The 113285-nt window shown below is 61.2% G+C and carries 108 protein-coding genes and 2 pseudogenes (1 of these 110 running past the window's edge); 54 read left to right on the top strand and 56 right to left on the bottom strand.

The window, feature by feature from the left end; all coding sequences use genetic code 11:
• Positions 1-107: 107 nt before the first annotated feature.
• The 3 genes from QNM96_RS11920 to QNM96_RS11910 all read left to right on the top strand — a co-directional run bounded on the left by QNM96_RS11920 (position 108) and on the right by QNM96_RS11910 (position 3983).
• Complete coding sequence (locus QNM96_RS11920; RefSeq protein WP_283836596.1) at positions 108-1268, top strand: extracellular solute-binding protein; 1161 nt, start codon at positions 108-110, stop codon at positions 1266-1268.
• A gap of 314 nt (positions 1269-1582) precedes the next feature.
• Entirely contained in the window at positions 1583-3202 is a 1620-nt protein-coding gene (locus tag QNM96_RS11915; RefSeq protein ID WP_283836595.1) for an iron ABC transporter permease, read from the top strand.
• Positions 3203-3404: 202 nt separating this feature from the next.
• Positions 3405-3983 (top strand): hypothetical protein, encoded by a 579-nt coding sequence (locus QNM96_RS11910; protein ID WP_283836594.1) that lies wholly within the window; start codon positions 3405-3407, stop codon positions 3981-3983.
• A 96-nt stretch (positions 3984-4079) separates the two neighbouring features.
• Here the strand turns inward: QNM96_RS11910 and QNM96_RS11905 are convergent, their stop codons facing one another.
• From QNM96_RS11905 to QNM96_RS11890, 4 genes are all read right to left on the bottom strand, one after another.
• On the bottom strand, positions 4080-4868 hold the full coding sequence (locus QNM96_RS11905; RefSeq protein ID WP_283836592.1) for a hypothetical protein: 789 nt from the start codon (positions 4866-4868) through the stop codon (positions 4080-4082).
• 327 nt (positions 4869-5195) lie between these two features.
• Positions 5196-6473, bottom strand: coding sequence for a Zn-ribbon containing protein (locus QNM96_RS11900; RefSeq protein WP_283836591.1), 1278 nt, complete (start codon positions 6471-6473; stop codon positions 5196-5198).
• Positions 6473-6883, bottom strand: a complete 411-nt coding sequence (locus tag QNM96_RS11895; protein ID WP_283836590.1) for a DUF2073 domain-containing protein — start codon at positions 6881-6883, stop codon at positions 6473-6475. Before QNM96_RS11895 ends, QNM96_RS11900 begins: the two co-directional genes overlap by 1 nt.
• A 6-nt stretch (positions 6884-6889) precedes the next feature.
• On the bottom strand, positions 6890-7528 hold the full coding sequence (locus QNM96_RS11890; protein WP_283836589.1) for a GTP-binding protein: 639 nt from the start codon (positions 7526-7528) through the stop codon (positions 6890-6892).
• Between the two features lie 1316 nt (positions 7529-8844).
• Between QNM96_RS11890 and QNM96_RS11885 the strand changes: the two genes are divergently transcribed.
• Entirely contained in the window at positions 8845-10836 is a 1992-nt protein-coding gene (locus QNM96_RS11885; protein WP_283836588.1) for an AAA family ATPase, read from the top strand.
• Between the two features lie 274 nt (positions 10837-11110).
• Here the strand turns inward: QNM96_RS11885 and QNM96_RS11880 are convergent, their stop codons facing one another.
• Complete coding sequence (locus QNM96_RS11880) at positions 11111-12151, bottom strand: S26 family signal peptidase (protein WP_283836587.1); 1041 nt, start codon at positions 12149-12151, stop codon at positions 11111-11113.
• Positions 12152-12256: 105 nt separating this feature from the next.
• On the opposite strand from QNM96_RS11880, the gene QNM96_RS11875 reads away from it, so the two are divergent.
• A complete protein-coding gene (locus QNM96_RS11875; RefSeq protein WP_283836586.1) occupies positions 12257-13897 on the top strand; it encodes a DNA-directed DNA polymerase II small subunit in 1641 nt (546 codons plus the stop codon).
• Between the two features lie 80 nt (positions 13898-13977).
• On the opposite strand, the gene QNM96_RS11870 is transcribed toward QNM96_RS11875, so the two are convergent.
• The gene (locus QNM96_RS11870) at positions 13978-14421 is read right to left on the bottom strand and encodes a hypothetical protein (RefSeq protein ID WP_283836584.1); all 444 of its coding nucleotides are present in this window, start codon (positions 14419-14421) and stop codon (positions 13978-13980) included.
• A gap of 371 nt (positions 14422-14792) precedes the next feature.
• On the opposite strand from QNM96_RS11870, the gene QNM96_RS11865 reads away from it, so the two are divergent.
• Positions 14793-15971 carry an aspartate kinase gene (locus QNM96_RS11865; RefSeq protein WP_283836583.1) on the top strand — a complete coding sequence of 393 codons (1179 nt, stop codon included), beginning with the start codon at positions 14793-14795 and terminating at the stop codon, positions 15969-15971.
• A gap of 112 nt (positions 15972-16083) precedes the next feature.
• Here QNM96_RS11865 and QNM96_RS11860 read toward each other — a convergent pair whose 3' ends face one another.
• Positions 16084-16239 carry a nodulation efficiency protein NfeD gene (locus tag QNM96_RS11860; protein ID WP_283836582.1) on the bottom strand — a complete coding sequence of 52 codons (156 nt, stop codon included), beginning with the start codon at positions 16237-16239 and terminating at the stop codon, positions 16084-16086.
• Positions 16240-16448: 209 nt separating this feature from the next.
• On the bottom strand, positions 16449-16604 hold the full coding sequence (locus tag QNM96_RS11855) for a nodulation efficiency protein NfeD (protein ID WP_283836581.1): 156 nt from the start codon (positions 16602-16604) through the stop codon (positions 16449-16451).
• Positions 16605-16814: 210 nt separating this feature from the next.
• Between QNM96_RS11855 and QNM96_RS11850 the strand changes: the two genes are divergently transcribed.
• On the top strand, positions 16815-16961 hold the full coding sequence (locus tag QNM96_RS11850) for a DUF1328 domain-containing protein (RefSeq protein ID WP_283836580.1): 147 nt from the start codon (positions 16815-16817) through the stop codon (positions 16959-16961).
• 37 nt (positions 16962-16998) lie between these two features.
• On the opposite strand, the gene QNM96_RS11845 is transcribed toward QNM96_RS11850, so the two are convergent.
• The 4 genes from QNM96_RS11845 to QNM96_RS11830 form a co-directional block, all read right to left on the bottom strand.
• On the bottom strand, positions 16999-17331 hold the full coding sequence (locus tag QNM96_RS11845; protein WP_283836578.1) for a hypothetical protein: 333 nt from the start codon (positions 17329-17331) through the stop codon (positions 16999-17001).
• Between the two features lie 29 nt (positions 17332-17360).
• Entirely contained in the window at positions 17361-17732 is a 372-nt protein-coding gene (locus QNM96_RS11840; protein ID WP_283836576.1) for a winged helix-turn-helix domain-containing protein, read from the bottom strand.
• Positions 17733-17969: 237 nt separating this feature from the next.
• Positions 17970-18353, bottom strand: coding sequence for a hypothetical protein (locus tag QNM96_RS11835; protein WP_283836575.1), 384 nt, complete (start codon positions 18351-18353; stop codon positions 17970-17972).
• A gap of 77 nt (positions 18354-18430) precedes the next feature.
• A complete protein-coding gene (locus QNM96_RS11830) occupies positions 18431-20065 on the bottom strand; it encodes a long-chain fatty acid--CoA ligase (protein ID WP_283836574.1) in 1635 nt (544 codons plus the stop codon).
• Positions 20066-20263: 198 nt separating this feature from the next.
• On the opposite strand from QNM96_RS11830, the gene QNM96_RS11825 reads away from it, so the two are divergent.
• Entirely contained in the window at positions 20264-21610 is a 1347-nt protein-coding gene (locus QNM96_RS11825) for a tryptophanase (RefSeq protein WP_283836573.1), read from the top strand.
• Positions 21611-21698: 88 nt separating this feature from the next.
• Here the strand turns inward: QNM96_RS11825 and QNM96_RS11820 are convergent, their stop codons facing one another.
• Genes QNM96_RS11820 through QNM96_RS11810 form a run of 3 tightly spaced genes read right to left on the bottom strand, consistent with a single transcriptional unit; the run spans position 21699 to position 22676 of the window.
• Positions 21699-22064 carry a hypothetical protein gene (locus tag QNM96_RS11820; RefSeq protein WP_283836572.1) on the bottom strand — a complete coding sequence of 122 codons (366 nt, stop codon included), beginning with the start codon at positions 22062-22064 and terminating at the stop codon, positions 21699-21701.
• Between the two features lie 46 nt (positions 22065-22110).
• Positions 22111-22548, bottom strand: a complete 438-nt coding sequence (locus QNM96_RS11815) for a GNAT family N-acetyltransferase (protein ID WP_283836571.1) — start codon at positions 22546-22548, stop codon at positions 22111-22113.
• Positions 22548-22676 (bottom strand): hypothetical protein, encoded by a 129-nt coding sequence (locus QNM96_RS11810; RefSeq protein ID WP_283836570.1) that lies wholly within the window; start codon positions 22674-22676, stop codon positions 22548-22550. Before QNM96_RS11810 ends, QNM96_RS11815 begins: the two co-directional genes overlap by 1 nt.
• Before the next feature lie 250 nt (positions 22677-22926).
• On the opposite strand from QNM96_RS11810, the gene QNM96_RS11805 reads away from it, so the two are divergent.
• A complete protein-coding gene (locus QNM96_RS11805; RefSeq protein ID WP_283836569.1) occupies positions 22927-23586 on the top strand; it encodes a helix-turn-helix domain-containing protein in 660 nt (219 codons plus the stop codon).
• A gap of 208 nt (positions 23587-23794) precedes the next feature.
• Positions 23795-24592: an alpha/beta hydrolase gene (locus tag QNM96_RS11800; RefSeq protein ID WP_283836567.1), complete on the top strand. Its 798-nt coding sequence runs from the start codon at positions 23795-23797 to the stop codon at positions 24590-24592.
• A gap of 20 nt (positions 24593-24612) precedes the next feature.
• Here QNM96_RS11800 and QNM96_RS11795 read toward each other — a convergent pair whose 3' ends face one another.
• A complete protein-coding gene (locus tag QNM96_RS11795; protein WP_345782532.1) occupies positions 24613-24765 on the bottom strand; it encodes a hypothetical protein in 153 nt (50 codons plus the stop codon).
• Here QNM96_RS11795 and QNM96_RS11790 point away from each other — a divergent pair.
• A pseudogene (locus tag QNM96_RS11790) lies at positions 24727-24882 on the top strand (N-methyl-L-tryptophan oxidase); the annotation flags it as partial. The gene QNM96_RS11795 and the pseudogene QNM96_RS11790 sit on opposite strands and share 39 nt — an antisense overlap.
• Positions 24883-24929: 47 nt before the next feature.
• On the opposite strand, the gene QNM96_RS11785 reads toward QNM96_RS11790, so the two are convergent.
• Positions 24930-25370: a DUF1467 domain-containing protein gene (locus tag QNM96_RS11785; RefSeq protein ID WP_283836566.1), complete on the bottom strand. Its 441-nt coding sequence runs from the start codon at positions 25368-25370 to the stop codon at positions 24930-24932.
• 212 nt (positions 25371-25582) lie between these two features.
• On the opposite strand from QNM96_RS11785, the gene QNM96_RS11780 reads away from it, so the two are divergent.
• Entirely contained in the window at positions 25583-26008 is a 426-nt protein-coding gene (locus QNM96_RS11780) for a hypothetical protein (protein ID WP_283836565.1), read from the top strand.
• Between the two features lie 7 nt (positions 26009-26015).
• Here the strand turns inward: QNM96_RS11780 and QNM96_RS11775 are convergent, their stop codons facing one another.
• Positions 26016-26807, bottom strand: a complete 792-nt coding sequence (locus QNM96_RS11775; protein ID WP_283836563.1) for a hypothetical protein — start codon at positions 26805-26807, stop codon at positions 26016-26018.
• Positions 26808-27393: 586 nt separating this feature from the next.
• On the opposite strand from QNM96_RS11775, the pseudogene QNM96_RS11770 reads away from it, so the two are divergent.
• Positions 27394-27615 (top strand): annotated as a pseudogene (locus tag QNM96_RS11770) (Rid family hydrolase); the annotation flags it as partial.
• A gap of 66 nt (positions 27616-27681) precedes the next feature.
• On the opposite strand, the gene QNM96_RS11765 reads toward QNM96_RS11770, so the two are convergent.
• The 3 genes from QNM96_RS11765 to QNM96_RS11755 all read right to left on the bottom strand — a co-directional run bounded on the left by QNM96_RS11765 (position 27682) and on the right by QNM96_RS11755 (position 29514).
• The gene (locus QNM96_RS11765; protein WP_283836561.1) at positions 27682-27915 is read right to left on the bottom strand and encodes a ubiquitin-like small modifier protein 2; all 234 of its coding nucleotides are present in this window, start codon (positions 27913-27915) and stop codon (positions 27682-27684) included.
• A 112-nt stretch (positions 27916-28027) separates the two neighbouring features.
• Positions 28028-28225 carry a hypothetical protein gene (locus QNM96_RS11760; RefSeq protein WP_283836559.1) on the bottom strand — a complete coding sequence of 66 codons (198 nt, stop codon included), beginning with the start codon at positions 28223-28225 and terminating at the stop codon, positions 28028-28030.
• Between the two features lie 110 nt (positions 28226-28335).
• Positions 28336-29514 (bottom strand): polymer-forming cytoskeletal protein, encoded by a 1179-nt coding sequence (locus QNM96_RS11755; protein ID WP_283836558.1) that lies wholly within the window; start codon positions 29512-29514, stop codon positions 28336-28338.
• A gap of 138 nt (positions 29515-29652) precedes the next feature.
• On the opposite strand from QNM96_RS11755, the gene QNM96_RS11750 reads away from it, so the two are divergent.
• Positions 29653-30645, top strand: coding sequence for a replication factor C small subunit (locus QNM96_RS11750; protein ID WP_283836557.1), 993 nt, complete (start codon positions 29653-29655; stop codon positions 30643-30645).
• Positions 30646-30686: 41 nt separating this feature from the next.
• On the opposite strand, the gene QNM96_RS11745 is transcribed toward QNM96_RS11750, so the two are convergent.
• Positions 30687-31583 (bottom strand): phosphatase PAP2 family protein, encoded by an 897-nt coding sequence (locus QNM96_RS11745; protein ID WP_283836554.1) that lies wholly within the window; start codon positions 31581-31583, stop codon positions 30687-30689.
• Positions 31584-31906: 323 nt separating this feature from the next.
• On the opposite strand from QNM96_RS11745, the gene alaS reads away from it, so the two are divergent.
• Complete coding sequence (gene alaS, locus QNM96_RS11740; protein WP_283836551.1) at positions 31907-34687, top strand: alanine--tRNA ligase; 2781 nt, start codon at positions 31907-31909, stop codon at positions 34685-34687.
• A 24-nt stretch (positions 34688-34711) separates the two neighbouring features.
• On the opposite strand, the gene QNM96_RS11735 is transcribed toward alaS, so the two are convergent.
• Positions 34712-35875: an HD domain-containing protein gene (locus QNM96_RS11735; RefSeq protein ID WP_283836549.1), complete on the bottom strand. Its 1164-nt coding sequence runs from the start codon at positions 35873-35875 to the stop codon at positions 34712-34714.
• A 207-nt stretch (positions 35876-36082) separates the two neighbouring features.
• On the opposite strand from QNM96_RS11735, the gene rio1 reads away from it, so the two are divergent.
• Positions 36083-36946, top strand: coding sequence for a serine/threonine-protein kinase Rio1 (gene rio1 / locus QNM96_RS11730; RefSeq protein WP_283836547.1), 864 nt, complete (start codon positions 36083-36085; stop codon positions 36944-36946).
• 61 nt (positions 36947-37007) lie between these two features.
• Here rio1 and QNM96_RS11725 read toward each other — a convergent pair whose 3' ends face one another.
• Together QNM96_RS11725 and QNM96_RS11720 are read right to left on the bottom strand one after the other, a co-directional pair.
• Entirely contained in the window at positions 37008-37304 is a 297-nt protein-coding gene (locus QNM96_RS11725; RefSeq protein WP_283836545.1) for a hypothetical protein, read from the bottom strand.
• The gene (locus QNM96_RS11720) at positions 37301-38110 is read right to left on the bottom strand and encodes a succinylglutamate desuccinylase/aspartoacylase family protein (protein WP_283836542.1); all 810 of its coding nucleotides are present in this window, start codon (positions 38108-38110) and stop codon (positions 37301-37303) included. Before QNM96_RS11720 ends, QNM96_RS11725 begins: the two co-directional genes overlap by 4 nt.
• A gap of 369 nt (positions 38111-38479) precedes the next feature.
• Here QNM96_RS11720 and QNM96_RS11715 point away from each other — a divergent pair, with 369 nt between their 5' ends.
• From QNM96_RS11715 to QNM96_RS11705, 3 genes are all read left to right on the top strand, one after another.
• Positions 38480-39781, top strand: a complete 1302-nt coding sequence (locus tag QNM96_RS11715) for a tryptophan--tRNA ligase (RefSeq protein ID WP_283836541.1) — start codon at positions 38480-38482, stop codon at positions 39779-39781.
• A gap of 73 nt (positions 39782-39854) precedes the next feature.
• A complete protein-coding gene (locus QNM96_RS11710) occupies positions 39855-40358 on the top strand; it encodes a YfcE family phosphodiesterase (RefSeq protein ID WP_283836539.1) in 504 nt (167 codons plus the stop codon).
• 86 nt (positions 40359-40444) lie between these two features.
• On the top strand, positions 40445-40705 hold the full coding sequence (locus tag QNM96_RS11705) for a bacteriophage holin (protein WP_283836538.1): 261 nt from the start codon (positions 40445-40447) through the stop codon (positions 40703-40705).
• Positions 40706-40742: 37 nt separating this feature from the next.
• On the opposite strand, the gene QNM96_RS11700 is transcribed toward QNM96_RS11705, so the two are convergent.
• Positions 40743-41393 (bottom strand): HAD-IA family hydrolase, encoded by a 651-nt coding sequence (locus QNM96_RS11700; protein ID WP_283836536.1) that lies wholly within the window; start codon positions 41391-41393, stop codon positions 40743-40745.
• A 550-nt stretch (positions 41394-41943) separates the two neighbouring features.
• Positions 41944-42546: a DJ-1/PfpI family protein gene (locus QNM96_RS11695; protein WP_283836534.1), complete on the bottom strand. Its 603-nt coding sequence runs from the start codon at positions 42544-42546 to the stop codon at positions 41944-41946.
• A 149-nt stretch (positions 42547-42695) separates the two neighbouring features.
• On the opposite strand from QNM96_RS11695, the gene QNM96_RS11690 reads away from it, so the two are divergent.
• The 10 genes from QNM96_RS11690 to pheT all read left to right on the top strand — a co-directional run bounded on the left by QNM96_RS11690 (position 42696) and on the right by pheT (position 55078).
• A complete protein-coding gene (locus QNM96_RS11690; protein ID WP_283836952.1) occupies positions 42696-43724 on the top strand; it encodes a thiamine pyrophosphate-dependent dehydrogenase E1 component subunit alpha in 1029 nt (342 codons plus the stop codon).
• The gene (locus QNM96_RS11685) at positions 43724-44752 is read left to right on the top strand and encodes an alpha-ketoacid dehydrogenase subunit beta (protein ID WP_283836532.1); all 1029 of its coding nucleotides are present in this window, start codon (positions 43724-43726) and stop codon (positions 44750-44752) included. Before QNM96_RS11690 ends, QNM96_RS11685 begins: the two co-directional genes overlap by 1 nt.
• A 2-nt stretch (positions 44753-44754) precedes the next feature.
• Positions 44755-45015: a lipoyl domain-containing protein gene (locus tag QNM96_RS11680; protein ID WP_283836530.1), complete on the top strand. Its 261-nt coding sequence runs from the start codon at positions 44755-44757 to the stop codon at positions 45013-45015.
• 35 nt (positions 45016-45050) lie between these two features.
• Entirely contained in the window at positions 45051-45830 is a 780-nt protein-coding gene (locus QNM96_RS11675) for a 2-oxo acid dehydrogenase subunit E2 (protein WP_283836529.1), read from the top strand.
• An 86-nt stretch (positions 45831-45916) separates the two neighbouring features.
• The gene (locus QNM96_RS11670) at positions 45917-46681 is read left to right on the top strand and encodes an endonuclease NucS domain-containing protein (RefSeq protein ID WP_283836528.1); all 765 of its coding nucleotides are present in this window, start codon (positions 45917-45919) and stop codon (positions 46679-46681) included.
• Positions 46682-46790: 109 nt separating this feature from the next.
• Complete coding sequence (endA, locus tag QNM96_RS11665; RefSeq protein WP_283836527.1) at positions 46791-47840, top strand: tRNA-intron lyase; 1050 nt, start codon at positions 46791-46793, stop codon at positions 47838-47840.
• A 316-nt stretch (positions 47841-48156) separates the two neighbouring features.
• On the top strand, positions 48157-49782 hold the full coding sequence (locus QNM96_RS11660) for a tryptophan--tRNA ligase (protein WP_283836526.1): 1626 nt from the start codon (positions 48157-48159) through the stop codon (positions 49780-49782).
• A gap of 148 nt (positions 49783-49930) precedes the next feature.
• Positions 49931-51427 carry a hypothetical protein gene (locus QNM96_RS11655; RefSeq protein ID WP_283836525.1) on the top strand — a complete coding sequence of 499 codons (1497 nt, stop codon included), beginning with the start codon at positions 49931-49933 and terminating at the stop codon, positions 51425-51427.
• A 292-nt stretch (positions 51428-51719) separates the two neighbouring features.
• A complete protein-coding gene (locus tag QNM96_RS11650) occupies positions 51720-53297 on the top strand; it encodes a phenylalanine--tRNA ligase subunit alpha (protein ID WP_283836523.1) in 1578 nt (525 codons plus the stop codon).
• Positions 53297-55078: a phenylalanine--tRNA ligase subunit beta gene (gene pheT / locus QNM96_RS11645; RefSeq protein WP_283836522.1), complete on the top strand. Its 1782-nt coding sequence runs from the start codon at positions 53297-53299 to the stop codon at positions 55076-55078. Before QNM96_RS11650 ends, pheT begins: the two co-directional genes overlap by 1 nt.
• Positions 55079-55467: 389 nt before the next feature.
• On the opposite strand, the gene QNM96_RS11640 is transcribed toward pheT, so the two are convergent.
• Positions 55468-55665, bottom strand: a complete 198-nt coding sequence (locus QNM96_RS11640; RefSeq protein ID WP_283836521.1) for a hypothetical protein — start codon at positions 55663-55665, stop codon at positions 55468-55470.
• 240 nt (positions 55666-55905) lie between these two features.
• Between QNM96_RS11640 and QNM96_RS11635 the strand changes: the two genes are divergently transcribed.
• From QNM96_RS11635 to QNM96_RS11620, 4 genes are all read left to right on the top strand, one after another.
• Positions 55906-56214, top strand: coding sequence for a non-histone chromosomal MC1 family protein (locus QNM96_RS11635; protein ID WP_283836518.1), 309 nt, complete (start codon positions 55906-55908; stop codon positions 56212-56214).
• Positions 56215-56564: 350 nt separating this feature from the next.
• On the top strand, positions 56565-57890 hold the full coding sequence (locus QNM96_RS11630) for an MFS transporter (RefSeq protein WP_283836517.1): 1326 nt from the start codon (positions 56565-56567) through the stop codon (positions 57888-57890).
• 51 nt (positions 57891-57941) lie between these two features.
• Positions 57942-58748 (top strand): prephenate dehydratase, encoded by an 807-nt coding sequence (gene pheA, locus QNM96_RS11625; protein WP_283836516.1) that lies wholly within the window; start codon positions 57942-57944, stop codon positions 58746-58748.
• A 73-nt stretch (positions 58749-58821) separates the two neighbouring features.
• A complete protein-coding gene (locus tag QNM96_RS11620) occupies positions 58822-59277 on the top strand; it encodes a peroxiredoxin (protein ID WP_283836515.1) in 456 nt (151 codons plus the stop codon).
• 16 nt (positions 59278-59293) lie between these two features.
• Here QNM96_RS11620 and QNM96_RS11615 read toward each other — a convergent pair whose 3' ends face one another.
• Complete coding sequence (locus QNM96_RS11615; RefSeq protein WP_283836514.1) at positions 59294-61006, bottom strand: hypothetical protein; 1713 nt, start codon at positions 61004-61006, stop codon at positions 59294-59296.
• 605 nt (positions 61007-61611) lie between these two features.
• Here QNM96_RS11615 and QNM96_RS11610 point away from each other — a divergent pair.
• From QNM96_RS11610 to QNM96_RS11595, 4 genes are all read left to right on the top strand, one after another.
• Entirely contained in the window at positions 61612-62037 is a 426-nt protein-coding gene (locus tag QNM96_RS11610; protein ID WP_283836513.1) for an Hsp20/alpha crystallin family protein, read from the top strand.
• A gap of 215 nt (positions 62038-62252) precedes the next feature.
• Positions 62253-64910 (top strand): leucine--tRNA ligase, encoded by a 2658-nt coding sequence (gene leuS, locus QNM96_RS11605; RefSeq protein WP_283836512.1) that lies wholly within the window; start codon positions 62253-62255, stop codon positions 64908-64910.
• 128 nt (positions 64911-65038) lie between these two features.
• Positions 65039-65857 carry a DUF2071 domain-containing protein gene (locus QNM96_RS11600; protein ID WP_283836511.1) on the top strand — a complete coding sequence of 273 codons (819 nt, stop codon included), beginning with the start codon at positions 65039-65041 and terminating at the stop codon, positions 65855-65857.
• Positions 65858-65961: 104 nt separating this feature from the next.
• Positions 65962-67404 carry a sugar porter family MFS transporter gene (locus QNM96_RS11595; protein WP_283836510.1) on the top strand — a complete coding sequence of 481 codons (1443 nt, stop codon included), beginning with the start codon at positions 65962-65964 and terminating at the stop codon, positions 67402-67404.
• Between the two features lie 17 nt (positions 67405-67421).
• Here QNM96_RS11595 and QNM96_RS11590 read toward each other — a convergent pair whose 3' ends face one another.
• The gene (locus QNM96_RS11590; protein WP_283836509.1) at positions 67422-68438 is read right to left on the bottom strand and encodes an ornithine cyclodeaminase family protein; all 1017 of its coding nucleotides are present in this window, start codon (positions 68436-68438) and stop codon (positions 67422-67424) included.
• A 149-nt stretch (positions 68439-68587) separates the two neighbouring features.
• Here QNM96_RS11590 and QNM96_RS11585 point away from each other — a divergent pair, with 149 nt between their 5' ends.
• Entirely contained in the window at positions 68588-69070 is a 483-nt protein-coding gene (locus QNM96_RS11585) for a DoxX family protein (RefSeq protein ID WP_283836508.1), read from the top strand.
• 313 nt (positions 69071-69383) lie between these two features.
• On the opposite strand, the gene thsA is transcribed toward QNM96_RS11585, so the two are convergent.
• The 4 genes from thsA to QNM96_RS11565 form a co-directional block, all read right to left on the bottom strand.
• Positions 69384-71063 carry a thermosome subunit alpha gene (thsA, locus tag QNM96_RS11580; RefSeq protein WP_283836951.1) on the bottom strand — a complete coding sequence of 560 codons (1680 nt, stop codon included), beginning with the start codon at positions 71061-71063 and terminating at the stop codon, positions 69384-69386.
• A gap of 367 nt (positions 71064-71430) precedes the next feature.
• Positions 71431-71988 carry a KH domain-containing protein gene (locus QNM96_RS11575; protein WP_283836507.1) on the bottom strand — a complete coding sequence of 186 codons (558 nt, stop codon included), beginning with the start codon at positions 71986-71988 and terminating at the stop codon, positions 71431-71433.
• A 115-nt stretch (positions 71989-72103) separates the two neighbouring features.
• Positions 72104-74446: a DEAD/DEAH box helicase gene (locus tag QNM96_RS11570; protein ID WP_283836506.1), complete on the bottom strand. Its 2343-nt coding sequence runs from the start codon at positions 74444-74446 to the stop codon at positions 72104-72106.
• Positions 74447-74660: 214 nt separating this feature from the next.
• Positions 74661-75191 (bottom strand): PH domain-containing protein, encoded by a 531-nt coding sequence (locus tag QNM96_RS11565; RefSeq protein WP_283836504.1) that lies wholly within the window; start codon positions 75189-75191, stop codon positions 74661-74663.
• Positions 75192-75311: 120 nt separating this feature from the next.
• Here QNM96_RS11565 and larE point away from each other — a divergent pair, with 120 nt between their 5' ends.
• Positions 75312-76163 (top strand): ATP-dependent sacrificial sulfur transferase LarE, encoded by an 852-nt coding sequence (larE, locus tag QNM96_RS11560; RefSeq protein WP_283836503.1) that lies wholly within the window; start codon positions 75312-75314, stop codon positions 76161-76163.
• A 193-nt stretch (positions 76164-76356) separates the two neighbouring features.
• Positions 76357-76713: a hypothetical protein gene (locus tag QNM96_RS11555; protein WP_283836502.1), complete on the top strand. Its 357-nt coding sequence runs from the start codon at positions 76357-76359 to the stop codon at positions 76711-76713.
• Positions 76714-76935: 222 nt separating this feature from the next.
• Here the strand turns inward: QNM96_RS11555 and QNM96_RS11550 are convergent, their stop codons facing one another.
• Together QNM96_RS11550 and QNM96_RS11545 are read right to left on the bottom strand one after the other, a co-directional pair.
• The gene (locus tag QNM96_RS11550; protein WP_283836501.1) at positions 76936-77079 is read right to left on the bottom strand and encodes a hypothetical protein; all 144 of its coding nucleotides are present in this window, start codon (positions 77077-77079) and stop codon (positions 76936-76938) included.
• Between the two features lies 1 nt (position 77080).
• Complete coding sequence (locus QNM96_RS11545) at positions 77081-78841, bottom strand: ferredoxin--nitrite reductase (RefSeq protein WP_283836499.1); 1761 nt, start codon at positions 78839-78841, stop codon at positions 77081-77083.
• A gap of 463 nt (positions 78842-79304) precedes the next feature.
• Here QNM96_RS11545 and QNM96_RS11540 point away from each other — a divergent pair, with 463 nt between their 5' ends.
• The 5 genes from QNM96_RS11540 (at position 79305) to hjc (ending at position 83389) form a co-directional block, all read left to right on the top strand.
• On the top strand, positions 79305-80588 hold the full coding sequence (locus QNM96_RS11540; RefSeq protein ID WP_283836498.1) for an adenosylhomocysteinase: 1284 nt from the start codon (positions 79305-79307) through the stop codon (positions 80586-80588).
• A gap of 209 nt (positions 80589-80797) precedes the next feature.
• On the top strand, positions 80798-81331 hold the full coding sequence (locus QNM96_RS11535; RefSeq protein WP_283836496.1) for a DoxX family protein: 534 nt from the start codon (positions 80798-80800) through the stop codon (positions 81329-81331).
• A gap of 249 nt (positions 81332-81580) precedes the next feature.
• Positions 81581-81793, top strand: coding sequence for a hypothetical protein (locus QNM96_RS11530; RefSeq protein ID WP_283836493.1), 213 nt, complete (start codon positions 81581-81583; stop codon positions 81791-81793).
• 158 nt (positions 81794-81951) lie between these two features.
• Positions 81952-82761 carry a CPBP family intramembrane metalloprotease gene (locus QNM96_RS11525; RefSeq protein WP_283836492.1) on the top strand — a complete coding sequence of 270 codons (810 nt, stop codon included), beginning with the start codon at positions 81952-81954 and terminating at the stop codon, positions 82759-82761.
• Between the two features lie 103 nt (positions 82762-82864).
• A complete protein-coding gene (gene hjc, locus QNM96_RS11520; RefSeq protein WP_283836491.1) occupies positions 82865-83389 on the top strand; it encodes a Holliday junction resolvase Hjc in 525 nt (174 codons plus the stop codon).
• Between the two features lie 22 nt (positions 83390-83411).
• Here the strand turns inward: hjc and QNM96_RS11515 are convergent, their stop codons facing one another.
• The 3 genes from QNM96_RS11515 to QNM96_RS11505 all read right to left on the bottom strand — a co-directional run bounded on the left by QNM96_RS11515 (position 83412) and on the right by QNM96_RS11505 (position 86375).
• Entirely contained in the window at positions 83412-85331 is a 1920-nt protein-coding gene (locus tag QNM96_RS11515) for an acyl-CoA dehydrogenase family protein (RefSeq protein ID WP_283836490.1), read from the bottom strand.
• Between the two features lie 116 nt (positions 85332-85447).
• The gene (locus QNM96_RS11510; RefSeq protein WP_283836489.1) at positions 85448-85591 is read right to left on the bottom strand and encodes a hypothetical protein; all 144 of its coding nucleotides are present in this window, start codon (positions 85589-85591) and stop codon (positions 85448-85450) included.
• 151 nt (positions 85592-85742) lie between these two features.
• The gene (locus QNM96_RS11505) at positions 85743-86375 is read right to left on the bottom strand and encodes an SWIM zinc finger family protein (protein ID WP_283836488.1); all 633 of its coding nucleotides are present in this window, start codon (positions 86373-86375) and stop codon (positions 85743-85745) included.
• Between the two features lie 255 nt (positions 86376-86630).
• On the opposite strand from QNM96_RS11505, the gene QNM96_RS11500 reads away from it, so the two are divergent.
• Together QNM96_RS11500 and QNM96_RS11495 are read left to right on the top strand one after the other, a co-directional pair.
• Positions 86631-86888: a hypothetical protein gene (locus QNM96_RS11500; protein WP_283836487.1), complete on the top strand. Its 258-nt coding sequence runs from the start codon at positions 86631-86633 to the stop codon at positions 86886-86888.
• Positions 86889-86970: 82 nt separating this feature from the next.
• Positions 86971-87357, top strand: coding sequence for a hypothetical protein (locus QNM96_RS11495; protein ID WP_283836485.1), 387 nt, complete (start codon positions 86971-86973; stop codon positions 87355-87357).
• A gap of 179 nt (positions 87358-87536) precedes the next feature.
• Here QNM96_RS11495 and priL read toward each other — a convergent pair whose 3' ends face one another.
• Positions 87537-88610, bottom strand: a complete 1074-nt coding sequence (gene priL / locus QNM96_RS11490) for a DNA primase regulatory subunit PriL (RefSeq protein WP_283836484.1) — start codon at positions 88608-88610, stop codon at positions 87537-87539.
• 208 nt (positions 88611-88818) lie between these two features.
• Between priL and QNM96_RS11485 the strand changes: the two genes are divergently transcribed.
• The gene (locus QNM96_RS11485; RefSeq protein WP_283836483.1) at positions 88819-89691 is read left to right on the top strand and encodes an alpha/beta hydrolase; all 873 of its coding nucleotides are present in this window, start codon (positions 88819-88821) and stop codon (positions 89689-89691) included.
• Between the two features lie 181 nt (positions 89692-89872).
• Here the strand turns inward: QNM96_RS11485 and QNM96_RS11480 are convergent, their stop codons facing one another.
• Together QNM96_RS11480 and QNM96_RS11475 are read right to left on the bottom strand one after the other, a co-directional pair.
• Positions 89873-90187, bottom strand: a complete 315-nt coding sequence (locus tag QNM96_RS11480; RefSeq protein WP_283836482.1) for a HalOD1 output domain-containing protein — start codon at positions 90185-90187, stop codon at positions 89873-89875.
• Between the two features lie 221 nt (positions 90188-90408).
• Positions 90409-91152: a DNA polymerase sliding clamp gene (locus tag QNM96_RS11475; protein ID WP_283836481.1), complete on the bottom strand. Its 744-nt coding sequence runs from the start codon at positions 91150-91152 to the stop codon at positions 90409-90411.
• A gap of 190 nt (positions 91153-91342) precedes the next feature.
• On the opposite strand from QNM96_RS11475, the gene QNM96_RS11470 reads away from it, so the two are divergent.
• Complete coding sequence (locus tag QNM96_RS11470; protein ID WP_283836479.1) at positions 91343-92119, top strand: 23S rRNA (uridine(2552)-2'-O)-methyltransferase; 777 nt, start codon at positions 91343-91345, stop codon at positions 92117-92119.
• A 52-nt stretch (positions 92120-92171) separates the two neighbouring features.
• On the opposite strand, the gene QNM96_RS11465 is transcribed toward QNM96_RS11470, so the two are convergent.
• The 3 genes from QNM96_RS11465 to QNM96_RS11455 form a co-directional block, all read right to left on the bottom strand.
• The gene (locus QNM96_RS11465; protein ID WP_283836477.1) at positions 92172-92396 is read right to left on the bottom strand and encodes a hypothetical protein; all 225 of its coding nucleotides are present in this window, start codon (positions 92394-92396) and stop codon (positions 92172-92174) included.
• Positions 92397-92606: 210 nt separating this feature from the next.
• Positions 92607-92783, bottom strand: coding sequence for a ribbon-helix-helix protein, CopG family (locus QNM96_RS11460; RefSeq protein ID WP_283836475.1), 177 nt, complete (start codon positions 92781-92783; stop codon positions 92607-92609).
• Positions 92784-92914: 131 nt separating this feature from the next.
• The gene (locus QNM96_RS11455) at positions 92915-95269 is read right to left on the bottom strand and encodes a twin-arginine translocase subunit TatC (protein WP_283836473.1); all 2355 of its coding nucleotides are present in this window, start codon (positions 95267-95269) and stop codon (positions 92915-92917) included.
• Positions 95270-95527: 258 nt separating this feature from the next.
• Here QNM96_RS11455 and QNM96_RS11450 point away from each other — a divergent pair, with 258 nt between their 5' ends.
• The gene (locus tag QNM96_RS11450; protein WP_283836472.1) at positions 95528-96445 is read left to right on the top strand and encodes a twin-arginine translocase subunit TatC; all 918 of its coding nucleotides are present in this window, start codon (positions 95528-95530) and stop codon (positions 96443-96445) included.
• 355 nt (positions 96446-96800) lie between these two features.
• A complete protein-coding gene (gene nasA / locus QNM96_RS11445) occupies positions 96801-98954 on the top strand; it encodes an assimilatory nitrate reductase NasA (RefSeq protein ID WP_283836470.1) in 2154 nt (717 codons plus the stop codon).
• Positions 98955-99438: 484 nt separating this feature from the next.
• Here nasA and QNM96_RS11440 read toward each other — a convergent pair whose 3' ends face one another.
• Positions 99439-100737, bottom strand: a complete 1299-nt coding sequence (locus QNM96_RS11440; protein ID WP_283836469.1) for an amidohydrolase — start codon at positions 100735-100737, stop codon at positions 99439-99441.
• Positions 100738-100851: 114 nt separating this feature from the next.
• Between QNM96_RS11440 and QNM96_RS11435 the strand changes: the two genes are divergently transcribed.
• The gene (locus tag QNM96_RS11435; RefSeq protein ID WP_283836468.1) at positions 100852-101871 is read left to right on the top strand and encodes a stage II sporulation protein M; all 1020 of its coding nucleotides are present in this window, start codon (positions 100852-100854) and stop codon (positions 101869-101871) included.
• A gap of 40 nt (positions 101872-101911) precedes the next feature.
• Here QNM96_RS11435 and QNM96_RS11430 read toward each other — a convergent pair whose 3' ends face one another.
• Both QNM96_RS11430 and QNM96_RS11425 read right to left on the bottom strand, forming a co-directional pair.
• Positions 101912-104575 carry a heavy metal translocating P-type ATPase gene (locus QNM96_RS11430; protein ID WP_283836467.1) on the bottom strand — a complete coding sequence of 888 codons (2664 nt, stop codon included), beginning with the start codon at positions 104573-104575 and terminating at the stop codon, positions 101912-101914.
• 137 nt (positions 104576-104712) lie between these two features.
• Positions 104713-106041 carry an NAD(P)/FAD-dependent oxidoreductase gene (locus QNM96_RS11425; RefSeq protein ID WP_283836466.1) on the bottom strand — a complete coding sequence of 443 codons (1329 nt, stop codon included), beginning with the start codon at positions 106039-106041 and terminating at the stop codon, positions 104713-104715.
• Between the two features lie 160 nt (positions 106042-106201).
• Between QNM96_RS11425 and hisG the strand changes: the two genes are divergently transcribed.
• Positions 106202-107056, top strand: coding sequence for an ATP phosphoribosyltransferase (hisG, locus tag QNM96_RS11420; RefSeq protein ID WP_283836464.1), 855 nt, complete (start codon positions 106202-106204; stop codon positions 107054-107056).
• Positions 107057-107078: 22 nt separating this feature from the next.
• Here the strand turns inward: hisG and QNM96_RS11415 are convergent, their stop codons facing one another.
• From QNM96_RS11415 to QNM96_RS11400, 4 genes are all read right to left on the bottom strand, one after another.
• On the bottom strand, positions 107079-107687 hold the full coding sequence (locus QNM96_RS11415; protein ID WP_283836463.1) for a hypothetical protein: 609 nt from the start codon (positions 107685-107687) through the stop codon (positions 107079-107081).
• Between the two features lie 3 nt (positions 107688-107690).
• Complete coding sequence (locus QNM96_RS11410; RefSeq protein WP_283836462.1) at positions 107691-108551, bottom strand: hypothetical protein; 861 nt, start codon at positions 108549-108551, stop codon at positions 107691-107693.
• 169 nt (positions 108552-108720) lie between these two features.
• A complete protein-coding gene (locus tag QNM96_RS11405; RefSeq protein ID WP_283836461.1) occupies positions 108721-109083 on the bottom strand; it encodes a hypothetical protein in 363 nt (120 codons plus the stop codon).
• A gap of 396 nt (positions 109084-109479) precedes the next feature.
• Positions 109480-110040, bottom strand: coding sequence for a TATA-box-binding protein (locus QNM96_RS11400; RefSeq protein WP_049953801.1), 561 nt, complete (start codon positions 110038-110040; stop codon positions 109480-109482).
• 204 nt (positions 110041-110244) lie between these two features.
• Here QNM96_RS11400 and QNM96_RS11395 point away from each other — a divergent pair, with 204 nt between their 5' ends.
• Entirely contained in the window at positions 110245-111357 is a 1113-nt protein-coding gene (locus QNM96_RS11395) for a methyltransferase domain-containing protein (RefSeq protein ID WP_283836460.1), read from the top strand.
• A 5-nt stretch (positions 111358-111362) separates the two neighbouring features.
• Here QNM96_RS11395 and QNM96_RS11390 read toward each other — a convergent pair whose 3' ends face one another.
• The 4 genes from QNM96_RS11390 to QNM96_RS11375 all read right to left on the bottom strand — a co-directional run.
• Positions 111363-111689, bottom strand: a complete 327-nt coding sequence (locus QNM96_RS11390) for an AbrB/MazE/SpoVT family DNA-binding domain-containing protein (RefSeq protein WP_283836459.1) — start codon at positions 111687-111689, stop codon at positions 111363-111365.
• A gap of 95 nt (positions 111690-111784) precedes the next feature.
• Positions 111785-112222, bottom strand: coding sequence for an acyl-CoA thioesterase (locus QNM96_RS11385; RefSeq protein ID WP_283836458.1), 438 nt, complete (start codon positions 112220-112222; stop codon positions 111785-111787).
• Positions 112223-112310: 88 nt separating this feature from the next.
• Positions 112311-112697: a hypothetical protein gene (locus QNM96_RS11380; protein WP_283836457.1), complete on the bottom strand. Its 387-nt coding sequence runs from the start codon at positions 112695-112697 to the stop codon at positions 112311-112313.
• Positions 112690-113285, bottom strand: partial view of an AAA family ATPase gene (locus tag QNM96_RS11375; protein ID WP_283836456.1) — the 3' portion only. Its footprint extends 412 nt past the window's final position; the window shows 596 of its 1008 coding nt (coding positions 413-1008); the start codon falls outside the window, past its right edge; the stop codon is at positions 112690-112692. The genes QNM96_RS11380 and QNM96_RS11375 overlap by 8 nt, the downstream gene beginning before the upstream one ends.

The raw sequence follows: 113285 nt of genomic DNA, 5'->3' as shown, positions 1-113285 counted from the left end.
GGCATCGGGTTGAGACCGGCTTATAGCGATAGCTGTCCCACCTCTCCCTCATTTCTCCGAAACACAATCGGAAGGTATTAGTGTTTTAGGTCAGCCTAAATCTAAATATGCAAGAACGCAACAGCAACCGATCGACTCGAACGCCGACTGGACGACGACGATTCCTCGCCATTACAGGCATCTCAGCAGCCGGCGTTGCAGGCCTCGCAGGATGTCTCGGAGACGATGACGACGCAACCCCGATCGCGGAATCCGAACCGCTATCGGAGTCCGTCGACTCAACTGCCATCGAATGGGACGACCTCGGCGACCTCGAGGGGGAAATCGACATCTACTCCGGCCGAACACGCGACCAGATCCATCCGGTGTTCGAGGCCCTCGAAGACGAATACGACGATCTCACTGTCAACGTCGATTACGACGATAACGACGTGCACGTGAATCAGCTCATTCAAGAAGGCGACGCTGCGGGAGCGGACCTGATGTATTCGCAGGATCCCGGCGCGCTCGGCGAACTCGAGCGAGAAGGCGCTGTACAAGAGCTTCCGGAGGACATCGTCGAGGCCGTTCCCGAAAGCTACCGCGACCCGAACGGGTACTGGACCGGCGTGACCGGTCGCGTGCGCTCGATTCAGTACAACAGCGAACGCTGGGACGGCGACGAAGACGACTTCCCGACCGACATTATGGAGTTCGCGACCGACGATCGGTTCGAAGGGATCATCTCGACACGGCCTAACTCGGGGACCTTCCGAGGCTTTATTCAGGCGATGGTCGAACGCAAAGGCGAAGATGAAACCCGTGAGTGGGTTCGGGCAATGGTCGAAGATCAGGACATCCAGCTCTTCTCGGGCGGATCCGATCAAGCCGAGGCTGTCAACACTGGCGGTGACGACGATCCGATCGTCGGCCTCGGAAACAGCTACTACGCCGCACGTATTCTCAACGAAGATCCCGACGCACCGATCAGAGCGACGTTTACCGAAGAAGACGCCGGCTGTCTGTTCAGCGTCGCAGGCGTCGCCGCGACGAACAACGTCGGCGACCCCGAACTCGTGGCAGAGTTCATCCGCCACCTCATCGCCGCCGAAGGACAGGAATTCATGATGGAAGCGAACGGAGAGTACCCCGTCGTCGAAGGGGTCGAGTACGTCGGCGACCTCCCAAACCTCGAGGAGATCAACCCGCCGGAGTTCGACCTCAGCGAGTTCGACATGGACCTCCAAGAAGCAGGCGACCTCCTCGAAGAAGAGGGAATGACGGTCTAAGACCACTCTCTACTGGAACCTCACCTACTGGAACCTTACTTTCCACCGGAACCCCATTCTTCCCCTTCCATCGGAACCCCATTCTTCCCCTTCGCCGAGACCTCATTATTTCTCTTCTACCGAAACCTCATTCCTCCTCTCCCACCGAAACCTCATTCTTTCTATGTTCTCACAGTTTGTTGATCCTCACGATTTATTGAATTTTGAATCCGTTTAGCTGTCCACCTCGGGACGCTTCGGGGCATTTAGGTAGACCTAGCTCAAACGAACGAGTGAGAGTCGCGGCCCCTCAGCGAACAGATCAGACGTCCATAATGAAATCACTCACGAACTATTTCGATTTTTCACGTCGACTCGAGCCGATTCTCGAGCGTCTCGGTGAGACCGACCGTTCGATGGTCGCGCTAGGAACGGCGAGTGCCATCGTTGCATTCCTCGTCGTCTCACCGATGTTCTGGCTGGTCTGGCAGGCGACGACGGTCGAGCCGTCACGAGCCTATGGGCTCATCGTCTCCTCGCAAACGGCGTGGGTGACGGCAAACAGCGTCGGACTGATGGCCCTGGTCACCCTGTTTTCGATTCTACTCGGCGTTCCGCTCGCCGTTCTGACGACTCGGACTGACCTTCCGTACCCCCACTTCTGGACCATCGTCGCCGCACTGCCACTCGTTATCCCGAGCTATATCGGCGCGATCGCGTTTACCGGCATGTTCGGCTCCGGCGGGGAAGTCGACTCAGTGTTCGGAATGACGCTTCCGCCCGTTGACGGACTTTCCGGAGCGGTATTTATTATCACGCTGTATACGTACCCCTACGTTTTCCTGACGACTCGAGCCGCGTTATTGTCGATGGATAGCTCGATCGTCGACGCCGCTCGGACGCTCAACGCTGGGCCGTTCGAAGCGTTCCGCCGCGTTACATTACCCCAGATACGACCGGGAATCGCCGCCGGCGCATTGCTCGCCGGTCTCTACGCGATATCCGACTTCGGGACGCCGGCGTTCATGCAAGCGAACGTCTTCACGAGTTCGATCTACTGGGAGTTCAGTAATTTTGCCGTCGAATACGCCGCGTTACTCGCGTTGCAACTGGTCGCGATCGTTGCCATCGTTCTGGTCATCGAGGCTGGCATCGGGCAAGACGAAGACGCCGCCGGGGGTCCGGGGCAGGGTAGCAAGATGCGACTCGGCCACTGGAAGTGGCCGGCGATGGGCTTCGTTTCGACGATCGGAATCGTCACCCTCGTCGTCCCCGTCGCCATTTTCACGAACTGGCTCATCCGCAGTCAGGGCGATCCGATCCCGTCACTCGAGTTCGAGTGGGGGTACGCGTTCAATTCGATCTATCTCGCCCTGTTGGCCGCACTGGTCGCCTGCTTGTTCGCACTCCCCGTAGCCTACTACTCCGGTCGGGCCAACTCGCTCGTCTCGCGGATTCTCGAGCGAGCAACCTACATCGGATTCGCCGTTCCTGGCGTCGTTATCGGACTCGCACTGGTGTTCTTGGGAACCAGAACATTACCCTCATTTTACAGGCAAGGAGTCTGGTTGCTCGTGTTCGCGTACGTCGTCCGCTTCCTGCCACAGGCGGTCGGGACCGTTCGATCGTCCGTCCTCCAGGTCGACGAAAAGACCATCGAGGCCGCTCGGACGCTCAACGCCGGCCCACTCGAGACCTTCCGGCGCGTCACATTGCCGTTCATTATGCCCGGCGTGATCGCCGGTGGAATCCTCGTCTTCCTGACGACAATGAAGGAGTTACCGGTAACGTTGATGCTCCAACCCGTCGGAATGGATACGCTGGTCTCTATCGTCTGGGATGCACAGGACGCGATCGCCTACCGATACGCGGCCGTTCCGGCCCTCCTTTTGATCCTCATCTCAGGACTCTCAATGGTGATCTTGCTCCGGCAGGAAGGCGGAGACATCAGTTGAAACGGTCAGGATAACGGTTGAATCAGATAGATCGAGAGTCGCCCCACAAACGATCTGAGCCAGAGTATGAAGCGAATCTGAGGAGAGATCATATCAAAGGTACATCATAACGGCAGAGATGGCAGATGACCCACCGTCGTAGGGGGCTCTATCTCGAGACATCCGCACGCTTAAGTCGATCCCGAAAGTTGATATCCTCAATATGGAGTACTCGCTCGAGATCGATGACACCCCGGAAACGGTACCAGGTGGAACTGGAATACTTCTTCTCCATCCAAGCACAGGCGAAACCGACCGCATCGATACGGAATTCTTCAAAACGGATACCGACCACTTCCTCGTCGTTTCAACTCGAACCACCGCTCGAGAGGTGAGACAAAAACTCGAGTACTACGACGTCGACGAGGAATCCGCCGAGATACTCGACACGCTGAGCATCGAACGCGGCTACTCACGCCGCTCGAGCGATACCGTCCATTACGTGAGCGCACCGGACAACATCGACGGAATCCTCGAGCACATTGACGGCTTTCTCGATGCACACGACGGCAAACTCCGGATCAGCTTCGATTCGGTCACGGAACTCGCTTACTACGCCGACGACGAATCCGCCCTCGAGGCCGTCAAAAAGATTCTCGGGATACTCGAAGAATACGATGCGATCGGGCTCTTTCACCTCTCCGAGGAAGTCCACGACGACGACATCGTCGACGAGTTCCGCGAACTCTTCGACGGCGTGATCGATCTTGACGAGGATGGAACCGTCGCGACGGAGTTCTAACTCGAGCGTAACGTATCGGTTCGTATACTCAGATTGATCGCGTCAGCTGCGGTTCGTTCTTGAGTGCTTTGTTACGGTTCGTCCTCAAGCGCTTTATTACGGTTCGTCCTCGAGTGCGTCGAACGTCTTTTTAACCCACTGAATCCCGTACTCGGGACCGTGATCTCGGTAGGCCTCCGTTTCGAGTGCACCGAACGGCGCTGGGAGTTCGATTGCGTGTTTGATGGCGGCACATGCGAGTTCCGTCGCATCGGCGAAGTCCGTTTCCCCGCGCGCAACCGCCCGTGGGAGTTCGCCCACTCGTTCCTCGAGACTCGAGCCAGCGTCTTGCCACGCCTCGGCGAGTTCAGGGTGGTCGCCGTGCCAGTCGGCGAACTCTTGGCGGGTTTGCAGTCCCGTCCAGCCGTCGAACAGCGCCGCTGCGATCTGGTATGTCGAGTTCGGGTCGAGCGGCGTCGCAGCTGCCAGTTCGGGATACCGCTCCTCAAAGAATCCCAGGAAGTGCTCCGGAATCCCCAGAGAGAGTTCGACGAGCGCCTCTGCGAGCAAGAAATCAATGAATTCGTCCGGAGAGCCCCCGACTCGAGGCTTGACGAGGACGACCGGCGGATCGGTCTGTCGAGTCCAGGCGATGCTTCCGTCTCCCGGCATTCCGATGGTGAACTCGCCGCCTGCATACCGACTCAATAGCGTCGGGGCATCATCGGGAAGCCACGACGCGGGATAAGTCGCCGGCTCGAGCGAATCGACGACGAGCCCGAGATCCTCAGCTTGCGCTGGTGGAAGCGTTTCGAAATCCTGGTTGCAATCGAAAACGAGGGTGTCTGGTGCATATTCATCTCGAACGTCTTCGACCGGTCTTGAGAGGGAACGATCCTCGAACATCAGACGAAGACGGTCTGAAAGACCAGCAGGATCGACAGCAGGGCCGACACGGTGACCGTGGTGAGAACGATCTTGGTTGCAGTACTCATACAGGAGTTGTCTCGGTCACGTTGCTTAAATCCATCTTTCTCCAGTGAATTCGCCAGAAACGTTCGACCACCGGAAAAACGTTCGACCACCGGAACTCAGACGAACACGCGAACTCTCGAGTTGAAATGTTCCCCAGTGGAGGAGACTGTGGATATAGATCCTATCGAACGGAAATGAGAGGAAAATCAGTCGAACGAACCCCCACCGTTTCGACTGGAACCGCGACCAAAGGCATTCCTACTCTTCGTTACCGTCTCGCCACGAATCCGGGACATCGATGACGTATCGGCCATCTTCCTGAAGTGAGATGATGTACTCTTCGCGGTTGTACAGTTCCATCAAATTCAGCTCGTACTGGCCCGGTTTGAGAATTTTGATACTCTCGAACTGCTCGTTGAGTTCCGCCCGGAGATCCTCGAGCGAGGGTTGTTCCCCCGTCGGTTCGCTCACAACGCGACCGTGATCCGGTGCGGTCGCATCCTCGATTGGCGATGTCGAATCAGGGAGTTCGTCCGATTGAACGACATCGCTTCTGGCGCTTGCCTGTGCGGTATCCTCGCTCTCGGTAAGTTCGGTTTCGGCTCGTTCGGTACCAGTTCGGTCGGGTTCGGCACGAACTGAATCGGTCCCTTCGGATTCGGGACGTTTGGGATCGGTTGGTTCGGAATCGATCGGTTCGGAATCGGTTGGTTCGGGATTTGCCGGTTCGGATTCGGCTTGTCTGGAACCGGTCCTATCGGTGGCCGAACCCGCAGTTTTGCGATTAGATTTTGAGGACGTGGACGAGGAGAGAGATTCTCCGGATGGGGTGTCGTTCGGTGCGGAGGATCGGCGCTCGTTCCGGCCTGTAGTAACAGTTGAATCGGTCGAATCGTTACCCTCGAGATCAGAATCCGCGGTGGATCGGTCCTCGGGCGGTCGAGCGGAGTCCGGCCACTCCGGAAACTCACCGCTCGAGGACGGAACGTTGTCGCTATCGCTCGCAGTCGTCCAGTCGGAAACTCTGTTCTGAACCGGCTCTTCGAAGCCATCACCGTGATCTGTTTCGTCGCGCGTAGCGGACGAACTTCCAGCGCCCTGAGTTGGCGAATTTTCAGCGTTCTGAGTTGGCGAACCTCCAGTGTCCTGGGTGGACGAGTTCTCGGCGGTGGTTGGCTGTGATTCGGTACTGGGCGTAGACTGTGGTTCAGTACCGTTTTGAGGGGTCTCCGGACCGGTCTCTGACTGTTCTGAGACGTCGCCGGCACTTTCAGATCTGTCAGCAGGATTCGTATCAGTGGACACGAAATCACGAACCGTTTCGGCCGCTCGAGCGGCGACGCTATCGGCCGACTCTTTCGACGGCGGATCAGGAGGTGTACTCGAGTCGTCCGGCTTGACACCAGATGCGTCTCCTCGAGCCGTCGACGAGGGGGCAAACTGGAACTTGTTGCCGCCACAGTTTGGACAGCCAGAGAGCATTTCTTTCGAGCCGTCGGGAAACGTGCGGCCGCAGTTCGTACACTGATGTGGCATTAGTTACGGCTGACGAGCGCGCTGATGAGCGTTTCGTCCTTGTGAAGTGTCTCGATCTGGTTTGCCGGACCGATAACGGTGAGTTTCTTCGTCGACTCGTTGTTACCCATAATACGACCGAGGATCGACGAGTTACCCGTACTCGACTTTGGATAGGTTTCAATCTCGATACCGTTGAACTCGTCGGGGCTGATTTCGGCCATCGTCACCTCGATGAGGCGACTCTCCTCGTCGGGCGAGAGACCTTCCTCGAGAATCACGATGTTGCCGTCGTGAACGCCGTCGAGAATCATTCGGATCTTCTCCATGCTCGCCATCCCCTCCATTCGTTCGCCGCTGATGAGATCGATCTGCACACCGTCGGGGCTCTCCGGTCCATCTCCATCGTCTGCGTTCGTTGCTTTCGGCATCTCAGGTCACCCGAAGTACTCCGCGATGTTTTCGTATACTTCGTCCATGTTGTCGCCTTCTTTCGCCGACAACGGGACGGTCTTGTGCTGTGGGAACGCATCCTCGATACGCTTGACACTCGCATCGTCCAGATCGATCTTGTTGGCGAAGATGAGGACGGGAAGGTCGCGCGATTCGATGATCCCGATTAACATCGTGTTGACCTGCGTGATCGGGTCTTCGGCACTGTCGAGCACGTAAATGACCCCGTCGACATCTTCGCGAAGCCAGTGCATGGCTTCGGCGACACCTTCCGTCGCTTCTCGCGAGCGACGGATCGCGTCGTCTTCTTCCATCTCGCCGGTGAACTCTTCGTAGTCCACTTTGGTCGTGACACCGGGAGTGTCAACGATATCGATGGTGACTGACTTTCCGTTGCGCTCGATTTCCACGCCTTCTTTTCTTCGCGCGCGCCGCGTTTCGTGTGGAATGTGACTTTCCGTCCCGATTGCGTCACCTGTCCAGTCTCGAGCGATGCGATTCGCTAACGTCGTTTTCCCGGCGTTCGGCGGCCCGTAGATTCCAATCCGCTTTGGCTCCTGTTCGGAAAACAGCCGATCCGTAGCGCGAGAGATACTATCTTTAAGTCCTTTTAACAGTCCCATCCTAGGGGGCCTCCAGCACCATATGGGTGCATCTGCGCGTACTACGGAACTGTACTCACTTAAGCCTACGTCAGACGTATTTACTATTCAACAAAAAAGAATGTCAATAGGGTGAATGGATAGGCGTTGTATGAATGGGTGAGACGACACTGACTGTGGAAGTGGAGTACAGATAATGAGTAGCAACTGAAGATAATGAGTAGCAACTGAAGATCGTGGATGGGAGCTACAGACAATGGGTAGAGAGTACAGATGAAGTGGCGGAAAGTACAGTTGACCCGGTAAGCAAGAGTACCCAGTCGAAAGAGAGGTAACTGAGATCAGGATCAATAGCCGTCGAGCAGAAGTTTTGGGAGAGTCACAATTGCGAAACCACGAAAACGGAGGATAGAGAGTGAACCGAGCATAATTGTTTCTCTCGAGTGTCAGGGTCAATTGTGCGTACTAGAACCATACTAGTATACACGGGCCATTCCCCCACCCCTTTGTTTCGAGTGGAGATGGCGAAAAGAGGGGGGTCGATGAATTTCGGTTTGGAGGGATTTTGCGGGAAAAGAGACGAGAGAAGTCAGAAAAGAGTGGTAGAAGACGTCTCGAGGGTATACAAGGGGTTTGAACGGCTCTAGTAAGTGAACGGCTATAGAGGGGCAATTCTAGTAATGACTAGGATTACTTAATCTAACTCTAGTAAAACAATGCTTTTGCTAGTTCTGCGGATACTGTTTCCTGACCATAGACATAAAACTTCCCGTTCTAGAATCCTCCCCTCCCCCACCCCTCTCGTAACGCTCTCCACTCGAAACAAAGGGGTGGGGGGTCAACGACAAATCCTGCTATCATCCCACACACTCCTTTCGTTCACACTCTCCGGCCTTCTGGTCCTTCCTGATCTTTCTCTCTGTAATTATTTCTCTCTGTGGAGTTACTACGGCGGATGAACTCGCTACAGGGATCGGACCACGGCCAATTGTAGTTACACCCAAATCACAAGTCGTTACATTCGTGCGGAACTTTCAGCTACTCCGCTCTGATCACCGATGTTGATTTGGTCCACCCATCCCCGATTCTGGCGACTTATTCCGCTCCATATCCTCACTCCATATCTATTATTCATGCATATACTATAGATATAATGACAGTTATAGGGATCCGAAGGGAAGAATTTAATATCTAGGTGTTCCTTTGGTTCGTTTGCATCAACTGGAATCCGATCGCGAACTCGTACGCTTGAATGGGTTCTTTCAGGGCTGTACGAGGCACAATAGATCGCGCTCGGGTTACTTTCCACTCGAAATGATGGGGTGTACGAACGACGAATGTCTGACGATGAATTGGATATGACGGATTCGGATCGGGACGTCGAACTGGGAGGCCCAGACGGGTTCTCCACGGAACTGAAAGGCTCCGATCTCGGCGACGAAGAGCCGAATCAAGGGCTGTTCGACGACCTGTTGAGCGGTGAACCGATCTTCGAAAACAAGGAGGTTCTTCGACCGTCGTACACCCCCCACGAGCTTCCCCATCGAAGCGACCAGATCAACAAAATGGCGACGATTCTCGTCGCCGCACTTCGTGGTGAAACGCCCTCGAACATTCTCATCTACGGGAAGACCGGTACCGGGAAAACTGCGAGTGCCAAGTTCGTTAGTAAGGAACTCGAGAGTACATCGACGAAATACAGCGTTCCGTGCGATGTTGAGTACATTAACTGCGAAGTAACCGACACGCAGTATCGAGTACTTGCACAGCTCGCGAACAAGTTTATCGAAGAGAACGAACGTCGAATCGACACCCGACTCGAGGAACTTCGATCACTCGTTGATTCGGTCGAGGAGTTCGACGCGACGAACGAGCGAACCTCGAGTCTCGATCGCGAGCAAGATTCCGCGACAGCCTCGAACTGGAAACAACTTACGGAGGGCCGGTCGAACGACGAGGAAAAGCCGACGACCAAGTCGGGGTCATCGGCGAACGGTGACTCGTCAGGAAATCGTTCTTCGAAGAATCCTGAGACCGACACCGCTGTCGACCAGACTAGTATTACCCCCGTAGAAAGCTCCGATTCGGATTCCGTTGGCTCTTCAGGGGACGAGACGAGCCCACACGCACAAGACACCCGTCCGGATTCTTCTGGCTCCCGTTCGGATTCTTCTGGCTCGCACTCAGACGCGACTGGTTCCAATCCTTCGACGACAGACTCACATTCTGAGACGCCTGGCGCTCCAAACTCGGACACCGCTGACTCAGATATCGATCTCACTTCGGGTGGTTCTCCAGTCGAAACGAAGGGGTCATCGGACGGCGACGATACGACGTCGTCCGCAGTCGAACCTTCTTCACACCCGCTCGAGTCGACCCCGTTCGATTCAATCAAGGCAATCGAGGATCGAATAGCGGAGCTCGAGGAGGACAAAGAGTCCTTCGAGGAGGTTCCGATGACAGGGTGGCCGACAGATCGCGTGTACAGCGTCTTCTTCGACGCGGTCGATTACTCCGAGCGGGTCGTCGTCATCATGCTCGACGAAATTGACAAACTCGTCGAGAAAAGCGGCGACGATACGCTCTATAATCTTTCGCGAATGAATTCCGAACTCGAGAACTCGCGCGTCTCGATCATCGGGATTTCGAACGACCTGAAGTTCACCGACTTTCTGGACCCGCGCGTGAAGTCGAGCCTTGGCGAAGAGGAGATCGTGTTTCCTCCCTACGACGCGAATCAGTTACGCGACATCCTTCAGCACCGATCGGAGGTCGCGTTCAAGGGCGGTGCGCTGTCGGGTGACGTGATCCCGCTCTGTGCGGCCTTCGCCGCGCAGGAACACGGGGACGCACGGCGCGCGCTCGATCTCCTTCGGACTGCTGGCGAGCTCGCCGAGCGCTCCCAGTCCGAAACCATCGTTGAGGAACACGTCCGGCAAGCACAGGACAAGATCGAACTCGATCGTGTCGTCGAAGTCGTCCGAACACTCCCGACCCAGAGCAAACTCGTCCTCTTCTCGATTATCTCCCTCGAAAAAAACGGCGTCCAAAGCATCAATACGGGGGAAGTGTTCAACATTTACAAGCGTCTCTGTGAGGAGATCGACGCCGACGTTCTCACCCAGCGGCGCGTCACCGATCTCATCAGCGAGCTCGATATGCTCGGAATCGTCAACGCCGTCGTCGTCTCAAAGGGGCGATACGGCCGGACGAAAGAGATCAGTCTCTCGGTTCCACTCGAAGAGACGGAGGCCGTCTTGCTCTCGGACTCAAGGCTAAGCGACATTGACGACATTCAACCGTTTGTACAGGCCAGATTCGAGAACTAAGCCGTTCGAACTGCCTAATCGGTGTGTTGTCTTTTTGTTCGAGCTGTTTATAGTGAGCAACAAGAGTTCCACGGGCCACCCGCCCCGCGGTTTCACGCCGTGGATTACCGACCACTATCTCGAGTTGTCGGCACTCGAACGGAGGTACGGTCCCCGACTCAAGACTGACTCGAGAAATATCAAGACCGACCCGAGAAATATCAAGCCCGATTCGAGAGATAATTCGTTCTGACGCGCGAACCGACTCGGAGACTGGACGGCGAGGGAAGGCGAGTTAGTAACGCTCGAACTGCCGTCTTCCGGCGATTGCAACGGCACCTCCTGCCCCGCTCGCGCCGATCGAAACTGCACCGACCGCTTCAGGTGTAATCGGTGACGACCCGCTCGCAATTCCCAGCAGGTAGTCGTCGAACAGCAGACGGATGTTGCCGAGCCACGGAATCCGGAAGGAGGCTTTTCCGGTGACCCATTCGGGGTGGACGATGCTGTCCGATCGCGTTCCGGCATTTGCCTGCTGATCGTAGCCGGCGTTGTTGTCACCTTTCGTGATGAACCCCTCGTGTTCTGCCGGACATGTTTGAACGTCATCGCAGGTTACGTCTTCGCCGATGATATCCGGATCCGCCTGTGCGACCCAGTCGTCGCCTTCGTCGACCCAGAAGTGCGCCCTGTGTATCACCGGTGTTTCGGTCGCGCTTCCACCCGGTTGGAACACGACGACGTCGCCGTGCATTCCGAACTTGTCGTGTCCGCTTTCCTGCCCGTTCTCGAGCGTGACGACGCCGGTTCCGTCGACCGGATTGTCACCCACGAATCGATCGTCGTCGACGACGAAGACAAGATCTCCTTCCTTCATGTTCGGATCCATGCTTCCGCTCTCGACGGCGACTAGCGGTGGCCAGATACCACTGATACCGAACAGAATGAGTCCGATGATGGCGACGATCGCGACACTCGTCAGAACGTCCCTGACGATCAGGACGGTTCCGTCGTCCGTCTTGAGAAACCAGCGGACGATCCCATCATTCTCGATCGTCACCTGGTTTTCAGACTCGTCTCGAGGATTCGATCCATCCCGACCGCTCGAGGACAGCGTCGAATCGCGCGCTGAACGGCGTTCGGAAGGCTCGGATTCGTACTGCGGTCCGGACGTTTTCCGGTCGGATGCAGAATCGTCCTCGTGATCGGTTCGAGCGTCTTCGGCGGTACCCGCTTCAATATTTTCACCCGGCTGTCGATCGGTCTCATCTGAGTCGGACGACGAACCGGTTTGGTCTCGGTCGTCGTACGCATCGCTGCCGTCACCATCGCCCATTGAATTTCACTTTGTGAGGACCGTGCATCAACTTTCCCCTCCACATCAACTCCGTTCAACGACCGATTCGTCATCCTTTTCTCACCGCTCGCGAATGCGAATTGTGTGCCACTCGAGGGCCCCGCTCGGATCGTCAGCGAGTTGACCACCCGCGGGTACAACGCAGAACGCGAAGCTGTGACGCTCATTGCGGCCGCAGAACGACCACAGCCAACGCTCGAGCGCGTCGTCGACGAGTTACCTGAGGGGACGCTGGTCGTCCGTTCGGATCACGTTCGATCGGTCCTCGAGGACTCGCAATCCTCTTCGGCCGGTTCGACGTCGGACCCCCCCTCGAATAACTCATCACCAGGAACCGCGTCGTCCGATTCCGCATCGGAATTCGCTACGTCCGATACCGTCGACACGGATCAGCCCGACCGGCAACACCCCTCAGCTTCAACTGGAAATTCGAATCCCGACTCCTCGCCTCGTGGCGGGAGGTCTCCAGTTGAAACGGAGGGGTCTCCCGACCGGATAGAACGGTCGGGCGACGTTTCCGAACGATCGCTCGAGATCGCAAACGACATGACCGGAGAGAGTACCGGTACGGGCGAGTATAAGGACTTCGTCGCCGTTTTTCGGGATCGCCTCGAGCGACTGGGATCGAAACTCCGGGGTCGGTTCAATCACCGGCCCGCCTCCGCGATTCAGAGTATGCCCGGCGGAAGCGAGGCGGCGATGGTCGGTCTCGTCAACGATATTCGTTCGACCGCGAGCGGCCACTGGTTGGTCGAACTCGAGGACGCGACCGGGACGTTTCCGTGGCTGGTGATGAAAGACAGGGAGTACGCCGATCTCGTCGAGGAACTCCTCTGTGACGAGGTGTTGGCGATGGAGGGGACGCTGGCGGACGATTCGGGGATCGCGTTCGTCGATTCGATGTCGTTTCCGGACGTTCCGCGCACGTACGAACCATCTACCGCGGATCGCCACGTTCAGGCGGCGCTCATCAGCGACGTTCACGTGGGGAGCCAGGAGTTCATGCACGATGCGTGGAATCGATTTGCCGACTGGCTTCACACGGAAGAGGCCCAACACGTCGAGTACCTCCTAATCGCCGGAGACATGGTCGAGGGCGTCGGCGTCTATCCCGATCAGGACGAGGAACTCGATGTCGTCGATATCTACGAGCAGTACGAAGTGTTCAACGAGTACCTCAAACAGGTTCCGGGCGACCTCGATATCGTCATGATTCCGGGGAACCACGACGCGGTTCGGCTCGCGGAACCGCAACCCGGTTTCGACGAGAACCTCCGGAATATCATGTCGGCACACGATCCCAGGATCGTGAGCAATCCCTCGACGGTCACGCTCGAGGGCGTTTCAGTCCTGATGTACCACGGTGTCAGCCTCGACGAAGTCATCGCCGAACTTCCCGAGGAGAAGGCGAACTACGACGAGCCGCACAAAGCGATGTATCACCTCCTCAAAAAGCGCCACGTCGCGCCGCAGTTCGGCGGCCATACGAGACTCGCCCCCGAAAAGGAGGATTATCTGATCATCGAAGACGTCCCGGATATTTTCCACACCGGTCACGTTCACAAACTCGGCTTCGGCAAGTATCACAACGTCCTCGCGATCAATTCGGGTTGCTGGCAGTCACAGACGGATTTTCAAAAGAGCGTCAACATTGATCCCGACGCCGGATACGCGCCGATCGTCGATCTCGATACGCTCGACGTGACCGTCCAGAAGTTCAGCTGAGACGCGCTTTGACATCCGCAACCAGCGGGTTTGGTCCAGTCTGTGGGTTTGGTCCAATCAGCGGGTTTGGCCCCCTTTGGCTACGGTTCGAGTTGAAACTTCTGAGTGCGGGAGTTCTCGAAACGAGGACCCGATCCACAGTTTTGAAAGCCGAGCTCGGCGGCGGCGTCTTTCACGCCGTCGGCATCGGGTGCGATGAGGAGCTCGACGGTCATCGATTCGCACTCGGCGAACCGAACCGGTTCGGCCAGCAGTTCGACGCAGGCGTCGTCCGTCCCTCCGATCTGGGTGACATGGACGGTGTCGTCTTTCGCATCGAAACTCACGAACCCGAGGAGATCCTCCGGATTCGATTCGTTGTACTGTGTCTCGCCGGTCGTAATGTCGGCGTTCGGGTCGTGCGTACTGTCTTCGGCGACGCGTACCGTCCGATCGTGTACGAGGTTTCGCATCACGTCAGTCGGTGAGTCCGCGATGGACGCAAGCGCGTCGGCATCGGCCTCGAGTGCGTCGCGTATGTTCATTGGTATGTGGTAATGATACGCAGTAACATAAATTTCGCCCGTTTGCTGACTGTCTCGAGTCGGTGTGAGTTACTTTCTGTATCAATAAACAGTTCATTATAAATTATACTCAGCCTAAAAAGATAGCTATTTTAGATGATATGTCTTCCCGCAGGAATCTTCGTCAAGGAAAAGTGTTTGTTCCACCGGAAGACTGCATGGCGGGCGAGAGATGATCCGGGCGAAACGGTTGCGAGGGGAGCGAATCTCTGTCTCCGTTTCCGAGCGGAGGTAAAAATGCGCTCGATGGGACACAGTTATTTGCCCGCTCTGGTAATGGACTCGCACATGAGCAGAACCACGGCCACTCACATCGATTGTGGGGTGTCTCTATGCGCGTTGTAGCCAAATTCGGGGGAACGAGTCTCGGTTCGGGAGACCGAATCAACCGGGCCGCCGATTCGGTCGCCGCTGCGGTCGAAGACGGCCACGAAATCGCCGTCGTCGCCAGCGCGATGGGCTCGACGACCGACGATTTACTGGACGACATCACATTCGAGACCGGTGACGAAGACAGAGCCCAGATCGTCAGCATGGGCGAGCGAACGTCCGTTCGAATGCTCAAGGCGGCGCTTTCGGCGCGCGGGATCGACGCCAGATTCCTCGAGCCGGGCGGCGAGGGCTGGCCGATTATCACCGACGAACACGGCGAAGTTGATGTCGAAGAAACACAGCGGCGCGCTTTCGAGGTTGCCGAGTCGCTCGAGGATGAGGTTCCGGTTATCACGGGATTCCTCGCGGAGGGAGCGGACGGTTCGATCACCACCCTCGGTCGGGGCGGAAGCGACACGACGGCCGTCATGCTCGGCAAGTACATGGACGCGGACGAGGTCGTCATCGTAACCGATGTCGAAGGCGTCATGACCGGCGACCCGCGCGTCGTCGAAGGTGCCAGAAACGTCGGCGAAATTTCCGTCGACGAACTCCGAAACCTTTCGTTCCGCGGCGCGGAGGTCGTCGCACCCTCTGCACTTTCTTATAAGGAGAACACTCTCGACGTTCGCGTCGTTCACTACCAGCACGGGGACCTCTTGAGCGGCGGGACGAGCATCGAAGGCGAGTTCCAGAACCTTGTCGACCTGCGAGAGCGCCCCATCGCTTGCCTGACCGTCGCCGGTCGCGCGATTCGGAACCAGTCCGGCGTCTTCCAGCACCTCTCCGAGGCGCTCGGCGAGAGCGATGTCAACATCGAAGCGGTCGCCAGCGGCGTCGACACGGTGACGTTCTACATCGACGAAGAAGAGGCCGAGCGAGCCGAGAACATCCTCCACCGCGAGGTCATCGCCCGCGAGGAGTTCTCGAGCGTGACCGTCGATTCGCCGATGGCCGTCGTTCGCGTTACCGGCGGCGAACTGCCGAACCAGCCAGGAATCATCAGCGATATCGTCAATCCCCTTTCGGAAGCCCGGATCAATCTTCAAGACATCATCACGAGCGCGACCAGCGTCGCGCTGATCGTCGACTGGGACGACCGCGAGGAGACGTTAGAACTGACTCAGGACCTGTTCTAGAGGGGTTGGTTCGGCCACTCGAGGCCTCGCTTCGCTACTATCCTCAACCGAGATTTCGCACGTTACATCGCGTGGACGGGTGCAGATGGACTTCGTACTTGATACGAGTGTCCTATTCTGATGCGATCGACGTGTCAACGGAGCCGACGAAAACGCCGACTATCGAGAGGAAGATACCGAAGTACGCCGCACCCCACGCACCATCCCCAAGCATAATCGCTAATAGTGTGAAATTGATGCCGAGCAGGACGAGCTTCAAGCCGATCATACGTTCTACAAATAAGTTACTATAAAAATAACTTCCGTATGACAGGTTGTGCTAGCTGAGAGCACCTCGTTCGATTTCGCATTGAAACGGCAGTCTTTCCTCGAGAACTCGTTCGCGTAAAACTCCAGCTGTGCGTCAGAAACCTACATCTAGTGACGCTGAACCAGAGGGTGAGTAACGGAGTCAAACGGAGCATCGACGAGCAACTATCATTTTAATTCTCCTACTGTGTTCGTCGATCCGACGAAGATCCCAGCGAACGAGATACCGACACCAAGCAGCACCAGCAGACCTGCGGAAGTGCCAAAAACAGTTGCCGCCAGAACGAGGGTCATTCCAAACAGGACTATTTTCAATCCTATCATGAAAGTCTACAAAATTTCAGATTAATATACCTTTGGATAGTGAACTATTTTCTCCTACTCGGTTGCTTTCACTAGCTCTTCGAAGATGGGTGCTAGTGCCCCCAAATTCAGCTAAAACGTCCCAAAGACCGATTTTCCCACCTTCCGTTCACTGGCATGCAGGCACAGTCAGGCACAACTGACTTTTACGTAGATCGCACTGTCTAAGTCATGCTAGAACTCGCACTCGTGTTCTTCGTCATCGCGATCGTTGCCGGCGTCCTCGGCTTAACGGGAATCGCAGGCGTCACGATGACGATCGCGAAGTGGCTCGTGCTTATTTTTCTGGTACTGGCGATCGTCTCGATGCTTCTCTAATCGCTCAGTTGCCAAAACTAGCTCCTGAGACCGGCGATTACTCGGCATCGATCAGTAGCGAATAGAGGAGACATCCGAGCCCGCTCACTTCGCTGAGTCGACTGAAAAGCGGCAGGTAGTACGATGTCACTCGAGGCTCGAGTGTCGCCACTTGCGCTAACGAGTCGACGACGACCGCGAGCGAAAACGGGACAATCGTCAGCAGGAACAGTCCTAGCGCGAGAAACAGCATTCGTCGGCTTTCGTGGTGGCGGTAGCCGCGGTACGCCTGAAACACAATGAACAGCGATAGTCCGATCGCGATGAGGGTCACCGAGAGGAGCGTGAGATAGTCGAACGAGAGCGTCGACGTTGCGTTACTGGCGGTCATTGGGGTCCTCCCACAGTTACTAGCGATCATCAGAGTCCCTCCCACATGTCGGTAAGCCGGTCGGAGAGGCTGTCCGTCGGTTTTTCTTCGATCGTTACGGAGAACCCGTCTTCGTCGAGATCGACCGTGAGACTGTCGAGTCGCGCCTCGTACACGCTGTAGTGATTACCCTCTTCCTCGACGATCGTTTGTTCCGCGAGGAGTCCACAGTCGATGAGCCGCTCCGCTCTGCGATAGATCGTCGACAACGAGGCGTTACACGCGTCGCTGAGTTCCTTTGCTGACCGCGTCCCTCCGGTCGTTTCGACGAGGATTCGGCGAGCGTACTCGTCGTCGAGCTGAGCGAACAGCTCGTCGGATCGGGGTCGTTCCTCGCCGTCGTCTCGGTTTGACTCGCTCACGTATCGTTGGTGTGTGGCGGCTTCGAGGCCTGCGTATCGATTCTTCGTGTGAACTCCGTTCGTTCTGCTCTGAAACTCAATTATCACTACTGTCACGAGGGGTACTCGATGTATGTTGTGTCTCCTGTCTCGAGGGTTTGCCCGGTTTTCGTGCGCGTTTCGACGACCGCCTGCGGAGCAGTTCGACTCCATCCGAGCGAACGCCTCGAGAATAACGTGCCATACCGGCCCTTCTCCTTAGCGGACCCGGGGAAAGATCATTGCGACGCCGTATTGAACGCAGACCGTCACGGAGAACGCAACGATTCCTGCGACGTCGTCCGGGAGCAGTTGCAAACTCACTCCGAACGCACCGATAAATAGACCCGCTGTTACGAGCCCTGCCGCGATCGTCCAGATGACCGCGTACACCGGCGAATACTCTACTGGCCAGTATTCGTCGTATGCGTACGGAATGAAGATCCCGAGCGTACAGAGGAGGAGGAAACGGTTTCCAACGCTCTCTCCGAGCGGTGCGAGGAGAAGTGCAATGAGAGCGATCCCAACGGCGACGATACTGACGGTGAGATTCGCCGTGAGATCGTCGGCGAGTCGATCGGTAAGGGATCGAGATTCGTTCATCGAGTGCTGGTAGGAGTTGGCGGTATAAATTACGCCGCGACCGTTCGCCGAGTCAGCAAAACAGCAGGTCTGGCCTCTCACTCCTCAGTAAGCAACGTTTCGGTCGCGTACTCCTCCCGTAGCACCTTCTTGTCGAACTTTCCGGTCGCAGTCTTTGGCACCTCGTCGATGAAGACGACGGCGTCGGGCGTCCACCAGTCGGGGTACTCCGCGCCGACGAATTCCTCGAGTTCGGTCTCGAACTCTTCTGCCTCGAGGTCGGCACCCTCTGTGGGAACCACGAACGCGGCGGGTCGTTCCTGCCAGCGTTCGTGTGGAACGCCGATGACGGTCGCCTCGCTGACCGCGTCGTGGGCCATGATGGCGTTCTCGAGTTCGACCGAGGAGATCCACTCGCCGCCGCTCTTGATCACGTCTTTGGCGCGGTCGACGATCTGAATGTAGCCCTCTTCATCGACGGTGACGATGTCGCCGGTCTTGAGCCACGAGCCCTCGAAGTCGGCTTCGTTCGCGTCGGGGCGTTCGAAGTACGAATCCGTCACCCACGGCCCGCGGACGTAGAGCTCGCCGAAATCGTCTCCGTTCCACGGGATCTCCTCGCCGTCGTCATCGACCACCTTGAACTCGAGACCGGGAACGACGAGCCCCTGTTTGCCGCGTTTGTCGTACTGCTCGTCGTCCGAGAGTCCGCCGAGCCCCTCTTTGATGTGGGCGACGGTTCCGATTGGGGACATCTCGGTCATCCCCCAGGCGTGGACGACATCGACGCCGAGGTCGTCGTACTGTTCGATCAGGCTCTTCGGAGCCGCGCTGCCGCCGATGACGATTCGCTCGAGCGAGGAGAGATCCGCGTCGTTTTCCTCGAGGTACTCGAGAATGCCGAGCCACACCGTCGGAACGCCGGCCGAGAGCGTGACGCCTTCGTCTTCGATGAGCGAGACGAGGTCGGCGGGATCGGGTGCGGGTCCCGGATAGACGTGCTTCGCGCCGGCCGCGGTGGCCGTAAACGGCAGTCCCCAGGCGTTGACGTGGAACATCGGGACCACGGGCATCACCACGTCTTCGTCGCGAACGCCCAACCCCTGCGGGGTGAGCGTCGCCATCGTGTGCGACCAGAGCATCCGCTGGGTGTACTCCACGCCCTTGGGTTTGCCCGTCGTTCCGGAGGTATAGCACATCCCCGCTGGCGTTTCTTCGTCGAGTTCGGGCCAGTCGTACTCGGGCGAGTGGCTCCCGATGAACGACTCGTAGTCGGTAACCGGCTCGAGACTCGTCTCGGGAACCTCTGAACCAATGACCACGTACTGTTCGACGCTCGAGAAGGCCGTTTCGTCGTAAGCCTCCTCGAGCGGCTCGAGCAACGACGGATCGACGAATAGGACTTCGTCTTCGGCGTTTTCGACGATGTGTTGGATGTGGTCGGGCGGTAACAGGGGATTGATAGTGTGGAGTTGTCCCCCGATATTGGGTGCGCCGAAGTAGATTTCGGCGTGTCTGCTGTGGTTCCAGCAGAAGGTGCCGACGCGCTCGCCGTTGTCGCTGTCGATTCCGACCTCCTCGAGTGCATTAGCCAACTGGCGGGTTCGGTCGGCGTACTCGCTGTAGGTATGGCGTTCGATTCCCTCGTGCGTTCGCGAGACGACCTCTCGGTCGGGATACAGTCGTTCCGCACGCCACAAGAACGGCTTCAACGTCTGGTCGTACCCTGCCATGTCTCTGCGTTCTGCCCTATCGTTCATAATAGTACGTGTTGGTCTCCACGCCGCGAATCAAACGGTGTGGGACGAACGTTTCCGTCCCGTCGTTTCCGTTCATCACTGTTCGAAGCCGTCGGTTGGGTGCCGACTCGGCACCTCGATGGGCATGTTATATCAGATAGGCTAAACAACCTCGGGGTCTTCATCCGCTTCATGGTTTCCTATAAGTCCAAAGCGGTCGAACGGATCCGGTTGCCCTCGGTCGAGGAACGCGAACGCGCGCTCGAGGAAGCTGGCTACAACGTCTTCAATCTCGCAGCCGACGACGTTTATATCGATCTTCTGACAGACAGCGGAACGGGAGCGATGAGCGACGACCAGTGGGCCGCGCTCCACCGCGGCGACGAATCCTACGCTGGCTCGCCGAGCTTCGAACGCCTCGAGTCGGCCGTCGAGGACGTGATGGGATTCCCGTACGTGATTCCGGCCCATCAGGGACGAGGCGCGGAGAACGTCCTCTACGGAACCTTGCTCTCGGAAGGCGATGTCGTTCCGAACAACACCCATTTCGATACGACTCGAGCCCACGTCGCGAATCAGGGTGCGGAAGCCGCTGATTGCCCGACAGAGGCGGCTCACGACCTCTCGAGAGAGGAGCCGTTCAAGGGTAACTTCTCCGTCGAACGCGCCCGCGAAGTCGTTTCGAAGGTCGGCGCGGAGAACGTCCCTGTCGTCATCTCGACGATCACGAACAACTCGACCGCCGGCCAGCCGGTCAGTATCGAGAACACGCGTCGGGTTCGAGCGTTCGCGGACGAAATCGACGCGACGTTCGTCGTCGACGCCTGTCGGTTCGCCGAGAACGCCTACTTCGTTCATGAACGGGAAAACGAGTACGCGGATGCGACGGTCGCCGAGATCGCCCGCGAACAACTCGAGTATGCCGACGCCGTCGTGATGAGCGGGAAGAAAGACGGCCTCGTGAACACGGGCGGGTTCGTCGCGACTCGAGACGAGAGCCTCTTCGAGCGCTGTAAGAGCCGAGCGATCCTCTATGAGGGGTTTCCGACCTACGGCGGGATGGCCGGGCGGGATCTCGAGGCGATGGCCGTCGGGCTCCGCGAAGCCGTCGAAGACGCTTATATCGAGGATCGAATCCGACAGGTCCGGTCGCTCGCCTCGATGCTCGAGGAGGCCGGGATTCCGATCTACGAGCCGGCGGGCGGCCACGCGGTGTATCTCGACGCGGGATCGTTCTATCCCCACCTCGACTCGAGCGAGTTTCCGGGGCAGGTGCTGGTCTGTGAACTCTATCGCGAAGGCGGTGTTCGGGGCGTCGAACTCGGGAGTTTCGCGTTTCCCGATTCCGATCGCCCGGAACTGGTCAGACTCGCGATTCCGCGCCGAACGTACCATCGAGAACACTTCGAACACGTCCTCGAGACGGCCGTCGATGTCTACGAGAATCGAGAAAACGTGAACGGGCTCCGACTTGCAACCGACCCCGAGATACCCGAATTACGGCATTTCACGGCCGAACTCGAGCCGGTCTCGAACTGATTCGGCTCACGATCTCACCGCTACGGAGCGAGGATTTTTGGCTTTACCGCGGTCAGCAGTAAGGAATAGTAGCTCCGGTGTGAGGCTATTAGCTCTGCAGAACGCTCCGCGCGCGATCGCCGAGCGTCGGTTCCGGTTCCGCGCTCGTCTCGCTCCCGAGTCGCCGTTTGGCCTTCGTCCGAAGGCCGCCCGAACCACTCGAGGATCCGGACGTGTCGACGATCCAGTTGGGAAGTTGTCCCTCCATCTCCGAGCGCTTTTTCGCTTTCATCTTCCCGTACCGCCGCAGGAGGAGGCCGATCCCGATGAACATCCCGGCGTCGAGCAGTTCCCGACGAAACCGCGTCGAGTCGTCTCTGACCGCGAGTGCCTTTAACAGCGAAATCACGCCGATCCCGAGATACAGCAACGAGTTCCGCGACGGGTCGCCACTGAGTATCCGTTGTAGGTTCATGCGCACCGACGTACCACGTTATTACTCATAAAACCGCCCCGCGCCTTCAACGAGGGCGTTCCAGCGATCCGCGATAGCGCTCGTCGTCTATCGGCTCGATCGAGAACTCGAGCGATTCGTAAAACGGGTACACGTCGGCATCGAAGCGCGCGGTTAGTCGTCGTTCGCGCTTTATGGCTCGTTCGACCAGGCTTCGTCCGATCCCCTTCCCGCGATGTCGTCGACGGACGCCGATCGCGCTGATGTGCGCCCCGTCCTTGCGGTCCTCGGCCTCTCCGACAGGCTCGAGGACGATCGTCCCGAGCACTCGTTCGGTTTGCGCGCTCGAGGGGTTCGAATCCCCACTCGCTTCCCACCGATCGCCGGCGACGAAGACATCGTCGGCCTCGATACGGGCTTCGACGTTACCGGGCTCGAGCATCGATGCGTCGAGGATTCGCCGGACATCGAGTGCATCCTCCGGGGTGGCGAGACGAGTGAACATTATCGTACGACGGCGTCGAGTCCGAACGGCGATCCTTCCGACAGCGATAGCTGGTTCGGCTCGCTCGAGCGAGCAGCGATCGGATCGGTCGTGCCCGCGGAGCGGCCGGTGATGTCTGCTTCGGTCATTAGCGAATAGTTCGGTCGAACGGAGAAAACTATCGGCCTTTCAGCGGTGCCCGGATCGCCTATCTGCCCCGGTTTCGTCTGCAAATGTACTAAACGATTAAGGGGAAATAGCCGATATACAGTAACACATGGGCCATGTGAATACACGACTCGAAATCTTCGTCAATTTCGGTCGGTCGCGGAGCGCCTCTCGTCGTCGACACCTCTCGAGACGCCACTCGAGACAGCGGTCAGTGCGAGGCGAACGATCGTGAGCCTCATTGCGATCATCGACATCGCCCATCCCGATCTCGCGCTGGCACCGACGGTTCGTGAGTGTCCGGAGACGTCCATCGAAGTCCTTTCGCACACGTCGACGGACCCCGAGACGGGAATGTTCTTCTTCCTCGTCGATGGCGCTGACGAAACGTTCGACGAAGCGCTCGAGCGAGACCATACGGTCGACACGTGGTCTCTCGTGGACGATCTCGAGCGGATGCGTATCTACCGGTTGCAACACACCGAGGGGACGAAACTCATCTCGCCGGCGACGATCGAACTCGGCGGGTTGTTGTTGCGGGCCAAGAGCAACGACCGAGGATGGACGGTGCGGCTCCACTTACCGGATCGAGAGGCGCTCTCGTCGGTGTGGGAGTACTGCGAACGCGAGGATATTTCCTTCGAACTGTACCGCATGTTCCGTCGAGACGAGTGGACGGACGGAACGTCTCCGAACGTCACCGACGAACAACGCGTCGCACTGGAAACCGCATACGAGGAAGGATACTTCGAAGAACCTCGCAAAACGTCGCTCGCCGAACTCGCCGACCTGCTCGAGATCTCACCGACGGCCGTCGGCGGCCGCATTTGTCGCGGAACGGGCCAGCTCGTGTCGAACACGCTCCTCGAGGAAGACGAGGAGAACTCCTAGGTCTCCTCAGCAGGCGTCATAGAACAGTTCGTGTCCTCTCTCCGACTACCCGGCGAACGGTCAGTACAGACGGAGGCGTTACCAGAGCAGCCAGCTACCTCTCGGATGGGCGTCAAAAACGACCTGCTGAATATAGAGGATGGATGCAGCATTTCATTGCGGTCGTACGTGATATGATTATCTACTTGTACAGCCTGTACTCACTGTTATGCCACTCGTCCGCTGCAACGGCGCAGAGATCTATTATGAGGACCACGGAACAGGAGAACCGATTCTCTTCCTCCATGGCGCGTGGGCGGGGTGCCGGTATTTCGAGGCCCAGCTAACCGGCCTTTCCACCGAGTACCGCACCATCGCGTTCGATTTTCGAGGCCACGGTCGGTCGGCGAAGACAGAAGTCGGTCATACCCTCGCACAATATGCCCAAGACGTCCACGCCATTCTCGATCACCTCGCTCTCGATGATGTCGTTATCGTCGGCTGGTCGCTGGGCGCAATCGTCTCGTGGGAATATATCGACCGGTTCGGTACCGAACGCGTGCGAGCACTCGTTGATGTGGACATGGAGCCGTCACCGATGCAGCACGACGACAACGAGTACGGGTCGTACAACGTCGATGGACTCACAGAGTTACACCGGCGTATTCAGTCGGAGCCGGCAGAAGTCATCGAACGGACGATTGATCTGTTGCTCAACGACGCGTCCTCCCGGGAGCTGCGAACGATGATGTTCGATGAAATGTCTCGAACGCCCCCATCGATCAAGAGTGCGATGCTTCTTGAGTTGCTCTGTGATTACCGCAATGTCTTGCCTGCCATCGACGTCCCGACACTCGTGTGTGCTGGAGCAGACGAGAAGTGGCGGAGCGTCCCGGCGGTCGAGCACGCGGCGGAACTTATCCCTGACGCCAGAGTCGAACTCTTCGAGGAGAGCGGGCATTGTCTGACTGTCGAGGAACCAGAGCGGTTCAATGATGTGGCAAGCGACTTCGTCGAATCGCTGTAGTAGTCCGCGACGAGCTGGAATCACCCCTTGTCGATCGGATCAATGAGATACGTCCCGTAGCCGTCGGCGGTGCCGTACATGTTGACCGTAAAGTTGGGCCAGAAGTACCAGAACTGGGCTTCGTGTTCGTCGTGAATGCGCAGCTCGTCGTCGGGGAGGGATTCTCGGGACACGGGTTCAAGTTCGCGTCCGTGATCGGCGAGATTCTGGCCGACCTCGCGGTCGACGGCGAAACGGATCACCGGATCGAGATGTTCGGACTCGAGCGGTTCGACGACGGGATGAAATAGTTGCGAGAACCCGTTGTTTAGGAATAGTAGTAACCACTCTCGGTCTGCTAGTCGTCTAAAACGCGCTCTTCGGGAGATGGCCGTCCCGGATAGATCCCGTACCGCGCGAACCAGTAGAGCACCGTAACCGCGACCGCACAGAGAACCGCGGTCCCGGCGAGCGCCTCGAGTGCTATGGTCACGACGGGTCCGGAGAACGCGTTCCCGACCGCTTCGGCCTGCTCGCTCGAGGGTGACGTTGCGAGACCGTATGGGACGAATGCGACGAACGCGAGTGCCCACCACCGTCCCGTCGTGAGTCGAAGGGCGTCGATCGGTCGGTCGTCGACGGCACTGGCGACACCGAAGAGACCGATACCGGTCAGGAAGAGTGCGGGAACCGTGCGGGCGGAGGGAGCAAATCCGTCGTTAATCGCGACGCCGAGCGCGACGATTCCGGCTGAAACTGCGAGGAGGAGCGAGGTTGGTCTGAGGAAGGGCTTGCGCATACTGAACAGCACTACCGGCTGGTCGCACAAATGTCTCGCGAACGTCGAAACTATCGTTTTTGGTGAAGAAACGATTCGCTGACTCCCATCGGCGCACAACAAAGAACGTATTACCGACGCGGACGAGACGAACGTGAGATCAATGCGACAGGACTCGAACGAAATCGCCGTCGAACGAGCGTGCGTCGAACGTCGCGCGAGTACGTAGAATAATGTCGATAGTCAAACAATTGTGGAAGCGATACGTCTCGAACCGCCCGGAGCAGTATCAGGCGTACGTCGCCTTCCCACCGAGAACGGACCAGCCGTCGATCGGCGACGTCCACGACCGGATCGAAGAATTAGAACGCTGTTTCGAAGGCCGACTCGACGTATACGCCAAATCCAACGGTATCGCAGTCGCCACTGACCGCGTCCCGGCCGAACGATTCGACGTGGACGCGTTCGAATCGGTCCTCAAGCGAATCGAGGATGTCTACGCCGCGACGCATCGACTCGCGCAGGTCGAGAAGTGTCGACCGATCGATGGTCGTCTCGTCACGTCCTATGTCGTCGTGCCCGTCAGACCACTCTTTCCGCGCGACGCGACGGCTCGATCGAACCGGCCAACGGAACGGGTTTCGACACCGCTCGAGTGAGGGGGTTTCAGTCGTCTTCAGCACCCGGTCCGGCGCTGGGTTCGGAGCCGGGGTCGCGGTCGCCGCCGCGTGGACCCTCTCCGGTTTGCGTGTTCTCGGTTGGCGTGACCGTACTCGTCCGTCCCATCCACCGGTCGATGTTTTCGGAGACGTAGTCCTTGCCGCCCCAGCCGAAGGCGACGCCGACGCCGATGGCGACTGCGGCCGCGAGTCCCCACGCGAGCGCTCGAGCGAAGACGTACAGGATGCCCACGTCAATCCCCATCGTATCGAGACCGATGACGATCGCCGTAAAGTAGAGGAACATCCGAGCGCCGTTCGCGAACCAGCTCGCGTAGGCAGTCTGGGCCGCAGCCTGCGTTCGTTCGATGACGTCGCCGATGAAGTCCGCGACGACGAATCCGAGGACGATGACGAGCAGGCCCGCGATGAACGCCGGCAAATAGGAGACGGCCGTTGAGATCCACTCCGAGAGTGTGGGGATCGCGAGGGCGTTCGCAGCCGCGAGGATCGCGAGCGCGTAGACGAACCACTTCGCCAGCTTCCCGAATGCACTGGAAACCGCCCGTTCTGTTCCGCCGAGTATCCGCCCGAGCGGCGTCTCGAGCACCATTCGATCGAGTTCGACGCCATCTGCGAGCCGTCGGACGACCCCGGCCGCGAGGCGACCGATGACCCAGCCGATGAGCAGGATGACTACTGCACCGACCAGTCGCGGAAGGAAGGTGATGAGTTCGGCTACCGGGTCCTGTAACCATTCTGGGACCTGTACCTGTTGTGCGGGTTGGATTTGAACCATGCCCTTTCTCGTTCGGGCTTCTAGTTCTTTGTAATTGTGTGGATATTTTCGAGTGTGTAAAAAACTCACTTGCTGGAACGATCGACACGACCGATGAATTGTCCGCTACGGCGAATCACACACCAAGAGGACTCGTTACAAATCAACACTGACTGGAACTTTCCGCCTACGTGTCAACGAACACGAACACTGTCAAGACCGTAAGAGGAGGCCACGATAACAGACGATTGAACGGAAACGATGAACACGGAGACAGAACGTAGCGCGAAGCGGACAATTCGAATCGGCGACGGTTGACCAGACGTCTCAGTTCCCGTATGTTACTTGATCGAAGACACGACCGGAAGCGTGGGGCGACGCCACTCATATGGTCTGGCCGCCCTCAAGCGGAACCGATCGCCGATCCGCGGTCGAACGTCGATCGAAACCGCTCTTCGCCGATCGGACTTCCAGCTATAACGCAGAGAGTTACCTCTCATACGAGACCTGTACGTCCGTTTCGTTCGCGAACGAAGCGTGAGACACTGGATCAAGTACACACTTCTTCGCCAACACGGGTGGTTCGGTAATACCGTATTACTCGGCCTGTCTCGAGAACGTCGAATTGATCCTCGAACCCGACGGCCTCGAGCGAACCGACGTGCTCAAAGTGACGATCTATCTCGAGGATATCGACGACTTCGAGGCGATGAACGAGGCCTACGCCGAGTTCTTCGAAACCGACCCGCCGGCCAGAAGCGCCGTCGAGGTCGGGAATGTGCCCAAGGGTGCGGCTCTGGAGATCGAGGTCGTCGCGGCGACGAACTGACGAGTCAGTCGCTCTATCTCGAGTCGACATGCCCGGATACGAATTGAAGTGTCGCGCTGACGCCGCTTACCCGCCCTTGATCAGTCGAAGCACTGTAACGTGCTCTGACTCGACCGGCTGATCTTCGGGGACGGGACGACCGTCGACGAGGACGGACACCTCGTGGGGGCTCAGGTCGATTTTGGACAGGAGATCGGCGTAGGTTGGTTGCTCGACCGCGGTTTCGGCCGATTCGGTGGGGACGTCCTCGAGGGCGAACTCGTGGGTTTCCTCGCCTTTGACGTCCACGGTGACGCGCATGGTCGTCGTTGTCGCCGTTCGAACTTGAGGGCGTCGTTGCGCGGTTTGGAAACGTACTCGGACCCGGTGTTCGGTTCGCGAGACCTTCGGACGGCTGCGAGAGACGGAACGCTCACCCGGATGAACGATCGTTCCTGATGAACAACACGGCCGCACACACGAAGAGATAAACCCCTAACAGGAGGTGAAACCAGCCGTCGGGAAGAATTTCCGAAATCCCCACGAAATAGTCCAGCAAAAGCAACGTGCTCACCCAGATGAGTATGGTCACTTCGAGATCGTTCGGAACGTACTGGCCGATATTCGTCATTCGAATGTAGGCTTGTTTACTATCGGTTGATAACTCTAGCTACTTTACCATCTTCAGGTCCATCGATCAACTAAGGGAACACGACGAGGTCGGTCGGTCAATCGACCGAATCAGTCGGCGGCCGGTCCCTCGCGACTCGTCGGCGTCGGCGACTCGTCACTCTGCCGTCGCTGCCCGTACAACGCCATCGAGAGCGCGCCGAGACCGAGCAGAAATATCAGGAAGTTAGCCAGCCCGCCGACGATGGGGACCTGCGTGAGTATCGCGCCGCCGACCATGCCCACGACGAGCGCGAGCCAGCGATTGCCGACGCCCAGAAGCGACAGGAACCAGGCGGCCACGGCGAACCGCCCGTAGACGACCCCGACCCAGACGAACAATGCGAAGAGGAACCCGCCGACGATCGAGAGCGGAATTCCGATTATCGTGATCGCGATCGCAACCAGAGCGATCGGGATTCCGACGAGGAGCAAGAGCCCGACCAGCCCGGCCCGGACGGGAGCGGTTGCAACCCGTTCGGCGACGTCGTCCGAAAACCGAGGGAAGAGTGCGAGCAGTGCCGCTCCCAACAACAGGTTCAACGTGAGCGTGTACAGCGCGAACAGCCACGAGACGATCGGCTCGAGCGCCGGTTCGAATCCGACACCGAGCGACGAATCCTGACTGATTTCACCCGCGACGATGCCGGTGTCACCCTCTAAACTACCGTTGTACTCGAGGTCGCCTGCGATGGCGGCCGTCTCGCCGAGTTCGATCGTGTCGGCGGCGATCGCCGCGTCGCCGTTTACCGTTCCGTCGACAACGACGGTTCCGGCTCCGACCTGAAACTCGCCTTCGACCGTTCCGTCCTCCCCGAGGATGACGTTTCCGCCGGCCGCGTTCACGTCGCCAGCGACGGTGCCGTCGATCTCGAGGTTACCCGAGACGCTCGAGACGTCGCCGCCGACTTCGCCGTTGACGTAGACGTTCCCGGCGACCGAACTCACGTCGCCCGTGACGGTGCCGTCGACGATGACGTTACCCGCGAACGCCTCGACGCTGTCGACGGTTTCGCCCTCCTCGACCGTGACGGTGCCGCCGATGCCGTCGGATCCGCCGATCGATTGTGCGGCGGCGAGCCCGGGTGCGGTCCCGAGGATGAGGGCAGCGATCAGGACGAAGACGGCGACTCGAGTGAGTGTGTCGCTCGTCCGTTTCTTCGAAGCGCCATCTGCGGGGCGCTCCGAACCGTCACCCGTTGATCGTTTCGAAGCGTCGCTCTCCGATGTCGTCGTGGTTGCTGTTGACATATCGTTAGTACGGCGTCATGGGCGATAAAATGATGTCTGTGGTGACACATTTCCGAATCGTTCGAACGAGTGATTCGTGGGGTCTGTCGATGCTCTCGCTTCGGTCGTTTTATCTTCGACCCTCCCCTTTCGGCCTGTATGAGCGAGGCCGACGCCGAGACCGCGGAGTCGACGCCGGGCCGGACCGAAGTCTGGATCGAGAAGTATCGCCCGGAGCGCCTTGACGAGATCAAGGGCCACGAGGACATCATCCCGCGGCTCTCCCAGTACGTCGAGCAAGACGACCTGCCGCACCTTATGCTGGGGGGTCCGGCTGGTACGGGAAAAACGACAGCTTCACAGGCCGTCGCGCGCGAAATCTACGGAAGCGACTGGCGAGATAATTTCCTCGAGTTGAACGCCTCCGACCAGCGCGGGATCGACGTCGTCCGAGACCGGATCAAGAACTTCGCCCGCTCGAGTTTCGGCGGCTACGACTATCGGATCATCTTCCTCGACGAGGCCGACGCGCTCACCTCCGACGCCCAGTCCGCGCTTCGCCGGACGATGGAGCAGTTTTCACACAACACGCGATTCATCCTCTCGTGTAACTACTCGAGTCAGATCATCGATCCCATCCAGTCTCGATGTGCGGTGTTTCGGTTCACCGAACTCTCCGAATCGGCGATCGAGGCCCAGATCCGCGAAATCGCCGAGAACGAGGACATCGAGGTGACCGACGACGGCGTCGACGCGCTGGTCTACGCCGCGGCCGGCGACATGCGCAGAGCGATCAACGGCCTGCAAGCCGCGGCAGTGATGGGCGAAACCGTCGACGAGGAGGGGGTCTTCGCGATCACGGCCACCGCCCGCCCCGAGGAGGTCGAGGAGATGGTCAAACAGGCCATCGACGGCGACTTCACGGCCGCTCGCTCGACCCTCGAGACCCTCCTGATGGACCGAGGGCTCGCCGGTGGCGACGTTATCGACCAGCTTCACCGCTCCGCCTGGGAGTTCGACCTCTCGGAGAAAGCGACCGTTCGACTGCTCGAGCGACTCGGTGAGGTCGATTACCGCATTACGGAGGGCGCGAACGAACGACTACAACTCGAGGCGATGCTGGCGGCGCTGGCGCTCGAGGGCGAATCCTGATCCGAAGGCGGTTGCGACGGTTGTTTCTGTGTTTGTCGTTGCTATCCGGTGAGCTTCGACGCCGTTGCCGACCACTCCTTGCGGCTTGGGGTGACCCACGGAACGAGGACGACTGCCGCGAGAAAGAGCCCAGACCAGGCCACGATGAAGGCGTCGTTGCCGATTCCCAGGTCGGTCACGAACCAGGTTCCGAGGACGACCAGAACCCCTGCGACCGGAAGGATGTACTTCAGGACGGTGTCCCGAATCAGGTCGGCGATGGTCGGCGCGAACTGCCACGCGAGCAACGCACCGACGCCGCCGCCGAAGACGATATGCGAGTTTCGGCTCCCGACCAGTACGACAGCGGCTATCCCGAACGCCGTGCCGACTGCGAGGGCGGCTCTCGTCTCATTGGTCGAGTAGTGTCGAACCAGATAGTATATTGCCAGGAAGGCGAGCCCGTAGGCGATGCCGCCGGCGACGTCACCCGGGTAATGAACCGCGAGGCCGACTCGAGTCAGCCCGACCCACAGCATGACTGCGGTTCCGACGACCGCTCGCTTCGCGAGCGTGCTGACGGGGAGGTCGACCACGAGCATGCCGACGATGACCGTCGCCGCCATTGCGTGTCCGCTCGGGAAACTCGCCGTGGAAATGTGTGCGGCGTGTTCGTACCACGGGACGAACCAGTCGGGGAACGATTCGGCACCCACCGGCGGGCCGACGGTCGGTCGGGTCGCCGTGTGATAGGACTTGGTCAGTGACATCAGGCCGTAGTAGCCGATGACGCCGCCGAGCCACGGCGCGACGAGGTCGCGCTTTCGCCAGTAAGCGGCGATCATCGCGGGAGCGATTAGGTAGACGCTTCCCAGATACGAGAGGACGACCATGAGGACGCCGAGCCAGGTGGGGATCGCATCGCGGACGGCTTCGACAACTGCTGGATCGAACCACATCGCAGAGTGATCGGAGACGACAATTTGTATTACTTTCGTTTTGTATAACACTTCCTCGATTCCTCCACTACGCTACTTATATACTGGTTCGATTGTCGTTGGTGTAATTTCTGGTATAGTGATAGCTTATTCGATATGCGAACCTCGACAAAATCAAAACCAACGGTATATATGGCTGTATCCTCTTACAAATCTATTTCAATCCTCGGATAATTGATGATGATTTCCACTCAATATTCTGATGGGTGTTGTCGTCTTGCGATTATTTCTCCGATACACGTTGCGGAACTGTTTTAGGGTTTCCAGAGCCAAACACACGTAGAATGAGCGAACTGGAGGAAGAATACCGCCTCGAGTACTTCGAGGAGGAAGGCTTCGAGCGGAAGGCGTGCTCGGAGTGTGGCGCGCACTTCTGGACGCGCGATCACGACCGGGAGACCTGCGGGGAGCCCCCGTGTGCCGAGTACGACTTCATCGAGAACCCCGGCTTCGACCGGGAGTACACCCTCGAGGAGATGCGCGAGGCGTTTCTGTCCTTTTTCGAGGAGAACGATCACGAACGCATCGAGCCGTACCCGGTCGCGGCGAACCGCTGGCGCGACGACGTGTTGTTGACCCAGGCATCGATCTACGACTTCCAGCCGCTGGTCACCAGCGGCCAGACGCCGCCGCCGGCGAACCCGCTGACGATTTCCCAGCCCTGTATTCGGATGCAGGATATCGACAACGTCGGGAAGACCGGTCGTCACACGATGGCCTTCGAGATGATGGCCCACCACGCGTTCAACGCGCGCGAAGATATCGACGACCCGGGTCAGTACGCCTATCAGGGCGAAGTCTACTGGAAGGACCAGACGGTCCAGTACTGCGACGAACTGCTCGAGTCGATGGGCGCGGACATCGAGGACGTCACCTACATCGAGGATCCCTGGGTCGGCGGCGGCAACGCCGGGCCCGCAATCGAGGTCATCTACCGCGGCCTCGAACTGGCGACGCTGGTCTTCATGTGCATGGAGCAAGACCCCGACGGCGAGTACGAACTCAAAGACGGGAACCGCTACTCCTACATGGACACCTACGTGGTTGACACGGGCTACGGGCTCGAGCGCTGGACCTGGATGAGCCAGGGGACCCCGACCGTCTACCAGTCGATCTACCCCGAAATGATCGACTTCCTGAAGGAGAATGCAGGGCTCGAACACTCCGAGCGCGAGGAGGAGATTATCTCCCGCGCCTCGCGGCTCTCGGGCCAACTCGACATCGACGATGTCGACGATGTCGAAGCGGCCAGAGACGACATCGCCGAGGCACTCGAGATCCCGACCGAGGAGCTTCGAGAGCTCCTAGAGCCCCTCGAGTCGATCTACGCCATCGCCGACCACTGTCGAACACTCGCGTACATGCTCGGCGACGGCATCGTCCCCTCGAACGTCGGCACGGGCTATCTCACGCGGATGGTACTTCGCCGAACGAAGCGGCTCTGTGACACCGTCGGCGTCGACGCGCCGCTGGACGAACTCGTCGACATGCAGGCAGAACGCCTCGAGTACGAGAACCGCGATACGATCCGGGATATCGTTCGCACGGAAGTCGAAAAGTACCGCGAAACCTTAGAGCGCGGCGGCCGTCGCGTCGAAACGCTTGCAGAGGAGTACGCGAAGAAAGGCGAGCCGATCCCGACAGAGGAACTCATCGAACTCTACGATTCCCACGGCATCCAGCCCGACATGGTCGAGGAGATCGCCGAGGAAGCCGGAGCCGAGATCGACGTGCCGGACGACTTCTACAGCCTCGTCGCGGACCGCCACGACACCGCCGAGGCGCTCGAGGAGGGTGGCGACGACGAGGATGCCCGCTCCGGGGATCTCCCGGAGACGGAGAAACTTTACTACGACGACCAACAGCGGACCCAGTTCGAGGCCGTCGTACTGGACGTCTTCGAGCGCGAGGAGGGCTACGACGTCGTGCTCGACCAAACGATGTTTTACCCCGAGGGCGGCGGACAGCCGGCCGATACGGGGACGATTTCGACCGAGGACGCCACCGTCGAGGTGCGAGACGTGCAGGTCGAAGACGGCGTCATCTTCCACCGGACCGACGAGCGGCCCGGCAAAGGCGAGTTCGTCAACGGCCAGGTAGACGGTCCCCGTCGGCGACAGCTCATGCGCCAGCACACGGCGACCCACATCGTCGTCCACGCCGCCAGACGGGTACTCGGCGAGCACATCCGCCAGGCGGGTGCCCAGAAGGGCGTCGACTCCTCCCGGATCGACGTTCGTCACTACGACCGAATCGGCCGCGAGGAGGTCAAACGGATCGAACACCTCGCGAACGAGATGGTGATGGACAATCTTCCGGTCACTCAGGAGTGGCCCCACCGAAACGAGGCCGAGGCCGAACACGGCTTCGACCTCTATCAGGGCGGCATTCCGCCGGGAACGAATATCCGCCTGATTCAGGTCGGCGAAGACATTCAGGCCTGCGGCGGAACCCACGTCGCCAGAACCGGTGATATCGGGACGATCAAAGTTCTCAACACCGAGCGAGTTCAGGACGGCGTCGAACGACTCGTCTTCGCCGCTGGCGAGGCGGCGATCGACTCGACCCAACGGAAAGAGGACGCGCTCTACGAAGCGGCCGAAACGCTCGACGTGACTCCACAGAACGTACCCGAGACCGCAGCGCGGTTCTTCACGGAGTGGAAGGATCGCGGAAAACAGATCGAGGACCTCACGGAGCAGTTAGCCGCGGCCCGCGCTGGCGGCGGTGGCGGCGGCGAGGAAGTCGAAATCGGCGAGACGACGGCGGTCGTCCAGCGCATCGACGCGGACATGGACGAACTCCGAGCGACCGCGAACGCGCTCGTCGAGGACGGGGCGGTTGCGGTCCTCGGATCGGGCCAAAGCGGGGCGCAGTTCGTTGTCGCCGTTCCCGACGACACCGAGGTCAACGCCGGCGAAGTCGTCGGCGAGCTCGCAAGCAAAGTCGGCGGTGGCGGCGGCGGTCCGCCCGACTTCGCACAGGGAGGGGGACCAAACGAAGACGATCTCGACGACGCGCTCGAGGACGCGCCGGACGTCCTGCGGCAAGTGCTGAACGCCTGAGGTCCGATTCTTCTTGTCGCTGTGTTATTCTGTCAACTCGAGCAGGTCCGTCGCCGCGTCCTGAACCGTATCAGCGTGCGGTTCGGGCGTATAGACGCCGAGTCGCCACTGGGCGCGCTGGGCCGCCTGCAGTCCCTGCACCAGCGGCGACTGCTCGTGGAGGCGTCGAACGTCGCCGTTGACGACCACTCGCGAGTGCGTTTCGGGCATGCTCGGCCGGCCGGGGCAGTCGATGATGACGTCACCTTCTTCGAGACCGAGGGCATCTTCGAGATCGGCCTCGAGCTCCCTGCGCTCTTCGTGGTCGGCCCCGAGCACCCATTCGGGCACCTCCTCGAGTTCCGTCCAGACGGCTCGTTTGTACAGTCTGCGTTCGGCGAGCCGAGCCGCCACTGGCGCGGTCGTCTCGAACTCCCGGAGCGCCGCCAGCAGTTGGGCGTCGGTCATCCGGGCGAACTCCTCGACGCCGACGTCGGTGCCGTCGAGTAGCTGTTCGCTCGCGCGCTCGAGCATCGAGCCGGCGATGCGGGAGACGTGGTGGCGGTAGACGGTCGCGTTCATCAGCGCGCGGGCGACGAGCAGGCTCTCGGCGGTGGCGACGTTGCCCTCCGCCAGCGCCAGGTCGCCGTCGACGAACTGGAGGACGCGAACGAGGCGACCGGGATCGACGGTGCCGTAGGGAACGCCCGTGTGATGGGCATCGCGCACGAGGTAGTCCATCCGATCAACGTCGAGATCGCTCGAGACGAGTTGGCCGAGTTTCCCCTCTCCGGCGATCAGGTCGGCGACCGTTCCGGTGTCGAGGCCGTGGGACTCGAGTACGGTTGCGAGTTCACCGTCGGCCAGCAAGTGGTCGATGTCGTCGTGGTGGCGACCGAGTCGGCGCTCGATGATCCGCTCGGTCTGGTGGCCGTAGGGGCCGTGACCGACATCGTGGAGCAGGGCCGCCGCGCGGACGGCCTCCGCGCGAGCGCCGGTGATCTCGAGGTGCTCGAGGGCCTGTCGCGCGAGGTGGTAGACGCCGAGACTGTGCTCGAACCGGGTGTGGTTCGCGGAGGGGTAGACGAGCCTGACCGTCGAGAGCTGTTTGACGTGTCGGAGTCGCTGCATCGCCGTCGTATCCAGGAGGTCGCGGGCGACGCCGTCGACCTCGATGTAGTCGTGGACGGCGTCTTTGATCGCGTTCATACTCGTTCTTTCTGCGGGTGTGGCAAAACCGATACGGTGTCGCGTTCTCGTGTGAGACGGACTGTTGTCCGTCATTTCCGGAGCGGCCGCACCCGTCCGGTGGTCGATCCGGGAAATCGTTACAGTAGCCCGTCTGACAAGGTACCTGTCAGTCTCCGGTGAACGATACCCAGTACTTTACCCGCGTGGGCGACAATCACACAGTAGATGGAAACGGAGTACGGATTGGTAGACAGCGAGGCCGTCGAGACACCGGGTAACGAGTGGGAGGAGATCGACGTTTCGGAGACCGAAGCGGATCGGATCGCGCGCAAACGCGACCGCGAGTTCGAGCAGTTCGAAGAGCGGATCAAAGACGCCGATCAGTTCAAGGTCGAACAATCGGTGTTCGATGACGCGACGTTCGCGGCCCTATACAAACTCGTCCAGGATGGCCACGTCGAGGCATTCGGCGGCCCGCTCTCGACCGGTAAGGAGGCAAACGTCTACCACGCGCTGGGAGACGACCGCGAAGTTGCAGTGAAGATCTACCGCATCAACTCCTCGAACTTCCGCCAGATGCGGGACTACCTCGAGGGTGACCCGCGCTTTGAGGGTCTGGGCGGGAAGAAAAAGGACGTCGTGCTCGCGTGGGTCAAAAAGGAGTACGCGAACCTAATGCGGGCCCAGAAGGCGGGTGTCAGAGTCCCGGACCCGATCGCGACCGAACGGAACGTCCTCGTAATGGAGTACATCGGCGACGAGGACGGCCGTGCCAAGCGACTGGGAGAGGTCGAGATCGAGAACCCCCAGACGGCTTACGAAGTGGTTCGCGAGTACATGCGCCGGCTCTATTCGGCGGGGTTGATCCACGGCGACCTGAGCGAGTACAACATTATCTTTGATGAGGGTCAACTCGTACTCATCGATCTCGGACAGGCGGTCACCGTCCACCATCCGAACAGCGAGACCTTCCTGGAACGCGACTGCCGAAACATCGCGAACTACTTCTCTCGAGAAGGGTTCGAAGTCACCGAGGACGAGGTCCTCGAGTTCGTTACCGACCCCGACCCCGATCCCTCGCGGAACTAATTTCGCTTTCGCAGGAACCCACACAGATAGTCGAACGCACCGTTCTCACCCGGTACTTTGCCTACCCTTCGTTCGACCGTTCGTCCTGCCAGGCTTCGTAGCCGTAGCCGACGACGGTCGCGAGTCCGAAACTCCCCGCGAGGAACGGTGCCCAGTAGACCCAGAACTCGTAGCGCGGAGCGATGGCGTTGCCGATCACCGTTCCGATCACGAAGATTAGATATCCCGGAAGCGCGAGCGGCGACATCCATGACGAGCGAAGCCATCCCAGCGCGAACGGCACTACGAGAAACGCGTACGTTGCCAGCGTCACAGGACTGGCGAGGACACGGCGGATCGGCGGACGCGGAATGGTCATTCGTCACCCTCCGTCTCGAGCAGGCCGTGTAACTCGAGGACTTTTGCGGCCCCGAACCGAGTGTGGCGGTTCATCGCGTCCTCGTCGAGCACGAACGAGGTCGACTCGAGCAGGTAACTCGTCGCGCCGAGCTCGCGGTTGGCGGCCTGGAAGAGAAGCGGTCCGTTGATGTCGCTCGTACTGGACCGGAATCGGTGGAGCGGCATGTACCAGGGAATCACCTCATCGTTGAGCGCGTCTGCGAGGGCGGAGCCACGAGCGTCCGGCGAGTGAAAGACGATCTGCCCGACGTACTGGTGGTGGACGCCGTAGATGCCGAGCGACCGGTGGAGATCGAGGACGACATCCGGATCGTAGGTCTCGAGGGCGTTCCAGACGCCGCGCGCGAGTTCGCTTTGGGGTTCGCCTCCCGGCGGAAAGTGCCGATTCAGATCGCCGTCGATCCCCTCCCGCTCTCCGTTCTCGACCGCAATGCGGTCCGTTTCGGGGATGACGACGAGCGTGCCCGCGTCCGGTTGCCAGTCGGTCATCTCTTGAGCGACCTCGATCCCGTTTTGCTCGTCGCCGTGAATCCCGCCGAAAACCATCGCCGTGGGTCCGCTTTCGGGCGCGTCGATCTCGTACAACGTGGTCTCGTGGACCGTTTCCTCGAGGATCGGCTCCGACCGCCGATCGGTGTCACTCGAGTCGTCGGCTCGTCGTGCTGTCGCGACCGGGCCACCACCCGAACTCGGCCGGGTGAGGGCGCCGGTGGCGATCGAACCGACGGTGACACAGCCTGCGGCGAGGGCGCTTCGTCGCTTCATCGTTTGGGGTCTCCACGTTCCGCGTTATGCACCTTCCTATCGAGCGACAGAGTCTGAAATAATTGACACGATACGGCGGATGGCTGATCGAAGAGTGGCCGGAAACAGAACATCGTGCTCGACGATATATTCTGGATCCGTAACCAAGAACATTCCCCGAAAGTCTTTTTCTGGTGCTGCCGAAAGATTAGCCAATGAGAGTCGCTCTCGCTTGGCGCTGGGACGTGCCCTCGAGAGCGGACAGTTCTGTCGTCTCGGCCGACGCGGCCTAACCCGTCCTCGGGGCGACACTCGCTCCCTCCGTTCGTTCTGTTTTCACTTTGCCTCGAGCGACAGCCGAACCTACGCCGCAGCTACTCCAATAAACGAATGACGAATACGACCGACACGACCGACGAACGTACCGATTCACGATCAAACGGCGCACGAACTCGCTCACAATCGACCGAACGCGACGACCGAATCGACGCGGAATTCACTGAATCCGACGAACGCACTGACGCAGAATCGACCGAGCACGACGAGTTCACCGTCACCCCCTACGCCGTCGAGGGTGAGATCGACTACGAGAAGCTCCTCGAGCGCTTCGGAGCCGATCCGTTGACCGAAGATCAGGTCGCCCGATTCCCGGATCACCCAATGTTGCGACGCCGGACGTTCTACGCCGGCCGAGACGTCGATCGATATCTCGAGGCCGTCGAATCGGGTGGACCGCACTCGATCGTTACCGGAAGAGGGCCGTCGGGACCGATGCACCTCGGTCACGTTCTTCCCCTCTATCTCGCGAAGCGATTCCAGCAGGAAACGGGTGCGACGGTCTATATCCCGCTTTCGGACGACGAGAAGTTCCTCGCGAAGGAGCAGTCGTTCGAGCAAATCGGCGAGCACACGCGTGCGAACCTTCGAGATGTCCTCGCCGTCGGCTTCGATCCCGATCGGACAAGAATCATCGTGGACACCGCCGAAGCCGACGTGATCTACCCGATCGCGGTTCGACTCGCCAAACACCTTACGCCGGCGACCGTCGAAGCCGTCTACGGTGAACAAGAGACCGTCGGCCTGCAGTTTTACCCCGCCGTGCAGGCGACGCACCTCCTGTTACCCCAGCTCGTCGCGGGACGCCAGCCGACGCTCGTTCCGATCGCGATCGATCAGGATCCACACGTTCGGGTCTGTCGCGACGTGGCGGCGAAGGAAGCGTTACCCGTCGACAAACCGGGCGCGTTGCTCGGGCGCTTTCTCCCGAGCCTCGAGGGGCCGGGGAAGATGAGCTCTTCCGGCGACGCGCCGTCGATCGAGCTCACGGCCGACGCCGAAACCGTCGCCGAGACGATCCGTGAACACGCCTACACCGGCGGGCAGCCGACGCTCGAGGAACACCGCGAGCACGGGGGCGATCCGACCGTCGACGTGCCGTTCCAGTACCTCCGATTCTTCTTCGAAGAAGACGACGAGGAACTCGAGCGCATCGCCGCCGATTATCGCGCGGGCGACCTGCTGAGCGGCGAGTTGAAAGAGATCGCGATCGAGCGAATTACCGACTTTCTGGCCGCCCACCAGCGCCGACGCTCGGAACTGGGCACGGTTTCTACCGAACTCGAGCCGTATCGGCTCTCGGAGACGGAGCGAACGCGAGCGCTCGAGGCGGCCGGCATTCCGCACCTCGGCTGAGTTTCTGCGCTCGCTCGACTCTTCTTCCGAGCCGTCCCGAACCGATTTGTCCCTCGCTCTCCCGTGATCAGGTATGCACGTCGGGATCATCGCGGATACCCACGACAACGTTCCGGCAATCGAACGAGCGACCGACCTATTCGAGGAGGAAGGCGTCGACATCGTGGTCCACTGCGGCGATTTCGTCGCCCCGCTCGTTCCCCCGTATTTCTCGGAGTTCGAACTGCACGGCGTTCTCGGGAATAACGACGGCGACGCCGCCAACCTGCAATCGGCCTTCGACTCTCTGGGCGGCGAGAGCGAACTCCACGGCCGCTTTGCCTCCCTCGAGTTCGACGGGCTCTCGATGGCGGTGCTTCACGGAGAGTCGCTCGAGGAAGTTCGTGCCGTCGCCGAGGGCGAGACCTACGATTACGTTTGCTACGGCCACCACCACGCTCGAGAACACTCGGAAGAGGGTCGAACGACGGTGATAAACCCCGGCGCTCACTTCCCGCCGACGCCCGACGACGATCGGACGGTGGCGATTCTGGATACTCGCTCGGAATCGGTTCGGTTTCGGTCGGTGCTCGAGTAGCGTAATGGTGGGTCGTCTTTGAGGTGACCACTGTTGCGCACAGGCAAGTGAAACCGATAAGGATCGCATCGAGGTAGCCGCCGCCGATGACGGCGCTCTCATCGAAACGACTAGATCCGGTCGCGCTCGGATTCGCGGTTGCAACGCTCTGGTCGATCACCGTCGCCGCCCTCGGGCTCACGTCTCAGGTCGGCTACGGGCAACGCTGGCGCACGCTTCTGGCCGAAATCTACCCCGGCTTCGAGCCGGACGAAGGCGGCCTCGGCGCCGGAATCGTTTGGGGGAGCCTCGACGGGTTGTTCGTGGGAGTGGTGCTCGGTTGGCTTTCCAACCTATTTCGGCGCTGACTCGTCGAACGTGGCGGTAGTCGAAGAGACCGAAACCTCACTCGACCTGCTCGAGAACCGTCTCCCGAAGCCCCTCCGGCGTCTCGACGATCGCGTCGGCGGGCGAGAGATCGAGTCCTGTGTGGGCGTCGATTCGGTAGGCGATCGTGGTCGTTCCGGCTTGAGAAGCCGACCGAACGCCGTTTTCGGAGTCCTCGACGGCGACGCAGTGCTCGGGTTCGTGTCCGACTTCGTCCGCTGCTTGTTCGAAGATGTAGGGATGCGGTTTGCCCGGTCCCTCGATATCCTCGCCGCTGACAATTTTGTCGAACCGGCCCTCGAGGTCGAACCGTTCGAAGACGATTTCGATCCAGTCGTGGGGCGAAGAGGTGACCAGTGCGACGGTCGCGCCGCGGTCGTGAAGTTCGTCGAGGTGGTCGTGAAAACCCGGCAGAAGGGAGACGTGTTCGTTGTAGATCTCCCGGGCCGTCTCGGCGAAGATGTCGACGAACCGCTCGCGGGATATCGCGGTTTCGTAGTTCTCCTCGAGATATTCGTAGGTTTCCCGGTAGTTCATTCCCGAGACCTCGGCGACGGGAACATCCTCGTCGGGAACGGTGGTCGGAAGAATGTGTTCTCGCTGTCGTTCGACCCAGTAATCCTCCGAATCGATAATAACGCCGTCCATATCGAAGAGTACAGCAGCCATTTGGAGTCGTCTCGAGGTTCGCCCGCCGAACGGATAGCCGTTTTCTCTCTCGACTTCAACCTCTCGTGGGTCTCTTATGGAAAATAGTCGCGGATGGCTTCATCTCGAACTGTAGTTCACACCCAGAAAGCCCCCAGCCCGCTCGAGTCGGCTGGTGACGTGCGCGCCTCGGTTCGCTCCGCTCACCTGCGGTGCTACCAGCCACCAGCCTCCCCGACCGGGCCGGCCCCTTTCAGTCCCACCCACCGCATCCTCGCGGTGCTCACTGCGTTCGCATCTCCCCCCCAACCGACTCGTTCACTCCCAGCGGTCGTTCACTCGTCCACTGGAAGACGCGTCGCGACTTCCAAGCCGTTCGATCACTCCGTGATCGAAGACCTCGCACGACTTCGGTGACGCACCCTCACCCGCGTTCGGGCGCGTCGCCGGCGCGCGCCGTGGTTGGGTGCCACGAGGTTCGAAGGGCCTCGAGTCGAAGGTGGTGACGCTGTGTACGACTCGAACACTGCGAGAATCGCGTGACTGTACGGAAGATTTGCGCTTCTAGCGGCTATTCCGCCTCGCGATGCACCGTCCCTTGTCGCTCGTGTTCCAGTACCTCGGCGGCCGAGTCGGAGACGTCCTCTCCGAACTCCCGCTCGAGGAGCCACAGCGCCAGATCGATCCCCGACGTGACGCCGCCGGCCGTGAGGATGTCGCCGTCGTCGACGACCCGCGAATCGACTACGTCGGCGAACTCGGTGAGATCCTCGAGTGCGGTGTGATGGGTCGTGGCGGGTCGATCGTCGAGAACCCCCGCGTTGGCGAGGATCATCGCCCCCGTACAGACGGAGGCGATCGTTGTGCCGTTCCCGTGCAGATTCGCGACAGCGTTCGGAAGTCGCGTCTCGTCGACGACCCGTCGGACGCCCCCGTCGTCGCTGGCCCATCCGCCGCCGGGGACGACGAGCAAGTCGGGTTCGCCGAGCACTCCGTCGGGTTCGACGCGCATGCCGTGGCTCGCCCGAACGTGATCTGTTTGCTCGAGCGTGACGAGGCTCGTCTCGAGGGACGCACCTGCTTGCCGGCCGTAATCGAACACCTCGTAGGGGCCGACCGCGTCGAGTTCGTCGAACCCGTCGAAGAGGACGATCTCGATTGTCGCTGTGGTCATACGTCCCGTTCGCCCGCCCTCGCTGTCAGCGTTACCCTTCGGAACCCCCACAAACCGTTCGCTGAACGGTGTTCGGGCATAGGTATATACTGGTTCGTGTGGACGATCCTGATGGATTTTCAATGGTACAAGCTAGCAAGCTACAGACCATGTTCACCGACATGGTCACGGCTCGATACTACGAAGAGCGCCTTCAGGAGGAATACCTCGAGGGAAAACAGCCGGCCTTCGACATCTCGGCCGGACCGATCCCCGGCGAGTTACACCTCGCGGCGGGTCACGAGGCTTCGGCAACAGGGGTCTGTCAGCACCTGCGGGACGACGACACGGTCACGGCCCCACATCGGCCCCATCACATCGCCATCGCCAAGGGGGTCGATCTGAACCGGATGACGGCGGAGATTTTCGGCCGCGAAACAGGGCTCAGCAAGGGGAAAGGCGGCCACATGCACCTGTTCGACCCGGAGGTCAACTTCGCGTGTAGCGGCATTATCGCTGAAGGCTGTCCGCCGGCCGTCGGGGCCGGACTCGCCGCGAAGAAGCGAAACGAAGACAGCGTCGCCGTCGCGTTCATCGGCGAAGGGGCCGTCAGTCAGGGAGCCTTCCTCGAGTCGCTGAACCTCGCCTCGGTCCAGGACCTCCCCGTCGTTTTCGTCATCGAGGACAACGACTGGGCGATCAGCATGCCCAAAGACCGCGTGACAGACGTAGCGGACGCCTCCCAACGCGCGGGCGGTTTCGATATGCCGGGCGAGCGGGTCGACTCCGACGACGCGACTGCCGTCTACGACGCCGCCAAGGAAGCGGTCGGGCGGGCTCGAGACGGTAACGGCCCGACGCTGCTGGAGGTCCAGGTCCACCGGCGGATGGGTCACTTCATGGGCGACCCCGAGAGCTACCGGCCGGAGGAGGATTCGGCGGCCGCGAAAAATCGCGATTCGATCGAACGACTCGCCTCGGAGTTGCGTGCCGCGGGGATCGAGGACGAGGAAATCGACGAACTCCGCGAGAACGCCCACGACCGCGTCGACAGCGCGATCGAGTGGGCCAAAGACCAGCCACAACCCGATCCCGAGGACGCCTACGGGGACGTTTTCGTCGGCCCGGAATCCGGCGTGACGACGACTGAGACGACGCACGAGCTTGCAGGCGATACTCGAGCGGGAGGTGACGACTGATGGCACAGCAAGATTCCGCGCAGGCGATCGACCGCGAATTGACGATGAGCCGGGCGATGGTCGAGGCCATCGCCGACGAGATGCGCGCCGACGAGGAGGTCTTCTATATGGGCGAGGATGTCGCGGACTACGGCGGCATCTTCGACAGCACGCAGGGGCTTCTCGAGGAGTTCGGCCACGACCGCATCATGGACGTGCCGATCAGCGAGACGGCCTACATCGGTGCGGCCGTGGGGGCCGCACAGGCGGGCATGCGCCCGATCGCGGAGCTCATGTTCGTCGATTTCTTCGGCGTCGGAATGGACCAGATCTACAACCAGATGGCCAAGAACACGTACATGAGCGGGGCGAGCGTGAACGTCCCGATGGTGTTGACGACGGCCGTCGGCGGGACGTACAACGACGCCGCCCAGCACTCTCAAACCCTCTACGGCACCTTCGCACACCTCCCGGGGATGAAAGTCGTCGTTCCCTCGACGGCCTACGACGCGAAGGGGCTGATGCACAACGCGATCCGCGACGACGACCCGGTCGTCTACATGTTCCACAAGCGGCTCATGGGAATCGGCTGGATGCCCGCCCCCGACGGGCCGAAGACGCCCGTGCCCGAGGAGGAGTACACCATCCCCTTCGGGAGCGCGGACGTCAAACGCGAGGGCGAGGACGTCACCGTCGTCACGCTCGGCCTGCACGTCCACCGGGCGATAGAGGCCGCCGAAGACCTCGCGGAGGACGGTATCGACGCCGAAGTCGTCGACCTCCGGACGCTCGTCCCGCTGGACACCGAGACGATCCTCGAGTCGGTCGCAAAGACCGGCCGACTGGTCGTCGTCGACGAGGATTACCGCTCCTATGGTGTCACGAGCGAGATCGTCGCCCGCGTCGCCGAGGAGGATCTGGCGTCGCTCGAGGCCGTCTCCCGCCTCGCGGTTCCGGACGTCCCGATTCCCTACGCACGGCCGCTCGAGAACGAGGTAATTCCGGCGACGGAGGATATCAAAGACGCCGTGCGATCCATCGGCTCCTGACCATGTCGGGAACCGATCGCCTCGAGATCAACACCGCGGACGTCTGGCCCGAGGACGCAGACGAGGACGAAGGGGTCGTCACCAACTGGTTCACGAGCGAGGGGAGTCAGGTCGAGGAAGGCGACACGCTCTGTGAGATACAGGTCGAGAAGGTCAGCGTCGACGTTTCGGCACCCGCGGCGGGGACGCTCTCCGAAATCGTCCGCGACGAGGACGACGAGTTCGAGCGCGGCGATATCTTGGCGGTGCTCGAGGTAGCCTAAGAGTCTGTTATGTCATTCTCCATCTCACTCACACCATGACGCCACCCACCGAAAATGGCGACTCGAGCGAAACTGATAGCTCGAACAACGATTCCGCGGACGAAACGCGCACCGTCCTCGAGGAGCGCAAACTCACCGGCATGCGCCGAACGATCGCGAACCGACTCCAGGAGAGTTCGCAGAACGCGGCCCACGTGACGGCGAGTCGCGAGGTCGACGCCGAGGCGCTCTCAAGGGCCGAGACACAGGCGTCAGAGGCCGCCGATGTCGGCGTGTCAGTGATCGACGTCATCCTCCGCGCGCTTTCGGAGACGCTTGCGGAACATCCCGGATTCAACGCGACGCTCGAGGACGGCGTCCACCGGCTCTACGAGACTCAAAACGTCGGCATCGCGGTCGATATCGACGCCGGATTGGTCGCGCCGGTCCTCGCCAGTCTCGAGTCGAAATCCCTCGCGGAAATCGCTCTCGAGCGCCGCGAACTGACCGAATCGGTACAGACGGGCGACTACTCGATGTCGGATCTCCGGGGCGGGACCTTTACCGTGACCAACCTCGGCGTGCTTGGCGTCGATTCGTTCACGCCGATCATCAACCCGCCCGAGGTCGCGATTCTCGGTGTCAACCGTATCCGAGAACGTGCACGGCCGGACGAGGACGGCGGCGTGGAATTTCGCAAGCAGATTACGTTCGACCTGAGCTTCGACCATCGGGTCGTCGACGGTGCGGATGCGGCGCGATTTCTCGAGACGTTGTGTTCGCATCTCGAGGGAGCCGAAGCGTTTGCCTCCGACGACGAGAGACCGACCGAGTAGTCGATGAGTTGCCGATCGGGCGAACGGCCAGAAGTAGGATCTCGAGGGAACGAGAGTTTATATACGAATCCGCGGCCAGACCGCCCATGATCGACGACGCAATCCGCGTGCTCGCGGGCGACTGCACCGTGATTACCGACGGAACGGCTCGAGAGGAGTACCGCGGCCGCGTAACCACCCTCGTCAAACCCGACAACACCGTCCTCGTCCACGATGTCGACGGCTACCAGCCCGTCGCGTGGCTCACCCGCGCCGACAGCGTCTCGAGCGACCGCTCGGACGGCTTCACGCTCGTGGCGAAAAAGGACACCCAGACGCTCCGAATCGCGGCCCACGAACAGGACGGCTTCGCCCACTATCCCGCCTCTGCGGCCGGGACTCCCGTCGGAAGCTGTCCCGACTGCGGTGGCGCGCTCGTCCGCTCGAGCGGGGTCAACTGCGTCGACTGTGGCAATCGCTACGGCGTTCCCTCGGACGCGACCATCCGCGAGGACACCTGCGACTGCGGGCTCCCCAAAATGCGCGTCGAACGCGGGCTGGCGTTCAACGTTTGCATCGACCGCCAGTGTGAGTCTCTGGACGACGCAGTTAAGGAAGCCTTCGACCGCGAGTGGGACTGCCCCGAAGGGGGCTGTGACGGCGACCTGCGGATTTTGAGACGCGGCGGCCTGCTCGCGGGTTGCGAGCACTATCCCGACTGCGACACCGGCTTTCGTGTACCCTCGGGTGTAATCGACGGCGAGTGCCGGTGCGGTCTTCCGACCTTCGGCACCGCCAGCGGAACCCGGTGTCTCGACGCGACCTGTGAGGGGATGCCCGAGCACGCACCGAAGGCCACGAGCGGCGACTGAAATCGAACGGTGACTGAAACGGGTGCTAACGCGTTACACGGGACAAATAGGGATGCTTGCCCTATCCACGATCCATAGCCCCTTTGTGCTGGGCGGCAAAACCGCGACTATGACACTCGAGGGGAGATACGATGAGGATGCGGGCGTCGTCCGCGTCGGCGCGGACGCGCGCCAACGCTATCACGACGCTCGAGGCTACGGCTACCCACTCGAGGGCAACGAGATCGCACTTGCGCCCGTCGAGGCGGCCCACCTGCTCTACCGAGGCGACCTCGAGGCGGTCGTCGACGATGGAGAACGGCTCGAGTTTCGGGACGTGCTCGCTCGCGAACCCGGCACGGATTTCGGGGTCCGGTTTCTGGTCTACGCCGACCTGCGCTCGAGGGGATTTTACCTCTCACCCGCCGAGGAGCCGTGGGTGACCGATCCGCCGGAGAGCGATTTTGCGGTATTCCCTCGCGGCAAGGGACCGAACGACGGCGAGATCGCCTACGCGCTGCAGGTGATCGGCGAGCGGACCGACATCCCGGCGGGAGCGCTTGAGGAGAGCGTCCTCGCCGTGGTCGACGAGGAGAGTGAGATCACCTACTTCGACGTGAACCCGCGAAATCCGACGGGGAGTTCCGCGACAGCGGAGCCGGGCCGCGAGATCGCCGCCGACCTGCTGGCCGATCGAGTCGTCGTCTGGGAGCCCCCGGGAGACCTCTACGAACGGACGTTCTACGGCCAGCCCCTCGAGGGACGGGAGTACGACCGCCCGACGCTGCAGTGTTCCCTGCTCGAGGCCGCACACCTCGCGGATCGGGGGATTTTGGACCTCGAGCCGTCGGTCGTTCGCGAGCGGGGTCGTGAGGTCGAAGGCGAGCGCTTCGAGCGACGGCTCCGGGTGTACAAAACGCTCCGCGAGGACGGCGTGGTTCCGAAGACGGGCTACAAGTTCGGCGCGGACTTTCGGACCTACGCAGAGGTGGAGTCTGTCGACGATCTGGGCCACTCCGAACTACTGGTTCGCGTGCTTTCCGACGATCACGTCTTCGAGCCTCGAGACCTCGCATTGGACGTTCGGCTCGCCCACGGCGTCCGGAAGACGATGGTGTTCGCGCTTGTCAGCGATGATGGGAACGTAGAGTGGTGGTCGCTCGAGCGACTTACACCGTAACAATGTGCTGTAACGGACTGTCTACTGTACTGTAGTGAGAGTGACCCACTCAGGAACAGCCATCGTGCTGGCAACACTGATTTCCACATCCTCCCCAGCCGACTCGTTCGCTCGCTTGGCTCACGGCTTCGCCGTTCGCTGTTCCGCGACGCTTCGCGTCGCGCTCCGCTCATTCGTCCCTCGCACGGCTGTCGATCGCGGTTCGCAACGCGGCGAACCGCGATCGAGCGCGCGCCACTGCTAGTGTCTGGTCGATCACGCCGAATCCATCACGAAGCCGAAGCCTTTTGCGCGCTGGCGCGCCAACACGGTGATAATGACCGGAGACGAGTCACTCGAGGAGTCCGGGGAACCGAGAACAGACGGCGGTGAGCGATCCCGTGGATCGCGATCCTCGTCGAAGCTCCGCTCCGACGGTGGAGCCGCAGGTGCCGACGATGTTGCGCTGGACCCGTGGGGTTCCTCGAGCGTCTCCGACTACCGAAACCTCTTCGAGGAGTTCGGGATCGAGGAGTTCGACGAAATTCTACCCGAAGTACCGGATCCGCACTACCTGCTGCGTCGGGGCGTCATCTTCGGCCACCGAGATTATCGGCCCGTCGCCGAGGCGATGCAAAACGACGAGCCGTTTGCGGCGCTTTCGGGGTTCATGCCGACGGGAGACCCTCATATCGGACACAAGCTGGTGTTCGACGAGATCATCTGGCATCAACAGCAGGGAGCCGACGCGTACGGGCTCATCGCGGATCTAGAGGCCCACTCCGCGCGCGGGTTGACCTGGGACGAGATCGACGAGCACAGCCGGAACTACCTCCTCTCGCTGCTCGCGCTCGGCTTCGATCCCGAGGAGGGCAAACTCTACCGTCAGTCGACCAACCGCGAAGTACAGGATCTGGCGTTCGAACTCGGCGCGGAGGCCAACTTCTCCGAGTTCGAGGCCATCTACGGCTTCGACGGCGAAACCGACGTTTCCCACATGCAGAGCGTCGTCACCCAGATGGCCGATATCCTCTACCCGCAACTCGAGGAGCCAAAACCGACCGTCATCCCCGTCGGCCCGGACCAGGACCCACACGTCAGGCTCGCGCGGGATCTCGCCGAACGGATGCGCTTTTTCAAGGTCTCGAAGGCCTACGCGAGCTTCGAGCTCGACGACGAGGAACGCGAACTCGTCGCCGACTTCTACGACCGCCTCGAGCCCGAGGAGTTCGACGACGACACGCTTCGTTGTGTCCACGTGGCCGACGAACTCGAGCGGACGCCGCTCGAGGAACTCGACGTTCCGGCCGACACCCTCGGCTCGGTCGTCCAGAAGCTGACCGAGGCCGGAAAGGAACCGATCCGGCCGCGAACGCGGTTTTTCAACCGGCGAGCGACCGAGGACGCCTTCGAGGCGCTGATCGAGGCCATCGAGGGCGAAAAGCGGGTCTACGAGAGTCATATTGACGCCTTCGATCTCGACCTTGAGGAAGCGAAAGCCCTCGCCACGGAGGTCGAAGTCGACAACGGCGGCTACGGCTTTCTGCCGCCGTCGTCGATCTACCACCGATTCATGACTGGTCTGACTGGCGGGAAAATGTCCTCGTCGATCGAGGCCTCGCACATCTCCCTGCTCGACGACCCCGAGGAGGGCTACGACAAGGTTAAATCGGCGACGACGGGCGGGCGCGAGACGGCCGACAAACAGCGCGAACTCGGCGGGAAAGCCGACGAGTGTCCCGTTTACGAGCTGTACGCATACCTGCTCGCAGGCGACGACGACGAGTTCGCCAAGGAAGTTTACGACGAGTGTGTCGGCGGCGAGCGACTCTGTGGCGGCTGCAAGGAACAGGCCGCCGAACTGATGCGGGAGTTCCTCGCGGATCATCAGGAAAAACGCGAGGAAGTCGAAGACTTGCTCGAGGAGGCCGACATCGAACTCGATTCGCCGCGGCGCGGATAGATGCCGGATCGTCGGTGACGGGGGATCTCATCGATCGTCGGTCTCTTCGTTCTCGGTTGACCGCTCCCAGACTGTTTTCACTAGTTTCTGAGAATTATTTTGATGTCTGACGTAGATACAAACGGTTGGATACCGAACCGAGAAGACGATGGACCGTCGCCCGCCTCGAGACCCGAGCGAGGACGCACTCGTCTGTGCTGACGTGCTCGGCGCGTTCGGCATCTCTACAGGGGATATCGAGCGCCGAACGACGGGGGATGGTGATCGCCGATCGACTGACGAATCCGCCCTCGAGGAGACGCTAACCGATGCGCTGGAGGATGCGCGGGATCGAACAGCGTTTCTCCGCCGAACGATTTGTGGCGCGGATCGTGGAATCGACTGTTCGGCTCGCTACTCGAGTCGGGATCTCGAAGGCGAATTGGGCGGCGTCTTCGCGTCGCTGGGCTGGTCGGTCGACCTGTTTGCGGATCGGTCGGGACTCGAACTCTCCGTGAGCGGGTCGCAGGACCGAACGCGCGAACTTGCCGTCGACTATCCCGAGACACCACTGGGGTCAGACAACCTGCCGGCCGTCCTTTCGTCGCTCAACGAACGTCTTCTGTCGGGAGTCGGCGCTCGATTCGTCCTCCTCTCGGCGGGTGTCGACCGCTGGCGCGCCGCGCTGATCGAGAGCGACGAACTCGAGGGCCTCCGGGACCGCTACGGAGATCGGATCGAGGCGTTCGAGCGGCCGCTCCGGCCCGAACACGACTGTGAGTTCTACGGCTCCGACGATCCGTCCGAACCGTGGCCGGAGTGGGCGAGCGAGCGAACGCGAAAGCAAACCGGGCGCAGAGCGGGAGGTGAACCGAACTCGAGGAGCGGCGACGGATCCTCGTTTATCACGGAGGCTGAGCCAAGCCGTTCGGCGGACTCGGATCGTTCGGAGCACTTCGATCAGTCCGCGCCGTCTCCGAACGGTTCCGGCGACCCGGACGTTTCGTCGCCCTCGAGCGATTCGCAGGACAAAGCACGGACAGAACCGTCGCGAGACGAACGCACAGCGTCTCGAGAGGACCCGAGCGACTCGAACGGCGAGTACGCTGGTTTCGAACTTGCCGGCGGTTCGCCGACCGTCACTCGATCCGGCGGATCCGTCTCGAGCGAGTCAGTTGCGAGCGATCCAGACCCCGATTCCGGCGGCGTGTCCGACCGAGACGATCGAAACTCGGACGGACGACAACCCGAAACATCTTCGACCTCGGCCGCGAAGCCGATCTCGGCGAGGTCTTGTCGGGACCTCGAGACGGGTTCGGACGACGGCTCGGAATCGGGCTTCGGAACGCTATCTGGTTCGCCGACGACGACCCGCGTCTCGAGCGATTCCTTCGATACGGCCGATGAGACGCAGACGGACGAGGAACGATATCGTGCTCTCGGGGCGGCGCTCGGGACGGGCGAGGACGTTTCGGTGACGGGACTGCTCGAGGACGACGAGTTTCTTCCCGAACTCCCGGCCGTCGAACCGAACGAGACGCGTCTCACGTTCGATGATCCGTTCGAACCCGGCGCGATCGAAGCGGCCAGAGCCCGGTCCGAACAGTCCGGATTCGAGTGGGTCGACTCCGGGTCGCTCGAGACGACGCGGATCTCGAACGGATAGATTCGACTGCAGTCGGAGCTACCCTCATCGGGGAACACGGGACAGTCAGGCGTGCGACCGTCCCGCAAGATTTTTGCTCGAACCGGATCATTTTCCGGGTATGGCAACCGAATCCCACGTTCGTGCCAGCGTCACTCGCAAGCCACAGCGGTCGGTTTCGGGATTCGGCTTCGCTTTTTTCCGGTGAGCGTCGGTGGACGTCCGCGTGGCTCTACCGGGCCCCGCGGGTCGAAACCGACCGCACCGAGTCGGAACCGCTAACTGACCGACCCACAGCCATTGAAGTAAGCGAATGAAACTTCCACACGCACAGGCCGCGGTCGTCGAGACCGCGAGCGCAGACGAGGCACAGTCCGTCGACGCCCTCGCTGCGGCCACCGACCTCCCTACCGAGACCGTCACCGGCGCGGCCTTCGAACTCGAGGAGGAGGGGCTGGTCGCCGTCGAGGAACGGGTCGACGAAACGGTATCGATCACCGAAGAGGGCCGCGAGTACGTCAACCAGGGGCTTCCCGAGATTCGACTCTACGAGGCCGCACTCGAGGCCGGCGCGGCCGACGACCCTATTTCGATGGGGCAAGTCATCGGCGCGTCCGGGCTCGAGGGTCAGGCGGTCGACATCGCGCTATCGAACTACGCCCGGAAAGGGTATGGTTCGATCGACAGCGGCGAGATTACCGCCGATTCCGACGCTGATCCAGGCTCGGATTCGGAGGCTAACGCGCTCGAGGAGACCGCAAGCACGTCAGGGGTCGACGACGGAGCGACGGGAGCCACCGACGACGAGGGTGAAGCCGGATCGTCACCCGCCGACGCACTCGGTATCGACGAGGAAACGCTCGAATCGCTCGAGCGACGAGACCTGCTCGAGCGGAGCGAAACCACCGTTCGATCCGTCACGCTGACCGAACTCGGCGTCACGGAGCTAATGGGTGGAGTCGAGACCACAGAGACCGTCGGACAGGTTACGCCCGACCTGCTCACGAGTGGTGACTGGGAAGACGCCGAGTTCGCCGAGTACAACGTCGAAGCCGACGCGGAGCCGGTACAGGGCGGGAAGGTCCACATTCTGCGACAGACCGCAGATCGCGTGAAAGACGTTCTCGTCGGGATGGGCTTTCAGGAGATGGAAGGCCCGCACGTCGACGCAGACTTCTGGATCAACGACTGTCTGTTCATGCCACAGGACCACCCGGCGCGGACCCATTGGGATCGGTTTGCCCTCGAGCAACCGACTCATATCGAGGACTTACCGGCGGATCTCGTCGACCGCGTCGAACGCGCCCATCGCAAGGGCGTCGGCGACGACGGCGAGGGGTATCACTCGCCGTGGGACGAGGACTTCGCGCGGGCGCTCGCACTACGCGGACACACGACATCGCTCTCGGCGCGCTATCTCTCCGGCGAGGAGACCGGACGACTAGAGCCGCCACAGCGTTTCTTCAGCGTCGAGAAGGTGTACCGAAACGACACCCTCGATCCCACGCATCTCCTCGAGTTCTTCCAGATCGAGGGCTGGGTGATGGCCGAGGATCTTTCCGTGCGCGATCTGATGGGCACCTTCGAGGAGTTCTACGCCCAGTTCGGGATCACGGACATCGAGTTCAAGCCACACTATAATCCGTACACGGAACCGAGCTTCGAGCTGTTCGGAACCCATCCGACGACGGGCGAACTCGTCGAGATCGGCAACTCCGGGCTCTTCCGCGAGGAGATGCTCGAACCGCTCGGCGTCGAGTGTGACGTGATGGCGTGGGGGCTCGCCCTCGAACGCCTGCTCATGTTGATGTACGGTTTCGAGGATATCCGGGATATCCACGGCACGCTGTGCGATCTGGAACTGCTGCGAGAGACGGAGGTGACCTACTAATGCCCACGGTCGAAATCGATCCCAACGAACTGCGCGAGTTGACTAACGCCGACGAAAAGAGCGACGACGACTTAATCGACGATATGTTCGCGCTCGGTCTCGAATTCGAGGGTAGAACCGAGGACGACGAGTTCGAACTCGAGTTCGCGCCCGACCGGCTCGACCGGCTCTCGGTCGAGGGCGTCGCCCGCTCGCTTCGCTACCAGTACGGCGACGACAGGGGCGTCTACGTGCCGAATACGAACTCAGCCGAGTGGACGATCACCGTCGACGAAGCGGTGCCCGAGGAGCGGCCCTACGTTACGGGCGCGGTTGTCCGCGGCGTAAACTTGGACGAGGATGCGCTTGACTCGCTCATCCAGTTGCAGGAAAAGCTCCACGCGACGATGGGCCGAAAGCGCGCGAAAGGAGCGATCGGGATTCACGACCTCACCATGCTCAAGGGGAGTTCGGCCGGGGACGCTGACTCGAGCGTTCGCTACACCGGTGTCACTCCCGAGGAAGACAGTTTCGTTCCGCTGGATGCGGATCGGGAGATGACGCCCGCGGACGTTCTCGAGGATCACCCGACCGGGGAAACCTACGCCGATCTCGTTCGGGATACAGAGCGGTACCCGGCGATCTACGACGAACTCGGTCTGTTCTCGTTCCCGCCGGTGATCAACGGGCGGCGCACGGAGGTCACGACGGGCTCTCGGAACCTATTCGTCGAGTTGACCGGCACCGACCAGTGGACGATCGACAAGATGTGCGCCATCATCTGCTACGCGCTGAGCGCCCGTGGGGGCACCATCGAGGAGGTCACCGTCGAGTATCCGGACCACGACCTGATTCGTCCCGATCTCTCGACGGAGACCAAGACGGTCTCCCACGAACGTATCGAGACGATCCTCGGCATCGATCTCGATCCCGAGGAGGTCATCGATCTGGCCGAACGGGCGGGAATCGAGGCCGAGACGGCAGAAGCCGACGGAGGTCGGAGCGTCGAGCGAGCCGAACGCGACGACCACGACAGCGAGGATCTCGTCTACGAGATGACGATCCCGCCCTACCGCGTCGACGTGCTTCACCCGATGGACCTGATCGACGACCTCGGACGGGCCTACGGCTTCAACGAACTCGAGCCGCGCTACCCCGACGTGGGAACCGTCGGCGGTCGCCACGAGCGGAGTCGCCTCGAGGATGCGACACGCCGCAATCTGGTCGGATTAGGGTTCGAGGATCTCTTGAACTTCCACATGATCAACGAGAAGGAAAACTTCGATCGCATGGCGCTTCCCGCTGACGGCGGCGACGGCGAGCGTGCCGAAGGCGAGGCCGTCTACGGCGCCGGCGAGCCCGCGACGATCAAGGAACCCTACAGCGAGGATTACACCATGCTCCGGACGTGGGTGCTTCCCTCGCTCGTGATGGTCCTCGAGCGAAACACCCACCGCGCGTATCCGCAGGACCTCGCCGAGATCGGCTTCGCGGCCGAGGTCGACGAGTCCGAAAACACCGGCGTCACCGAACGTCGAAGCGTCGGTGCCGTGCTCGCTCGCCACGACGCAGCCTACGAGGACGCGAAGGGACGACTCCAGACGCTCGTGGGTGATTTCGGCGGCGAACTCGAGACGCCCCCGACCGAACACCCGTCGTTCATCGACGGGCGAACCGCCGCGGTCGTCATCGACGGCGAGGAAGTCGGCGTGATCGGCGAACTTCACCCGAAAGTGCTCGTCGAGCACGACCTCGAGGTTCCCGTTGCAGGGTTCGAGTTCGACCTCGAGGTGCTGAACTGAGTAGCGTCTCTGTTGATTGGATGCAGTACGGCTATGATATTTTACCGCGAGCGAACGAAGTGAGCGAGCGGGCCGACGACTGACTCGGAGTGAGCAACGCGAACGGAGAGGAAAGAGGAGTGTCTTCATGAGTGGAACGAACGAAGGCTCGGAAGTCGCAGCCCGCGAACGGAGTGAGCTGGAACGTCTTCTGGTGCTTTTAATCGACGCTAAGCGGGAACGAAACTCCCGCGAGGTTGTCGGCGCTCTGCGCCGACTGCAAGCGATTCCTTCGGAATCACCCAGTCCAAAAGAGTGCCGCGCTCTTTGAGGACTTTGCCGAGGGACACCGCGTTCACGCTAGCTGTGTCTGGCGTGAACTCGGTAGACCACAGCGCAAAACTTCGTCTCTAGAAATTGTGTTCGACTTCCTCCTCGTCGGCTTTCTGGATGATGATCTTTCCGTCTCGAACACGGACGAAGACCTCATCACCGATATCCATGCCCGCCACCTCGAGTTCGTCTTCGTGTAGATTGAGGTGGACGTTGTGGTAGTTTCCGTCCTCGTCTTTGGCGCCGCTTGGACTCAACTTCTTTTTCCGGACCATCGCGGGGTTCTAACTCGAACTTCACTGCAGGATATACTTAAGTGTTTTCTACGCAATATCGATGTACCCCGTCTCGTATGCTGTACGTATGTGAATATATGCGACGACTTTCACGCTCACAATCAATTGGTGGAAGGTGGTGGCGTGTCGAGTTCACTTAAAGATACCGGCGCAGTCGGTCGGTTTTGGGGGATATCTTTATGTCGGACCGTGTGCTGAATTGACATGGAGGGAAAAACCATGGTACGTGAAGATGGTAAGCGAAACTTTGCACTGCGCGCGACGAACGGCAATGAGGAGAGCGTCTTCTCTGGAAACACACCTCGGCAGGCTGCACTCAAGGCAGCACGGCGACTCGAGCCCGGCTCGAGTGAGGATGCCGCCGAGCGAGTCGAACTCCGACTTCGAGAGAAGGGAACGGACAAAGTCCACATCTACAACGGCTGGGCCTGGGAGGAAACTGCGCCAGACGACAAGCCGGACTGGATGCCGGACGAGATCACGGAAGCGAACGTGGCTAAGCAAGGAATCGAACACCTCGAAGAATAATCGGTTGCCGGAGATTCTCGATAGGCTACTTCTCGAGTGACAACTAGCAGAAGACGGGAGTACTCGCCCGAAATCGTCCGGTGTCTGGTCTCAATTAGTTTGGCAGTTGGTGTAAGATTCTGACCGCGTGTCCAGTTTTGTAACATCATAATACGGCCTAGTGCTATGGCTATCTCGTAGTATTGTTATGCCTGACTAAGAAGCACGTTTATGAGTGAGAGACTGGCCATTATTGAATAGAATATGGGCCCGATCGTTCACCAAACTTGCAGTAAAGAAGATGATTGTTCAGTATGGTGTTGGTCCGTCCGCTTATCGACTTCGTCGGACGGGTCACGTGAGGTGGGCGTATGATCGCTCCGAAGTGGAAGAACCTGCTACTCGCGACGGCGATGTTCAATCTCGGGTTCGTGATCTGGTTTTCGTTCGCGCCGTTCACTGGCGATATCGCCGACGAGTTCGGACTCTCGGTGGCCCAGATCGGCATCGTCTCGAGTGCGGCCGTCATCGCCGTTCCGCTCGGACGGATCCTCGTCGGTCCGTTCACCGATCGATTTGGTGCACCGATGATTGCCGGGATCACCCTCGTGGTCGTCGGCATCTTCTCGATTATTAGCGCGTTCTCACAGACCTACGAGGTGTTCGTCGGTTCGCGTATCATCGCCTCGCTGGCCGGGATTACGTTCGTCATCGGAATCCAACACGTTTCACAGTGGTTCGAGGAGGAGAACCTCGGACTGGCTGAAGGGATCTTCGCCGGCATCGGCAACGCCGGTGCGGGACTGGGCGCGTACTTTACCCTCCCACGAATCTTCGGCGAGAACTACGTTGGACCGCTTTTTTCTTCGAACTGGCGAGCAGCGTTTTTTTATACGGGTGTTATCGCGATCGTCCTCGGAATCGTTTACTTCATCTTTGGTGGCGCTGCCAAGACCGAGGAGCGACGCTTGGCGGCGAAAAACGGCGTCAACAGACAACAGTGGCTGTACATCGCGACTCGCCACGGTGCCGTCGTTCTCTCTGCGGCCTACGTGATGACCTTCGGCCTCGAGGTCGCGATGAACGGCTGGCTGGGGACCTACTACCGTGAAGGGTTCGGGCAGGGCGATATCGTGATCGCCGCGACGTTCGCCGCGACGTTCTCGATCGCGGCTGGACTCCTTCGTCCGATCGGCGGCTACACCAGCGACGTGGTCGCTCGCAAGGAGATATCGGTCCTCCCGTGGTTCGAGGGTCGATACCGGGAACAGTGGACCTTCCTAACGCTCGCCTTCGTCGTCCTGACGATGTTCGGGATGACCGCCGCCGGATTGAGCGGGAGCATCTATCTCGCGGTGACCGCCGGCTTCTTCGTCGGCGTCGGCTGTGCGTTCTCCGAAGGGGCGATTTTCGCGCAGGTACCGGCGATGTTCCCGAACAACTCCGGCACTGTCGCGGGGGTCGTCGGGGGTCTCGGAACTATTGGTGGTACGGTCTACCCGCTCGTGTTTTCCGCTCCGTTCCTTCCGAATCTCCACGTCGGCTACGCGATCGTCGGCGCAACGATGATTCCGATTTTGGTCCTCTGTGCGTGGGTGTTCCAGCCGGAGATCGCCGAGAACGCGACCGAGAACGGCTGGTTCGTCACCGGCGACGGATCTACCGGAACCGGTTCAGCCACCGCTATCGACGACTGATCGGACGAAATTCCCGATGGGCTTTTCCTTGCCACCCATAAACAACGGGTGATGACCGTAGTTACCCTCGGACCCGAAGGAACGTACTCACACCGGGCGGCCCAGGCGGTCGACGACGATATCGACTTTCGTCAGTCCGTGACGGCGATCGTCGACGCGGTCGCGAGCGGAGAGTACGATCGGGGTATCATCCCGATCGAAAACAGCATCGAAGGAAGCGTTACGGAGAGTCTCGACGCGATCGCGGAGTACGAAATCGCGATCGTCAGCGAGATCGTTACGCCCATCAATCACGCTCTGCTCGCCCAGTCCGACGATTTCGACACGATCGCGAGCCACTCGCAAGCGCTTGCCCAGTGTCGGTCCTACCTCGAGAGTACGTATCCGGACGCGACCCTCGAGGCCGTCGCGAGCACGGCCCAGAGCGTCGAGTACGCCCGTGAGGATCCCTCGGTGGCCGGTGTCGCCCACCCGGATAACGCGGGCGACGGCATCGAGGTCATCGCCGACGACATTCAGGAGCAGTCCTCGAACGCGACCCGATTCTTCGCGGTTGCCCCGGCGGCGGATCGCTCGCCGGGCGGCGGTAAGACCTCGATCGTTGCCTACCCCGATGTCGACTATCCTGGACTGTTGCTGGAGCTACTCGAGCCATTCGCCAACCGGAACATCAACTTGACGCGACTCGAGTCCCGCCCGAGCGGCGAGCGGCTGGGAGACTACGTGTTCCACATCGACATCGAAGCCGGGCTCTACGAGTCCCGAACCGAGGAGGCCCTCGCCGACCTCGAGGAGCTCGCGGAAAACGGGTGGGTCCGCCGGTTGGGATCGTACGACACCCAACACGTCGTCGAGTAACGCCGCCGTCGCGTTCGCATTTCGAACGGAGCAACCACAAACTGTTTTTCGCCTCACACAGAGCACACAGACGATGGCACTCGAGACTGGCGACGACGCGCCCGAGGTAACCGCACCGAACCAGGACGGAGAGGCGATCTCCCCCGCGTTCGACGAGCCCACCGTCGTCTACTTCTATCCGCGCGACGACACACCCGGCTGCACCGTCGAGGCCAACCAGTTCCAGCGCGAGCGTGACACCTATCGGGACGCCGGCGTCACCGTCTACGGCGTCTCGACCGACGGCGTCGACTCGCATCGAGATTTCTGCGAGCAGGAAGGACTCGAGTTCGATCTACTGGCAGACACCGAAGGCGACGTGGCGGACGCCTTCGACGTCGACCGAAGCGGCGGCGCGGCCGCACGGACGACGTTCTTCCTTGACGACGGCGAGGTGAAGTCGGTTTACGAGAACGTCGATCCCGACGGGCACGCTCGAGCGGTGTTAGGCGACGCACTCGAGGACGGACACGTGACGTTGCCCGAGTAAGACGATCGGCGATCGACTAGCGCTCGCGTTTACGACGAACGAGTGCGACACCGAGCAAGGTGACGCTCGCTCCGATGAACGCGATCGGAACGCCCTGCTCGAGGCTGGTGGTCGTCACACCGATGAAATCGACCGGGACGCCGCCGTTGAGCGGGCCGAGATACCACAGCAGCAGATAGGTGAGTTCGAACGCTCGAGGTGTCCGGCTCCAGATACCCGCCGCGATCGCCAGCGACGGGGCGAACAAGACGGCGCTCGCGAATCCGAGGGCCAATGCTGTCTCGCCCGCCGAGAGGAGTGTGACGAGCAATCCGCTCCCGATGCCGGCGGCCACGAGAACGCCGGCGAGCCACTCCGAGAGCAGTTGGCCGACCGGCCGTCGGGACGAGCGAACGAGCTCTGTCATCTGGTGTTGGTTCGGACGAACGCCCATCTCGGACCAGACGAATATCGGCCACACGTACGCGAGCGGGAAGACGACGGTTCGCAAGGCGTCGACGGGAACGTCCGACGTTCCGCCGGTCGCGAGACCGAAAAGCGGGACGACGACGAACGCGAGGGCACCAGCGTACCACCACCATCGCTGTCCCCGAAGCGCAAGCCGTAGTTCTGCGGCGACGAGGCGTCCGAACCCGCTCGAGTCGCGCGTAGCGACGCTCGTGAGTGACGCGAGATCGATGCCCGACGTCTCGACCGAGTCTAGCGCTGCGGCGGGCTCGGTCGCCGTCGCGTCGTTCTCGCCGCCGGTGGTTCTCTCGGGGCTTCGCGACGTCGTCGTGTCCACGGACGGGAGCTTCGCTGTCAGCCCGAACCGGGCTGTCGACGGCGGACTCTCACTCGAGTCCGCTCGATCGAACGTGATCGTCGCGGCGAGAACGAGCCCGATCGAGGCGACGAGCACCCCGAGTCGCTGGAAGTAAATCCAGAGCGGCCAGCTTTCGACGGCCATAGTGAACGCTTCATCCCCGCCGAACGTTCCCAGAGCTGGAACGCCGCCGCCGTATCCCGGTATTTCGTTCACCGCCGAGGTGGCGGTCACCTCGTAGACTGCGAGCAAGCCGACGATATCGAACGCCGTGATCCAGCGGGGTATCTCCTCTGGAAGCGACTCACCCGCCGGTAAGATGCTGACTAGCGCCATCACCGCAAGGCAAAAGTAGCCGATATTGCCGAGCGTGCCGTCGAGTCGGTCGACCGTTTCGAAAAACAGCGCGAGCGCGCCGACGAGCGCACCAACCGGAAGCGCAAGCACGAACAGCGGACCGAACAACGCGAGTGGATCCGTCGTTCCGACGCCGTTGACGAGATGATACGCGAGTGCGACGAATCCGAGCGTCCCGACGACGACGCCGGCGAGCGCGACGTTGCTCAGCCACTTCCCGAGGAGGTAGGTTCGATCGGACACTGGAACGCTCGCGTGCAATCGATCGAGAGAGTGCAATCGATCGCGCTCGAGCGTGTTTTTCAGCAAGAAGAACCCGCCGAACAGGAGCACGATCGAGCCGGTCAGACCGGCCTTGATCCCGACGACGTCCGCCGTCGACTCCCCGTAATAGTTGACGAACGTATCACCGTCTTCGAGTTGGTACGCGAACTCGATCTGCCCGCTGTTGACGACGTAGCCGACGTACGCGACCACGGCCAGCACGGCCACTAATCGTCGCGAGCGGATTCGTTGGAGGAAATCCGCGCGACCGACGGCGTAGAGTTTGCGTACGGTAGTTTGCATAGTGTTTCGTAATTAGATCGAGAGGCACGTCCTCGAGGGACGCCGTCGACGACTGCGCGAGGACGGCTACATGACGGGTTCCGAGTCGGGCTCGTGGTCAGCCCCGTTACCGAGTCCGGCAGCGTCGACAGGGGTTTCTCAGCCACCCAGGGTGACGCCACCGTTCGTCGTTTCGAACTCGATTCGATGTGATCCGCCGTCGACGATCGCTTCGAGCTCGTCGTCGGTGTCCGTCAGAACCACCGCGCGGTCGGTGTCGAGAGCGAGGTCTCCGTTGTCGTTTCGAACCTCGCGTCCCCCCTCGAGCGCGTTCGTATCGACGGCGACATCGCCGTTGTTCGTCTCGGTGGTCGCGTCGTCGTGTGACCTCGAGCCCCATGTGAAACGAACCGTTACAACTGAGTGCCACGTCGGCCACCAAAATTCCTTGGGTTTTTGAATTGTATTGTATTCTACTAGGTCGCGCCGGAACTAATAGGGGCGGGGCGTGTCGGAAGGCTTTCCAACGGAAGCGCGGAAACCGCGCGGAACGAGTCGGACGTCGATCACGTTCTGTCCTCGAGTCACGGGCAGAATTTATTCTACTCGAGCGCGTACGGTGACCTATGCGACAAAACCCGTTCGACGACCTCGAGGAAATGCTCGACCGAATCAGCAAGCAGGTCGAAGAGGGGATGATCAGCGGCGGCGGTGGCCTCCAGATCCCGGGATCGGTCGCCGTCGACGTCGCCGACCGAGGTGAGGAGTTCGTCGTTACCGCAGATCTGCCGGGCTACGAAACCGACGATATCGAGCTCACGCTCTCGGACGGTTCGCTTCGACTCGAGGCGGCCCGCGAGGACGAAACGGCGTTCGAAGAGGGCGAGTACGTCCGTCGCGAGCGGACGAGCCAGTCAGCGAGTCGGCGGATCCGTCTGCCGGAACCGGTCGACGAAGAGGCGGTTTCGGCGACCTTTACCAACGGCGTGTTGACCGTGACCCTGCCGAAGGTGAGCGGAGACGACGAGTCGAGACAGATCGATATCGAGTAACGAATCGCGCGCCAGCAGGCTCGAGGACGGCCGAGCCGACGAACCGTTCGGGGTTCTCTCGAACGAACCGATGAGTTTTGGTGCAGCGTTTTGCGTGAAGCGATCGACCAACGACAGGAGAGACCAACAGTGACAGCACACAGACAGCGACGAACGCGAACCGACGATTGGATGGAAAGGTATAGGGCGGCGTCCCGAACACACGTAAACAAGAGATGAGCGACGAGGGATACGACCACGTGGCGGTCGAACGGCGCTGGCAGGAGGCGTGGGACGAGGGTGACGCGTACCGGACGCCAGACGACGTCGAGGAGCCGACGTACGTCTTAGGGATGTACCCGTATCCGTCGGGCAAACTCCACATGGGCCACGTCCGAAATTACACGATTACGGACGCGTACGCCCGATACCGTCGGATGACCGGCGACGAAGTCCTCCACCCGATGGGATGGGACGCGTTCGGCTTGCCCGCGGAGAACGCGGCCAAAGAGCGCGATACGAACCCCAGAGACTGGACCATCGACTGCATCGACACGATGCGCGACCAGATGATGTCGATGGGCTTTGGCTACGACTGGTCTCGAGAGATCGCGACCTGTGAGCCGGAGTACTACCAGTGGAACCAGTGGCTCTTTTCTCGGTTTCACGACGAAGGGCTGGTCGAGCGACGCGACGCCGAGGTCAACTGGTGTCCCGAGTGCGAAACCGTCCTCGCCGACGAGCAGGTCGAAGGCGAGGCCGAACTCTGCTGGCGGTGTGACACCCCCGTCGAACAACGGGAACTCGAGCAGTGGTTCCTGAAGATCACCGAGTACGCCGACGAACTGCTCGAGGATATCGACGACCTCGAGGGCTGGCCCAACTCGGTGCGCCAGATGCAACGCAACTGGATCGGCAGGCAGTACGGCACCGAACTCGAGTTTACCGTTGAGAATCACGGCTCCGTTGAGGCCTTCACCACTCGCGTCGACACCATCCACGGGGCGACCTTCTTCGCGCTCGCGCCGGATCACCCGATCAGCGAGGACGTAGCCGCGGAGGACGAGAAAGTCCGTCACTTCATCGAGCACGAGGCCGACCCCGAGGGCGATGAGCCAAACGGCGTCGAAACCGGCCTGACCGCGACCAATCCCGTCACCGGCGACGAGATTCCGGTCTACGTCGCGGACTTCGTCCTCTCGGACGTCGGGACTGGTGCGCTGATGGCCGTTCCGGGTCACGACGAGCGCGACCACGCCTTCGCACAGAAGATGGACGAGGAGATCGTTCCCGTCATCGCTCCCGAACCCGACGATTGGGACGGCGAGACGGACCCCGATGCGCCCAATGTCAATGAGGAGGCGTTCACCGATGATGGCGTCCTCGTGAACTCGGGCGAGTACTCCGGTCTCGAGAGCGAGGCGGCCCGCGAGCGACTCACCGAGGATATCGACAGCGCCGAGGAGGCGACCCAGTACCAGCTTCGTGACTGGGGGATCTCCCGCCAGCGCTACTGGGGAACACCGATTCCCGTCGTCAAGTGCGATACCTGTGGACCCGTGGTCGTTCCCGACGAGGAACTGCCGGTCGAACTACCCGAATTCATCAACACCACCGGCAACCCGCTCGACGAAGCCGAGGAGTGGAAGCGGACGACCTGTCCGGAGTGTGGCGGTGAGGCCACTCGAGAGACGGACACGATGGACACCTTCGTCGACTCCTCGTGGTACTTCCTGCGGTACGTCTCGCCGAATCTCGAGGAGGCACCGTTCGATCTCGAGCGGGCCAACGACTGGATGCCCGTCGACCAGTACGTCGGCGGCATCGAACACGCCGTGATGCACCTGCTTTACTCGCGATTCTTCACGAAGGTGCTCGCCGACCACGAGGGTCTCGAGCACCGCGAGCCCTTTACGAACCTGCTCGCACAGGGTATGGTCCAGCTCGAGGGCGAGAAGATGTCCAAATCCGTCGGCAACGTCGTCTCGCCCCAGCGGATCGTCGAGGAGTACGGCGCGGACACGGCCCGGCTGTTCATGATGCAGGCCGCCCAGCCCGAGCGGGACTTCGACTGGAGCGAAGACGGCGTTAGGTCGACCTACGCCTTCCTGACACGACTGAAGGGGATGGTCCAAGAGTACGCCGAAAGTCCCCCCAACGGCGACGACGACGCTATCACGAGCTACGTCGACGCGGAGATCGACGCGGCGATCGCGATCGCCAGCGAGGAGTACGACGACATGACGTTCAACGCGGCGGTTCGCGAGAGTCAGGAACTGGTTCGGACACTTCGTCAGTACGCCGACTACGCCGAACCCCACGCGGAGACCTACGAGCGAGGGCTGTCGGCGGTCGTCCGATTGCTGGCTCCGGTCGCGCCCCATCTCACCGAGGAGCTGTACGACGCCCTCGGTCACGACGAGTTCGTCGTCGACGCCCCGTGGCCGACCGCGACGGTTGACCGCGAGCACGTTGACAAGCGGCGCAGTCTGGTCGAGAACACCCGCGAGGACATCCGTCAGATCATCGACGTCGCCGGCATCGAGGATCCGAAATCGATCGACGTCGTCGTCGCTCCGGAGTGGAAATACGACGCCTTGGAGATCGCGATCGAGAGCGACGCCGACAACCTGATCGGCGAACTCATGCAGAACCAGGAGATCCGAGAGCAGGGCGACGCGGCGGCCAGCTACGGACAGGATCTGCAGGTCGAGCGAGAGGCGCTCACCCGAACGCTCGAGGCCGAGGCCGAACACGCCGCCCTCGAGTCGGCCGCGTGGTTGATCGAGCGGGAGTTCGACGTGCCGGTTCACGTCGTTCGCGCAACTGAAGTCAGCGACGATGTGCTTCGAAACGCCGAACCCGGTCGACCCGCAATCGAGATCGAAGACTGACTTCGGCGCGATTGGGCGCGATTGATTGGAAGAGGCCACGCCCACCTGCTGTCTTGAGTACCCGGCAACGCACCCGCGTTCTTTTATCCGCTCGTTCCCCGTACAAACGTCCACTCCGTCGGATCGCGATGAACTCCGAACAGACTTCCACGAACGTCGATAGAACCGACCGATCACGTCGCGGTCGCCGCCGCAGGCGAGATCGGCCGCGGACGCCCCACGTCGCCTCGATGACCTGGCGGGACGGGCTGTTCGTCCACTGGCCGATAGATCACGATGCGCTTCGATCGCATGTCCCGGACTCGCTCCGTCTCGAGACCCGAGACGGTTCGGCCTGGATCAGCGTTCTTCCCTTCGTCCTGTCAAACGCCGGGATTCGCGGGTCGCCCGAACTCACCCGGTTCGCATTTCCCGAAATAAACGTGCGGACGTACGTTCAGTACCGCGGCGAACCGGGTCTGTTCTTTTTCAGTATCGACGTCGGGAACCCGATCGTCGCGACCGCTATCGGCAGAACAACCCGTCTGCCGGTCTACAACTCTCGAATGCACGTCGGCAGGGCCGACGATCGCGTCTCGTTCTCGAGCGAACGAACGACCGATCGCTGGCAGACCGATTTGTTCTCGGACGGCAGGCCGACGACCGACGGTCGAGGACGATTTTCGGCCAGCTACGAGCCGGACGGTGCCGTTTATACGGCCGAACCTGGATCGCTCGAGTACTGGCTCACAGCTCGAAAGCGGTTTTACGCGCCCGAGAGCCGCGGCGTTATGACCGGCGAGATCGCCCACGAACCGTGGCCGCTTCGGCCGGTGACGGCGACGATCCACGAAAACGACCTCTTTCGATCGAACGGCTTACCGGAGCCGAACGCGGACCCCATCGTTTCCTACTGTGAACGGCTCGAGATGACTGGATCGATACTCCGTCGAATCCGTCAGGATTGATCTCCGGATGGGTGTTTTTCTCATTCGCGACTACTGTTGACAACGGCACCTGATACCGATGAGTTTGTTAACTCCGGTCTGAAAGAATCTTTCACACACTACCAATGTCGTCTACTCAGACAGGCGCGGCAACCGGCGATCGGAACTCGTTCGTGTACGTCGTTGCGGGTCTGGCAGCCCTCAACGGCTTACTGTTCGGATTCGATACCGGTGTGATCTCCGGTGCGATGCTCTACATCCGACAGACGTTCGAGCTGACGACGCTTCTTGGGTTCTCGGTGAACCCCTCCTACGTCGAAGGGGTAATCGTCAGCGGCGCGATGATCGGCGCGATTTTCGGGGCTGCACTCGGCGGTCGACTCGCGGACCGGCTCGGCCGTCGCCGGCTCATTCTCGTCGGCGCAGTGGTCTTTTTCATCGGCTCGCTTATCATGGCGGTCGCACCGACGGTGGAGATACTTATCCTCGGCCGGATCATCGACGGTGTCGGCGTCGGCTTCGCGTCCGTCGTCGGGCCGCTGTACATCTCCGAAATCTCGCCGCCGAAGATCCGCGGTTCGCTGGTCTCGCTCAATCAACTGACGATCACGAGCGGCATCCTCATCGCGTACCTGGTGAATCTCGCCTTCTCGAGTGGCGGCGAGTGGCGCTGGATGCTCGGGCTCGGAATGGTCCCCGCGGCGATCCTCTTTGCTGGAATGCTCTTTATGCCCGAAAGTCCTCGATGGCTCTACGAGCAGGGCCGCGAGGCGGATGCGCGCGAGGTGCTTTCTCGAACCCGCACGGAGGGGCGAGTTAGCGACGAACTCGAGGAGATAAAAGAGACGATCCGGACCGAGTCCGGCACCCTTCGGGATCTGCTCGCGCAGTGGGTTCGTCCAATGCTGATCGTCGGCGTCGGTCTGGCGGCGTTCCAGCAGGTTACCGGAATCAACACGGTGATGTACTACGCCCCGACGATCCTCGAGTCGACCGGCTTCGAGGATACCGCGTCGATTCTCGCAACCGTCGGAATCGGTGCGATCAACGTCGTCATGACCGTGGTCGCCGTCTTGCTAATCGATCGAACCGGTCGTCGACCGCTGTTGCTGACGGGGCTCGCGGGGATGACCGGAATGCTCGCGGTCCTCGGTGCGGTGTTCTATCTGCCCGGTCTTTCGGGTGTTATCGGTTGGGTCGCGACGGGAAGCCTGATGCTGTACGTCGCCTTCTTCGCGATCGGCCTCGGACCGGTGTTCTGGTTGATGATCTCCGAAATATATCCGATGGAGGTTCGGGGAACCGCGATGGGCGTCGTTACGGTCGTCAACTGGGCCGGCAACCTAATCGTCTCGCTGACGTTTCTCCGACTCGTCGACGTCTTCGGCCAGTCCGGAACGTTCTGGCTCTACGGCGCGTTTTCGCTACTTGCGCTCGTCTTCTGTTACAAACTCGTTCCCGAAACGAAGGGCCGGTCGTTAGAGGAGATCGAAGAAGACCTGCGCGAGACGGCGGTCGGAAACGGTCTCGAGGACCGCTCCTCGAAAGCGACGAAAACCGACGACTGATCGCAGATCGGTGCGAGCTATATTCCGGTGTCGATCATTCCGAACTCGTCGCCGTCGCCCCGTTCTCGAGCGTTCTCGTAGACGACGTGAGCCGCCGCCACGTCCTGAATCGCGAGCCCGGTCGAGTCGAAGACCGTGACGCCCGTTTCGTCGGTTCGGCCCGCTTTCTGCCCGACGACGAGTTCGCCGATCTCGCCGTGGATATCCGAATCCGTCAGGGCACCGGTGCCATAGGGGACGTTGATCTCGCCCGAATGAGTACACTGCTCGTGGTCGTCGATGACGACCGTGGCCGATTGCAGGAGAGCGTCCGTCAGTTCGTGTTTGCCCGCCGCGTCGGCCCCGATCGCGTTAATGTGGGTGTGGTCGCCAACGTCTTCGGTGCTGACGACGGGATCTTCGACGGGTGTCACCGTCGAGAGCACGTCGCAGTGGCCCGCTTCCGAAATCGAGCCGCTCCGGATGTCGAACTCATCCTCGAACGTTTCGATGAACCGCTCGAGGCGCGCCTCGTCGAGGTCCGAGACGACGACCTCTTCGATCGACCGGACGGCCGCGATGGCCTCGAGTTGCGTGTACGATTGGACGCCAGCACCGACGATTCCCAGGCTCGAGGCGTCCTCGAGGGCCAGATAGTCCGTCGCGACGGCCGCGGCCGCGCCGGTCCGTTTCATCGTCAGCTCGGCTCCGTCCATGATCGCGAGCGGGAACGCCGTCTCGGGATCGGAGTAGATCATCGTCCCGAGGACGGTCGGCAGGTCGTGATCGGCCGGATTGTCGGGGTGGACGTTGACCCATTTCAGCCCGGCGGCGTCCCACCCGTCGGAAGCAGTAGAATCACTTTCTCGAACCTCGAGGTAGGCCGGCATCGAGCGGAAGTCGCCGTTGTACTGTGGCAGATCGATGTAGGATTTGGGCGGCATCTGCGCGTCGCCGCGTTCGTAGGCCCCAAAGGCGTCTTCGACCGCTCGAACCACGTCCGTCATTCGAGCGTTTTCGTCGACGGCTTCGCTATCCAGAAGGAGTGTATGCATGCGTGCAAATATTGCGCGATGCTATTTAGTTTGTGTCAAATGGATCGCGTTCGGTCGTCCGGACGATCAACTCTCGAGCGACCAGCGTTATTTCTGACATTGAACTCTGTGGAGTCAAGCATATATGCGCGGGAAGGGAACACACGGCTATGGTTGATGGTAATTCACTCGAACGAATCGGAACGCAGTGGAGTCCCGTAATTCTTCGACTGGCGCTCGGAATTGTCTTCGTCGTCGCGGGTGCCGGAAAGGTTCTCGAGGTCGGCCCGAAGGCGAGCGGAATCGCCGGCTTTACCGATATGCTCGCCGGACTCGGCGTTCCGCTCCCGGCGCTGTTCGCCTGGTCCGTGGGACTGTTTGAGCTGTTCGGCGGACTTCTCCTATTGCTCGGACTATTCACCAGATACACCGCGGCCATCCTCGCCGTCATCATGGCCATCGCAACCGTCCTCGTCCACCTCCCCGAGGGATTCGTCGCCGGCGAGGGCGGCATCGAGTACACGCTTGTCCTGACGCTTACCTCGATTTCCCTCGCGTTGAGCGGCCCGGGAGCGGCGTCGATCGAGCGACACCTCTTCGACGAAGAACTGTTCGTTCCGACGGACTCGAGTAGCGGTCAACAGGCCGGCTAACTGTCGGTTCGGTGTCGCTACTCGAGGTCGCTGAGAACGCAAAAGGAGGAACGAACCGGACGTGAAGTCCGTTTTTTGGTCGTTCCTCGAGTACGGGCCGGCGTTTTGGTTGATCGGTTAGGTAGGGGTAAGATCGCGGGTCGCATTCGCTCCCCGTCTGCTCACGGGCGCTGCGCGCCCGTTCGCACGGTACGCGGGGCCTGCGGTCCCGCGCTACTCGCTTTCAGCGATTCTCGCTCACTGCGTTCGCTCCGAATCGCTCCTTGCTCACGACTTCGTCGTTCGCTTTTCCGCGGAACCTTCGGTTCCGCGCTTACATCATGCCGCCCATGCCACCGCCCATGCCGCCCATGCCACCGCCCATGCCGCCTGGGCCGCCTGGGCCGCCTGCTGGCATGTCGTCGCCGTCGTCGTCGTCCGGTGCGCCGCCTTTCAGCTCGCCGGCGGCGATGACGTCGTCGATGCGAAGCAGCATGACTGCGGCTTCGGTTGCCGATTCGATCGCCTGGCTCTTCACGCGAAGCGGCTCGTAGACGCCCTCGGCGTCCATGTCGATGGTGTCGCCGGTGTAGGCGTCGAGTCCGGCGGCCGTGTCGCCGCCGTCGTGGGCGCTTCGCAGTTCGACGAGCGAGTCGATGGGGTCGAGTCCAGCGTTTTCGGCCAGCGTGCGTGGGATGACTTCGAGGGCGTCCGCGAAGGCTTCGATAGCCAGCTGTTCGCGGCCGCCGACGGAGTCGGCGTGGTCGCGCAGTGCCAGCGAGAGTTCGATTTCGGGTGCGCCACCGCCGGCGACGACCTGTCCGTCTTCGACGGTCGTTCGGACGACGCCGAGCGAGTCTTCGATCGCGCGGTCGACTTCGTCGATGACGTGTTCGGTGCCACCGCGGAGAATCAGGGTGACAGCTTTGGCGTCTTCGACGTCCTCGACGAAGATGCGCTGGTCGCCGGCGATGTCTTTCTGTGCGACGCTGCCGGCGAAGCCGAGGTCGTCCTCGGTGATGTCGTCGACTGTCGAAACCGGGCGAGCGCCCGTCGATCGGGCGAGTCGGCTCGCGTCACTGGATTTGACGCGACGGACGGCGATGATGCCCTCCTGTGCGAGGTAATGCTGGGCCATGTCGTCGATGCCGCCGTCGACGAAGACGACGTCCGCGCCGACGTCTGCCAGCTTGTCTGCCATCTCCTGGAGCTGGGCCTCCTCTTGTTCCATGAACTCCTGGAGCTGGTCGGGATCGGTGACGTTGACTTCGGCGTCGATCTCGGTCTCTTTGACCTCGAGGGCACCGTTGACGATCGCGACGTTGGCGTCCTCTGCGAAGTACGGCATGTTCTCGGAGACGCGCTCCTTGTCGACGATGACGCCCTCGACGAGCTCGGAATTCTCGATCGAGCCGCCGACGACCTTCTCGACTTTGACGTTGTCCGTGTCGATTCCGTCGTCGTCGGCGACCGTCTGGACTGCTCGGACGACGAGTTCGGAGAGCAGCTCTCGAGCGTTCTCCGCACCTTTGCCGGTCATCGCCGTTGAGGCGATCTGCTCGAGGACCTCGGTGTCGTCCTCGCCGACTTCGATGGCGATGTCCTCGAGGGCGTCCGTGGCGACCTCGGCGGCCTGTCGGTATCCCTGTGCGAGTGTGGTCGCGTGGATATCCTGGTCGAGGAGTTCCTCGGCACGCTTGAGGAGTTCACCGGAGACGACGACGGCGGAGGTGGTACCGTCGCCGACTTCGTCTTCCTGCGTCTGGGCGACCTCGACGATCATGTTGGCCGCCGGGTGGTCGATTTCCATCTCCGAGAGGATGGTGACGCCGTCGTTCGTGACGACGACCGAGCCCGTCGAGTCGACGAGCATCTTGTCCATCCCTTTCGGGCCGAGCGTCGTCCGGACCGATTCCGCGACGGCTTTCCCGGCCGTGATGTTCATCGATTGTGCGTCTTTCCCGGAGGTTCGCTGGCTGTCCTCGGAAAGTACGATGAGGGGCTGATTGCCCATTTGCTGTTGTGCCATAGTCAAACGAAGGATTGTTTGCTATTCTATATAAACCTTTCCCTATTGGACAAATGGCTTCCCCCAATATAGCTTGAGTCGGGTGTTTTCGTGATATCGGCTGGATGGGTATTTATAATACGTTTGCAGTGCGTGAGAACGCACGGGTTGCTACGACGGTGGATATTTACATTGGCTAACGCCCTGTCCAACGGTCAGTTGCATCGGTCCGGGTGAATCAAGATCCGTGACAAAGGAGTTGTGCAGCGAACCGGCAGCAAGAATCGAACCGCGAATCCGGTGGAGCGAGTTAGCGTTGATAGGCCACGTTCGATATCCGATGGCCTCCTCTAAAACCGGTGGACAATCTCCCTTAGGATTTACCGCCGGGATACTCGTGATACTGCATTCCCTGATGTTTCATCTCGTTGTGTCGCTCCTCGAGGAACGAGTAGACCGCGCCGTGGGGTGCGCCGTCGAGCAGCATCTCGGCTGCGGTCCTGACGGCATCGACTTCCGGCGGTGTACCGATGATACCCAGCGTCGAGCCGTAAATCACGACCGAAGCCCCCGAGAGTTCTTCCATCAGCTCTCGAGTTCGGCCGCCTTCGCCGATCAGCCGCCCTTTCTTGCGTTTCATATCGTTTTTGTTACGCGAGGCGGTGTCGATGTCGACGATGTCGAACAGCATCATCTCGTTGTCGAGCAATCGAAGTGCGTCTTCCGGCGGGAACCCGCGCCCTATCGCGCGAACGATTTCCGGTCCTTTGAGTCCCTTGACCGGATCGCCGACGGTTTCGACGGCGACCGAGCCGTTCTCGGAGTCGATATCCAGTCGCACTTCGGCCTCCGCTTCGATTCGTCGCATCGTCTCGCCTCCCTCTCCGATGAGAACGCCGATACGGTCCTGCGGAATCTTCACGTGCTGCATATGTGCCAATACTGGCCGAGACAGCAAAAGGGCTTGGACCGCGTGCGCAGGTCGTCCCCACGCTTCTCGAGACGCCATCTAACGGAATCAAAAACGGGTACCGAACGACGGTGACCTACACGATATCGACAGTCTTCGTCTGCTCCTGTGGCACGAGCGGGAGTTCAGGAAACGCCACGCTGACGGCAAATTTGAGTTCGTCCGCGTTCGCACCGAAGACCCCGACCGGGACCGCTTTCTCGCCTCGGAGATACGTGCTCGTACTCGTCATCTCGACCCCATTAACGGTTACGCGAATACCCGCCTGTGCGGGCTCGCCGACGTTGCGAACCGTCACTTCGTGGGCCTCGTTCTCGCCGGTCGCAATTTCGTCGGGGAATCGCCCCCACTCGAGTTCGACCGCGGGGAGCGACTGGGCCCCCTCATAGACCCGTTCGGCGACGCCCTCCGAGAGGCCGGCAGAAACGAGTCCGTCGATTCCGCTTTCGACGATGTCGCCGGGCGTCGATTTGCCCTCCTTGGCGAGTTTGCTCGCGCGGCCGGGGCCAACGCCGTCGATGGCCGTCAGCCCGACCGCGTCCTCGGCGACCCCGTTTTCGATCCGGGCCTCGACCTGTTTCGCCAGGTTTGCCTCGTGTGGGCCGGAAAACCGCTCGAGGAACGCTTGCAGGGCCGAAATCAATCTTGTCGCGTTTCGGCGGATGACCCAGGCGTCGCTCCGTAGCTCGCTCGGCGTGCTACCGGTCGCGGCCCCCCGCAAAATTGCGAGCACCTTACGCTGGCCGGCCTCGAGATCGTCGGTTTGCTGGCCGACCAACACGGCGTTGATCGCGTCGCGTTCGGACTGGCGAGCCGAGACCGAATCGAACTCGACGGCACCGGCGACGGTCTCGAGGATATCCGCGGTCTCGATTTCCTCGCGCTCGGTCAGCGAGGCGAACCTGGCCGCCGTCTCGAGTCGCAGGTAGTACTTCGAGGCGAGCACGCCCCGCGCCGTCGCCTCGATCGAGAGGTCCTCGCCCGTCTCGACGAATCCGCGCTCGACCAGCCGCTCGAGGCAGTCCCGAACACGCTGTCGGAGGTTCGGAAAGTCGTACGCCTCGGGTCTGGACTGGCCCCGAACGTAGTAAAACGTCGTCTCGAGCCAGTCCATCACGTCCTCGAGATCCGTGATCGTTCCCATCGCGATCTCGGCGTTGAGGTGGGTCTCGAGGCTTTCGGCGAGTCTGGATTCGATCTCTTTGCCGTCTTTGAGGAGCTGTCTGTACTTGTCGGCCTCCGACGCGTCACAGACGACCCAGCCGTACCCCACGTCGTCGTAGCCCGGCCGACCCGCGCGTCCGAGCATCTGGAGCACGTCGAGCGGGCTCATATCGACCTCGCCCTCGAGCGGGTCGTGGAGTTTCGTATCCCGAATCACGACACAGCGCGCGGGCAGGTTCACGCCCCAGGCGAGCGTCGAGGTTGAGAACAGCAGTTCGACGATCCCCTCTTTGAACCATTCCTCGACCAGATCGCGGTCGTTCTTCGAGAGCCCTGCGTGGTGGAACGCCACGCCGTCGAGGACGGATTTTCTGAGCGTGTCGTTCTCAAGTTCCTGTGCGTCAGTGTGAAAATCGTAGTTCCCGCGGGCCCCCATTGGCACGTCGCGCTCGGCGATTTCGTCCCTGGCTTTTTCGGCCGCTCGAACCGTGTCCTGACGGGAGGAGACGAATACCAACGCCTGGCCGTCCTCCCGAAGGTGGGGTTCAGCGAGGTCGAGTGCCCGGTACAGCCGTCGGTACTTATCCGCGAAGGCGTTCTCGCCGTGCGTGTAGGTCTTGACGCCCGCGTTGAGGTCGACGGGGCGGTACTCCTCGTCGAACTCGAACGTCGTCTCCGCGCTCGCGTCGAGCCACGCCGCCACGTCGTCGACGTTCGGCATCGTCGCCGAAAGCGCGACGATTCGAGGATCACAGAGCCGGCGGAGTCGTGAAATCGTCACCTCGAGCACCGACCCCCGTCTGTCGGCGTCGAGCAGGTGAACTTCGTCGATCACGCAGACGTCGATGTCCGTGACGAAGTCGTAGCGTCTCGAGTCGTGTTTCCGGGTCGCCGAGTCGAGCTTTTCGGGGGTCATCACGAGGATATCGGCGCGGCGGGCGCGTCGCGGGTTCAGATCGCGCTCGCCCGTGACGACGTACACCGAGTAATCTAACTCCTCGAATCGATCCCAATCGTCTTCCTTTTCGTTCGTTAGCGCTCGCATCGGGGCGATAAACAGCGCCGTGCCGCCGTCAGCGAGCGACTTACAAATCGCCAGTTCCGCGAGCGCGGTCTTGCCCGACGCGGTCGGCGCGCTCGCAACCACGTTCTCCTCGCGCTCAAGCAACGCGGGAAGGGCCTCGCGTTGCATCCGGTTGAACTCCTCGAACGCGAAGGCGTCGGCGAACTCCGGCAGAACCTCGGCGACCTCCATCGTTCGAAAACGGGAAGTGGTGGGTGAAAGGCGTTTCCTTCGCGGCCTCGGAAATTCTCCGCCGCTCTCGGAGCTCCGTTACTCGAGACGAACACGTACGGGATCGATAATGTGACCATATCATAGCTCTCCGTCCCCTCGACGCCAACCGTGCACGACTCGAAACCAGTTCTCACGAAGCGACGGAAGCGACGGTCGGGTCGGTAGGTGCCGCTCAAACGCGATCCTGGCGGTTCGACGCCTCTCGTCCGGAGACGTTCTCGAGCTGGTCGCTCAACAGGCTGCTGGCCTGTTCGGGTCTAGGGACGCGTTCGAACGTGAGCTCCGGATCCCCCGAGCCGGCGGTGTAGACCGTCAAGTTCCCGTACCCCAGCACCCGCCCGACGGCGTCCTGCTCGAGGCTGGTGTTTTGGACCCGATTGAGTCGAAACTGGGTCACGTCTCTCGAGACGACACCGTGTTTCTTGTAGAGTTCGGCGGTGGTGATCACGTATCGGGTGTTCGTCCAGACCAGGTATCGAACGAGGACGAGCGAGACCCCCGCGAGTGCGAACACGAATCCGACCGCCAGGAAGATGGTATTCTCGGTCGTCGTACTCCACCCGACGATGAGGATTCCGACGAGCGTGACGATGACGCCGACCGGAAGGCCGGTCCCCATCGCGATCGGATGCGGTCGGCTCTCCCAGATGATGTCGTGGTCGTCGCTCAAGTGAAACCAGTCCGGCGTGGAGCCGAAGGCCATTGCGCTCTCGTTATTCCGTTCGTCCCCGTAAAGCTATCGTAGGAATGGTGTGATTACTGAGTGTCGGGTCGGGACAGGAGTGACAACGTCCTTTTGTCTATCCGGGACGAACGGCCGAGCATGACAACGGTCGAGGCCAAACTCGAGGCCGCTCGCGCCGACCTCGCGACCCGCGACGGCGTGTTGGTCGCGTTTTCCGGCGGCGTGGACTCGAGCGCCGTGGCAGCCATCGCTCACGACGCCCTCGGCGAGGACGCCGTCGCCTGCACCGCAAAGAGCGAGACGCTTCCGGAGGCGGAACTCGAGGACGCGAGACGGGTCGCCGAGGAGATCGGCATCCGCCACGAAACCGTCTCCTTCTCCGAACTCGAAAGCGACGAGTTCGTCGAGAACGACGGCGATCGGTGCTATCACTGCCGGACGATGCGACTCGGCGAGATGCTCGAGACGGCAAAACGCCTCGACATCGAGACGGTCTGTGACGGAACCAACGCGGACGATCCGGGCGCGGGCCACCGACCCGGACTGCAGGCGGTCGACGAACTCGACGTCGCCTCGCCGCTACTGGCCCACGATATCACGAAGTCGGAGGTTCGAGAGATCGCCGAGCGCTACGACCTCTCGGTCGCCGACAAGCCCTCGATGGCCTGTCTCTCTTCTCGCATCCCGACGGGGCTGTCCGTGACCGAAGAGCGCCTCACCCGTGTTGAACAGGCCGAGGCGCTCCTCCGGGACTGGGGCTTCGAACAGTTCCGCGTGCGCGATCACGACGGCCTCGCGCGCATCGAGGTCGCTCCCGACGAACTCGAGACCGCACTCGAGCGACCGTTCGTCGAGGCCGCTCGAGACGCGCTTTCCGATCTCGGATTTGATCACGTAACGCTCGACTTACACGGCTACAGAACCGGAAGCGTGAGTCCCGAAAACGACGACTCGGTCGCCGAGGACGCTCCCTCGAGTGCCGAGGAGTGATCTGGCCGAAGCGGGCTCTTTCTCCGATCGGATACGCGCATTCTTCGACTTCACCGATATTTGGGAGACGTTCGTCCAAAATATAAACTGGTTCGAACAGCAAAATCACTCATAGGTTCGATTATCCTACTAACGTCCGGGAATATTGCGTAATACGACACGAACGTATCCCTTCCGGTAATAGAGACACCTAATGGAGATCGAGGTTCCCCCAAACTGGAACGAAGACGAACACAGGAGCTACACGCCGGCGGACACCGACCGAGAGATGCAGTACCGAACGTACCTCCACGAATCAGGCGACCTCCGTCTCAAAGTTGCCCCGGCGTCGCTCGACGGCGAGGATCATCCGGGGTATACGCTCACGACGACCAGCTATCCGGGACTCGATTTTTCGGTGACTGAGACGGTTAGAACCGTCCTCACCTTCGAACGTTGCGGGAAGATCGCTCGGCGGTTCATGGAGTTGTTCTCCGCGAGTTACGACGGGCCGGGTTCGCTCGAGGACGCCGTCGAGTACGCCCACGAGCGGACGTGCGAGCACCGATAGGATATCCCCACTCTCGGATTTTTTGCATCCAGCGGCTTTCATCGGTAGCTGTTGCCTTTTCGACATGCCGTTTCGAACACAATCCCCCGTCCGTTTACGCGGGGAGGATGTCAAACGCTGGCGCTAACCGTTCCCATTCAGAACTGTCCTCTCGAATGTATATTGACGTTCGTTCAAAATTAGCTCGTGCGACTAGCAAACATCTCCTCGATCAGGAACGGCCTATTCGAACAGTTCGGGAGCTGCGTCGATCGAAACGTGTTGTTGGCGTGAGCCACACCCTCGCCGCTCCTCGTCGTGTGTGGCGCGCTCTGTCTGCTCGAGCACGTCCATCGAGGGTTCGGGGTGGCGACGGTCTCGAGTCATCTCAGTCGTCCGACGGCGCGGCGGAGCTTTTGCTCTCCGAATCGGCGACGCCGTCCGCGAATGGATACCACGCCTGTTTGCCATCGCCCATGTACGGCGCGTCGAAGTCCGACTCTGCCGGCTCGCAGAACTCGACGAGCGCTTCGGTGCCGGTCGCCTCGACCCACTGGCGGAACGTCTGTCCCTCCGATCGGTGGGCCGCGAAGGCCTCGAGAAGTCGTTTGATCGCCATCGGGGCCTCGTCGGCCGGGACGCGCTGTTGGATCCACTCGACGAACGATGGATCCTCGCCGACGCCGCCGCCGACGCCGATGTCGAAGGCTTCGACCATTTCTCCATCCTTGCGTGCACGCATGCCCTGCAGGCCGATATCCGCGGTCATCGCCTGTCCGCAGTCGGCCGTACAACCCGAGTAGTGCATGTGGATGTGTTCGACGTCGTCGGGAAGCTCGACGTTAGCGTTGAGCCAGCGGAGCATCTTGGCCATCCGCGCCTTCGTCTCGGTCAGCGCGATCGAGCAGAACTCGGTGCCAGTACAGGCCATCGCGCCGCGGTCGAAGACGCTCGGTTCCGGCGGGTACTTCGAGACCAACGGCTCCTCGAGCAACGCCTCGAGATCGTCGTCGGGAACGTCCGTGATGATACAGTTCTGTCGGCGGGTGAGACGCACTTCGCCGGAGCCGTACTCGTCGGCCAGATCGGCGATGCCGATCGCGTCTTCGGCGGGAAGTCGGCCGACCGGAACCGTCAGCCCGACGTAATTCTTCCCGTCGGATTGGTCGCCCACGCCGACGTAGTCCCCGCGGCCGTCGCCCGGCGGTCGACCCGCGTTGTAGGTGTACTCCTCGCGGAAGTCCTCGCCGGCGGTTTTCAGTTCGAAGTCGACGTACTCCTCTTGGAGCGTCTCGCGGATCTTCTCCTCGCCCCAGTCCTGAACGAAAAACCGGGAACGGTTCTTCGCTCGAGTGGTCCGGTTGCCGTAGTCGTGATAGAGTTGCACGAACCCGCGGCCGACCTCGTAGGCGTTCTCGGGCGTAACGAAGATATCGAGGGGCGTCGCCGCGCGGGGCTTGCGACCACCGAGGCCGCCGCCGACGCGGACGTTGAATCCCTTGACCGTCTCCCCGTCGATCTCCTTGCGCGCCGCCTCGAAACCGATGTCGTTGAGCGAATCCTGGGCGCTCCCGTCTTTCGACCCCGTCGCGCTGATATTGAACTTTCGGGGCATGTTCGCCAGCGCGTCGTCTCCTCGCAACTCCTCCTGGAACTCCTCGAGCAGCGACAGCGAATCGACGTACTCGTCGATCTTGCCCGCGAGTGCGCCGCCGGAGATGTTTCGCATCGTGTCACCGCCTGCGGAACGGCTCGAGACGCCCGCGGCCTCGAGGTGACCCCAGACGTCAGGGACCTCCTCTAAGTCGATCCAGTGGAGCTGGACCGACTGTCGGGTCGTCAGGTCGAGAAAGCCGTTGCCGAACTCCGGGTTCTCGATCGGGCCGGTCGCGTAGTCGCGAGCGACCTCGCCGATCGCTCGGAGTTGGCCGGGTTCGAGAACGCCGCTCGCGTTCGTCAACCGCATCATGAAGTACGATTCCTGCCCGTCGCGCTGGTGGAACAGCCCCCAGAACTTGAACCGGGTGAACCACTTGTCGTACTCATCTTCGGGAATCGACTCGAACCCCTGCTCGGCGAACTCGAGGATGTGCTCTCGAACCTCGTCCCCGTAGCAGTCTTCCTTGTACTCCTCTTTTTTATGAGCCATCGGTGGACACCCCGACTGAACGTCCGTCTTCTAAATTAGCAGATTTCAATTGGATCATTGCTCAATGTACGGTTCATAGCCATGGTAGTGAACAATATAATGCTAATCGTTTACAAATACCCATATTTGAGCGTATTCTCGGACGAGTACTCGATGTACAATGAAATATGGTTTGTATTAGGACGTTGATTGACAGTATTCGACGCCGGTATTCTGCCGTTTTTTCATTGTTGGCTACCCGAATACCAACTCCATTCCAGTTGACCGTTCCACCGAGTACCGATCGTGTCGAACTCGGCGCTACGCGGCGCTTCGACCTCGCACTCGAACCGATGAAACGCAATGGGTACTCTGATTCACTGAACCTATCCAAAATTCCCCCCGACGACCCGCTCTGCGTTTCGACCGCCGAGCACCGCGGCGCTTCGGTAGCGTTTTCCCCTCGGTGACCCTCTGTTTGGCCATGACAGCGTATCCGCCGATTAGCGAGCAGCTAGCAGACCTCGAGGACGCGCAAACGGAGGGCCGCCGCAAGATGGACTGGGCAGCCCAGCACATGCCGATCATGGAGGCCGTCGGCGAGGAGTTCGAGGCCGCCCAACCGTTCGAGGGCGAGCGAATCGCCATGGCGATGCACGTCGAAGCCAAGACGGCGATTCTGGTCGAAACCCTCGCCGACGGCGGTGCCGAGGTCGCCGTCACCGGCTGTAACCCACTCTCGACCCACGACGACGTGAGCGCGGCGCTCGATACCCACGAAAACATCACGAGCTACGCTAAACGCGGCGTCGACGACGAGGAATACTACGCCGCTATCGAGGCCGTCATCGCCCACGAGCCGACCGTAACGGTCGACGACGGGATGGATCTCGTCGCCGCGATCCACGAGGATTACCCCGAACTGATCGACGGCATCGTCGGCGGAGCCGAGGAGACGACGACAGGCGTCCACCGACTGCGCGCAATGGACGAGGACGGGGCACTCGAGTACCCGGTCTTCGCGGTCAACGACACGCCGATGAAACGCCTGTTCGACAACGTTCACGGCACCGGCGAGTCCTCGCTGGCCTCCATCGCCATGACCACGAACCTCTCGTGGGCCGGCAAGAACGTCGTCGTCGCGGGCTACGGCTACTGCGGCAAGGGTGTCGCGAAGAAGGCCGCGGGCCAGAACGCGAACGTCATCGTCACCGAAGTCGAACCCCGGCGTGCGCTCGAGGCGCACATGGAGGGCTACGACGTCATGCCGATGGCCGAGGCCGCCGAGGTCGGCGACGTCTTCCTCACGACGACGGGCAATCGCGACGTCGTCGTCAAGGAACACTTCGAGTCGATGAAAGACGGCATCTTGCTCGCGAACGCGGGCCACTTCGACATCGAGATCGATCTCGAGGCTCTCGACGATCTGGCCGTCGACCGGTACGAAGCGCGTGACGGCGTCGAGGCGTACGAACTCGAGGATGGCCGTCGGCTCAACGTCATCGCCGAAGGTCGACTCGTGAACCTCGCGGCACCGGTTTCGCTGGGCCATCCCGTCGAAGTGATGGACCAGAGCTTCGGTATTCAGGCCGTCTGCGTGCGTGAAATGCTAGAACATAGCGACGAATACGGAGCGGGCGTCCACGACGTTCCCGACGAACTGGACAAGGAAATCGCCGAGATCAAACTCGAGGCCGAAGGCGTCGACTTCGACTCCTTGACTGACGTCCAGCGCGAGTACATGGGCTCGTGGGATCACGGAACATAACGACTCGTCTTGGAGCCTCGTAACGCCTTCATACCGAATTGTTTTCTTGCACGATTTTAATTGCATTGATAAAACTAAAGACTAGGTAGGTACACCGAGGTTGGCAGTAAACTGCCGTTCTACAACAAACTATTTCCCACCCGATAGGAAGTCCCCTCCTCCTACATGTGGGTATACGACAAACGATTACCTGTAAGAGGTATCCGACAATGACTGAAACTTCGGTAAATCGGTTGGAAAGTACGTTTGGGGGAGTGACGCTCGAGGGACGTCCGCATCAACTCTCCGCGTGGGCGATCGTCGCTCTTCGAGTCCTGATGGGGTGGGTCATGTTGACGGCGGGCTGGGGGAAAATCACTGACGGGTTCAGTGCCCACGGCTATCTCGCGAACGTCGATCCGACGAGCCCGGCCAGCGCGGCCTTCGGGATGATGGCCGAAAGTGCCGCGATGATGGCTGCGGTCGACGTGATCGTTCCCTGGACCCAGCTTCTGATCGGAGTGGCGTTGATCGCCGGGGTCTTCGTCCGATTAGTCGCACTCGGAGCAGCCACCCAGATGGTGCTGTTCTACTTTGGGAGCTGGGACGTCGCCGGCGGGCTGGTCAACGACCAGCTCGTCTATGCGGCGGTCTTCCTCGCGCTTGGAGCGTTCGCCGCTGGACGGATCCTCGGGGTCGATCGGTACCTCGAGGAACACCCGATCGTCGAACGCTTTCCGAAGCTTCGCTACCTCCTCGGTTAGGCGGCGGCGCTAACCGGTTGCTATCCACCATTCCCCCTCACCGGTTGCTATCCACCCTTCTCGAGAATTCGAAAAAACTCGCTATTGCGGACGATTATCCGATCCATGGGGATATGTGTTCGATGTGCTTTGGAATGTTCAACTAACTCTGCCATCTAGTTACGTATGTCTTCGAAAATCCGATAACTGAACACGATCAAAACATATATCCCTCCTCTCGACAAGATGTGGATACGGAAACGATCCACAATGTCCAACATTTCACGTCCAGACGTCCCGGTCGACGGGACGCTCGAGACGGAGTCCGAATCGGTCGCAGCGCTCGAACACGTAACTGCGGAGTACGACGACGGCCCGAGTGCCTGTACGATGTACCCTCGGAACTGTACCGATCACGAGATTGCGACCCACTGGATCACGGCCGAAAAGGGATCGTACGTCGATCTTTCCGAAATGCGGTAACAGATTGGATTACTCTCCCACTGGCGATTTTCACGGCGACGATTTTCTCGAGTGTATCGGATAACGACGAGGATCCGAGGCTGTCGTTCGGTTGATCCGATCCGAACCCCACTTCCGGAAAAGGAACGCCCAAGGGACTCGTCGATGTACCGTTCCGCATGGCCTCCCCTACTCCCTCCGAGAGCCCAACACGATCCATTCTCGTCGGGCTTGGTCTCGCCGTTTTCGCGTACGTCGTCGCGAACGTTCTCGTGGCACCGCTCGGGTTCGTTGATCCAGCAATTGCCGATCCGGATCAACAGGCCGAACGAGGGACGACCATCGCGATGATGGTCCTGAACTTCGCCGGATTCTTCGTCGCCGGCGGAATCTATCTCGCCTACACCGACCGGGGCTGGTCGTACGTCGATCTTCGTATTCCGTCGCTCCGTGACTGGCTGTGGATCGTCGTCACGACAGTCGGGAGTATCGCCTTTATCATCGCGTTCGGCGTTCTCGTCCAGCTTCTCGAGTTACCACAGGCGCCCAACGACGTCGTCACGATGATCGGCGACGACCAGGTCCTGTTGCTCGCGATGTTCGCTATCGTGCTCTTTGCCAACGCTCCGGCCGAGGAATTTCTGTTTCGGAACATCATTCAGAAACGCCTCTACGACTCGTTCAGCAGAGCCGGTGCAATCGTGGTCGCGAGCCTGATCTTCGCGGCCGTCCATCTCCCGGTGTATCTCGTCGGCGGTCCGCTGTTCGGGACGCTCGTCTCGCTGTTCGCCGTCTTCTGTGGCTCGTTGATCTTCGGTTACGCCTACGCTAAAACGGACAACCTCCTGGTTCCGACGGCCGCCCATGCGGGATTCAACCTCTTCCAGTTCGGAATTCTTTATCTTCAACTCGAGTACGGCGATCCAGAGGAGCTCGAGGAACTGCAATCCATGCTTTTCGAAACCGTGGTCGTTCTGATACCGCTCTGAGTGACCGACACACCGTGATCGGCCTCGGACCCCGCTGTCGCCACACTTCGGTGCCGTATTGCGGTCCGCCCAGTTTAAGAGGGGCGACACGTGAGTGAGAGATATGTCTCAGGCGAAAGGCGATCGCCGCGAGCGCGAACTCGTCAATTTGCTCGACGAGTCGGGCTTTGCGGTGATGCGTGCACCAGCGAGCGGATCGGCGACGGAGCGGGAACTGCCGGACGTGCTCGCTGGCGACGGCGACACCTTCTATGCGATCGAAGCCAAATCGAGCTCCGGCGATCCGATTTATCTCACCGGCGAAGAGGTCGAGGCGCTCACCTACTTCGCACAAAACTTCGGCGCGAAACCGCGGATCGGCGTCAGGTTCGATCGCGAGGACTGGTACTTCTTCCATCCCGGCGACCTCCACGTCACCGACGGCGGAAACTACCGCGTCAAAAGCGAGACTGCCATCGCCGACGGCACCGACTTCTCGGAGTTCGTCGGCGAATCCGAGAAGGTCACGCTCGAGGAGATCGACGAAGACGGCGTCGAATCCGGTCCCGATCCTGACATCCTTCGGGTCCTCAACGCGGTCGAGCAGGGTGTCATGGACATCGAGGAAGCCGCGACGTTACTCGAGTAGAGTACTTGCCACTGTTTCTGAATCAATCGTCCGCCGGAACCGACTCCGAGAGCCGTTCCGGCTCGACCGACTCGAACCGAACGATCGCATCGAAGTGTTCGAGTGGCAACCGCTCTCCGTCCGCGATCCCGCGCGCCTCGCGTTCTTCGAGTTCGTTCGCCACGAATCGCTTCGCGAGAAGCGCCATTCGTCCGTTTCCGTCCTCGAGCGCCGTCTGGGCCTGCTCGAGCAAGAGTGCGGCCGTAAAGACGTCGAAGATGTAGTGGGCGAGGCGCTTGGCTGACAGCTGCGCGTAGTCCGGGTCTTCGCCGGCGAGCGTCGCCATCGCGGTCGCGAGGTCGTTGTACTCCGACTCGACGATTTCGGCGGTTTCCTCGAGTGCGGAGTGGTCCACGCCGTCAAGCCGTTCCTGTACGACCTCGAGGAACGGTTCGTGCGCCTCTTCGCGCTCGAGCGCCCGGAGCACGTCGAGCGAGAGGATGTTTTCGGTCCCTTCCCAGATTGGGAGGACCTGGGCGTCCCGAAGCAGACGATTGGTGACGAAGTCGTTAACGTAGCCGTTGCCGCCGTGGACCTCCATGGCGTAGGAGGCGGTGTCGACGGCCATCCGTGCGGTTCGTGCCTTCGCGATGGGAATCAGGAGCCGCATCAGCCGGTAGGCGTCCCCGGCTTCCGTCGGGACCGCAGTGTCGGTTTCGCCATCTCCGTCGGCCGTTCCGTCCGCTCGTTTCGCGCGTTCGGCGCGCTCGCGCTCGGAGAACAACCGTGCGGCCTCGAACGTGAACGCCGTCGCGGCCTCGTGGTCGACGGTCATGTCGACCAGATCCGCCTTCATCAGCGGGTACTGATCGATCGTCTTGCCGAAGGCCTCCCGATTCGCGGCGTATATCCGGCTCTCGAGCAGTGCTCGGCCCATGATTCCGCAGGATGCCGCGGCGTTCGAAAGCCGTTCGATGTTGAGCATCTCGGCCATCTGCGTGAAGCCGTTTTGCTCCTCGCCGACGAGGATCGCTTTCGCACCCGTGAACTCGACTTCGCCGGTGGGAACGGAGATCGTTCCGAGTTTGTCCTTCAGACGTCGGTAGTACTGATCGTTGAGCTCCTCGGGCGGTAATCGCGTATTACCGCCGCTCGCGAGAGGGTCGCCGCCTTCTTCGATCCCGCGGTCTCGGCGCTCCCGTTTGGTCGTCACCCCGCCGTCCGGGTCCGCGTGGGGAACGAGAAACAGCGAGAGGCCGGCCGTCCCTTCGGGTGCGCCCTCAGTCCGGGCGAGCGCCAGCGTCCCTTCGGCGTCGATGTTCGAACAGAACCACTTCTCGCCCTCGAGTCGCCAGTAGCCCGATTCCTCGTCGTAGGTCGCGCTGGTTTCGTTGGCCCCGACGTCGCTTCCGCCCTGTTTTTCGGTGAGAAACATCGCACCCTCGACGAGGTCGTCGTAATCTCGACTCGTCAGCGCCCGGTAGTACGGCTCGAGGTCCTCGTCGCCGAACTTCTCGAGGACGAGCGCCGCACCCGTGGTCATCGCGACGGGACAGTCGAAGCCGGGGTCGGCATAACAGAGCAGGTACTGCATCGCGAGGTTGTGGCTGAACGGCATCGGCCCCTCGCGGCCGGGGGGCGCGTGAAACGAGTCCGCCACGATGCCCGCCTCGTAGGCGAGTTCCTCGTCCTCGTGTTGCTCGGCGGGGTAGCGAACGTAGTTTTGGATCTCTCCGTGTTTGTCGTAGGACTCGAGCACCGGTCCGTTGTCGTCGATGTAATCCGCGTTGTCGGCGATCTTGTGGCCAACGGTCCGGCCGAACGTCGAGAGCCTGGACTCGGCCCACTCGAACTCGGAGTCAGTATATATCCGCTCGAGTTCGCGCTGGAGGGCACGATCGAGCTCCCAGTAGTTGACGCCTCGTCCCTCGTCGAACTCGCCGAAATCGATCCCCGAACCCATACTATGGTAATAGTTGACGAACAGCAATAAAACGGCAGTATCTCAACCCATTTTCGGTTCACGAGCGTTGTCTGCGGCGCTCTCGAGCGGTGGGACGTTCGGAGCGTCTCGTCTTCTTACGCGCTTTCGTCCGTCCGCCTCTCGTCGAAGAACTGGTTCAGCGCCGCTCTCGTTCCGAGGTACGACGCCGCTACGATTGCGAGGAGAAACGCCACGGCACCGAGCACGGTGTAACTGAACAGGATTTCGAGCGATACCATGGTGGTACTTGCACGCACTTCTCAAAAAGAGTGTCGACTATCTAACGTCCCGAGTGAGGGTTTTCGAGAGAGCGGCGAGTCTCGAGGCGGATTCGGTACTGCTTCTTTTACCGTCGCCGTTCCGTCTCTACTCGTTCCCGTCTCGCCGGCTTCAATTGGCGTCGGTGACTCGTTCGAGGCGCGTTCGCGGGAACACGTACACCTTCAGTGAGTCGGGGACGACGCCGTTTCGACCGACGGTCGCGTGCGGGTAGACCGCCCCGACGACCGGCGTATCGGGATCGTACTCCTCGTTCGTGCCGTACTCGGCGACGGTACTGCTCGCGTCCGGAATGCGGACGTAATCCGCTCGGAGATCCGAGACGTCGACGACCGTCAGGCGATCGTTCGTCTCGCGGTCCCGAACCGTCACGCCGGGGTAGATCCGGTGGCGCTCGCAGTAGAACGGGCCCTCCTCGTCTTCGTCGACGAAGATCGACTCCTCGCAGTCCGCACATTCGACGGCGATCTGTCCGAGCGGCGGGACGCGTCCCGCGGTAATTTCGATGGCGACGCGGCGGATGTGCTTACACCGGACGTTCCGAAACACGTGGTCCGGACAGGTACATCGGCCCGCTTCGAGGTCGATGAGGTACGTGTTCCCGCTCTCGGATTCGACCTCGTAGAGGCCGTCGCCGAGCGCGAGGACGGACATCGCTTCCGTGCGCGCTCGGAGCGATCGCTCCTCAAGTCGTCTATCGGTCGGTACTGGAAGGCTCGTTTTCGGTGACGCGGTTGTTATCATGGGTGCGTCTGGGGGTTGCAGGCGGTCGGCTAGCTATTCGAGCACTCTAGGTGCTCGGCGATAATAACGGCAACGCCTGCGAACTAAACGGCCGAAAGGTGGTCTCTTCGTCCTCATTTCGGCCGATTAGCTATTTCCTCCGTTTCGTTCGACCCACTCGATAATTTCGTGCTCGATCGCTATGCTGAGGCCGATCTTTTCGCGTGGACGACGCCTTCGATACGTTTTTCAGCGATCCGGCGAAATCACCAGTCAATGCTCGAGCGTGAGCGAATCATCGAAATCATCGTAGCCGTTTTCTCGGTCGCCGTTATGATCGGGACCATGGTTCACATCGGGTCTACCTACAGCGGGACCAATAACGCGCTTTCTCCCGAAGGTGGCGAAATGCTCGTTGCAGCCATCGTCGGCTTCGTGTTCTTGCTCGTCGCCGTGGGAATCGTCCTCGCGTACGTTCTGAACGACCCCGAAGACGGTCTCGAGGACGAGCCCGAGGCCCAGAGTTCGATATAGGTCGATTCGACGCCCGTCGAACGTTTTCTGTCATACTGATAGCCGACCAACTTATTTCTGGTAGGAGGAACAACATTTCCGTATGAGCAATCTGACCGTCCCGGCGTGGGTTCAGCGGATCGTGATCGGCCTCATGCTCATCCTGTTGGTCTCCGGCGCTGTCGCCGAGGTTGGCGAACGCTGGGTCGGCGTCCTCCTCGGACTGGCCCTCGCCGTTATCCTCGTTTCGTGGCTCGTTTCCGCTCGCTCGAGTTCGGACGGAGCAACCGAACCCGGGGCTACTGGGGATGACGGCGGTGGAGAGTCCGTTGATTCGGACGGTAACTCCGTCTGGAACGCGATCCCGTCTCGACAGTATACGGGCCGCCACGTCGAATCGGGCGGGCTCGCTCGAGACGATCAGGAGAAAGCGCTGGCGGAAATAGAGGAGGAAGCCAGAAAGCAAGCACCCGAAGAGTTTCGCGATTGAGCCGACACCGGCTGTGAGTCACAGTCTTTCTCGCGTCAGCTTTGCTCCGCTCGAGGAGCCTCGATCGCTTCAGAGAGTCGTTCGTAATTCTCTCCCGGCGTAGAGACTCCGTCGGCGGTTTCGTTCCCCGAACCTCGTTCTCTGCTCAGGCTGGCTGAAAGCAGTTGCGAACGACCCTATCAGGCATCGCCTTCGGCCGTGGCCTCTCGCCAGTCCTCGAGTTCGTCGTCGTCGGCGTCGTCGATGCGATTTTCGTAGTAGGCCATCGGGTGTGGAATCTCCTCGCAGAGGTCGTCTTTGTTCACGCAGTCGCCGTAGGACTGCATCGTCGCACACGAGGGCGGCGAGTACTCGGTCGGGGAGGTATCGCCCCGGATGTGATCCGTCTGGTATCTCGTCATCTCCTCGCCGAACGAGGAGTTGACTCGGTAGAGATCGACGATGTCGTCGGTTTCCATCCCGATGCTTGCGAGAAACGCCGTGATCGCAAAGCGGGAGTGATGGGGCAGGTGTTCGCCCTTTTGAATCTGATCGAGAAGCGCCTTCATACACGGCGGGAAGAGATCCGGAACGACGGTATCGATCTCTCGAGTTAGGTCCATTTCCGACAGTACTTCGCGGATCTCTTCGGCCTCGTCCTCGAGTTCTGCGCCGATAGCGTCGGGAACGTCGAACGGCAGCCCGTCCTCGATCCGCTCGCGGACGGCCTCCCGAAGCAGCGTCAGCAACTCCGTCTCGTCGACCGGCACGTCGCCATCGCCGAGGGGTTGGTTGACGAGTCGCCACTCGTCCTCCCAGAGATCGCCGGCGAGGGGGAGATACGTTCCGACGTCGATTCGATACTCGCCTCCACCAGTCGTCCGAACCGACTCGTCGAGGTCGAACTCCGAGAAGAGGTCCTCGAGGTCGAGCCCCGTCGTCTCGACGCTCTTTAGCTCCGTTGTATCCTCGAGATCGTCCGTAAACCGATCGAAGGCCGTTTCGGCTTCGGCTCGAGCGTACTTGCGAACCAGTATTGACTCGTTAACCAGCGAAACGAGCACCCGTGCGACGGGATAGGACAGCAGTTCCACGCGGGGCTCCCGGTGGCCCTCGCCCGTCGTCCCCTCCTCGAGGGAGGCGACGACGCGCTCGCGGGCGCGATCGACGACGTCCCGGTCCTGCTCGACCACGGTGGCCAGATCGACGGCCTCCGTGGCGACCGAGTCGCGGGCTGCCTCGAGGAAGGGGTATCGGGCGTGCAGTCGCTGCATCGATAAGACGATATTACTGGTGCAGGTTAAACGCGCTGATTGTCGGCGACCGGGCGACTTGGAAGTGGCTGTTCGGTCTACCCGCGAGTCACTCGCGGGCCGGCGTCGGTGTCCTGTCTCGACGTACAACTGTCCGGGTCCGTCCCACCGTTCAGTCATCGGTTCGCGGATGATCGATTTCAAGACCGTTCGACACGTTGATCGACGTATGCCACGGGTCACTCGAGACGGCGTGTCGATCTACTACGAGCGAGACGGGAGCGAGGGCGGGACGACGAGCGACCCAGTCGTCTTCGTCCAGGGCCTCGGCTACGGCCGATGGATGTGGCGCTGGCAACGCGAAGGAATCTCGGAGGAGTTCGACGTGATCGCCCCCGACAACCGCGGAACCGGTCGGTCGGATGCCGGGCTCCCCCCGGTCGTTTCGAAGCTCCCGGGTAGGGTTCGCTCACCGCTCCTCCTGAAGCCCCTGAGCTACTCGATCGAGGGACTTGCCGCGGACCTCGAGGCCGTCCTCGAGGATGCCGGCATCTTCAACGCTCATCTCGTTGGAGCCAGCATGGGCGGGATGATCGCCCTACAGTACGCCCTCGAGTACTCGCGAGCGAAGTCGCTCACGCTGTGTTGTACGACCCACGGCGGAACGGACGCGGTTCCGATTCCCGAGGAAACCCAGGAGCACCTCTTCTCGGCGCCCGACGGCGCGAGCGAACGAGAGAAACTCCGTCATCGAATGCGACCGGCGTTTACCGAGCGATTCACCAACCGGAATCCCCATCTGATGGACCGGATCATCGAGTGGCGACTCGAGCAGGACGCACCCGAACCCGCACGCGAAGCGCAAGCTGGCGCGGCGCTGGATTTCGATGTCGGCGACCGATTGGACCAGATTCGAGCGCCGACGCTCGTCCTTCACGGAACCGCGGACCGAGTCGTTCCCGTCGAAAACGCTCGGTTGCTCGAGAAGAAAATCCCGGAGACGCGCCTCGAGACCATCGACGGCGGCTCACACTGCTTTTTCATCGAGGAAAGCGACGAAGTAACCGAGTGCGTGCGCTCGTTCCTGCACGAACAAGATTGAGCACTTCGCTCCCGAAAATGGGACCGGCTCCGTTAGGATTCGAGACGTTCGCGTCTTCTCATCACGAGGGGGGGCCATTTCTCGAACGCTACCGAGGGCTCCCATCTCCACGGCGTTGCATCGCGACCCGTTCTTGCGGAGGTTCGCGGGCGGTTCGCCCCGTTCGGGCCACCGGCGTCGATCAGCTGTTTTGCTGTCCGTTCGGCGAGCCCGGCTCGAGTCGAATCCGCCCGTCGAACCCGACACGGACTTCGTACCCCACGTAGGGGAACGTTATCTGGTGATCGCTCGAGGAGCTTCCGTTGTGCTCTCGAACGTGTTCGTAGAGCGAATCGAGGGCCTCGGGGTCGACCACGTCGTACAGCGGCGGCAACGATGTGGGTTCCGTTCCCGCGAGCGTTGCGACTGCGGAGATGAGGGCTTCGCTCGGTTGTCGCCCGCCGACCGAGATAACGTGACTCGACGGAGAACCTGCAGAATCGTCGGAAGAGACCATATTCTCTCTAGCGGTTTGGGGACGGTAACTCCTCCCCTTTCCATGTTCTCTCCTTACATACTCCCCCATTTGACGGTCACTCGATTGTTGCAGTCACTCCGGTTGGATCTTCACTTGCGAAAGTCAGCTCCCTCGTTCGACGAGACCCGTGGCCGCCCCGTCGCTGTCGCTTCGAACCGGTTCGAAGACTCCAGAATCAGTAGTGTCCGCCGATCGGTTCGCTAGTCGCTCTGAATCCGCGGTGCGAGCATGTACGTGACCTGCCCGTCCCCTTCGGCAAACCCGAAGTACATCTTGATCGGGAACTCCTCGCCGAGCGCGAGAGTCACTTCGGTGTCGGAGGGAATCGCCTTGTTCATGTCCTTTAGATAGTCGAGCGAGAACAGCGAGCGCGCCGGACCGACCTGAAGATCGATCAGATCGTCTCGAGTCAACTCGAGGTGAACGTCGTCGGTGTCTCCCTCCGCGTTGACGTAGAAGAACTCGTCGGTTTCGTCGACGCCCAGCGCGATGTGATCCGACACCATGTCGGCGGCTGTAACCGATCTGTTGAGGTCTTTGCCCTCGAGAACGACCTCCGCGGGAAGGTCGAGATCAGGAATGTCGGGCTCCTGCCGGATCGAATCCGGATCGATGAGCGCGAGCGTGTACTCGAGTCCGTCGATCTGGATGTGGAGCTTTCGCGTCTCTTCGTCGAGTTCGAACTGGATGAGCTGGCCGGATTCAGCCATGCCCGCGATATCTTCGAGTCGCGAGAGATCGACGCCGATCAGTCCGCCGTCCGCTTCGTACGATTCGAACGCGGCTGCATCGAGCGAGAGGTCGACCATCCCGACGTTTGCGGGGTCGACGGCCCGAATCTCGAGGCCTTCTTCCTCGAGGTGAATCTTGCACTCGTCGACCAACACACTGATTGAGTCGAGCGTGCTGGTGAGTGTTTCCGCGCTCACGATGGCCTTGAACATATGTGACGGGCTACGGACGGTCCGCATAAAAAGCCACCTTTTGCGGTCGATCGGAGTTGTCGCCGGTCGTCGCCGATCGACGGAGACCGCAGGTGCGTCACGCCTATCAGCGTCGACGGCGTCGTTCGTGTATGAACCGATATTCGTTTCGCTCGTGCGGACGAACAGCACGGGATCTGGCGAGGTACTGATGACTGGGAAAGATCACTACTACAACAAGTCCAAGCAGGAAGGGTATCGCTCTCGAGCGGCCTACAAGCTCAAACAGCTCGCCGACCTCGAGAACGCCATCGACCAGGGGGACACCGTCGTCGACCTCGGGGCCGCGCCAGGCGGCTGGCTTCAGGTCGCCGCCGAGCGCGTCGGTCCGCAGGGAACCGTCATCGGGGTCGACCTCCAGCGGATCAAACCGCTTGAGGACCACGACAACATCGAGACCGTTCGCGGCGACATGACCGAGGACCGAACGCGGGATCGAGTTACCGATACGGCGGATGGTGTCGTCGACGTGGTCGTTTCCGACATGGCACCGAACATGACCGGCGAGTACCACCTCGATCAGGCTCGCTCGCTCCACCTCGCTCGACAGGCGTTCGAGACGTCGCTGGAACTGCTCGACACCGGCGGGGACTTCATCGTGAAGGTGTTCGAGGGGCCGGACGTCGACGCGTTCCGCGAGGACGTCGAAGCGGAGTTTCAGTACGTCCGCGCGACGAGTCCGAAGGCGTCGCGCAAGGAGTCCTCGGAGATCTATCTCATCGGCAAGGGGCGACTCACCTCCCCGGTCAGAACGGGGGACGAACTCGAGGTCGAGATCGTCGATGTCGGCGAGGAAGGCGACGGAATCGCCTCCGTCGAAGGCTATCGACTGTTCGTTCCCGGCGCCGAGGAGGGCCAAACGGTGACGGTGAAAGTCGAAGACGTCAAGCCGAACTTCGGCTTCGCACAGCGCCTGGACCGAGACTGACTGCCGCGGTTCGCCCTCACGTCGCTCGCCGAACCGTGCGCTCGAGTCCGTGTTAGCTCGAGGATGACTCCTCCTCGAGTTCGTAGCTGATCTCGACGCTCGCCAACGATCGCTCGGCGGTCGCGATGTACAACTCCTCGACTGAGTCGAAGACCGCCGTCGGAATCTGTTCGTCCTGTAAATTCGCCTCCGCGAGCGCATCGTAGAGGTGTCCGGTCGCCTCGTGGAGGGCACACTGCGTAACGTCGGTTGCGGGTATTTCGGTCGTTCGTTCCATCAGGATATCACCACAGTGATTCGTCGGGTTCCACTGGGAGCAGTGGCAAACGAATAGGTGATAGTAACTGGATATCTCTGCTGGCGGGTAAGACACTGCTTGAATGTTAAGGCCGTTTATTACAGATAAATTCTGTTTCGGTTACTGGTGCTATCTGGCGCGGAATTCATTACCGCTCGAGTCGTCATCGGGCTTCCCCCGGTTTCACGTTCATTGGTCTGTCTCGAGGCGGTCGTGTCGGTCATCAATTTCGTCGAGGATGTCGAGGTTTTTGCGGATCGACGATCGGATCGCGTCGCTTCGGTTGACGAATTTTCCGTCGTCGCCGACGTGGGCATCGAGGTCGTCGAGGAGTTCCTGTGGGATTTCGACGCTGATTTTGGGCATACGAGGCGGTTTGTAGTGTTATCCCTTAACGTTTCCATCCGAGGCTTCGATGCTACCGAGAGAGCGGTGACGGCTGAAAATGAACAATCGGGAAACGTACCGTCGACCGCGGGAACTCGCCGTTCCGCCGATCATTCGGCGACGGCACCGGTCTCCGGTTCGGGCTCCCCGCCCCCGCCGTTGCCACCGAAGAGCCGCCCGCCGGCTGTGAGCACGTACAGGACGACCAGTCCGAAAACGTAGGTGAGCGCGATCGGCGTCGCGAGCGCGATCATCGTCAGGATTCCTTTCGGACTCGCGAAGGCCGCGATCACGAAGACGCCAACGACGACGGGCCGCCACTGCTCGAGCATCGTCCGGTAGTTGACGACGCCACCGACGTGGAACATCGCCATCGTGACGATGATGTTAAAGAGGAAGCCGACGCCCAGCGTCGTGTAAATCACGAGCCACGAGAAGCTGTTGATCCGGTAGGTGACGTCCATCCCGTTGTTGACGGCGTCGGTGATGAGATAGGAGATGACCGCCGGGGCGATCCAGTAGAATCCCAGCAGGAGTCCGACGGCGAAGCCGACGAGCATCGTCACGCCCCAGATCAGCGCGACTCGCGCGTTGCCCGAGACGAGTCCGCGCTCCTTGAGGGCCGGCCAGGCCCAGTACAGGACCAGCGGGAGGATGGAGATGATCGCCAGGATCGTACTCACCTTGACCATGAAGATCAGGACCTCCACGGGATCGAGCGCGATGACGAACCCGGCGTCGCGGATTAACTCCGTCGTTGTTTCGTCGCCGGCCAAGTTCGCGTCGTTTGCTTCCGCGACTTCCACCAGGACGTCCTCGGGAACCCGGTCGACGAACTGGGCCAGGATGATGGTGAACCCGCCCTGGTACAGCGCGAAGAACGTCCCGCCGAGGACGGCCATGAAGACCCCGACGATGTAGAACACCTTCGAGGTCAGGCTGTTGAGGATGAACGCGATATCGTAGGCGTAGCCGCCGATGTCGTCTTCGGTCGTCTCGTCCTCCGTGAACGGATCGAGCATCCCCGCGGCGGTACTCGAGAAGAGCCCTTCTTCTTCTTCTTCGCTTTCGCCGGCTCCGGAATCGCCGTCCGTCGCTCCGCCGGCACCTGTTCCGGATCCGTCTTCGCTACCGCCTGCGCCCCCGGACTGGCCCTGTTGGGCCTGGATCGAATCGAACCGGTTGAGAACTTTCTCGGCTTTCGCCTTGTTTTCGTCGTACATCGCTTGCCGAGAGATCTCGAGGGCTTGCTCTTCGTCCATCTGGAGGAAGACCTGCGCCGATACGTCCTCGACATCTTCGGTCTCGAGGGTCTCGAAGTCGATGTCGTCGGGGCTGTCGGCGTTTCGAATGTCTCCTGCCCGCGGATAGACCGGCGATCGGAGGACGATGAGTGTGTAGCCGACGAGGATGAGAAAGCCGACGCCGAGTCCGATCAGGATACCGACCGCCGCCTCGCCGGCCAGTCCGTACTCGATCGCCATCGACTCGAGAGCGGTCGGTCCGCCGGGCTCTAGGCCCGACGGGAGGAGCGGATACACCGACTCCTCGAGGTAGTCGAACCCGCCCTGGTTCACGAAGGCGGCCGTCGCGACGCTGATTGCAATCAAGAGCCCCGAAAACTGGAGAAGACGTCGCTTCATGAATCCGGTTCCCGTGTCGAGTTCGGCCGCGCCGCGTCGCCGAATGTTTGTCACGACCTTCGCGAGGCCGAGACTGAACATGTAGAGCGCGAAAAGCGGCAGTGCCCACATGATTAGCGTGAACGGGTCCGGCGGGGAGAACATCGCCCCGAAAACCGTGATGGCGACGAGGGCGTGGCGCCATTTGGCCCGGAACGTTTCATAGGAGATAATTTCCGTATAGGAAAGGACGCTCATCAGGAGCGGCAGCTGGGCCGCGAGACCGAACGAAATGGTCAACAGAGCCATAAACTCGGTGAATTCGGTGATCCCCCAGCTCGGATCGACGCCAGCCTCGTAGGCGACGATCGCGAGGAAGTCAAACGCGTAGGGGAAGAAGATCGCGTACGCGTAGAACAGGCCGATCCAGAACAGGGTAAACGAGGTCAGCGCGAAGCCGACCATGTACCGTTTCGAGACGGGGACGACCGATTTGAGCCCGCGCTGGCGAAGGGCGTCTCGAGAGTAGTAGATGACCGCCGGAATCGCGACGATGATCCCGACCACCATCCCGATTTTCGCCTGCAGGAGGATTACTTCGAACGGCGTCCGGGTAATGATGTTCGTCGCCTCGGAGACGTTCGCGCTCATCTCCGCTCGCGCCGTCGCCTCGAGGAAGTCCCAGATAAAGACACGAAGGGCGTAAAACGAGCCGACGAACCCGATGACGAAGACCATAAACACCTTCTGGAGGTTCGCCTGGGCGCCTGAGAGAACGGCGCCGATGGTTTCCCTGCCGGTGTTGATAGCTCGGGCGGTGTCTTCGCTGACCGCAGAACTCATTGCTGTCAGTGGATAACTTACATCCAGTTATCAACCTTTCGAGTACGGAAGTGTGAAACGAGTCGTGGTGCGTGCGGGCCCTCTCCTGTGTCGGGTACCCACTGTGCCGTGTCGGAAACCCGCCGTACAGGAGATTATACCACCGTATTCGACAGATACCCCCGTTTGAAGAGTGAATCTTTCACTGTCTTCGCTCGTCCTCGTCGAGTGCTCGTAAGAAAAAGGCCTATAACCAGTGGCGGGTCTATGTCACCATAGATGCCGGACGAGTCGGCTGGCGGTGGGGACGACGAGCGGACCGATGAGTCCACGACGGGCTCCGAGGAGCCATTGCCATCCGATGACGACGAGAAACTGGAGGCGAAGACCGACGGCGAGGGGTACGTCGGTGATCAGCCGGAACAGGACGAAGACGAAGTGTACCCCGACCCCGACGACGATATCGGCGGTATCTCGACGCCGCCGGACGACGAGGAGATGCCGCTCGCCGACCACATCGAAGAGATGGTTCTGCGGCTCGCGGTCGTCTTTCTGTTCGGTGCCGCAGGGACCGCGATCGGAATCTTGTGGGCCTCGGATGCGATCGCGTTCATCTGGTCCGATGTCGTTCCGCAGGCCTCCGAACGACCGCCCCACATTTACCATCCCCTCGAGCTGTGGCTGACCCGGATCAAACTCTCGGCGTTGCTGGGGATCATGATCGCGCTGCCGATGCTCGTCTATCAGTGTTACCTGTTCATGCGGCCAGGTCTGTACCCGAACGAGCGCAAGTACTACCTCGCCGCGGTTCCGACCAGTGTCGTCCTCGGCGGACTGGGGATGATCTTTTCGTACCTGGTCGTCCTCCCGATTCTCTTCTCGTACTTTACGTTCTATTCCGAAGGGAGCGCGGACATCGCCTACGCGCTCGGTGAAACCTTCGACCTCGTCATCACGCTGACCGGTTTCCTCGCGATCGTCTTCCAGATACCGCTCTTTATCATGCTCGCGATCATGCTCGGCGTGACCACTCGAGAGTGGCTCGCGGAGAAACGACTCTACTTCTGGACGGCATTCGCGGGACTCTCGTTTATGTTCACGATGGATCCGACGTTCATGGCTCCGATCTTCGTGGCCATTACGATGATCCTCCTGTTTGAAGGGACGCTCCTGATCGTGAAGTGGACCGGTCGGTGAGACGGGAGCCGTTCGGAGTTGAGTCGGTGCGTTCGTTGACCACGATCGCGTGTCCCCTCTCGAAGTTTGGTTCTCGCCCGAGGTATCCAACCGATACTATCGCTGTCAGCGACCGTCTATTCTTGACGGCCATAGCCGGAATATATCCCCTTATATTCTCCTTATGCGTTCCCACATTGAGCGAACCGGCACGAAGATCGCCAAAAACTGTGGTAGTTAAACGATTATGGTTTAGTAGCTGGAAAGCTTTTCCAATCTCGTGAAATTGTGAAATGGTTTCGGACGAATCTCCAGGGTTGTGGTATGTATGTAAACCCCACGAGAGTCTTTCTTCGAACGGAGGGAGGGGTCGAATATGACTGATCACGTTCCCACCACGTGTATGCGATGTGCAGTCGGCTGTGGCCACGTTCAACGAGCCGTCGAGACCGGGTACGGGCTGGACATCGTCAGGGGCGACGCCGCCCATCCCGTCAATCAGGGGCTGGCCTGTCAGCGCGGCGTGAGCGAGACGGCAGATCCCGGCGGGGAGTGGCTCACGCGTCCGCTCGTCCGACGAGAGGGGGAACTCGTTCCGACGACGTGGGATAACGCCTTCGAGCGCGCCGCTGAAGGGCTCGATACGGCCCTCGAGAAGGGATCGAATCGCGTCGCGGTGTTGGGAAGCGGCCAGCAGACCAACGAGGCGGCTTATGCACTGGGTAAACTCGCTCGCGGCGGCTTCGGCACGCGATACTATGACGCGAATACCACCCTTTGCATGGCGAGTGCGGTCACCGCCTACTACGATGCCTTCGGAAGCGACGCGCCCCCGCCGACCTACGACGATATCCCCGAGGCCGAAACACACCTCGTCTGGGGGGCAAACCCCGCCGCCGCACACCCGGTGATGTTCCGGTGGATTCGCCAGTCCGCCGCCGATGAGGACTGCGAACTGATCGTCGTCGACCCCGTCGAAAGCGAAACGGCCGAGGTCGCAGACTCACACGTTACACCCGATCCGGGCGGTGACCTCGCGCTCGCTCGAGCAGTCCTCGCTCGGGTCGTCGAAACCGACCGGGTCGACGACTCGTTCGTCGCCGAGGCAACGACTGGTTTTGACGCGCTTCGAGACCGACTTCCCGACGCCGCCACCGCGGCGAACGAAGCGGGCGTTCCCCTCGAGACCGTCGACGAACTCGCCGCGGCGCTCGAGAACGACACCCTCCTCTACTGGGGAATGGGCGTCAATCAGAGCGTCGACGGGACGCCGACTGCGGCCGCCCTGATCGACCTCTGTCTCTCGACGGGCAACCTCGGCCCCGGAACCGGACCGTTCTCGCTGACGGGACAGGCGAACTCGATGGGAACCCGCGTCTGCTCTTCGAAAGGAACTTGGCCAGGTCACCGAGCGTTCGATGATCCGGCCCACCGTGAGGAGATTGCGGACGAATGGGGCGTTCCGGTCGAAACCTTGCCCGACGATCCGGGGCCCGGCCCCGTCGGTATCGTCGACGCCACCGAAGACGAGGTCGAGGCCGTCTACGGGGTTGCGACCAATCCTGCTGTGGGGATGCCCGACGCGAAACGTGTTCGAGAGCGACTCGAGGATACCTTCCTCGTCGTGCAGGACGCCTTCCACAGCGAGACCGTCGAGTGTGCGGACGTGGTGCTCCCGGCGGCAACGTGGGGCGAGTCGGAGGGGACCGCAATGAACATGGAACGAACCGTCTCGCGGGTTCGCTCGGCGACGGAAACGCCCTCGGGCGTCAAATCCGATCTCGAGTTGATCGGCGAACTGGCGATCCGCCTCGCGCCGGGGTTGTTCGAGACGACCCCAGAACCGGCATCGATTTTCGACGAGTTCGTCGGCCTCACCGAGGGAACCCTCGCGGACTGTTCGGGGATCAGCTACGACCGTCTCGAGGACGAGCGCGCGGTTCGCTGGCCGGCACCGACCCCCGAGGACGCCGGCGGCTATCGATACTACGACGTATCGACGGACGACCAGGCTGGCGGATCGGCCACCGTCCGGCCCGAGGGCGCTTCGAGTGAGACGCCAGTGAGCGAACGCTGGTCGTTCCCGACGCCGAGCGGTCGCGCACAGTTTTCCGATGGCGAGGGAACCGGCCTCCCGGAGCCACCGGACGAGTCCTACCCGCTGACGCTGACCACCGCACGCGAACCGGGCGCGTACAACACCGGCGTTCGCACTCGAGAAGACGAACCGGTTACGGCTCGAGTGAGCGGCGCAACCGCCTCGGCGCTGTCGACCGAACTCGAGGGGCCGGACGACGAGCGGTACGCTCGCGTCACGTCTCGACGAGCGTCAATACTCGCACGGATCGAAATCGACGAGGCGATCCCCGACGGCGTCGTCTGGCTGCCGATTCACCACCCGGACGTGAACGACCTCACGATTCCGGCCGTCGACCCGCGTTCGAAGGAACCAAACTTCAAACAGTGTGCTGTACGCCTCGAGGCACCGGCCGACGCCGCAGCGAGTACACTCGAAGAAGTCACTGCGTGATAGGGTTGGCTGTCAGCCATTTCCGCCCATTCGCCACCCCGCTCTGGAGACGAACCGGTAAACGGGTACAACAGACCCTATGAGTTGGTCTCAAAACGCCGAAGAACGGACGCCAATGAGGCCGAATAGTAGGACGATCCGATGCGCCCGCCTCGAGACGGGCGCGAACCCAGTTCCTCGGTCGACGGATGACGGTGCCTCTGACACCTGTTTCCGTTCGGAGACGGATGGATTCCGTCGGTTCGATGGGACGGATCAGTTGGTGTGGCAGGCCAGTCCCCCACGAGTACCCTGCAGGTAATCACACCCACTCACGATATCAAAGCAAATTTAAATAAACCCTCGTGTCAGTTCAGCTATTAAATAAGAAGGTAACACGGAAACAGATCTCTCTCGAGCGTTTATCATCAGATCTAACCGTTTAGATTCAATTTTGGTCTCCCAATCTGTGGCTATTCACCCGTAATCGGTTTGCGTTGTGATCTCACCGCTCAACCCGAGCGGAAAGCGAGTCGGCGCGCTCCTGTGCTCGCTCGAGAACGCCTGTCTCGTCAACCGTGAGAACCTCTCTATCGCGCATTAACACCGATCCGTCACAGACCGTGTGCCGAACGTCGCTTGCTTCGGCCGCGTAGGCGAGATGGCTCACGAGGTCGTGTCCCGGCGTCAAGTGTGGTTTCTCGAGGTCGATCACGGCGAAGTCCGCCGGTGCACCGGTCTCGATGCGGCCCGAATCGAGGCCCATCGCGTCGGCGCTTCCGGCCGTGAGCATCTCGACGACGGACTCGGCCGCGACGGCGCTGGCGTCCGACGCGGCGAGCTTGCCGATCATGGCCGCGTCGCGGGCTTCATCGAGCATCGAGAGGTCGTTGTTCGAGGCCGCGCCGTCGGTTCCGAGGCCAACGGTGACGCCCGACTCGAGCAGTCGCTGAACGGGTGCCATCCCGCTGGCGAGTTTCATGTTCGAGGCGGGACAGTGGATCACGCTCGTCCCGGCCTCCGCGAGCAGGTCGATTTCGGTTTCATCGACGTGGACGCCGTGGGCGACGAAGTCCTGAGGCTCGAGCAGACCGTGTTCGTCGGCGTACTCGAGCGGCCGGATTCCGTGTTCATCGACGATCGGCGCGACTTCGTCCTCGGTTTCGTTCGCGTGGTAGTGTACCGGGATTCCGGCGTCACGAGCGTTCGGGACGTACTCCTCGAGGTACTCCGCACCGACGGTCGTCAGCGAGTGCGGGGCGAACACCGTTGAGATCCGGCCGTCGGCGGCTCCGTCGAACTCCTTGGCCACGGCGAGGCTCTCGGCGGCGTCTTCGTGTGCTCCCTCGTCGTCTTTGGCCACCGTGACGATCCCGTGCCCGAGCGTGGCTCGAACGCCCGTCTGCTCGACCGCCGCGACGATTTCAGGGACCTCGAAGTACATGTCCGCAAAGGCCGTCGTTCCCCCTTTGATCATCTCGAGGATGCCCAGTTCCGCGCCGACGCGGATGTCCTTGGCCGTCATCGCACCCTCGGCGGGCCAGATGTCCTCTTGAAGCCACGCATCCAGCGGTTTGTCGTCCGCGTACCCACGCAGGAGCGTCATCGCGACGTGCGTGTGTCCGTTGACAAACCCCGGCGTCACGAGCGAGTTCGACGCGTCGAGTGTCTCGTCGGCCGTCCCCTCGAGATCGGTCCCGACCTCGAGGATCGTTCCCGCATCCTGATCGACCAGTACGTCGGCGCGTTCGACCGTTGCGTCGGGTAACAGCACCCGCCCGCCGGTGATCTCGAGCGTCGTCATTGTCCTGCCTTTCTCGTCCGGGAATGTCAGGCTGTCGATCAGCCGTCCGCTCGAGTAGCGGCGAAGCCAACGCCAGTCGGCGGGTTTAACAGTCGTTTTCCCCAACAGAGGTTCATGAACGGTCCCGAACGCGACGACGACGCCGACGACCGTTGGGGCGATGCCGATGGCACGGACGGAGCCAACGACCAGACAGTCGACGGCTGGGAATTCGATGATTCCTCGCCGCAGTCGGCTAACCCGGCGGAGCAGGGCGACTCGGACGAGCCGGGCGACCCGCCAGCCCAAGATGACGGATCGATGTTTCCGAACGCTGGCCCCGACGCGGTCCGAAACTGGACGGCGCTTCTGGCGACGCTCGCGGCCGTCTCGTTCATCTCTGCGGTGACGACGTTCGTTGTCTACGACGTGATGATGGCCACACTTGGGGCGGCGGTCCTCGGATCCGGGCTGGTCCTCGCCGCGGTCGTCTCCAGATCCGTTTTTCCACAGATCCTCCACGCGCTTTCGGACGCGTGGGCCGAACACCGGCGGTACGTCTCGTTCTCGGGTGGTCTATTCGCGCTCGGAATCGCTTCTGGCGTCGCACTCGCCGCGGCGGGCGTCGACCTGACCGAACTGTTCATGGAACTCATCCTCGAAGAGTTCGGCGAGGAGGAGCTCAACGGAGTCGGCGGTGAACCGAGCGGACTCGAGGGCGAGGGACAAATAGAGCTCTCCGCGATGTTCTTCATCCTCAACAATACGCCGCCGTACCTCGCTTCGATCCTCGGCGCGCTGACGCTAGGCCTGTTTACCTTCTTCGTTATGACGTTCAACGGCCTGATCGTCGGGAATATCGCCGTCGCAATCGGTGCGGATGTCGGCTACGGCTTGATCATCGCGTTGCTCGTCCCACACGGAATCTTCGAGCTGACGGCGCTGTTCATCGCCGCCGGCGTCGGATTCCGGTTCCTCTACCGTGCGGGTGAACGCATTACCGGGAAACGTTCGGCGCTATTCACGAAGCCCTACCTCGCCCGGACGACGTTGCTGGTGATCTTCGGCTGGCTCATGCTCGTGGTCGCGGCGTTCGTCGAGGCTTATCTGACGATTCCGATCGCCGAACTCTTCTTCCCCGGGCAGGCGGAGTAGTCGTCCGCACGGTTTCTGCTTTGGCGACCCGGATTGTTGCTCAGATCCGCTCACGAATCCAATCTATCGGTCGCATTACGAACAGCCGGTAGTCCTCGTGGGGGTCGTACGTCGCGAACGTCAGACTGTTCGCCATCACACTCACGCTCGAGGTGGCCATCGCGAGCCCGGCCAGCGCGGGATTGAGCAGACCGAGCGACGCGATGGGGACGAGCGTCGTGTTGTAGATGAACGCCCAGAAGAGGTTCTGGCGGACCTTCGATATCGTCGCCTCGGAGATGCGGACGGCCTTCAGGACGTCCGCGGGGTCGTCTCGCATCAGCGTGACATCAGCGGATTCGATCGCCACGTCGGTTCCCGAACCGATGGCCACGCCGACCTGCGCGGTGGTCAGGGCGGGGGCGTCGTTCACGCCGTCGCCGACCATCATCACCCGCGCACCGGTCCCGTCGTCGCCGTCCTGTAGCGCGTCGACGTGATCCGCCTTGTCCTCGGGCAACACGCCCGCGCGGACGTTTTCCGTATCGATCCCGACGTCTTTCGCGACTGCTCGAGCCGTCCGCTCGTTGTCTCCCGTGAGCATCACGACCTCGGTCCCGCGCTCTCGGAGTGCCGCGACGGTCTCTCGTGCACTCTCGCGAACCTCGTCTGCGACCGCAAGCACGCCGACGAGTTCGCCATCCACGGCGACCGGCATGGCCGTCTTCCCCTCGCGTTCGAGGCGCTCGAGGGTTTCCTCGGCGGGATCGGGATCGATCCCCTCGTCTGCGAGCAACTTCCGTCGGCCGACGAGGACGCTCCCGCGGACGGTTTCGGCACGGATGCCGTGGCCGGGGACGTTCTCGAACTCGCTGACCTCGCCGACTTCGACACCGCGGTCGGAAGCACCCTCGACGATCGCCTTTGCGATCGGGTGCTCGGAGCCGGATTCGGCCGCGGCCGCCGCGCCGAGGACGAACGACTCGAGATCCTCCTCGCGTTCGACGAGCGTGCCGCCGTCCGGGGCGGTCTCGGAGTCGCCATCAGCCGACCAAGATTCACCACCGTCGGGTACTGCGTCGCCGACGAGTTCGACGTCCGTCAGCACCATCTCGCCGTGGGTTAACGTGCCCGTTTTGTCGAAGACGATGGTGTCGATACCCCGGACCTGCTCGAGCACGTCGCCGCCCTTGAACAGAACGCCGTTGGTCGCCGACAGCGTCGAGCCGACCATCGTCGCGGCGGGCGTCGCCAGCCCTAGCGCGCAGGGACAGGCGATCAGCAGGGCCGAGGCGAGTACGATCACAGAAAACTCGAGGACCGGGACACCGCCCGCGACGGGGCCGCCGCCGACGGGCTCGAGGACCGGAATCCAGGAGCCAAGCGCCGCTGAGACGTCGTACAACAACTCGGGGAAGGCGAGCCAGACGACCGCCCAGAAGATCGCGTTGATGATCACTGCAGGGACGAAGTACGCGCTGACGGTGTCGACGAGGCGCTGAATCTCGGGTTGGCGAGACTGGGCTTCCTTGACCCGGTCGACGATCTGCTGAATCGCCGTCTCGGAGCCGACTTTCGTCGTCTCGACGCGCAAGACACCGTTCTGGTTGACCGTCGAGCCGACGACCTCGTCGCCCTCGTCTTTCTCGACGGGCATGCTTTCCCCGGTGAGCATCGACTCGTCGACCGCACTTTGTCCATCGACGACGACGCCGTCGGTCGGGATCTTCTCGCCGGGACGGACTTTCAACACATCGCCGACCTGGACGTCATCGAGCGGGATCTGTACTTCCTCGCCCTCCCGAATCACCGTCGCCTCGTCGGCTTCCATCTCGAGGAGTTCCCGAAGGGCGCTTCCCGCGCGGGCTTTCGAGCGCACCTCGAGCCAGTTGCCGAGCGTGATAAACCAGAGGATAAAGGCGACCGCTTCGAAGTAGAGGTTTCCGGTGAGCGCACCGCCGACGACGGCCGTGCTGTAGACGTACCCCGCGGAGGTGCCGACAGCCACGAGCGTGTCCATGTTCGCGCGCCGGTTGTTCGAAAAGGCGCGCCACGCGCCGACGAGAAACTCCTTGCCGAGCGTCGCCATGAGGATCGTCGCGAGGACGAACTCGAGACCGTTGATCCAGACTTCCTCGACGCCAAGCAGTTCGTGGGGCATCGGAACGAGCCCGAGCATGGCGAGCATGATCGGGACGAACGGCAGGGTCAGGAGTCCGCCGGCGATCACGAGCCTGCGCTGTCGGCGAAGTTCCTTCTCGACGGCGCGTTCGCGCTGGCTCGAGCCCTGCGTTTCCCCAATTTCCTCGCGGACGGGGTCGTAGCCCGCATCTTCGATGGCCGCGTAAATCTCTCCCAGCGAGACGTCGTTCGGGTTGTACCGGACACGTGCCTCATCCGAGGCGAAGTTCACGTCGGCTCTGATTACGCCAGGCAGGGTCTCGGCCGCCTCGCTAACGGTTTCCGAACACGTCGAACACGACATTCCCATGACCGCGATCGTTTCGGTTGCCGAGGCCGCCTCGTAGCCGCTCTCTTCGATCGCGTCGTAGATCTCGGCTAGCGAGACGGTCTCCGGATCGTACTCGACGGTCCCTTCGTCCGTCGCGTAGTTCGCGCTCGCCGAGACGACGCCCTCGAGGTCTGAAACGACGTCTTCGACGGTTCCCGAACACGTCGAACAGGACATTCCCGTGATCTCGAGGTGCGCTCGTCTGGTTGTCATATGAATACATACGTGGTGTAGTTTCAAGCGAATTTCGCTTTTGGAAGTGGTGGTTTGATCCGTCGATATTTTAGAATCCAAAGCACCGGCCCGGTTGATCCGGTGACTCCCATGGAAGGTCATCCTCTGTTGGTTTCTCAAGAGCGATCGTCGATGACAGCTTTGGCCGCCGCTCGACCGCTCTCCATCGCTCCCTGTATCGACGACCAGCGGGTGTACTCGCCGGCGAGGTAGATGCCGTCTCCCGCGTCCCGAACGCGAGGAAGCGTTTCGTGGATACCCGGCGGTTGGGCGAACTGTGCGAACCGAATTCGCTCCGTGTGGATCGGCTCGAGGCGGTCGAAACGGCGGCTTGGGTACCACGTCTCGAGGCTCTGTCCGGTCCGTTCGGCGAGCTCGTCGTCGCTTTCCTCGCGCTCGCCGAGATAGGTTGCACTCACGAGTGTTGCGTCCTCGGGTGCGTACTCCGGCGCGACGGCGCTGTGAGGGACGACGTGGTTCGGTCCCCGTTCTCGAGTGTTCAACATCAGGCGCTGGCCCGTCTCGAGGTCAACACTCGCGGGGAGCCGGTAATATTGTGTGACGCAGGCCCTCGCCTCGATCGGAATCGACTCGAGACCGGTTAGGTTGCGGGCGGCCTTCGGATCGGCGGCGACGACGACGGCGTCGGCTGACCGCTCGCTTTCGCCCTCGAGTTCGACCGCGACGGGAGCGTTCCGGTTGGCCGCGTCACTTCGATTGCCGGATCTGCTACACTGACCGGTCTCGATGCTCGTTGCGTCCGTCTCCGTTTCTATCGTCGCGCCTGCTCGACGCGCGTTCGAGGCGAGCTGTGCAGTTACGTCTCCCATGCCTCCCGCGGGTACGGCGATATCGCCCGCCGCGAGCGCCGCGAACGTGTACTCGAAGACGCGTTTCGAGGTCGAGAGCGATCGGTCGAGCGTGATACCGCCGTAGAACGGGCCGGCGAAGTTCTCGAGGAATCGTTCGGAGAAGCCGCGGCCGCGGAGGTATTCCGCGATCGTCTCGTCTTCGCCGCCCGCGAACACGGTCTCGAAATCTATCGAGGTCTGCGCCAGCGCGGCACGGAGCCGGAGCACCCGAAGTTTATCGCGGAGCGTCACCTCCGAATTCCGAATCGCTGCGGGTAACGCCGCTGGATCTCGAATTGGATCTGCGAGCGTCGATCGGCCGCCGGGCCCCGCAAGTACGGCTCCGGGCGCGAACCGTCTGAGTTCGAGCGCCTCGATGTCGAGTTCGCGTTGGACGGCCGGGTAGCCGGTGAACAGCACCTGGAACCCCCGATCGAGTCGGAACCCGTCTTTCGTGGCGGTTCGAACGCGGCCACCGACGGTCTCCCGGCGCTCGACGCAGGTCACGTCCGCTCCGGCGGCCGCGAGGTGTCGCGAGGCGACGAGTCCGGCGAGTCCGGCACCGACGACGATGACGCGAGGCGGATTCGTCATGCCGGCTTCGACGAGATGCCCGCACAAAGGTTCACAGCCTACGTGAAAAAGAGCCCCCGAGAGTCATAGCCATGCTGATAAGTTCTCTCGCCCGCCGCGTTCGCCGCGCCCATCGCCCGAAAGGAAAGACAATTCCCGCGGGGCCGCTAATACCCGTCAAATGCGTATCGCTGTTCCCAACAAGGGCCGCCTGCACGAGCCGACGATCGATCTCTTAGAGCGGGCGGGGCTCCACATCGAAAACGGTGCCGACCGCAAGCTCTACGCCGAGACGGTCGACCCGGAGGTCACGATTCTGTTCGCCCGCGCCGCCGATATCCCCGAGTACGTTTCCGACGGTGCGGCCGACCTGGGCATCACGGGCCTCGATCAGGTTCGCGAAGCACAGACGGATCGCGTCGAGGAATTGCTCGACCTCGAGTTCGGCCGCTGTCGACTCGTCCTCGCCTCGCCCGAAGACGGCGACATCGACACGGTCTCGGATCTGGCCGGCAAGACCGTCGCCACCGAGTTTCCGAACGTCACCCGAAACTTCTTCGACGACGCCGGGATCGAACCCGATATCGTCGAGGTAAGCGGCGCAACGGAACTCACTCCCCACGTCGAGATGGCCGACGCCATCGTCGACATCACGAGCACCGGGACGACACTAAAGATGAATCACCTCGGCGTGGTCGAGGAGGTTCTCTCGAGTTCGGTCTCCCTCTTCGCTCGAGACGACGTAGCCGAGGACCCGAAAGTTCAGGAGATCAAAACCGCGCTCTCGTCCGTTCTCTCCGCGGATGGCAAACGATATCTGATGATGAACGTGCCCCGAGACCAGCTCGAGGACGTTCGCGAGGTTATTCCTGGTCTCGGCGGCCCCACCGTCATGGATGTCGCTAACGGCGAAGGCGAGAAGCTCGCGGTTCATGCGGTCGTCGACGAACGAGATGTCTTCGAGACGATCACGGACGTGAAGAATGCCGGCGCGAGCGGTATTCTGGTGACGGAAATCGAGCGACTTGTCGAGTAACGGGTTCCCGACTGTCAGATCGCTATCCTGCGGTCGCTTCTTCGCCGACGAGCGCCCCGTTACCGCCCGTAGTGATCGACGTGTCGCCGTCGGGTTCGTCGTCTCCGCTCCCTTCGTCGCTGTCGCTATCACCGTCGTCGGATCGCCGCGACCGAACGGTGAACTCGTCGACGACATCCTTCTCGAGCAGTAGGCAAACGTCCCCGGCACGCGGCGGGACGAACTCGAGGTCGTACACGCGTCGTGTCCCCTCCGGGAGCGTTCCGGAGAGAGGTTCGTCTCCGCCGAGGAGGCCGTCTTCGTGCTCGAGTCGAAGCCGATAGTCGTAGCGTCCGACTCCCGTCCCCTCGTTCGTAGCGGCGAACTCGACCGCGATGGGCTCGCCGACTCGCGGCCGACTCGATCGATCGACGCCGATCTCGGTTGCGATCGTGGCTGATCTCGAGCCGTCCGCGTTCCCCGCCGAATCGGGTGATTCTGCACCCTCACCCGGTGTGCTGTCGGAGACGCCGTCCATCCCGTTGCCGTCTGAGGGCGATAGCCCATCCCCGTCCAGGAAGCTCCAGCAGCCGGCCAGAAGGACAGCGATGCCACAGACGCTGCCGGCGACGATCTGACGGCGTGTTTTCATTCCTCACGTCTCCTCTTCGACGCTATTGATACCGACAAACTCGTCGTCTTCTCTGTCGGCGTCGGTTCGTGATTGCGAACCGACGTCCCCGCTTGGGAGTAGCGGAGACATCACTTCTTTTTCCTCGCCAGCCTCGAGCGCGTGTGTCGTATCATCGGAGATGTCCCACTCAGCAGTCGCCACGACAGGGTAGGAATTCGTATTCGTGAGTTTGACGGTGAAGCGATTAATTCCTGTCCAGGCTTCGACGCCGTCCATCGTTTCGATCGGGCCGTACTCCGTTCCCTCTTCTTCGTCGCCGTCGATCTCGCCTTCCCCGCCAACGCTCACGTCGGCACCGAGGTTCGTAATGCCGAGGTTCGAATCGCCGGTGACCGACTCCTCGACCTCGTTTCCGCCGACATCGGTGACGATCGTGGTGAGCATGAACTCGACGTCGAAGTGTTCCGTGGCGTCTTCCTCGTAGGCGTTATCCCCGTCGACTTCGAACGTCTCCTGACCGAAGATATCCACGAGATCGACGGCGTCGATTGAACTGCTCGACGTTTCTCCCTCGTACTCGTCGGGTTCGCCGAATTCGACAGTTGCCGAACCGAGCGGTTCGAAGCCGTTTCCGCCGACGGCGGCCTCGAGTTCCCACTCGACCGCTTCGACCGGGTGTTCGAACCCTTCCCATTCGGAAAAAACCCTGATTTCCGCGATTTCAAGGCGTTCCATGCGCCCGCTGTTCGTATCGAAGTGTTCGTTCTCGACGCTGAACAGTCCGGTATCGACTTCCGCGGCCGCAGAACTCGTCAGCACCAGACCGCCAATTGTTACTGCGCCGATCCCCCCTGCACCGATCATGAACGTCCGTCGATTCATTGCAAACTTCAAGAAAGTCAGGAATATATTAGTTATACACTAGCTGATTTATCTTCGAATATTGTAATTAGCGTTTACACGTTGTATACGCTCTCTACTCCGGGCCGACGTGTCGAGAAAATCGATGTAACGGCCCGAAAACTCCTGAGAAATGGAGAGCCAAAAAGCGTCAGGGGGACTGTTTGCCGGCTGTTGTGCTCCCGACGTACGGTTCGAGTGCTAGCAGGTGCGCCGCTGGTGAGACGCGACCGGCTCCGCGTTCGTACTCGACGATGCCGTACTCCTCGAGTTTCGGCAGGTGGGTCTGGGAAAGCGAGTCGTGCACTCGCTGACACCGCTCGAGGAAGGTCGTCTCGAAGGTCGGATCGTTTTCCGATTCCGAGAGCGCTCGGACGAGCTGCTTGACGGTGACGGAGTCGTCGGCCGCGAGCACGTACCGGATAATCGCGCGTCGGCGCCGACTGCTCAGGACACTTCGGAGGGCTTCCAGTGTGAGTTCCTCGAGTCCTGTCTCCGCGCTGGAGGGCGACACTCGATTCGTCGTGTCTGTCGGGTGCGGAATCTTCATCGGCAACTGATGCTCCTGTTCTGGGACCTGTTAAACGGGGCCGGTCGTTCGTCGGATTACGGTGATTCGCGGTCGATTCACACTCTTTCGAACCGTTCGCCGCCGAATGAACGATTCCAGTTCGCCGAAAGCGACGATATATGAGTATAACCGATCTGGCGATGCATTAATTGGATATTAGTCGCCGAGAAACTCACTGAAACAGTCTTTTAAGCTGGACACTCCGTATTTCGTTCCAATCGTGTTCGTCCGTGGGGGGCTCGCTGTTGAGTCGACGCCGTCGCCGAGAAATGATTAAATAACAAAACGGAACTGCAGCCGAACGGGTATCGTCCGCTCGAAACGAAAGGAAAAGTTGAATTACTCGAGCAGGCCGAGGTCCTCGAGACGGGAGACAATTTTGTCGACGGCGTGTTCGGCGTCGACCGGCTGTTTCCCGCCGGTAATAACGAGTTTCCCGGAGCCAAACAGGAGTGCGACGACGTCCGGATCGTCGAGTCGGTAGACGAGTCCCGGGAACTGTTCGGGTTCGTACTCGATGTTCTCGAGACCAAGTCCGATTGCGATCGCATTCAGGTTCAGGTTCCGGCCGAGGTCGGCCGAGGTGACGATGTTCTGGACGACGATCTCCGGATCTTCGTTGACCTGAATCTGGAGTTCACGGAGTTTGTCGAAGACGATACGGAGACTCTCGTGAACGTCGTCGGTGCTTTTCGCGCCGGTACAGACGATCTTGCCCGAACGGAAGATCAACGCGGCGGATTTTGGATTCTGGGTACGGTAGACGAGACCGGGGAACTGCTCGGGGTCGTAGTCGGCCCCCTCGAGGTCCATCGCGACACTCTGGAGGTCGAGTTCTTGCCCGATGCCGGTCGACGCCACCACGTTTTCGATGTTGATGGTGTCCTTCGGATCCGTCATAAGTCGCTTAAAAAGACGTATTTAAGGTTTATAAAGATTGGTACCGACACCTGTTCTCTCCGGTTTGTGGGACAGCTGTCAGTTCGATTTATATCGGGGTGACCGTCGCCTCGGCGACTGCAGCCGCGTAATCGCCATTCGCCGTTCGCTAAACGAGTCGTCGAAAGCGGTAGGCTCATGCCCGGCCCGCGGCGACGAACGTGCGTGTACTTCCTCGAGTTGGGCGGAGAGGACGATCGGTTCGCGAGGCGGGAAGCGGCGAGTGCGGCGGCCGACGTCCGAACCGTCGCCCCTGGAATCGCTATCGTGCGCAGTATCGTCCCGGAGCGGGTCCGCGGACTCGCCTACACCCATCGCGCCAGCGAACTGCTCGGTCGAACCGACGCAACCCTCGAGAGCGCTCGGGCGCTCCTCGAGACAGCGTCGATCGATCGCGACGGGTCGGTCGCCGTGCGAGCCACGGATATTCACGGCTCGAGTGGCGTCTCCGCGCCAGCGGTCGAGCGAACGCTTGGACAGGTGCTCGTCGACCGCGGCTTTTCGGTGGACCTCGACGACCCGGACCACGTTCTCCGCGCGGCGTTTTCGGTCGGCGAGATCGATGACGTGGACGATCTCGAGCCGATACTGGCCTCGGATTCGCGAGCGGATTCGACGAGTGTCCCCGCCAACGATGTCGGCGCGACCGCGCGGGGCGAACAGGTCTCGATCTGTGCACTCGGCTGGCTTACCGCCGAAAGCGTCCGGGACTTCGGCTCGCGCGCGCCCACCGACAAACCCTTTTTTCAGCCCGGAAGCATGGACCCGCTTCTCGCTCGAGCCGTCGCGAACATCGCCGGCGCTCACGAGGGTCGTCGGATTCTCGACCCGATGTGCGGAACCGGCGGCGTCCTCGTCGAAGCGGGGCTCGTCGGCGCGGACGTCGTGGGAACCGACGCCCAGGAGAAGATGGTCCGGGGGGCACGCCAAAATCTCGAGCACTTTCTGGACGACTCCGCCGAGTCGCCGACCGGCGCGACTCGAGGCTCGTGGCACGTCGGCCGCGGCGACGCGACCAGACTGCCGCTCGCCGAGGACTCGATCGACGGCGTCGTCTTCGACGCCCCCTACGGCCGCCAGTCGAAGATCGAAACCCACCGGCTCGAGGACCTCGTCTCGGGGGCGCTCTCGGAGGCTCGCCGAGTCGCCTCGAGAGCCGTCGTTGTCGCCGACCGCTCGTGGGCGAGCGAGGCGCGGGCGGCCGGGTGGGAACTCGAGTCGGCCTTCGAACGGCGGGTGCACCGCTCGCTGACGCGGTACGTGCTGGTTCTCGAGTGATACTTTCAGCAGGTAAAAAGCGGGGGAAGTTCGTCTCGGTCTGCTCGACTAGTTCCCCGGATCGCCAGTACGTTGCTCGTCTCGAGCTCGCAACTCACGAAGAACCGGCGTCGCCGGTCGGTCGTCATCCCCGGTCCGTTCGAGTCCCCGGAACTCGCGCATCGAGCCGACCGGTCAACGACGAGTTCTCCGTCCTCGTTTTCGGCGAACGCTACTCGCCCCGGCACAGAGATCCCGTGTTTTTCCCGGAGGCGATCAGGAATCGTCACCTGTCCGTTCTCAGTGACGGAGACGATTTCCTCCCCACCCGTGGAGTTGTTGTTCGAGGTCACAGTGGCACTTCTGAACAGACGGATTAATTTTGTCCCTGACGAGGCGCTTACCGTTCCTGTCGTCGAGGGCTCGAGTATCGGTATTCGGAGAGCACTTACTCGGTCGCAGACATCGCCCGCTCGCGAAGTCGCTCACCTTCGCCACTCTCGACGGTAAGCTCCGGCACCGAAATCGGCGTTCCGTTCTCGTCGATCGCGACGAACGTGAACGTCGACTCGGTCGTGAGCTCCGTTTCGCCCGACCGCGGCTCTTCGCGCCACGCCCGCAACGCGACGTTGACGCTCGTCTTCCCGGCGTCGTAGACGTAGGCCTCGATGAGCGCCGTCTCACCGAGGGGGACCGGCCGGACGAAATCGAGTTCGTCGACTCGAGCGGTGACGCAGGACTCGCCGGCGAACCGGATGGCGGCCATACCGCCGACCTCGTCGAGCCACTTCATCAGGTTCCCGCCGTGGAGGGTGCCGTTATTGTTCGCGTGATTCGGTTGGACGGGAAATCGGTTTTCGATATAGGTCTCGAGCAGTGCAGGCATACCAAAGGGTTCTCGAGAGAGGTAGATAACGGTGTGGCTCCCGCAGGGTGTCGTTCCGCGTACCGTTCCTGGCGCCGACTACGACTCGCTACTCGAGTCGCTGGCGTGTCGCTACGACGACCGCGAGCGCGCTACAGGTCAGCAAGACCGTGTACGCGGGCCGCTGGATCGCTTCGGGCTCGAGATCGACCATCGGTGCGGTCGTGAGCACCACCAGTGCGCCGCCGACCAGGACGAAGACGCCGTACCAGAGCGGATCGACGATCGCGGGACCGACGGCTCGAAGCAGGAGTTCCGAGAGAAAGACAGCCAGCGCGAGCCCCAGAACGAGCGAAAGCGCGGAGTCGAGCGGGTTTCCGACAACCCCGCTCGTCTCGAGGGTGACGCTCACGAGCGGAAAGAGCGGGAATATCGTCCAAAGACGGGTTCTGAAGGGAATGCCGGTAAATCCCGGTTCGGCCCCTCGCTCAGTCATTCCGCCCTAACTCCGCGAGCACGTGTGAGACGTGGATCCGATCGCTCGAGCCCTCCTGCATCTCGAACTCGGTATCTGCCACGAGCCGGTGCATCCGAGCGAGCTCGTCGCCGTGATACCGCTTCCGTGCAATCGCGAGTATCTCCTCGAGCACCTCTCCGCCGTCGAGGCCCTCGTCCACGAGCAGGTCGTCGAGAGTTTTTCTGGCGTCTGTAAACTCCCCCGCCTCCGCGTCGTCGACCATCGACTCGATTTCCTCGGCCAGGCCGACCTCGCCGATGGTCTCGTAGGCTCCGGTCATAGTGAGCTCGCCCTCGTCCTCGACGGTCGTCTGGGCGGCCAGGATCGCTTTTCGAAGGTTTCCGTTCGCGTAGCCGGCGACGAACTCGAGGCCGTCCTCGTCGTACTCGACGCCCTCGCTCTCGACGATTCGCTCGAGGACGGCGACGGTTTCCTCGCTCGAGGGCGCCCGAAACGAGACGGGAAAACACCGCGAGCGGATCGGCGGGATGAGTTTCGTCGGCTGGCGCGTGGCGATAACGAACTGCGTCGTTCGGTGGTGTTTCTCCATGATGCGTCGCAGGGCCT

This window comes from Halostagnicola sp. A-GB9-2, assembly GCF_030068615.1.
Lineage (GTDB): Archaea > Halobacteriota > Halobacteria > Halobacteriales > Natrialbaceae > Halostagnicola.
Note: the sequence above shows the minus strand (reverse complement) of the source record. Positions and strands in the feature narration are given on the sequence as shown.

Excerpts from the sequence above, each read along its gene's own strand:
- QNM96_RS11920 (WP_283836596.1), top strand. The coding sequence starts at position 108 with ATGCAAGAACGCAACAGCAACCGATCGACTCGAACGCCGACTGGACGA.
- QNM96_RS11915 (WP_283836595.1), top strand. The coding sequence starts at position 1,583 with ATGAAATCACTCACGAACTATTTCGATTTTTCACGTCGACTCGAGCCG.
- QNM96_RS11910 (WP_283836594.1), top strand. The coding sequence starts at position 3,405 with ATGGAGTACTCGCTCGAGATCGATGACACCCCGGAAACGGTACCAGGT.
- QNM96_RS11905 (WP_283836592.1), bottom strand. The coding sequence starts at position 4,868 with ATGTTCGAGGATCGTTCCCTCTCAAGACCGGTCGAAGACGTTCGAGAT.
- QNM96_RS11900 (WP_283836591.1), bottom strand. The coding sequence starts at position 6,473 with ATGCCACATCAGTGTACGAACTGCGGCCGCACGTTTCCCGACGGCTCG.
- QNM96_RS11895 (WP_283836590.1), bottom strand. The coding sequence starts at position 6,883 with ATGCCGAAAGCAACGAACGCAGACGATGGAGATGGACCGGAGAGCCCC.
- QNM96_RS11890 (WP_283836589.1), bottom strand. The coding sequence starts at position 7,528 with ATGGGACTGTTAAAAGGACTTAAAGATAGTATCTCTCGCGCTACGGAT.
- QNM96_RS11885 (WP_283836588.1), top strand. The coding sequence starts at position 8,845 with ATGTCTGACGATGAATTGGATATGACGGATTCGGATCGGGACGTCGAA.
- QNM96_RS11880 (WP_283836587.1), bottom strand. The coding sequence starts at position 12,151 with ATGGGCGATGGTGACGGCAGCGATGCGTACGACGACCGAGACCAAACC.
- QNM96_RS11870 (WP_283836584.1), bottom strand. The coding sequence starts at position 14,421 with ATGAACATACGCGACGCACTCGAGGCCGATGCCGACGCGCTTGCGTCC.
- QNM96_RS11865 (WP_283836583.1), top strand. The coding sequence starts at position 14,793 with ATGCGCGTTGTAGCCAAATTCGGGGGAACGAGTCTCGGTTCGGGAGAC.
- QNM96_RS11860 (WP_283836582.1), bottom strand. The coding sequence starts at position 16,239 with ATGATCGGCTTGAAGCTCGTCCTGCTCGGCATCAATTTCACACTATTA.
- QNM96_RS11855 (WP_283836581.1), bottom strand. The coding sequence starts at position 16,604 with ATGATAGGATTGAAAATAGTCCTGTTTGGAATGACCCTCGTTCTGGCG.
- QNM96_RS11850 (WP_283836580.1), top strand. The coding sequence starts at position 16,815 with ATGCTAGAACTCGCACTCGTGTTCTTCGTCATCGCGATCGTTGCCGGC.
- QNM96_RS11845 (WP_283836578.1), bottom strand. The coding sequence starts at position 17,331 with ATGACCGCCAGTAACGCAACGTCGACGCTCTCGTTCGACTATCTCACG.
- QNM96_RS11835 (WP_283836575.1), bottom strand. The coding sequence starts at position 18,353 with ATGAACGAATCTCGATCCCTTACCGATCGACTCGCCGACGATCTCACG.
- QNM96_RS11830 (WP_283836574.1), bottom strand. The coding sequence starts at position 20,065 with ATGGCAGGGTACGACCAGACGTTGAAGCCGTTCTTGTGGCGTGCGGAA.
- QNM96_RS11825 (WP_283836573.1), top strand. The coding sequence starts at position 20,264 with ATGGTTTCCTATAAGTCCAAAGCGGTCGAACGGATCCGGTTGCCCTCG.
- QNM96_RS11820 (WP_283836572.1), bottom strand. The coding sequence starts at position 22,064 with ATGAACCTACAACGGATACTCAGTGGCGACCCGTCGCGGAACTCGTTG.
- QNM96_RS11815 (WP_283836571.1), bottom strand. The coding sequence starts at position 22,548 with ATGTTCACTCGTCTCGCCACCCCGGAGGATGCACTCGATGTCCGGCGA.
- QNM96_RS11810 (WP_283836570.1), bottom strand. The coding sequence starts at position 22,676 with ATGACCGAAGCAGACATCACCGGCCGCTCCGCGGGCACGACCGATCCG.
- QNM96_RS11800 (WP_283836567.1), top strand. The coding sequence starts at position 23,795 with ATGCCACTCGTCCGCTGCAACGGCGCAGAGATCTATTATGAGGACCAC.
- QNM96_RS11785 (WP_283836566.1), bottom strand. The coding sequence starts at position 25,370 with ATGCGCAAGCCCTTCCTCAGACCAACCTCGCTCCTCCTCGCAGTTTCA.
- QNM96_RS11780 (WP_283836565.1), top strand. The coding sequence starts at position 25,583 with ATGTCGATAGTCAAACAATTGTGGAAGCGATACGTCTCGAACCGCCCG.
- QNM96_RS11775 (WP_283836563.1), bottom strand. The coding sequence starts at position 26,807 with ATGGTTCAAATCCAACCCGCACAACAGGTACAGGTCCCAGAATGGTTA.
- QNM96_RS11765 (WP_283836561.1), bottom strand. The coding sequence starts at position 27,915 with ATGCGCGTCACCGTGGACGTCAAAGGCGAGGAAACCCACGAGTTCGCC.
- QNM96_RS11760 (WP_283836559.1), bottom strand. The coding sequence starts at position 28,225 with ATGACGAATATCGGCCAGTACGTTCCGAACGATCTCGAAGTGACCATA.
- QNM96_RS11755 (WP_283836558.1), bottom strand. The coding sequence starts at position 29,514 with ATGTCAACAGCAACCACGACGACATCGGAGAGCGACGCTTCGAAACGA.
- QNM96_RS11750 (WP_283836557.1), top strand. The coding sequence starts at position 29,653 with ATGAGCGAGGCCGACGCCGAGACCGCGGAGTCGACGCCGGGCCGGACC.
- QNM96_RS11745 (WP_283836554.1), bottom strand. The coding sequence starts at position 31,583 with ATGTGGTTCGATCCAGCAGTTGTCGAAGCCGTCCGCGATGCGATCCCC.
- alaS (WP_283836551.1), top strand. The coding sequence starts at position 31,907 with ATGAGCGAACTGGAGGAAGAATACCGCCTCGAGTACTTCGAGGAGGAA.
- QNM96_RS11735 (WP_283836549.1), bottom strand. The coding sequence starts at position 35,875 with ATGAACGCGATCAAAGACGCCGTCCACGACTACATCGAGGTCGACGGC.
- rio1 (WP_283836547.1), top strand. The coding sequence starts at position 36,083 with ATGGAAACGGAGTACGGATTGGTAGACAGCGAGGCCGTCGAGACACCG.
- QNM96_RS11725 (WP_283836545.1), bottom strand. The coding sequence starts at position 37,304 with ATGACCATTCCGCGTCCGCCGATCCGCCGTGTCCTCGCCAGTCCTGTG.
- QNM96_RS11720 (WP_283836542.1), bottom strand. The coding sequence starts at position 38,110 with ATGAAGCGACGAAGCGCCCTCGCCGCAGGCTGTGTCACCGTCGGTTCG.
- QNM96_RS11715 (WP_283836541.1), top strand. The coding sequence starts at position 38,480 with ATGACGAATACGACCGACACGACCGACGAACGTACCGATTCACGATCA.
- QNM96_RS11710 (WP_283836539.1), top strand. The coding sequence starts at position 39,855 with ATGCACGTCGGGATCATCGCGGATACCCACGACAACGTTCCGGCAATC.
- QNM96_RS11705 (WP_283836538.1), top strand. The coding sequence starts at position 40,445 with ATGACGGCGCTCTCATCGAAACGACTAGATCCGGTCGCGCTCGGATTC.
- QNM96_RS11700 (WP_283836536.1), bottom strand. The coding sequence starts at position 41,393 with ATGGCTGCTGTACTCTTCGATATGGACGGCGTTATTATCGATTCGGAG.
- QNM96_RS11695 (WP_283836534.1), bottom strand. The coding sequence starts at position 42,546 with ATGACCACAGCGACAATCGAGATCGTCCTCTTCGACGGGTTCGACGAA.
- QNM96_RS11690 (WP_283836952.1), top strand. The coding sequence starts at position 42,696 with ATGTTCACCGACATGGTCACGGCTCGATACTACGAAGAGCGCCTTCAG.
- QNM96_RS11685 (WP_283836532.1), top strand. The coding sequence starts at position 43,724 with ATGGCACAGCAAGATTCCGCGCAGGCGATCGACCGCGAATTGACGATG.
- QNM96_RS11680 (WP_283836530.1), top strand. The coding sequence starts at position 44,755 with ATGTCGGGAACCGATCGCCTCGAGATCAACACCGCGGACGTCTGGCCC.
- QNM96_RS11675 (WP_283836529.1), top strand. The coding sequence starts at position 45,051 with ATGACGCCACCCACCGAAAATGGCGACTCGAGCGAAACTGATAGCTCG.
- QNM96_RS11670 (WP_283836528.1), top strand. The coding sequence starts at position 45,917 with ATGATCGACGACGCAATCCGCGTGCTCGCGGGCGACTGCACCGTGATT.
- endA (WP_283836527.1), top strand. The coding sequence starts at position 46,791 with ATGACACTCGAGGGGAGATACGATGAGGATGCGGGCGTCGTCCGCGTC.
- QNM96_RS11660 (WP_283836526.1), top strand. The coding sequence starts at position 48,157 with ATGACCGGAGACGAGTCACTCGAGGAGTCCGGGGAACCGAGAACAGAC.
- QNM96_RS11655 (WP_283836525.1), top strand. The coding sequence starts at position 49,931 with ATGGACCGTCGCCCGCCTCGAGACCCGAGCGAGGACGCACTCGTCTGT.
- QNM96_RS11650 (WP_283836523.1), top strand. The coding sequence starts at position 51,720 with ATGAAACTTCCACACGCACAGGCCGCGGTCGTCGAGACCGCGAGCGCA.
- pheT (WP_283836522.1), top strand. The coding sequence starts at position 53,297 with ATGCCCACGGTCGAAATCGATCCCAACGAACTGCGCGAGTTGACTAAC.
- QNM96_RS11640 (WP_283836521.1), bottom strand. The coding sequence starts at position 55,665 with ATGGTCCGGAAAAAGAAGTTGAGTCCAAGCGGCGCCAAAGACGAGGAC.
- QNM96_RS11635 (WP_283836518.1), top strand. The coding sequence starts at position 55,906 with ATGGTACGTGAAGATGGTAAGCGAAACTTTGCACTGCGCGCGACGAAC.
- QNM96_RS11630 (WP_283836517.1), top strand. The coding sequence starts at position 56,565 with ATGATCGCTCCGAAGTGGAAGAACCTGCTACTCGCGACGGCGATGTTC.
- pheA (WP_283836516.1), top strand. The coding sequence starts at position 57,942 with ATGACCGTAGTTACCCTCGGACCCGAAGGAACGTACTCACACCGGGCG.
- QNM96_RS11620 (WP_283836515.1), top strand. The coding sequence starts at position 58,822 with ATGGCACTCGAGACTGGCGACGACGCGCCCGAGGTAACCGCACCGAAC.
- QNM96_RS11615 (WP_283836514.1), bottom strand. The coding sequence starts at position 61,006 with ATGCAAACTACCGTACGCAAACTCTACGCCGTCGGTCGCGCGGATTTC.
- QNM96_RS11610 (WP_283836513.1), top strand. The coding sequence starts at position 61,612 with ATGCGACAAAACCCGTTCGACGACCTCGAGGAAATGCTCGACCGAATC.
- leuS (WP_283836512.1), top strand. The coding sequence starts at position 62,253 with ATGAGCGACGAGGGATACGACCACGTGGCGGTCGAACGGCGCTGGCAG.
- QNM96_RS11600 (WP_283836511.1), top strand. The coding sequence starts at position 65,039 with ATGAACTCCGAACAGACTTCCACGAACGTCGATAGAACCGACCGATCA.
- QNM96_RS11595 (WP_283836510.1), top strand. The coding sequence starts at position 65,962 with ATGTCGTCTACTCAGACAGGCGCGGCAACCGGCGATCGGAACTCGTTC.
- QNM96_RS11590 (WP_283836509.1), bottom strand. The coding sequence starts at position 68,438 with ATGCATACACTCCTTCTGGATAGCGAAGCCGTCGACGAAAACGCTCGA.
- QNM96_RS11585 (WP_283836508.1), top strand. The coding sequence starts at position 68,588 with ATGGTTGATGGTAATTCACTCGAACGAATCGGAACGCAGTGGAGTCCC.
- thsA (WP_283836951.1), bottom strand. The coding sequence starts at position 71,063 with ATGGGCAATCAGCCCCTCATCGTACTTTCCGAGGACAGCCAGCGAACC.
- QNM96_RS11575 (WP_283836507.1), bottom strand. The coding sequence starts at position 71,988 with ATGCAGCACGTGAAGATTCCGCAGGACCGTATCGGCGTTCTCATCGGA.
- QNM96_RS11570 (WP_283836506.1), bottom strand. The coding sequence starts at position 74,446 with ATGGAGGTCGCCGAGGTTCTGCCGGAGTTCGCCGACGCCTTCGCGTTC.
- QNM96_RS11565 (WP_283836504.1), bottom strand. The coding sequence starts at position 75,191 with ATGGCCTTCGGCTCCACGCCGGACTGGTTTCACTTGAGCGACGACCAC.
- larE (WP_283836503.1), top strand. The coding sequence starts at position 75,312 with ATGACAACGGTCGAGGCCAAACTCGAGGCCGCTCGCGCCGACCTCGCG.
- QNM96_RS11555 (WP_283836502.1), top strand. The coding sequence starts at position 76,357 with ATGGAGATCGAGGTTCCCCCAAACTGGAACGAAGACGAACACAGGAGC.
- QNM96_RS11550 (WP_283836501.1), bottom strand. The coding sequence starts at position 77,079 with ATGACTCGAGACCGTCGCCACCCCGAACCCTCGATGGACGTGCTCGAG.
- QNM96_RS11545 (WP_283836499.1), bottom strand. The coding sequence starts at position 78,841 with ATGGCTCATAAAAAAGAGGAGTACAAGGAAGACTGCTACGGGGACGAG.
- QNM96_RS11540 (WP_283836498.1), top strand. The coding sequence starts at position 79,305 with ATGACAGCGTATCCGCCGATTAGCGAGCAGCTAGCAGACCTCGAGGAC.
- QNM96_RS11535 (WP_283836496.1), top strand. The coding sequence starts at position 80,798 with ATGACTGAAACTTCGGTAAATCGGTTGGAAAGTACGTTTGGGGGAGTG.
- QNM96_RS11530 (WP_283836493.1), top strand. The coding sequence starts at position 81,581 with ATGTCCAACATTTCACGTCCAGACGTCCCGGTCGACGGGACGCTCGAG.
- QNM96_RS11525 (WP_283836492.1), top strand. The coding sequence starts at position 81,952 with ATGGCCTCCCCTACTCCCTCCGAGAGCCCAACACGATCCATTCTCGTC.
- hjc (WP_283836491.1), top strand. The coding sequence starts at position 82,865 with ATGTCTCAGGCGAAAGGCGATCGCCGCGAGCGCGAACTCGTCAATTTG.
- QNM96_RS11515 (WP_283836490.1), bottom strand. The coding sequence starts at position 85,331 with ATGGGTTCGGGGATCGATTTCGGCGAGTTCGACGAGGGACGAGGCGTC.
- QNM96_RS11510 (WP_283836489.1), bottom strand. The coding sequence starts at position 85,591 with ATGGTATCGCTCGAAATCCTGTTCAGTTACACCGTGCTCGGTGCCGTG.
- QNM96_RS11505 (WP_283836488.1), bottom strand. The coding sequence starts at position 86,375 with ATGATAACAACCGCGTCACCGAAAACGAGCCTTCCAGTACCGACCGAT.
- QNM96_RS11500 (WP_283836487.1), top strand. The coding sequence starts at position 86,631 with ATGCTCGAGCGTGAGCGAATCATCGAAATCATCGTAGCCGTTTTCTCG.
- QNM96_RS11495 (WP_283836485.1), top strand. The coding sequence starts at position 86,971 with ATGAGCAATCTGACCGTCCCGGCGTGGGTTCAGCGGATCGTGATCGGC.
- priL (WP_283836484.1), bottom strand. The coding sequence starts at position 88,610 with ATGCAGCGACTGCACGCCCGATACCCCTTCCTCGAGGCAGCCCGCGAC.
- QNM96_RS11485 (WP_283836483.1), top strand. The coding sequence starts at position 88,819 with ATGCCACGGGTCACTCGAGACGGCGTGTCGATCTACTACGAGCGAGAC.
- QNM96_RS11480 (WP_283836482.1), bottom strand. The coding sequence starts at position 90,187 with ATGGTCTCTTCCGACGATTCTGCAGGTTCTCCGTCGAGTCACGTTATC.
- QNM96_RS11475 (WP_283836481.1), bottom strand. The coding sequence starts at position 91,152 with ATGTTCAAGGCCATCGTGAGCGCGGAAACACTCACCAGCACGCTCGAC.
- QNM96_RS11470 (WP_283836479.1), top strand. The coding sequence starts at position 91,343 with ATGACTGGGAAAGATCACTACTACAACAAGTCCAAGCAGGAAGGGTAT.
- QNM96_RS11465 (WP_283836477.1), bottom strand. The coding sequence starts at position 92,396 with ATGGAACGAACGACCGAAATACCCGCAACCGACGTTACGCAGTGTGCC.
- QNM96_RS11460 (WP_283836475.1), bottom strand. The coding sequence starts at position 92,783 with ATGCCCAAAATCAGCGTCGAAATCCCACAGGAACTCCTCGACGACCTC.
- QNM96_RS11455 (WP_283836473.1), bottom strand. The coding sequence starts at position 95,269 with ATGAGTTCTGCGGTCAGCGAAGACACCGCCCGAGCTATCAACACCGGC.
- QNM96_RS11450 (WP_283836472.1), top strand. The coding sequence starts at position 95,528 with ATGCCGGACGAGTCGGCTGGCGGTGGGGACGACGAGCGGACCGATGAG.
- nasA (WP_283836470.1), top strand. The coding sequence starts at position 96,801 with ATGACTGATCACGTTCCCACCACGTGTATGCGATGTGCAGTCGGCTGT.
- QNM96_RS11440 (WP_283836469.1), bottom strand. The coding sequence starts at position 100,737 with ATGACGACGCTCGAGATCACCGGCGGGCGGGTGCTGTTACCCGACGCA.
- QNM96_RS11435 (WP_283836468.1), top strand. The coding sequence starts at position 100,852 with ATGAACGGTCCCGAACGCGACGACGACGCCGACGACCGTTGGGGCGAT.
- QNM96_RS11430 (WP_283836467.1), bottom strand. The coding sequence starts at position 104,575 with ATGACAACCAGACGAGCGCACCTCGAGATCACGGGAATGTCCTGTTCG.
- QNM96_RS11425 (WP_283836466.1), bottom strand. The coding sequence starts at position 106,041 with ATGACGAATCCGCCTCGCGTCATCGTCGTCGGTGCCGGACTCGCCGGA.
- hisG (WP_283836464.1), top strand. The coding sequence starts at position 106,202 with ATGCGTATCGCTGTTCCCAACAAGGGCCGCCTGCACGAGCCGACGATC.
- QNM96_RS11415 (WP_283836463.1), bottom strand. The coding sequence starts at position 107,687 with ATGAAAACACGCCGTCAGATCGTCGCCGGCAGCGTCTGTGGCATCGCT.
- QNM96_RS11410 (WP_283836462.1), bottom strand. The coding sequence starts at position 108,551 with ATGAATCGACGGACGTTCATGATCGGTGCAGGGGGGATCGGCGCAGTA.
- QNM96_RS11400 (WP_049953801.1), bottom strand. The coding sequence starts at position 110,040 with ATGACGGATCCGAAGGACACCATCAACATCGAAAACGTGGTGGCGTCG.
- QNM96_RS11385 (WP_283836458.1), bottom strand. The coding sequence starts at position 112,222 with ATGCCTGCACTGCTCGAGACCTATATCGAAAACCGATTTCCCGTCCAA.
- QNM96_RS11380 (WP_283836457.1), bottom strand. The coding sequence starts at position 112,697 with ATGACTGAGCGAGGGGCCGAACCGGGATTTACCGGCATTCCCTTCAGA.